General features: G+C 57.5%; 80 protein-coding genes and 5 pseudogenes (1 of these 85 running past the window's edge). 44 read left to right on the top strand and 41 right to left on the bottom strand.

What is annotated here, in order from left to right:
• Both AC07XF_RS00425 and AC07XF_RS00420 read right to left on the bottom strand, forming a co-directional pair.
• A protein-coding gene (locus AC07XF_RS00425) for a DUF1329 domain-containing protein (RefSeq protein WP_495024936.1) crosses the window boundary here: on the bottom strand, positions 1 to 500 show its start. The gene continues 874 nt to the left of window position 1, outside the view; only the first 500 of its 1374 coding nucleotides appear in the window; it begins with the start codon at positions 498 to 500; its stop codon lies beyond the left edge, outside the window.
• A 46-nt stretch (positions 501 to 546) separates the two neighbouring features.
• Positions 547 to 2142, bottom strand: a complete 1596-nt coding sequence (locus tag AC07XF_RS00420; protein WP_495024935.1) for a DUF1302 domain-containing protein — start codon at positions 2140 to 2142, stop codon at positions 547 to 549.
• A 326-nt stretch (positions 2143 to 2468) separates the two neighbouring features.
• On the opposite strand from AC07XF_RS00420, the gene AC07XF_RS00415 reads away from it, so the two are divergent.
• The 4 genes from AC07XF_RS00415 (at position 2469) to AC07XF_RS00400 (ending at position 6155) form a co-directional block, all read left to right on the top strand.
• Positions 2469 to 3854: an amidohydrolase family protein gene (locus AC07XF_RS00415; RefSeq protein ID WP_495024934.1), complete on the top strand. Its 1386-nt coding sequence runs from the start codon at positions 2469 to 2471 to the stop codon at positions 3852 to 3854.
• A gap of 268 nt (positions 3855 to 4122) precedes the next feature.
• Positions 4123 to 5313: a thiolase family protein gene (locus AC07XF_RS00410; protein WP_493172092.1), complete on the top strand. Its 1191-nt coding sequence runs from the start codon at positions 4123 to 4125 to the stop codon at positions 5311 to 5313.
• Positions 5310 to 5705 (top strand): Zn-ribbon domain-containing OB-fold protein, encoded by a 396-nt coding sequence (locus AC07XF_RS00405; RefSeq protein WP_495024933.1) that lies wholly within the window; start codon positions 5310 to 5312, stop codon positions 5703 to 5705. The genes AC07XF_RS00410 and AC07XF_RS00405 overlap by 4 nt, the downstream gene beginning before the upstream one ends.
• A gap of 33 nt (positions 5706 to 5738) precedes the next feature.
• Positions 5739 to 6155, top strand: a complete 417-nt coding sequence (locus tag AC07XF_RS00400) for a nuclear transport factor 2 family protein (RefSeq protein WP_495024932.1) — start codon at positions 5739 to 5741, stop codon at positions 6153 to 6155.
• 913 nt (positions 6156 to 7068) lie between these two features.
• Here AC07XF_RS00400 and AC07XF_RS00395 read toward each other — a convergent pair.
• Together AC07XF_RS00395 and AC07XF_RS00390 are read right to left on the bottom strand one after the other, a co-directional pair.
• Positions 7069 to 7302, bottom strand: a pseudogene (locus AC07XF_RS00395) (recombinase family protein); the annotation flags it as partial.
• 238 nt (positions 7303 to 7540) lie between these two features.
• Positions 7541 to 8236, bottom strand: a complete 696-nt coding sequence (locus AC07XF_RS00390) for a glutathione S-transferase family protein (RefSeq protein ID WP_495024931.1) — start codon at positions 8234 to 8236, stop codon at positions 7541 to 7543.
• A 388-nt stretch (positions 8237 to 8624) separates the two neighbouring features.
• On the opposite strand from AC07XF_RS00390, the gene AC07XF_RS00385 reads away from it, so the two are divergent.
• The 4 genes and pseudogenes from AC07XF_RS00385 to AC07XF_RS00370 all read left to right on the top strand — a co-directional run.
• A complete protein-coding gene (locus tag AC07XF_RS00385; RefSeq protein ID WP_495024930.1) occupies positions 8625 to 8846 on the top strand; it encodes a 4Fe-4S binding protein in 222 nt (73 codons plus the stop codon).
• Positions 8847 to 9194: 348 nt separating this feature from the next.
• On the top strand, positions 9195 to 10241 hold the full coding sequence (locus tag AC07XF_RS00380; protein WP_495024929.1) for a ferredoxin--NADP reductase domain-containing protein: 1047 nt from the start codon (positions 9195 to 9197) through the stop codon (positions 10239 to 10241).
• The gene (locus AC07XF_RS00375) at positions 10238 to 10540 is read left to right on the top strand and encodes a hypothetical protein (protein WP_495024928.1); all 303 of its coding nucleotides are present in this window, start codon (positions 10238 to 10240) and stop codon (positions 10538 to 10540) included. The genes AC07XF_RS00380 and AC07XF_RS00375 overlap by 4 nt, the downstream gene beginning before the upstream one ends.
• Before the next feature lie 42 nt (positions 10541 to 10582).
• Positions 10583 to 11095: pseudogene (locus AC07XF_RS00370) on the top strand (IS5 family transposase); the annotation flags it as partial.
• A 113-nt stretch (positions 11096 to 11208) separates the two neighbouring features.
• Here AC07XF_RS00370 and AC07XF_RS00365 read toward each other — a convergent pair.
• Positions 11209 to 12222 (bottom strand): zinc-dependent alcohol dehydrogenase family protein, encoded by a 1014-nt coding sequence (locus tag AC07XF_RS00365; protein WP_495024927.1) that lies wholly within the window; start codon positions 12220 to 12222, stop codon positions 11209 to 11211.
• Positions 12223 to 12320: 98 nt separating this feature from the next.
• On the opposite strand from AC07XF_RS00365, the gene AC07XF_RS00360 reads away from it, so the two are divergent.
• Complete coding sequence (locus AC07XF_RS00360; RefSeq protein ID WP_495025080.1) at positions 12321 to 12710, top strand: winged helix-turn-helix transcriptional regulator; 390 nt, start codon at positions 12321 to 12323, stop codon at positions 12708 to 12710.
• Between the two features lie 18 nt (positions 12711 to 12728).
• Here the strand turns inward: AC07XF_RS00360 and AC07XF_RS00355 are convergent, their stop codons facing one another.
• Together AC07XF_RS00355 and AC07XF_RS00350 are read right to left on the bottom strand one after the other, a co-directional pair.
• A complete protein-coding gene (locus AC07XF_RS00355; RefSeq protein WP_495024926.1) occupies positions 12729 to 12839 on the bottom strand; it encodes a hypothetical protein in 111 nt (36 codons plus the stop codon).
• A gap of 151 nt (positions 12840 to 12990) precedes the next feature.
• Positions 12991 to 13296 (bottom strand): annotated as a pseudogene (locus AC07XF_RS00350) (ATP-binding cassette domain-containing protein); the annotation flags it as partial.
• 606 nt (positions 13297 to 13902) lie between these two features.
• Between AC07XF_RS00350 and AC07XF_RS00345 the strand changes: the two are divergent.
• Positions 13903 to 14112, top strand: a complete 210-nt coding sequence (locus AC07XF_RS00345) for a hypothetical protein (protein WP_495024925.1) — start codon at positions 13903 to 13905, stop codon at positions 14110 to 14112.
• A gap of 244 nt (positions 14113 to 14356) precedes the next feature.
• Positions 14357 to 16402 (top strand): hypothetical protein, encoded by a 2046-nt coding sequence (locus AC07XF_RS00340; protein ID WP_495024924.1) that lies wholly within the window; start codon positions 14357 to 14359, stop codon positions 16400 to 16402.
• A 428-nt stretch (positions 16403 to 16830) separates the two neighbouring features.
• Here AC07XF_RS00340 and AC07XF_RS00335 read toward each other — a convergent pair whose 3' ends face one another.
• Both AC07XF_RS00335 and AC07XF_RS00330 read right to left on the bottom strand, forming a co-directional pair.
• Positions 16831 to 23394 (bottom strand): ATP-binding protein, encoded by a 6564-nt coding sequence (locus AC07XF_RS00335; RefSeq protein ID WP_495024923.1) that lies wholly within the window; start codon positions 23392 to 23394, stop codon positions 16831 to 16833.
• A 499-nt stretch (positions 23395 to 23893) separates the two neighbouring features.
• Positions 23894 to 24763, bottom strand: a complete 870-nt coding sequence (locus AC07XF_RS00330; RefSeq protein ID WP_495024922.1) for a DNA-binding protein — start codon at positions 24761 to 24763, stop codon at positions 23894 to 23896.
• Positions 24764 to 24841: 78 nt separating this feature from the next.
• Here AC07XF_RS00330 and AC07XF_RS00325 point away from each other — a divergent pair, with 78 nt between their 5' ends.
• The 4 genes from AC07XF_RS00325 to AC07XF_RS00310 all read left to right on the top strand — a co-directional run bounded on the left by AC07XF_RS00325 (position 24842) and on the right by AC07XF_RS00310 (position 30134).
• Positions 24842 to 26017 carry a tyrosine-type recombinase/integrase gene (locus AC07XF_RS00325; protein WP_495024921.1) on the top strand — a complete coding sequence of 392 codons (1176 nt, stop codon included), beginning with the start codon at positions 24842 to 24844 and terminating at the stop codon, positions 26015 to 26017.
• A gap of 885 nt (positions 26018 to 26902) precedes the next feature.
• Complete coding sequence (locus AC07XF_RS00320; RefSeq protein ID WP_495024920.1) at positions 26903 to 27469, top strand: KwaA family protein; 567 nt, start codon at positions 26903 to 26905, stop codon at positions 27467 to 27469.
• A 4-nt stretch (positions 27470 to 27473) separates the two neighbouring features.
• Positions 27474 to 28307, top strand: coding sequence for an ATP F0F1 synthase synthase (locus tag AC07XF_RS00315; protein WP_495024919.1), 834 nt, complete (start codon positions 27474 to 27476; stop codon positions 28305 to 28307).
• Between the two features lie 597 nt (positions 28308 to 28904).
• The gene (locus AC07XF_RS00310) at positions 28905 to 30134 is read left to right on the top strand and encodes a hypothetical protein (RefSeq protein ID WP_495024918.1); all 1230 of its coding nucleotides are present in this window, start codon (positions 28905 to 28907) and stop codon (positions 30132 to 30134) included.
• Between the two features lie 19 nt (positions 30135 to 30153).
• Here AC07XF_RS00310 and AC07XF_RS00305 read toward each other — a convergent pair whose 3' ends face one another.
• The 14 genes and pseudogenes from AC07XF_RS00305 to AC07XF_RS00240 form a co-directional block, all read right to left on the bottom strand.
• Positions 30154 to 31125, bottom strand: a complete 972-nt coding sequence (locus AC07XF_RS00305) for a hypothetical protein (protein WP_495025088.1) — start codon at positions 31123 to 31125, stop codon at positions 30154 to 30156.
• 42 nt (positions 31126 to 31167) lie between these two features.
• A pseudogene (locus tag AC07XF_RS00300) lies at positions 31168 to 31578 on the bottom strand (TniQ family protein); the annotation flags it as partial.
• Entirely contained in the window at positions 31578 to 32564 is a 987-nt protein-coding gene (locus tag AC07XF_RS00295) for an ATP-binding protein (RefSeq protein ID WP_322145164.1), read from the bottom strand. The pseudogene AC07XF_RS00300 and the gene AC07XF_RS00295, both read right to left, overlap by 1 nt.
• 14 nt (positions 32565 to 32578) lie before the next feature.
• Positions 32579 to 34453, bottom strand: a complete 1875-nt coding sequence (locus AC07XF_RS00290) for a TnsB C-terminal domain-containing protein (RefSeq protein WP_495024917.1) — start codon at positions 34451 to 34453, stop codon at positions 32579 to 32581.
• On the bottom strand, positions 34446 to 35069 hold the full coding sequence (locus tag AC07XF_RS00285; RefSeq protein ID WP_495024916.1) for a hypothetical protein: 624 nt from the start codon (positions 35067 to 35069) through the stop codon (positions 34446 to 34448). The genes AC07XF_RS00290 and AC07XF_RS00285 overlap by 8 nt, the downstream gene beginning before the upstream one ends.
• A gap of 287 nt (positions 35070 to 35356) precedes the next feature.
• Positions 35357 to 35584, bottom strand: a complete 228-nt coding sequence (locus AC07XF_RS00280) for a hypothetical protein (RefSeq protein WP_495024915.1) — start codon at positions 35582 to 35584, stop codon at positions 35357 to 35359.
• A gap of 105 nt (positions 35585 to 35689) precedes the next feature.
• On the bottom strand, positions 35690 to 36673 hold the full coding sequence (locus AC07XF_RS00275; protein WP_495024914.1) for a 5'-nucleotidase: 984 nt from the start codon (positions 36671 to 36673) through the stop codon (positions 35690 to 35692).
• Between the two features lie 118 nt (positions 36674 to 36791).
• Positions 36792 to 40679: a YobI family P-loop NTPase gene (locus AC07XF_RS00270; RefSeq protein ID WP_495024913.1), complete on the bottom strand. Its 3888-nt coding sequence runs from the start codon at positions 40677 to 40679 to the stop codon at positions 36792 to 36794.
• A 328-nt stretch (positions 40680 to 41007) separates the two neighbouring features.
• Positions 41008 to 41781, bottom strand: coding sequence for a hypothetical protein (locus AC07XF_RS00265; RefSeq protein WP_495024912.1), 774 nt, complete (start codon positions 41779 to 41781; stop codon positions 41008 to 41010).
• 16 nt (positions 41782 to 41797) lie between these two features.
• On the bottom strand, positions 41798 to 42616 hold the full coding sequence (locus AC07XF_RS00260; RefSeq protein ID WP_495024911.1) for a DUF2092 domain-containing protein: 819 nt from the start codon (positions 42614 to 42616) through the stop codon (positions 41798 to 41800).
• A 225-nt stretch (positions 42617 to 42841) separates the two neighbouring features.
• Positions 42842 to 43816 carry an acetyltransferase gene (locus AC07XF_RS00255; RefSeq protein ID WP_495024910.1) on the bottom strand — a complete coding sequence of 325 codons (975 nt, stop codon included), beginning with the start codon at positions 43814 to 43816 and terminating at the stop codon, positions 42842 to 42844.
• Positions 43817 to 43828: 12 nt separating this feature from the next.
• Complete coding sequence (locus AC07XF_RS00250) at positions 43829 to 44617, bottom strand: SDR family oxidoreductase (protein WP_495024909.1); 789 nt, start codon at positions 44615 to 44617, stop codon at positions 43829 to 43831.
• Between the two features lie 37 nt (positions 44618 to 44654).
• Positions 44655 to 45824, bottom strand: a complete 1170-nt coding sequence (locus AC07XF_RS00245; RefSeq protein WP_495024908.1) for a sulfotransferase family protein — start codon at positions 45822 to 45824, stop codon at positions 44655 to 44657.
• Complete coding sequence (locus tag AC07XF_RS00240) at positions 45821 to 46936, bottom strand: DUF1214 domain-containing protein (RefSeq protein ID WP_495024907.1); 1116 nt, start codon at positions 46934 to 46936, stop codon at positions 45821 to 45823. Before AC07XF_RS00240 ends, AC07XF_RS00245 begins: the two co-directional genes overlap by 4 nt.
• Positions 46937 to 47144: 208 nt before the next feature.
• Here AC07XF_RS00240 and AC07XF_RS00235 point away from each other — a divergent pair, with 208 nt between their 5' ends.
• The 4 genes and pseudogenes from AC07XF_RS00235 (at position 47145) to AC07XF_RS00220 (ending at position 51842) form a co-directional block, all read left to right on the top strand.
• A complete protein-coding gene (locus AC07XF_RS00235) occupies positions 47145 to 47615 on the top strand; it encodes an SRPBCC domain-containing protein (RefSeq protein WP_495024906.1) in 471 nt (156 codons plus the stop codon).
• A gap of 95 nt (positions 47616 to 47710) precedes the next feature.
• Positions 47711 to 48625: pseudogene (cysD, locus tag AC07XF_RS00230) on the top strand (sulfate adenylyltransferase subunit CysD); the annotation flags it as partial.
• Positions 48625 to 50517: a sulfate adenylyltransferase subunit CysN gene (gene cysN, locus AC07XF_RS00225; protein WP_495024905.1), complete on the top strand. Its 1893-nt coding sequence runs from the start codon at positions 48625 to 48627 to the stop codon at positions 50515 to 50517. The pseudogene cysD and the gene cysN, both read left to right, overlap by 1 nt.
• A gap of 152 nt (positions 50518 to 50669) precedes the next feature.
• Entirely contained in the window at positions 50670 to 51842 is a 1173-nt protein-coding gene (locus tag AC07XF_RS00220; protein ID WP_495024904.1) for a helix-turn-helix transcriptional regulator, read from the top strand.
• A gap of 199 nt (positions 51843 to 52041) precedes the next feature.
• Here AC07XF_RS00220 and AC07XF_RS00215 read toward each other — a convergent pair whose 3' ends face one another.
• The 7 genes from AC07XF_RS00215 to AC07XF_RS00185 all read right to left on the bottom strand — a co-directional run bounded on the left by AC07XF_RS00215 (position 52042) and on the right by AC07XF_RS00185 (position 59174).
• Positions 52042 to 53517 (bottom strand): amidohydrolase family protein, encoded by a 1476-nt coding sequence (locus AC07XF_RS00215; protein ID WP_495024903.1) that lies wholly within the window; start codon positions 53515 to 53517, stop codon positions 52042 to 52044.
• Positions 53514 to 54713 (bottom strand): amidohydrolase family protein, encoded by a 1200-nt coding sequence (locus tag AC07XF_RS00210; RefSeq protein ID WP_495024902.1) that lies wholly within the window; start codon positions 54711 to 54713, stop codon positions 53514 to 53516. Before AC07XF_RS00210 ends, AC07XF_RS00215 begins: the two co-directional genes overlap by 4 nt.
• A gap of 78 nt (positions 54714 to 54791) precedes the next feature.
• Positions 54792 to 55559: an ABC transporter ATP-binding protein gene (locus AC07XF_RS00205; RefSeq protein ID WP_495024901.1), complete on the bottom strand. Its 768-nt coding sequence runs from the start codon at positions 55557 to 55559 to the stop codon at positions 54792 to 54794.
• Positions 55560 to 55584: 25 nt separating this feature from the next.
• The gene (locus AC07XF_RS00200) at positions 55585 to 56298 is read right to left on the bottom strand and encodes an ABC transporter permease (RefSeq protein WP_495024900.1); all 714 of its coding nucleotides are present in this window, start codon (positions 56296 to 56298) and stop codon (positions 55585 to 55587) included.
• Positions 56295 to 56984, bottom strand: a complete 690-nt coding sequence (locus tag AC07XF_RS00195) for an ABC transporter permease (protein ID WP_495024899.1) — start codon at positions 56982 to 56984, stop codon at positions 56295 to 56297. The genes AC07XF_RS00200 and AC07XF_RS00195 overlap by 4 nt, the downstream gene beginning before the upstream one ends.
• 100 nt (positions 56985 to 57084) lie before the next feature.
• Positions 57085 to 57855: an ABC transporter substrate-binding protein gene (locus tag AC07XF_RS00190; protein WP_495024898.1), complete on the bottom strand. Its 771-nt coding sequence runs from the start codon at positions 57853 to 57855 to the stop codon at positions 57085 to 57087.
• Between the two features lie 95 nt (positions 57856 to 57950).
• Positions 57951 to 59174, bottom strand: coding sequence for a cyanate transporter (locus AC07XF_RS00185; protein ID WP_495024897.1), 1224 nt, complete (start codon positions 59172 to 59174; stop codon positions 57951 to 57953).
• A gap of 206 nt (positions 59175 to 59380) precedes the next feature.
• Between AC07XF_RS00185 and AC07XF_RS00180 the strand changes: the two genes are divergently transcribed.
• Positions 59381 to 60253 (top strand): LysR family transcriptional regulator, encoded by an 873-nt coding sequence (locus AC07XF_RS00180; protein ID WP_495024896.1) that lies wholly within the window; start codon positions 59381 to 59383, stop codon positions 60251 to 60253.
• 130 nt (positions 60254 to 60383) lie between these two features.
• On the opposite strand, the gene AC07XF_RS00175 is transcribed toward AC07XF_RS00180, so the two are convergent.
• Positions 60384 to 61169 (bottom strand): transporter, encoded by a 786-nt coding sequence (locus AC07XF_RS00175; RefSeq protein WP_495025079.1) that lies wholly within the window; start codon positions 61167 to 61169, stop codon positions 60384 to 60386.
• Positions 61170 to 61545: 376 nt separating this feature from the next.
• Between AC07XF_RS00175 and AC07XF_RS00170 the strand changes: the two genes are divergently transcribed.
• From AC07XF_RS00170 to AC07XF_RS00160, 3 genes are all read left to right on the top strand, one after another.
• Positions 61546 to 62223, top strand: coding sequence for a DUF3313 domain-containing protein (locus tag AC07XF_RS00170; protein ID WP_495024895.1), 678 nt, complete (start codon positions 61546 to 61548; stop codon positions 62221 to 62223).
• Positions 62224 to 62286: 63 nt separating this feature from the next.
• Positions 62287 to 62715: a hypothetical protein gene (locus AC07XF_RS00165; RefSeq protein ID WP_495024894.1), complete on the top strand. Its 429-nt coding sequence runs from the start codon at positions 62287 to 62289 to the stop codon at positions 62713 to 62715.
• Between the two features lie 14 nt (positions 62716 to 62729).
• Positions 62730 to 63188, top strand: a complete 459-nt coding sequence (locus AC07XF_RS00160) for a glycine zipper 2TM domain-containing protein (RefSeq protein ID WP_495024893.1) — start codon at positions 62730 to 62732, stop codon at positions 63186 to 63188.
• A 158-nt stretch (positions 63189 to 63346) separates the two neighbouring features.
• Here the strand turns inward: AC07XF_RS00160 and AC07XF_RS00155 are convergent, their stop codons facing one another.
• From AC07XF_RS00155 to AC07XF_RS00135, 5 genes are all read right to left on the bottom strand, one after another.
• A complete protein-coding gene (locus AC07XF_RS00155; RefSeq protein WP_495024892.1) occupies positions 63347 to 64114 on the bottom strand; it encodes an ABC transporter ATP-binding protein in 768 nt (255 codons plus the stop codon).
• A 19-nt stretch (positions 64115 to 64133) separates the two neighbouring features.
• Positions 64134 to 64847: an ABC transporter permease gene (locus tag AC07XF_RS00150; protein WP_495024891.1), complete on the bottom strand. Its 714-nt coding sequence runs from the start codon at positions 64845 to 64847 to the stop codon at positions 64134 to 64136.
• A complete protein-coding gene (locus AC07XF_RS00145; protein WP_495024890.1) occupies positions 64844 to 65533 on the bottom strand; it encodes an ABC transporter permease in 690 nt (229 codons plus the stop codon). The genes AC07XF_RS00150 and AC07XF_RS00145 overlap by 4 nt, the downstream gene beginning before the upstream one ends.
• 81 nt (positions 65534 to 65614) lie before the next feature.
• A complete protein-coding gene (locus tag AC07XF_RS00140) occupies positions 65615 to 66403 on the bottom strand; it encodes an ABC transporter substrate-binding protein (protein WP_495024889.1) in 789 nt (262 codons plus the stop codon).
• A 61-nt stretch (positions 66404 to 66464) separates the two neighbouring features.
• Positions 66465 to 67634 carry a M20 aminoacylase family protein gene (locus AC07XF_RS00135; RefSeq protein ID WP_495024888.1) on the bottom strand — a complete coding sequence of 390 codons (1170 nt, stop codon included), beginning with the start codon at positions 67632 to 67634 and terminating at the stop codon, positions 66465 to 66467.
• A 132-nt stretch (positions 67635 to 67766) separates the two neighbouring features.
• On the opposite strand from AC07XF_RS00135, the gene AC07XF_RS00130 reads away from it, so the two are divergent.
• The 8 genes from AC07XF_RS00130 (at position 67767) to AC07XF_RS00095 (ending at position 76363) form a co-directional block, all read left to right on the top strand.
• On the top strand, positions 67767 to 68720 hold the full coding sequence (locus tag AC07XF_RS00130; protein ID WP_495024887.1) for a LysR substrate-binding domain-containing protein: 954 nt from the start codon (positions 67767 to 67769) through the stop codon (positions 68718 to 68720).
• 381 nt (positions 68721 to 69101) lie between these two features.
• Positions 69102 to 69884 carry a transporter substrate-binding domain-containing protein gene (locus tag AC07XF_RS00125; protein WP_495024886.1) on the top strand — a complete coding sequence of 261 codons (783 nt, stop codon included), beginning with the start codon at positions 69102 to 69104 and terminating at the stop codon, positions 69882 to 69884.
• A 55-nt stretch (positions 69885 to 69939) separates the two neighbouring features.
• Positions 69940 to 70668, top strand: a complete 729-nt coding sequence (locus AC07XF_RS00120; RefSeq protein ID WP_495024885.1) for an ABC transporter permease — start codon at positions 69940 to 69942, stop codon at positions 70666 to 70668.
• Positions 70665 to 71375: an ABC transporter permease gene (locus tag AC07XF_RS00115; RefSeq protein ID WP_495024884.1), complete on the top strand. Its 711-nt coding sequence runs from the start codon at positions 70665 to 70667 to the stop codon at positions 71373 to 71375. The genes AC07XF_RS00120 and AC07XF_RS00115 overlap by 4 nt, the downstream gene beginning before the upstream one ends.
• A gap of 16 nt (positions 71376 to 71391) precedes the next feature.
• Entirely contained in the window at positions 71392 to 72156 is a 765-nt protein-coding gene (locus AC07XF_RS00110; protein ID WP_429486408.1) for an ABC transporter ATP-binding protein, read from the top strand.
• A 219-nt stretch (positions 72157 to 72375) separates the two neighbouring features.
• Complete coding sequence (pdxR, locus tag AC07XF_RS00105) at positions 72376 to 73881, top strand: MocR-like pyridoxine biosynthesis transcription factor PdxR (protein ID WP_495024883.1); 1506 nt, start codon at positions 72376 to 72378, stop codon at positions 73879 to 73881.
• A 112-nt stretch (positions 73882 to 73993) separates the two neighbouring features.
• The gene (locus AC07XF_RS00100; RefSeq protein ID WP_495024882.1) at positions 73994 to 75064 is read left to right on the top strand and encodes a sugar phosphate isomerase/epimerase family protein; all 1071 of its coding nucleotides are present in this window, start codon (positions 73994 to 73996) and stop codon (positions 75062 to 75064) included.
• 33 nt (positions 75065 to 75097) lie between these two features.
• Positions 75098 to 76363, top strand: a complete 1266-nt coding sequence (locus tag AC07XF_RS00095) for an MFS transporter (RefSeq protein WP_495024881.1) — start codon at positions 75098 to 75100, stop codon at positions 76361 to 76363.
• Positions 76364 to 76414: 51 nt separating this feature from the next.
• On the opposite strand, the gene AC07XF_RS00090 is transcribed toward AC07XF_RS00095, so the two are convergent.
• The 3 genes from AC07XF_RS00090 to AC07XF_RS00080 form a co-directional block, all read right to left on the bottom strand.
• A complete protein-coding gene (locus AC07XF_RS00090; protein WP_495024880.1) occupies positions 76415 to 76996 on the bottom strand; it encodes a hypothetical protein in 582 nt (193 codons plus the stop codon).
• A gap of 234 nt (positions 76997 to 77230) precedes the next feature.
• The gene (locus AC07XF_RS00085) at positions 77231 to 87874 is read right to left on the bottom strand and encodes a peroxidase family protein (protein ID WP_495024879.1); all 10644 of its coding nucleotides are present in this window, start codon (positions 87872 to 87874) and stop codon (positions 77231 to 77233) included.
• 991 nt (positions 87875 to 88865) lie between these two features.
• Entirely contained in the window at positions 88866 to 99344 is a 10479-nt protein-coding gene (locus tag AC07XF_RS00080) for a peroxidase family protein (RefSeq protein ID WP_495024878.1), read from the bottom strand.
• Positions 99345 to 100015: 671 nt separating this feature from the next.
• Between AC07XF_RS00080 and AC07XF_RS00075 the strand changes: the two genes are divergently transcribed.
• From AC07XF_RS00075 to AC07XF_RS00065, 3 genes are read left to right on the top strand one after another with little or no spacing between them, the layout of a single operon-like run.
• On the top strand, positions 100016 to 101752 hold the full coding sequence (locus tag AC07XF_RS00075; protein ID WP_495024877.1) for a type I secretion system permease/ATPase: 1737 nt from the start codon (positions 100016 to 100018) through the stop codon (positions 101750 to 101752).
• Between the two features lie 6 nt (positions 101753 to 101758).
• Entirely contained in the window at positions 101759 to 103099 is a 1341-nt protein-coding gene (locus tag AC07XF_RS00070) for an HlyD family type I secretion periplasmic adaptor subunit (RefSeq protein ID WP_495024876.1), read from the top strand.
• A 1-nt stretch (position 103100) separates the two neighbouring features.
• Positions 103101 to 104429: a TolC family outer membrane protein gene (locus AC07XF_RS00065; protein WP_495024875.1), complete on the top strand. Its 1329-nt coding sequence runs from the start codon at positions 103101 to 103103 to the stop codon at positions 104427 to 104429.
• 115 nt (positions 104430 to 104544) lie between these two features.
• Here AC07XF_RS00065 and AC07XF_RS00060 read toward each other — a convergent pair whose 3' ends face one another.
• Positions 104545 to 104937, bottom strand: a complete 393-nt coding sequence (locus AC07XF_RS00060; RefSeq protein ID WP_495024874.1) for a GFA family protein — start codon at positions 104935 to 104937, stop codon at positions 104545 to 104547.
• Positions 104938 to 105256: 319 nt separating this feature from the next.
• On the opposite strand from AC07XF_RS00060, the gene AC07XF_RS00055 reads away from it, so the two are divergent.
• From AC07XF_RS00055 to AC07XF_RS00010, 10 genes are all read left to right on the top strand, one after another.
• Entirely contained in the window at positions 105257 to 105937 is a 681-nt protein-coding gene (locus AC07XF_RS00055; RefSeq protein ID WP_495025078.1) for a DUF3313 domain-containing protein, read from the top strand.
• Between the two features lie 159 nt (positions 105938 to 106096).
• Positions 106097 to 106558 carry a hypothetical protein gene (locus AC07XF_RS00050; RefSeq protein WP_495025077.1) on the top strand — a complete coding sequence of 154 codons (462 nt, stop codon included), beginning with the start codon at positions 106097 to 106099 and terminating at the stop codon, positions 106556 to 106558.
• 103 nt (positions 106559 to 106661) lie between these two features.
• Positions 106662 to 107003 carry a hypothetical protein gene (locus tag AC07XF_RS00045; protein WP_495024873.1) on the top strand — a complete coding sequence of 114 codons (342 nt, stop codon included), beginning with the start codon at positions 106662 to 106664 and terminating at the stop codon, positions 107001 to 107003.
• A 678-nt stretch (positions 107004 to 107681) separates the two neighbouring features.
• A complete protein-coding gene (locus AC07XF_RS00040) occupies positions 107682 to 108503 on the top strand; it encodes a winged helix-turn-helix domain-containing protein (protein ID WP_495024872.1) in 822 nt (273 codons plus the stop codon).
• Positions 108500 to 108982 (top strand): hypothetical protein, encoded by a 483-nt coding sequence (locus AC07XF_RS00035; RefSeq protein WP_495024871.1) that lies wholly within the window; start codon positions 108500 to 108502, stop codon positions 108980 to 108982. Before AC07XF_RS00040 ends, AC07XF_RS00035 begins: the two co-directional genes overlap by 4 nt.
• A 193-nt stretch (positions 108983 to 109175) precedes the next feature.
• Positions 109176 to 109466 carry a hypothetical protein gene (locus AC07XF_RS00030; protein ID WP_495025076.1) on the top strand — a complete coding sequence of 97 codons (291 nt, stop codon included), beginning with the start codon at positions 109176 to 109178 and terminating at the stop codon, positions 109464 to 109466.
• 176 nt (positions 109467 to 109642) lie between these two features.
• Entirely contained in the window at positions 109643 to 109975 is a 333-nt protein-coding gene (locus AC07XF_RS00025) for a hypothetical protein (RefSeq protein WP_495024870.1), read from the top strand.
• 116 nt (positions 109976 to 110091) lie between these two features.
• Positions 110092 to 111075 carry an AraC family transcriptional regulator gene (locus AC07XF_RS00020; protein ID WP_495024869.1) on the top strand — a complete coding sequence of 328 codons (984 nt, stop codon included), beginning with the start codon at positions 110092 to 110094 and terminating at the stop codon, positions 111073 to 111075.
• Positions 111076 to 111310: 235 nt separating this feature from the next.
• A complete protein-coding gene (locus tag AC07XF_RS00015; protein WP_495024868.1) occupies positions 111311 to 112918 on the top strand; it encodes an EAL domain-containing protein in 1608 nt (535 codons plus the stop codon).
• 59 nt (positions 112919 to 112977) lie between these two features.
• On the top strand, positions 112978 to 113478 hold the full coding sequence (locus tag AC07XF_RS00010; protein WP_495024867.1) for an outer membrane beta-barrel protein: 501 nt from the start codon (positions 112978 to 112980) through the stop codon (positions 113476 to 113478).
• Positions 113479 to 113561: 83 nt separating this feature from the next.
• Here AC07XF_RS00010 and AC07XF_RS00005 read toward each other — a convergent pair whose 3' ends face one another.
• The gene (locus AC07XF_RS00005; protein WP_495024866.1) at positions 113562 to 115178 is read right to left on the bottom strand and encodes a mechanosensitive ion channel family protein; all 1617 of its coding nucleotides are present in this window, start codon (positions 115176 to 115178) and stop codon (positions 113562 to 113564) included.
• Positions 115179 to 115343 lie beyond the last annotated feature (165 nt).

Here is a 115343-nt window from a genome sequence, read left to right as displayed (position 1 = left end):
ATGATTTCTTCACCGCTTTTGGGAATCGGGAACGGTAGACCTGCCTTGCATTCGCCCACGAGGGTTTCATCAACCAACTGGCAGGACGTAGCATTGTGGAGCATATTGTTAATGCTATATTCGGGGTAAACCGCAGTGCGATGAGTGGGGTAAACATCGACTCGAAAGTCGGGGTATTTCTTCAGCAGTTCCTTGACGCCCTCGGTGAGCTTGTCTGCGTACTGCGTCATGTTGCCCGCATTAATGGTGAGCACAGGCTTTTCGGCAGCAAATGGATCCGGCAGATAGCCTGGGTTCTTCGGATCAAAAGTCGCGGGTGGCTTGAGTAGCTCACCGGTGTAAGCCGGAATAGTACCGCTCTCGTTACCCGCCTTGATGGCGCCGAAGGGTGTCAGTGTTTTTCCTAACTGAGCCGCTTCTTGTGCACTCACAGCGGCGTTGGCTGCATTGGCAACCAGCATGGACCAGGCCAAGGCGATAAAAGGCATGCTTTTTTTCATGATAGTTCCTTGAAAGGCGGTGACTGCTTATGGAAAAAGCTCACACTCAAAATGAGGTCTGCAAGGTAAGGGAAAGCCAGCCACGATCCCTGTAGAGCGCACCACCGGCGTTTTCGCTAGTGATCGTCTCCCCATTGTTGCTCATTTGGTTCATGTAGTCGGCATAGCGCAAAGTGGCGTAGTACTGGTTTTGCACCACAGCTGCCACACCGGCACTCCAGGAGCCATTGCCTTCTCGGGTGCCGCCAAGCGCCGGGGCATTACCGCTCAGGCCTATGCCATAAGTGAGTGGCATCTTGAGGTCGACGCCTGGCCAGACCTGATACCAAACTGGCTCAAACGCAAGATTGGTGCCCCAGGCATTCTTGGTCACACAGCCACTTGATACACCACCCGCACAACCCGCAGAATGGGTTTCAGCAAACTTGTCGGCGTTGCTGCGTACTTTTTCCAAGTGCGTATAAGTCAACTCCGCGGTCAGTGGTGCTGCGTCCCAAAGTGCATTCGTACCACCGTACCAAATCATGTTGACCAGACCGTGCCATGTGTCGCCACGAGCCCCTTGATCTGTGACATTGACGCTATTGAGTGCTGTGTTCTTGCGGTAGGAAACCTCACCGCCCACGCCGATGCCGTCAAAGTTCTTGGCAATACTCAGGCCATAGAGCTTGGTCTTTTCGGCATAGGCCAAGTGTGACGAGGAAAAGTCCGGAGCTATGGCTAGCCATGGCAGTTTTTCGGCGAATTCACGGTAGTACACACCCACCGTGCCGCTCAAGGCTTCGGGCGACCAACGCGCCATAACACCCCAATCTCCGCGATCCTCGGGACGGTCTTGAATGCCATTGAATGGCACTCCAGGAGCAAGGAATGTACCTCCCTCAATATTGAAGAAGTTTGCAGTCCCGAAATATGTTCCGCCCGGAGGTAGGCGCCATGGCTCCCATTCCAAGTAGTATTGGGCGCCCACCGAGAGTTCGTCCGCGACTTGCGCGACAGTGGAAATCTGGGTCAGCGGCAGAAACAACTCCTTCGCTTGGCTGCCCGGGTTAGCGGCTCCCTTTATCGCATCCAATGCCCCTTGCGAGTACGCGATGCTGTCAGACTGCGAGAACAGCGACTCGCCCCAATAAACATTGTGCCTGCCCGCTTTCACGGACACAGGCGTACTGCCCAGGTTGAAACTGGTAAATGCAAAAGCATCAAGAAATTCGCCAGAGGGGCCACGCATGTAACGTTTGACATAACCGGTGTAGCTATTATTAGGAGTAACGCCTTGAGTTCCCTTGATATCAGTATCTTTATAGGCGTCGTCATACCATCCAGCCGCACTGACGCGAATACCATGAACATCTTTATAGACTAAATCCAGCTCGGTCAACACATCAACTCGATTGGCAACCAGATCACCACGATCAAATTTTCGATCTGAAGTGTCGAACGGTGGAGTATTGATAATATGTTTGTCCTGCCCCTCGGTACGCACCCCTAGGTTGTACCGCAAGGTATTATCCCAGCGAACCTTGAAGTCAGGATTGTCTGTATCGATCTTGAAAGCGTAGGCACTGTCGATTATGGCAAACGAGAACCCAAACACCACAAAAGAACTTATGACACGATGACGCGAGTTGCACTTCTTCATTGCGTTGTCTCCGTGCTCTTATTTTAATGGAGTGACGCCTCAGCACCACTCAATTGGAGGCAGAAGGCGAACTAACCCCAGGGTTCTGAACTCACAGGTATCGGTGGCGCCGTCGATTTGAATCATATCGACCATCCCGACAACAGACTTATCTCTACCAGCAATGAAAACATGACCCAATGGCAACCCAGCCCCCGACGAACTCGCCTCGCAGCGGGAGCAACGATTGCTGATCGAGACAAATCGGCTTGCACCGGCAGGAACACGCCATCTTGAACACAGGGTTAGTATGGCCATAACCAAGCAGGACTCGTTGGTTAACATTCATGATGGATTCCAAAAAATTATTTGTTGGAATCCGAACTTATCAGCCGTTCATGCAAAGTCCGCCCACGCAGGGCCGGCAATCACATGAAACAGGAGACAAAATGTCAGCATCCACCGACAAGAACGCGTGGCGCCTAAAAGAGGAAAGCCCCCTCCCATGGAGCGATCGCCTCGTATCAGGCAACGCAGACAAATATTTCATTGTCAGCGCTGATAGCCACGCCAACGAACCTCTCGACTTTCTAACTTCTCGAGTGACTGACCCGCAGTACCAGGATCGCTTACCTCGAGTTCGGGTCGATGAAGAAGGCGTTCAGTGGCTTCATACTGATGGGTGGCCTCGACAACGTGTCAGCGTTCCATCAGACCGCCGAGACCTGTTGCCAGAAGCCGAAGCCTTCGAGAGCTTTGAAGTGCTCGCTCCCTACACTGATCGCATGGAAGATCAGGATGTACTGCGCGCAGCCTCCGGCCGCAGCGTTGAACAGCGCCTGGAACATGCACGGCAGGATGGCGTGGACGCGGAAATCGTGTTTCCGCAGAAAGGCATTCTGGCCTTCGCCACCCCAGATCCCGTGTTCTCCGGTGTCATGACCCGTGCATGGAACCGCTGGGCACACGAAACCTTCAAGGACGAATTCCATCGAATCATGCCGATGGCACTGATCGCTGCAGGCGACTTGGAAAATGCGATCAAGGAAGTTCAATGGGCGGCTGCAAATGGCTTTCACGGCATCATGATTTCCAATAGACCTAACTTCCACCGGCTCGACCAGCCGCGCAATCGACTGGAATACAACGACAAGAGCTTTGAACCACTGTGGGCGACCATTGAGGAAACCGGCCTGCCACTGGTGTTCCACGTCGGTAACGGAGAGGACCCCCGTGCCGTTGGTGGCAAAGGGGGGGCGATTATCAACTTTCATGCTGCCATGGGTTCGGGAATCGACCCGCTGGTGACCTTGATCGCGTCAGGCGTATTCGAACGCTTTCCTCGTCTTAAAGCCGGTGTAATAGAAGCCGGCACAGGTTGGATCCCATGGGTACTGAATTCAATGGACCATGCCTATCGTGCGCACCACATGTGGGTTCGACCCGTTATTCCGGAACTTCCAAGCACCTACTTCAAACGCAATTGCTTTGTCTCTACGCTTGAACACCCAGGGATGCTTGACCACTTGGTAAGCCTGGGTTTAGAAGACAACATTCTCTGGTCGAGTGACTACCCACATCATGAGGGTTCCTTCCCACATTCGAAGCTGAGTATAGAGCGCGAGATGAAAAATCTGAGCGAAGTCCAGCGAACGAAGATACTCGGTGAAAATGCGGTCCGTATTTTCAATATGGACAAATCAAAATTCAATACAACCAAGACAACTACATAAATCAACACGTTCTCTACCCGCAAGATCAGCCCTCCCTCTACAGCGGCGGGAGGGCCGAACCAATGCTCTTGATCACTGAGCGCATGAATTCAAAGCTCAGACAGGAAATACCAGCACCTTCGGCACAAACCGACTACATCGGGGCAGGCACATTCCGCCTATTCAACCTTCCCATGTTCCCGCCAAGAAAAATCTCGCCAAGGTCAATCAATAGCACTCGCTGCTATTCGCCAAACACCTAGAGGGCTGCAATCGCGGCGTAAAAACTATGCAGAGCAAACGCAACACACAACCTGATGTGGCCATCGCAGCGAGTTTTGAACTCAAGCCTGGTCGCTTCCCGGAAATCAGTCCCTACAATCTATACAGACATGTCGCTATCAATGCCCTGAAAGAGTGGGGCCTGCATCCCCGCGACATTAACGGCCTGCTCACCGCCCCCTCTGGCCAAGGTGTGGGGGCGATCGACATTTATACCCATGAGAAGCTGGGTGCCGATCTCGGATTGGTGCCCGGCTTCGCAGAGACCCTGAACGCTGGCGGAGCCAGCTTCGCTATTATGGTTGCGCGAGCCGCCTCAGCGATTCGCGACGGCCTAACCGATGCCGTACTGTGCATCGGTGCTGGCAAGTTCACCAAACCCTCGGCGGGCAGCGCGGAGGTGATGGCTCGAATGATCAGCGAGCCTGATTTCGAGATCGGCTACGGCCCATTTATCCCAGCACTTTATGCATTGATCGCCTCACGCTTCATGGCCGAACGCAACGCAACGCCTGCCGATCTGGCCCGAGTGGCAGTGTCTGCCCGACAATGGGCCTTGCTCAACCCGCGCGCGCTCATGAACCCCAAGGGCGCAATCACCGCCAACGACGTACTTGACTCCAGGATGATCGCCGACCCCTTCCATTTTCTCGATTGCTCGGTGCCTTGCGATGGCGGCGGTGCAGTGCTCGTCACTTCCGCTGACAAGGCCCGTGAACTCTCCTCCAGACCAGCCTACCTGCTGGGCTACGGCGAAGCGCACAGCCATGGCTCACTCAGCGCGGCCAACGGCCGCCTAGTCGACACGGTAGCGACCCGTACCAGTTCGGACGCCTTCCGCCGCGCTGACCTGCAACACAGCGACATAGACGTTGCCATGTTGTATGACGCGTTCTCGGTTACGCCGCTGATCTTGCTGGAAAACCTCGGCTTCTGCGCTCGGGGCCAAGCCGCGCGATTTGTCCAGAGCGGCGCCATCGACCCGGGTGGCAGCCTGCCGGTCAACACCAATGGTGGTCTGCTTTCCTTTGGTCATACCGGAGAAGCATCCGGTATGTCATTGATCGTCGAGGCTGCACGCCAGGTAATGGGTGAAGCAGGCAACAACCAGGTACCGAACGCGAACACTGCACTGGTTCATGTGTACGGAGGCATGATGTACGAACACGCGACCTTAATACTGGGAGCCTCACTATGAATGGCCCAGTACCCGAAGTGACACCGGTCAACCAGCAGTTCTGGAATGGCACCGCCATCGGAGAGTTGCGCCTGCAACTTTGCAAGACCTGCAATCATCGCTTCCGCTTCGTCACCCAATGGTGCCCGGCTTGTTGGTCCACCGACCTCGACTATTTCGTCGCCAGCGGCCTCGGCCGTATTACCGCACGCACTGTGATCCATACGCCGCCTTACGAGTCGATGGCAGAGCGGGTGCCCTATGTACTTGCGCTTATCGAATTGGAGGAAGGCCCAACCATGATGAGTAATATCGTCGATTGTGATCCGGAGTTCGCCCAAATCGGTGCTGCCGTGCAAGTGGCCTTCGAACCCCGAGGTGACTTGCAACTGCCACAGTTCAAGCTGGTCTGAGCGCGGTCTGCCATAGAAAAGGAGATAAAGATCATGACCACGCAGACAAGCAGTACTGTGAACACTGCGGTACTTGCCCTTCAATGCCTGGGAACCCGTGACTTCGATGGTCTGCGGGCGTTGCTGGCGCCCCAGGTTCAGCTCGACTGGCCCTACCATCACTCAGGGGCGCCGGTGCTGCTGCAGGGGGTAGATGCATTCATCGAAGCGATTAATACGCTCAAAGTATTCCATACATTCGAACTGAATCTGGTGGATGTCATCGAGCAGCCGGGAACCAGCCACACCATTATCGAAGCGCGCTCACTGGGTACCTATATTGGCGGCAAGCCGGACTATACTAACCACTATCTTTTCATCCTTGCGGTAGAAGCCGGCAAGGTCACGCATTGGCGAGAGTTCTATAACCCCCTTGCTGTTTTGAAGTTGCGAAACGCGCGCAATGATTGACTTCCTGACTCCTGGGGTCTTTTATGTAAAAAGCACATCACCAGGATGCAGACTTTTCAGATCCCCATCCGAGGCCTGGCCGGTTAGCAACGGAAGCTGTCCACGACGAAAACCAATGCCTTGAATCTACCCTCAACCACGGTTGAGGGCAGTAGTTGAAAACGCCCTCTGTATCAATCTTTGCGAGCCAACGCGTCATTAGTTGGAGTCCCTGCTGAAACACCGCTCAGCCTCTCTGGCTCCTACCAATCGCCAACCGCAGCCCTCTGCAGAGTAGCGAAATACGAAACTGTTCTCATATAGATAGTATTAGCGACAGCACGATACCGATTTGCTGGCGAAATCGAATTTGATTTCCAATATAGATAGATACTATGGAGTCTAAAATACTCAATCGCCGCAAGGGGAGGATGCAGTGGCTAGTGATTTTTTGGCTGTGTTTTAGGTGCTACAGATAACCGAGGTGATAGCCTCGACCATGGAGCTGCCCCCCCAAAAAAAATGCTAGTGACCGTCAAAGACTTTTACAGCCTTTCCTCCAAGGACAAGATTTATTACAGGAAGATTTAGCCAGAATCATGAAATAAGATGGAGCTGAGCAGGCATCAGAAGCAATTTCCGTAATATAAAAATTCCTGCTAGAGAAGGAGCCAAAACTCAAAAATTAGGACTTCTAAGAAGAGACATAGTGGCGAATCATCGCTAATATTCATGAGCAAGGGGTGCAATTCAGGCAGGGTCCACTCTATGAAAAACCCCACATTTCCCTAGACATGCTGAAGACCAAATTTCAAGTCCTCAAAAATTATTTACTGGGCAAAACCCAAATCAGGAGTTGGTATTACAAGCTGCAGAAATCCTAATCAATACAAAAGAAAAATATCCGACATAGTTACTGCGTCGAGCGCTTCGTTTAACAATTGGTGATAATTTTAAGGTCGCGGATTCTCAGTACTGTAGTGGTAGAACAACTCGCGTGCCGCGCAGTTGCCCTAATGCCCAAGCCGTCTTGCAGCAGTTCTTTGACCCGCTTGTGCAGATCCTCATCTATTGGGCGCACCTGATACTAGCCAGCAGCTTTGGCCGTCTCGATGCCTTGGGCCTGACGTTCGCGGCGCTGCTCGTAATCCTTGCGGGCAATGGCGGCGTAAGCGTCCGAGCTACACATACTTGCAACTCAAACCTTAAGGGGCGCAGGCGGCTTGGGCAGTTCATCAACGGCACCGATTGCGCTTGCCGATAGCAGTTTTCAGGAGGGAGCGCGGCCAATCTGCTGAACAAGCCCCCTGATTGTCTGGAAGTTCGCTCATAATTTCCTTTGTCGCGCCGCTGCCCCCCCAGACTCATCCCTTGGGGCGACATGCAGGATATCGGCCCGAAAAGTGCTACTGCCACATTTCGACGGTGTCCTCGAAGTCTCGCCAGCTCTTAGCATTCGGATCGCTGAATAACGTGCCGAGAGTCTCCTTGGTATCGCTTATCGCCTCTTGGAACGCGGGACGCGCCAACAACCGATCTATGTACGCTCGGATTTTTGGCCTGGTCTCGAACCATCCTGCCTGGTCGGCGAGATATATGGGGAAGCTGAGCATGAAGTCTGCGGCGGTAAGGTCGTCACCAACCACATAACCCGTATCCCGCAACGCCAGCTCCAACTGAAGCGAATATTTGATTGCCTGTCGTTTGCCTTCGATTCCAATACTGTCTATCGGATCACTGATGCAGGCCGGTTTCGGAACAGAATGGTCCCAGAAATAGCGCTGCTGGATTGCGAAATTGCCCTCGGACCAGAACATCCATTGATCAACGATGGCCTGTTCCTTGATGCTATTTGGCTGGAATCGGCCGTCCCCATATTTGCGCAGGACATAATTGATGATCGCGCCCGATTCAGTCAGGATCAGTTCGTCATCCTCGACCGTGGGGAATGTGCCGCCCGGATTAATCTTAAGGTAATCGGGATTTACCCGTTCCTCATTGTAAAAATTATACTTCTTCTCCTCATAGGGCAGACCCAGTTCGCAGAGCAGCCATTTGATGCGCATCGAACGACAAGTTTGGGAATGGTGAAGCAGGAACATATGATCTCTCCAATTATAGTCAACGAGTTGCCCAGCTGGGGGAAGTCACTGCATCTAATCAGGTTTGCCGCTCCTTGGCAATATCCAAATCGGAGTTGCCTCAATTGCTCACGCCTTCGACTTTCCGCACGCCCATGCCGGCAATTAAACCAGCTCCAGTAAATGTTCTGAGATTGCCATGGTATTTGTCTCGTGAGGAAGTATCGGGTCACATGACGAGATCGCATGCTGGTTTCAGGCATAACGTCCCAGCAACATTCAGGCGCCTGACACGCACTGATTTTTAATTTTTACGATGTATCGCTAGATGCCCAATCAATCTAATAAAAACCAGACTCTAACCTTTTGGCTTACGCAATCGCGGCGCCCTGCATAACAGACTACTCATGTGTGGAAACTTGTCCCGTCAATTGCATCAGCGCCCGGGCCGCACGCAAAGGAGTTCGACGGAGCAGAGCAAATGTATATCAATTCGGATGTCTGCGTGAATTGCGGTGCTTGTCGAGACGTTTGCCCTGTCTTGGCAATCTATGAAGCGGGTTATTTGCCGGAGAAATGGCAGCACTACGTTCAAATCAATAAGGAATTCTTTTCCACGCGGATCAGATGATCATGTCTCGACGTCTTCGAGTGCAGTGGTTGGCGCGGAGCCTGCCGGGCTTTATTCGATTGAACATTTGCTTGAAAGACCAGATGTCGAAGTGGAAATCGCCTTGTTCGAGCGATTGCCCACTCCCTGGGGATTGGCGCGGTCGGGAGTTGCTCCGGATCACCTCGAAAAGAAATGGGTGATTGATCGTCAGTTCTCCTTTTTCCTGAACAACCCACGGGTGCGATTTATCGGCAACCTGGAGATAGGAAAAGACATCTATCACCACGAACTGGCGCACTGGTATGACGCGGTTATTTACGCTGTGGGTGCAAACAGCGATACGCGCATGGGCATTGGGAGGAGTCGTTGGCCGGGTGCTGGGCGGCGCGAGAATTCGTCTCTTTCTATAACGGCCACCCAGACTTCAGCCATCTCGATTTCGACCTGTCCTGCGACAGGGCAGTCGTCGTCGGCAACGGTAATGTCGCACTTGACGTCGCTCAAATCCTGACGATGCCGGTGTCGGAGCTGGAGAAAACCAATATTGGTGATCATGCGATAGCAGCGTTACATCGCAGCCAAATTCAGGAAGTGGTCATTCTGGGGCGTCGAGGGAGCCTGCAAGGTTCCTGTAACAATCCTGAGCTGGAAGAACTGGAGCACCTGAGCGGTGTGGATGTCATTGTTCAGGGCGAGGAATTGCCTGGTGAGCGCGATGAATTTCTGATGGGGGCTGACTGGGAAACAGTACGCAAACTCAAGACTCTCAGGCGCTTGGTCCAACGAGAACCCAAGGCCGGTAACAAACGCATCGTGCTGCGCTTTCTGGCATCTCCTGTGTCGTTGTCGGGCAACGGTAAAGTCGAGCAATTGCGAGTCATGCGAAACCGTCTTGTGCTCGATGTGAGTGAAAATCAGAATGTACAACTGACTGATGAAGAGTCGATTTTGGATATTGGCCTCGTTTTGCGTGCTATCGGCTACCGTGGAACAGCATTTCCCGGTCTGCCTTTCGACGAGCGACGTGGTGTCATCAAAAATGCCAAAGGTCGGGTTACTGGTGACGAACATGCACTACCGGGAACCTATGTAACCGGACGGATCAAGCGCGGTTGCCGAGGAATTATCGGAAGCAATAAAAAATGTTCAGGCGAAACGGTCCGTTGTCTGTTTGAGGACATACTGGCCGATCGATTGCCTCCAGCCGACCTGGATAAAGACGGTGTAATGGCGATTATTCAAGATCGAAAACCCGATATCGTTTGGCGTGACGGCTGGTTTGCCATCATTCACCGGGAACTTGAAGCCGGGCGGTCCCAGGGACGGCCCCGGGTCAAGATCATCGAGAAGGACAAACTATTGAAGTGCGCTTCCGGGTTGCCGCTTGATTCAGAAGTGGGAGAGCAGGGATGAAAACAGCACATACATTCTGTCGTATATGCGAACCGAACTGCCCAGTATTGGCTGAACTCGATGACCAGAGCGAAGTGACCGCGCTCCATCCTGATATGGGGCATCCATACGGCGGGACTTCTTGTCATAAAGGATTGTCGTTTCTAGAGGTTCACAACGATCCGGATCGCGTAAATACGCCCCAAAAACGCTTGAATCCACGTACAGAACCGCGTGGCGATTTTGTCGAGATCGACTGGGACACCGTCCTCACCGAATTAGGTGAAAAGCTTAGGGAAACTCTGAAAAAGACTTACTGATTTGGCAAAATCTCCGGACACCAGTCGCCGAGCTTTTCGATGATGAAACAGATGACCCTCGCCGACGCCGAGTACGCCGGCAAGCGCAAACAGACCCGCAAGGAATTGTTTCTGATCGGGATGGATCAGGTGGTGCCCTGAAAGGGCTTGATCGCCCTGATCGAGCCGCATTATCCAACGGGTGAAGGCGGTCGTCCGGCCGATCCACTGATGGCGATGCTGCGCGTGCACCTGATGCAAAATTGGTTCGGCTACAGCGATCCCGCGATGGAGGAAGCATTGTATGAAACGACCATCCTGCATCAGTTTTCTGGTCTGAGTCTCGAGCGAATTCCGGACGAAACCACCATTCTGAATTTCCATCGCCTGCTGGAAAAACATGAGTTGGCCACTGGAATTCTCGGTGTGATCAATGGTTACCTGGGTGACCGTGGTTTGTCATTGCGTCAAGGCACCATCGTCGATGCCACACTGATTCAAGCGCCCAGTTCGACCAAGAAAGGCAACCAGTACTATTTCGGCGCCAAAGCCCACAACGGTACCGAAGGTTCGAGCATGCGGTAACTCATGCTCGAATCGCGAAAGCCCGAGGTTTTCGGTATCAGATCAGATTCACCGAGCCCAATGGACAACTGGTGAGCGTGGGCTTCGAGTGAGCAGAAGACAAGCTAGCTGGCGACCTCTATAACGATTTTGCCGACATGCTCTCCCGCTTTAATTCTCCTATAAGCGTCACGGTATTCAGCAAACGGGAATACCTTATCGATAACGGGCTCAATCTTATGCTGGGCCATTGCGGCCATCAAGGCATCGAAGTTCGCCCGCGGGCCAATGGAAGTGCCAGCAACTGAAAGCGTTCGGGAAAGTATATCAATCGGCGGAATCCCGCCGCCAAATCCGCTTGTGAAGCCAACCAACGTGACATCACCACCAATTCGAGTCGACGCTGCTGATTTGACGATAGTCTTTTCTCCGGCAATATCGATCACTTTATCGACCCCTTTTCCATCGGTGAGATCGAGGATTTTCTTTTCCCAATCAGGGTACGTACGGTAGTTAACAACCGCTTCGGCCCCCAAAGCCTTCAGTTTCTCAGCCTTCTCTTCAGATGAGGTAATAGCAAAGACACGTGCGCCATACATTCGCGCGACTTGAAGTGCAAACAATGCAACTCCACCAGTACCTTGGATAAGAACCGTCTGACCTGGCTGAAGAGGAGACGACAAACTGAGGCCTGTCCAAGCTGTAACAGCTGCGCATGGCAGTGACGCGGCCTGAATATAAGACATGTAGGACGGTAGATGAACAATTGCGTTTTCATGCAGCTGGATGTATTCGGCAAGCCATCCGTCAGTGGTCATACCCAGGCTGTCTGCTTGATATTCGGGTAACCACGAACCGCCGATCCATGCAGGATGACAAGCTGCCGTGACCCGGTCACCTGCCTTCGCTCGAGTAACAGCGCTCCCTACCGCGACCACCTCACCAGCGCCATCTGACAGAGGAACACCATTTTGTCGAGTTAGCCCGCCATATGCGCCGTCAAGGATGGCTTGATCTCGAAAATTCAGCGATGCGGCGTGTACACGGATCAGCACATCATGAGGGCCCGGAGTCGGTACCCCTTCCTCATGCATTTCCAGATCGGGCTTGGCCCCATTGGTCCATCTCACGACTTTCATAAGCAGTAGCCTCCGATAAAAGGTCCTGTCAAAGTATGATGAAGCTGATTATTAGACAAGAACCGACTATTTTGTTGGTAACCCACTCAGAGGTAAGTATGGCAACTCAGAGAGATTGGAAATGCGAAGATCCCAAGCAACAACTCGCCTGGGCAGCTGCGACAAGAGAAGCCCTGCAAGTTATTGAAGGAAAGTGGAAGATCGTCATCATCTGTCAACTTTTCGGAGCGAAAGGACCTCTGCGCTTTTCTGAGTTGGAACGACGAGTCGAAGGCGTCAATCAAAAGATGCTTATCCAGCAACTCAAGCAGCTAGAGAGGGATGGCATCGTCAGCCGCACGGTTTATCCACAAGTGCCGCCTAAGGTAGAATATGCACTTACCGAAATGGGTACTGGCTTGGCACCCTCGATGGCCGAACTTATAGATTGGGCTTTCAAACGCCGTGAGGCGCTCAGACAGCGCCCAGAATCTGCCGATCCACTATAGACAATAACCCACAGGGCTTCAGCGCCGTATTGAGCTGGTCTTTTTGACAACGCCCGCCGGGACCCAGGCACGCCAGTTTCGCGGGTCGATTTGCAGGATCTTGTCCATATGTCGCGAAAGATCGACCACAATTCCGTCGGTCAGTGACTGCCCGTTTGTGCCCGTCCCTCCTCCTTGCCGTGAGTTTTATCCGGCGATAGGCCGGTGCGGCCAGAAACCGCGCGACACAGGCCACATCGTCCTTATTCAATGGAAAACAACTTTTCGGCAGGCGTGCCAATTACTCGCCGAGGTAGGCTTTCTGCGCCTGTTCGTTGTGCAGCAACTCATCCGCTTGACCTTTGAGTGCAATGCGACCGCCATTGATCACATAAGCGCGCTGACAGGTCTGAAGCGCGAGCTTGGCATTCTGCTCCACCAGCAAAAGCGTGACACCTCCCCTCACAACTTCTCGAATGGTCTCGAATATTTTTTGCACGATGATCGGCGCGAGCCCCATGGAGGGTTCATCGAGCAGGAGCAACTTGGGTTTGCCCATCAGTGCACGGGAAATAGCCAGCATCTGCTGCTCACCACCGGACACACTACCGTCGCTAGTCAGTGCGTTAATCGTGAAAGCTTCGAAGTCATTCAAGCTGGCTCAGCCGGGCCCGACAGCCCGAAGCAGCGACTTTAAGAAAAATGCATCGGCACGCCACCTACTGCTGATCCGGCCTCCCTGCAAAGACGAGCTCATTGCACTGTCATAAATTGTCTCAGCTGAAGCCCGTCCCGTTCTTGAAATCGTCTCCTTTTGCCGGTACTTGTAGGACACCAAGCTCATGCAGGGAAAGCAACCATGCAAGCAAGATTCAGAGTGATTGAGACCACCACACTGGACGATGGTAGCAAGCGATACAGGGTCGTTGATCTTGTAGAGGGTGGCTCAGCTAGCAAGCATGGTGTCTTCAAGGTCAGGAGAGGGGCAGACGCTGTTTGCTCGACATTGAATGCTGAGCATCCGAGGCAGTTAGAAGTGCCTGCTGTTGCACCGAGTAGCACCTACTGAGCCGGTGCGGTATCTCACTCGCTACTATGCGGAGCTGCTTGAAGATCTGGTTTCAATAATGGAAGCGGTGACCTCAGACGCAAGGCAGCTTGAACGGGAATAGCACCCGCCTGCTACGCTGACCTCTTCCACGGAGGAATCACAATGTCGGACGCAGACCTGCTCCCTTCCCTACTGTTCAAAGTCAATCAAAACCAGCTTGCCCTCGAAGCCGCGATCATGGAGCTGACACTGTGGGTCGAGCAGCGCGGATCAGCGGAGGTTGCCGGCAACATTCGTGGGGCTTTGGACATAGTCAGCAAGAACGAAGAGTTCATCAATATGACGCTTGCGGTGCTGATGACGCCGGATTGACTCGTTTGCGCCGAATGACAGATTTCGTTCACCCACTACGCAAATGCCTGATCGTCTGTGCGCTTTATTAGCTCATGGCCGGTCTTCACCAGCAAGCCAATGAGTGGCATCCTTCCAAGCGCCGATGGTGACCAGTTCCTCCAGCGTTTGGAGCAATATTTTTTCCCAACTCAATGCGAGGCGGCTGCTTCGCCTATCTTTGAGTGTCGTCAGGGTGACAGTCGATCGGATCCCTGGTCGTTCAATGGCATGTCCAACCAACGTAGCCAAGTACGAGGAGCACACGCATACAGGCGATTGGTGGCAAGCCGAGAACAGTTTACTTGCCTATGCTGAACAAGGAGCAAAGGAAGCTTGGCCTCTCGACGCGCTGATGCGAACAGGGCTACATCACGATGTTCAGGATGGCCTTCAACAGCTCTCTCGGTCCGGAACACCGTACGCCACTGACCTTCTGCGCATACTGAGTGACCACGCTGGGACGGTGACGGGAGTCATTCGCCGGGAGGAGCACGCCAGTACCGGCCGCGATGACAGCCCCTATGCCGGCGACGTCACCGCTTTTGAGCCGGAGCAGTTGGATGCCCTGCTGGCGAGCCTATCGCAGCATTACGACGAGCGTTCGGAGCTTCTTCGCGCCTGGTACCGGCATTGGGAATATCAGGGGCATGGTCGGCGGCTGCTGGCCGTGCTTGAGGAGCCGTTATTATCGGGAAGCGGTGGGCGACGGGACCTTCATATGCTGCTTGACCTCGCGTTTCAGACTCGACGTAAGCTGAGTGGTTTACGGGCAGCCTGGAAATACTTGGTTCAAGGGCAAATTGTGAGCGGCGCATGGTTTGGCTTTATGGAAAAGCCTGAGATCACACGTCATAGGCTGGACTTAGTCGCGAAGCATTACCCGATGCGTTGCGATGAGTTTGCTATCGAATCAACCTACTGCCTGTTCTCTGAGCCCGTCCCGGCTCGCATCGCGCCGAAGGATGTCATGGTGTACTTTCTTGCGCGACAAGACCGGACCGAGGAGGCGGTGCAATTTGCCGAAGTCATGGTGAATTGCATCCTGGAGGATACACGAACCCTTCCGTTGAGTACTCCTCGGTGGGCTGCAGAGCTTCTTGCTCCCACCGTGAGCGACTGTAAAAGCGATGATCTTCGTATCCTCATTGCGCGCCTGGGTTGGCCATCCACCTCCACGCGTTGGTGGGCTATGCAGGAGCTCGCGGTACGCTTGGCAGAACCCACGAATAAAGCAGCGACGGAAAGAGCGTTGCTCCAGCGCTTACGTGAGTGCCAGCTCGAAGCGGAAATCGTAGAGCTGTTATGCATCTTCTGGATGGCCGCGCAAGGGTACGGCTATGCACCCGCTCTAGAATTGGCTAGCGCCTTTCCCAAGCCTTCCTGGCTAGCCTCTCAACTCATGGCAGAGATGCGTTTCGCAGTTGGAGACAAGGCGGAGGATTTAGTCCAGCTACCAACGGAGTTCGAGCTCCCGCAAGATTTCGAGGGTGTGCAGGGCGTCGATTTACCCCGTATGTTTCGGACCCGCATGCAGAAGTTGGAGCGCCAGCTGAGGTTGCCTTTTGTGAGACAAATGGCCTTCGAGTGGTCGTTGACTCAGGCGACTGATTCGGACGGCCCTTACCAAGGTGATGACGGGTACTTCACCCGGCCGATGGGGGGAGGATTTGTCGGACAGCTGTCGTCACGAACCGCCCTTCGGGCAATATCGGCCTACCTGCGTACTCTTGATGTTGGAAAATGTATCTGGAAGATGCCGGCACCACTGATGGCAGAGGCCGCGCTCTTGGCATTGCCGGTGCATCCAACCCTGGCATTCCTCCGTCCACGCCGACCCGAGTGGTACCCGACCTCAGGGTTTGACTTCGCCGGTGATGCAAATGCGACGGAGACTGCGTTACGAACCTTGCTCGCGAGTGTTGAGCAAGCGCAGCCAAGCGATGAACTCATAGCATTTAGCTCACCAGTTTTCATGTCGCCGGAACTTTGCTTCGAGGTCTCCATGGTGCGCTGGCTGCAGGCCGACTGCGGCAACGTCACCGATGCAAACCTGGCGACTCACCATGATAGCTTTTGGGACAGCGAGCAGGAGTTATCTTCATCGACCATAGGCCCATTGAGCACCACAACTTCCGTTCGGGGGTCCCTCTCGATGAACTGCGTGATGAAGACAGTGCAAGTTGGCCACTCGCCGGGTTTCTCGACTTTGACCGGATTGGCTATCTCCAGCACGACCTTTACCCATCACGTCTCTTCGTGCCGACCGTAAGCGGAACAGCATCGGTCGACATAGCCCCTTCAGGTGGCCAGCTGGAGGCAAAACGAAACAACAACACCCTTGCAGAACTTGTCTATTGGAATGCTGGTTGGGGCCCGACACGTCCCTATCAACTCCGCGGCAACTGTGGTACTGCGCTCATCTCTCGCGGAACGGCGTACCGCGAGGTCCCAAGTGGTTCCGTCCAGCCAACGCGCAGCTTTTATCTTTGGCGCGTTCGCACACTAAAGCGAGACAGCAGCTATGGTCCGTTCGACGAAGAGCTGACATCAGGGGCACTGTTCGTTTAGGCGAATTGTCAGCCGGACCATTCCTCAAGGGACAGCTACCGCAGTCTCTGACTGCGGTAGCGCTCACACAATTGCAGACTCGCTCCACCGAAGGTGAAACAGTCTGCATGGTATTGAAAGTTGGCGCCGTTATTTGCGCACACCCCGCGAACCTGGACGGGCTTTCAACGCCGCGCGAATGGCCTCGAAGCGGTGGCGAAAATCGTGTCTGTATTTTTTATCCAGCCCTGCCGTCACTTCCCGCGCAAATTTGTTAGCACGTTTGAACAGCTCGACCCGGCCATTGGAATCAACGGTGAATACCTGTAAGCGGTGGGAGAAGTTGCCAGTGCCTCCTGCACGTCCCGCAAGGTAACGCTGCATTTTGAGTACCCCGATCAATTTCACCTCCTCGGATTTGAGCAGGCTCAGCAGGCATGACCGATCCACGTTGATGCGATGGCCACCGACTTCCCAGCGGTGTTCCCCTCGCCCTCCAGTCGCGCCCCAAGCTTCGGTCCTGAAGCAAACCCCAGTACTGTTCGACCAACAGCGCCCTCCTACATCGTCAGCCACCAACGCCAATTGGTCACGCACCCAGGCACTGGGTGCCGGACGACGCTGCGCGCTGATAAACGCGTAGGGGTCATGCTGATCAAGGTTCGAGTCGGTACGTGCCACGCCATCTATCCAGGTACGAATCCCATGACCGCTCCGCCCGAAATGACTTTCGACGGACTCCGGATCTTCAGGTAGAGAGCAGAAAAACCTGCCCTCGGTCAGTAGCGTCATCACCACCGCAGAAAGGTCGTCGACCGTAACAAGCACGCTAGAAAGCGAAACCGTGCAATCCGTGGAAATTGACCAACGCCCACTGACCGGTAACGATTCGCTTGTTAATTGGGCTTCAGAAATGCCCAGCATCGGCTGCAGTAGCGCATGATCGTCGCGTTCGCTGGCGGTATTATCCGTCTCCGGCATCGGTATGGCATCGCTGTCGGGAAGATCGACGGGGAACAGATCAGTGAGCTCAGCCAGCCACTGACCGTTTGCGCACGATAGACGATAGTGCTCAAGAAAATCGGCCCAGGCATCATCGCTCCATTCATCTCTGGTTACCTCGCGCGTCTGCAAGAACTCGCCCGCGCACAACATGAGTGCATGCCACCCCAGGTAACCGCCATAACGATCGACTTCCGGCATCGAGCCGGACGACCAATCATTCTCGTAGGAACGCCGCGCTCGGGGATCGTCATACATGGAGTGGGCGTTGGCATCCCAACCGTGCACCCAATGCGTCATGCGGCTTTCAGTTTCCCATTCTGCGCAGCTGAATACGCGACACAGTCGCTCGACATGGTACTTGGTGAAGTCGTAGTCGAGGTGGAAAGCCTCCGGGCCTGGTTGCGCCGTGTCCGGCTTAGGCAGATAGCGACGTTTCTGGAATTCGCGCGCCATGACCTGAGGGAAAGGCGATCGGTTCGTGTTGTCCAGACGCAGCAGCAGCTTGTCTCGTTCAGACGGATCCAGTACGGCGGCCAAGACGCGCAATGTATCAATGGCAAAGGCACGCATGACGACATGGGGAAAGTTGTCGGCAAAGGCCACCTGTTCGAAAAACTGAAGGTGCACGACGAGTTGTTGTGGATGATCCAGGGCAATCCGTGCCAAGGCAATCAACAGCCATAGTTGGGCATGCATTGGGTAGGCCGGCAGCTTGGCATCACCAAAAGGGCCGATGCCAGAATCGGTGAAGCGCTGAATTAAATGGGCGATGACATCAAATCGCTTAACCGCCGCCAAGCGCGATACTGCGTGCACTGCACGCCAGCGCATGGGCGCATGCGAGTGCCCCAAACGAGCCCAAATCAATCCAGCCGTGACCCCTTCTGGGTTCAATACCAACGCCAGCTCAGGGGTCCACGGGCCATCACCGATCTCCCCTGGCAGAGTGACTGCAGCCAGCTTCAGCAAACGTGTGAGTCCTTCTGCCAGAGCAGCATCCCGAACACCAGGGGCCAATTTTGCCGCCAATCCCAGCCAGGCATCTCCCGACACTTCAGCGACGGACGACCCCAGTCCCTCCAGCACGGCATCGACAAGCCCTGCGCGATCACTGTGGAAATATTTCAATAACCCGTCCCAGCCTGCTGAACGCCGGCTCTCCGATTGCAGCAGATCCTCAGCGTGCTGACGCGCCAACCTCAGTCCGAGTTCTGGCAAGGCCAGATCCATGGCCGGCGAACGGGCGCCCCAGATGGGTAAAAATTTGTCTAAAGCCCAGATCTTGTCGCTCAGACTGGCGACACCGCTGGTCACCACGGCCTGTACGAAGGCCAAGCGCCGGGCCGGGGGTTCCTGGCCTGCCAGATGCGCAAGGTCGCGTAACGTCCCCAACGGCCAGCGATGACCGTTGACAGGTTCCTGCTCGAGTATCATGCGATCGATAGCAACTGGGTCGGCCAGATCGATCGCCACGTTCGCCGACGGGTTTGGCCGTGGCTCACTTGGTGAGGTCGTGGGCTCCAAGCGCAAGCGCTTTAGGAGTGCCGCAAGACGCATACGAGAGGGCGAGGTGTTGGGCAAATATTCGGCGGCCAGCCGATTCCATGCCTCGAGGTGAGATCGCGGTGGCGACAATTGGTCATTGCGATCGAGTTCAATCAACAATTGTTCAAAGAACCATTCGTGGTGCTGAGCGGGCAACGAAGCCAGTGCAAGCTCAGCAAACTGCCCAAGAGACCAAGTCCAACTTTCTATCGGCGCCGCCAGACCAATCAGGCTCGTCGCGATGTCGCCACTGACTTTGCCGTGGCGCAGTAGCTGGGTCAGACTCGGGCCCAGCGACAGACCCAGCGCAGCGTTGTCCCGGTCATCGAGTCGGGCGATCACCGCCAGCGTGCTCAGGCCAGCGATGGGCACCATGGCTTTGGCGTATTCGGACCAAGGGAACTTGGCATCATCGTTCTGATTGAGCTCAAAGATGCGTGCAAGCGTATGCCCCGCCTCTGCTGTTAACTCTTGCCCTTGGTAATGCCCGGTGAGCTCCAGCAGGAAATTGGTGCGATCAAAATCTTCTGAGCCAACGGCTTCGGCCAAGTCAAGGGGACGTCGGAAGTACACGGCCGCCTCTTCCGGTGCAATGCGCCAGACCGCTCGGGCTAACTCACCATAAGCACTAATCCGCGCACCTATCTCTGTCTCCAGTAGAATTCGGCGTTCCACCTCTTTTGCCAAGTCGAGCGCAGAGTCATGACAGGTCGCCTCGCGCGAGAAGCGCTCGATGACCCCCGTCAGTTGCGGTATGTAGAAGCCCGGCGCATCAGTGAGCCAGGTGACCATGAGTGAGGCCACCTCAGCGTCGATCACCCCAAGGGCGTCGGCCACCTGAAACAGCGCCTTAAAGCCGACTCTGGCGCGATAGGCCTTACCATCAGTGAAGGGATACTCCGAGGACTTTTCAACGTCTTGCGCCAATTGCGCCAGAGCCTGACAGAGTAACCGCCGCGCGGACGGTGCATCGGCAGCCCGCACCAAGTCAGCAATCACCTGGGCATAGGGCAATAACGGTTCAACTCGATGTTGCAGCGTGTTGCGATATTCTGTGCGGCGCCGATAGTCGAGCTTGTTTTTGCGTCGACGTTTGCCGTCGTTGGTTGCTTCCTCCAGACGTTGGCGCAGCGCTCGCTCGAAGGTGGCCGCTCCCCGTGTATGCAGACTGCGGGGTACCAGGAGCAACAGCTCATTCGGGACGAGTTGCATCAGTGTGACTGGCTTTGCGTGCACGGCGGCTGTCAACCCGGCCTGGACAACTAACAACTCAGGCTGTTCATCACCGCCCCATCGACCGAAACTATATAAATGAGGGCGTGCCGACTTCGTGCTGGCCAGAATTGCTTTCGCCTCCCCGGGACACGCCAACGCAATCGCCTGAGCGGCGCCGGGCAAACAGAGTGCGAGCGGGACTGACGGTTGCTGCTCACAGGCAGCCGCAAGGCGTCGAATGAATTGGCGGTCTTGCGCCGAGTCGCGCTGAGAGTACTGCAAAGCGGCAGCCCACAGACCAGGCGACGCCAGTCGGCAGCGTTGCAGGCGCCGCCGAAGGCGCTCACTGGGTGGATTATTAGTGTGCAGATGACGTTCGAACAGGTCGAATAAAGTACAAAATGCACCGAACGCGGTCTCGGGCTTTTGCCGAGCAAAGAAATTAGCCACGCGAACATCATTGCCCGCCAGTGCTTCGACATAGGCAAAACCGATTTCGTCCAAGCGGGTCGAAGCCTTACCCGGCTCAAACACTTCATTTTCACCCCCATCCCGGGCTAGATCGTGCCATTCGATTGCACGGCGCGCATGACGACGTGCCTCATTAAAATCGCCACCAAACGCATAGGCCAGGGCTATAGCCGCATGCCGTCCGCCCGGCCAACCGACTTGAGTCGAGAACAATCGACGTAGCGCCTCGGCATCATCGGCGATGGCAGTGAGGTCGGGATATTCATAAAGGAACCGGTCGGCTCGCTCGTGGCCTGCAGCGACAACCGACGCTTCGAGCAACAGTTTGATCAGGTCTTCACGGCGCTTCTGCACCACACATAGCGCGATGGCGGCGCTGATCCGCGCCAGGCGAATGTCGCGGATGCTGACTTGAGTGGCCGCCAAGGGCACGCGCTCATCAAAGGCCAGCGCGATCAACGAGTCCGCCTCACCCAAGTTGGTGAGCAAGGCAGGTAGTGCGCGCGCCGCATAGTTCGAGGCAACCTGCCTGGCGAAGAGTGCCGTGACAATTGTGGTACGGGCAGTCATGTCGACGGAGTGGGTGCGACGAATCACATCCTCGGTGGGCTCATCGCGGAACATCAAACCGTGGCGGGTGCGCTCAAGCAGTGGGGCCAAATCGGCCGCAAAGCTTTCCGCCTGCGCCGAAGGCATGCCGCAGGCACAAGCCAACTCCTCGATGGGCACCGGCGGTGGCAGTAATGCCAGACCGGACAAAAGCAAGTTGATCTCATTGTCCAGTGCGCCCTTGGAACGCGCCTGTGCCCGGGCGGCCTCAATTCGCTGACGCAACATCTGATCGAGACGCTCGCCAGGTGTAGCGGTTCGCTCCTCCAGACTGACAGGCAGGTCGAACGGGCGCCCTCCGCTTAGAAGTGTGTCCAAGCACCTCGCATTACCACCGGAGCGTCCTACTAGTGCCACAATTTCTACCGCGGAGGCACCCGGCACACGGGCCAAGATCAATCGCCGAGACTCGTCAGTGGAAAGAGCGGGAACCGCCAACGTGCGATGTTCAGTCGCCCCCACAGCAATCTCGAGGCGCTCACTGCGACAGGAGGAGACTATGTTCACTCCCGCAATAGGTTCGACCGCCAGGCTACGCAGTAAGGCATGTGCAAACGAGTGGGAATGGGTCTCCTTGGCAGCCATCGCGGAGTGATCGATAGCATCAAGCAAAATCACCACGTTGGCATCGTGCGAGACCTGACGCAGTGTCGTGACCGCTTGTATCAAGCGCTGTCGAAAGGCGCGCAGCAGGCTTACGGGTTCGACTGTGGGTAAAAGGATGTCGCACAGGCCGTGACCGGCCAACAAGTTGGCTAAGTGAACCAGCGTTTTCTCCGATCGATGCCGACCATCCGCAGGGTCTCGCCAGCGACCGGCACCAAAACCGTCGAACACCACCACATGGTCGCGCTCACCCAAGGCGTCGGCGAGGCTTTGCATGAGCACAGTTTTGCCCATGCCACCGGAGCCGTGGATCACCAGAGGCAGACCAGGTTCTCGGATCAGGGTCAAGGCGTCCTGGAGAATGGGGCGCGCGATAACCGTGACCACCGGCGGAAAAGCGTCCTCTGTCGGGTAGAGCTGTTCTTCGTGGGCGATACCGAGTTCTGCCAGTACGGCGACGCGATTAATCCGTTTGTCGCCGTCCAAGTCCGATGCCTTGCTGCGTACAAGACTGCGCAGTTTGAGCAAGCGGGTTTCGGCTTGTGGATCACTGGTCGCACTCCACGATGCCAAGATTTGGCCAGCAGCACGCTCAGCCTCACGCAAAGAGCCACGAGCACCCGACAGCGAGAGGCGTTTGAGCAGGCATCGGTGGTCGTGCGGGTAGTCGTGAAGTGCATCGGCCAATTGCGTTTGTTGCCGACCAACGTCACCGGTTCTTTTCTCACCTATGATCGTCGCGCGCAGTGCTTCGATCAGGAGGGGATGAATCGGTCGGTTAGTCACAAAATCGTAATGAACGACCTGCTCGACATGCGCCTGGCCATGGCGTGTTTGTAATTCAACATCGGTCTGTGCAAATTTCGTGAGTGTCTTTGCTAGCACTGCTGCGCGAACAGCAACCTCGGCACTGGCAATTGAATATTTGAATTGGATGATGTCCACACGAGAGGCATGCGCCACCTCCGCATGGCCGTAATAGCGGACCAGATCGGCAATTTCGACGGCGCCACTATCCAGGCCGGCTTCATCGACCTCCTCAAAGCCTTCTAAGGTAATTGACGCTAGGTCGGTTCGGGGCAACAGTAACTCTAATGCCATACGTGCCGCCCAGGCCTCATGGAAGGCATGCCCTGCTTTCGAGGCGCGCACCTTATCTATGCCTTTACCCGCCCCGAAAGCGCCACCCTTTTCCTCGCCGGTCATTTCCTTAGAACTCATTCCTTCGCCCATTTTGATGAACAGTGCCGAACAGGCGACCATGCGTGAAGTTAACACCGGCTGTCAGCCGAGCGGCTGGATTTTGCCGATTATCGGCCGCTAGAGCGATCGACTAAGCCCCTTGTTGCCTGTTTCATCGCGCGCCAGTCTGGCCGCTTTTGATTTTGCACAATCACCGCATCTGGAAACGGTCAGATACTGCGCCCATTGTCCCCATGGATGTGATTATTATCGGGAGGCGCTCACCAAAAGTTGAAGCTAGTCCTTCGGGAACAAATATTGCCCCGTTAAAGCGTTGGCTTTGACTTGCTTTTGGTCGCTACCGATGGTACTCACGGCATTAACCGTACAATCGCTCAACCAACGACCGTCGCTTCAAGACGAGGCCCAAAAGCGTTTTTACACACTCTGTATCGAAAGCGGCCTTACGCCAAAAGGGATCAGAATGCCTGCACCGACGAACACTCTGTAGCCTTTATCGGGAGGTGTGTACCTGACTTTGCTCTTGGCACCGCATCGGCCATGGATTCCTCCATCACATTTAAGGAGTCTTCAACGCTGCAGATTTTTGGGGCCGTGGCTTACGCTTGGTTGCGGGAGCCTGACGTCCCTGCGTTAGTTGCTGCTCCAGCGTGTCAGCACGGGCCTGCTGCACTGCGGCACGTTGCTGGGTTTGGCTGAGCTCGTTTTGAATCGACTCCAACCGCCGTTGCAACTGATCGACGTGCCGCCCGACCTCTTTGAACTGGGTCGACATCGCCTTGCCCTCCTCTCGGGCGCGGTCGACCTCTCGGTGCGCACGATCCTCGACTCCGCGTACGTAGACTTCCTGCGCGACGCGTTCCTGCTCGGCCTTGAGCCGCAGCGCCTGCAGCTCCTGCTGTAACGTCAGGTTGTGCTGCTGGGCTTCACGGCGCTCGTGCAGCAAACCTTCACGCTGCTGCTGCAGATCCTCGATCTGCGTCTGACGCTGGGACAGCAACAATTCCAAATCAGCCAGGCGCGACTCGACCGCCTGCCGCCCGGCCACCGCCTCCGCTGCCTGCTGGCGAAATTGCGCCGCATCCTGACGCGCCAGGCCCTCGACCGCCGCCACTCGTTCGCGCTCGGCAGCCAGTACCTGACGCTGCTCAGCCAAGGCCTGCTCGGCCACGCCTTGGGCCAGGTGAATCGCCTGCTGCCACGCCGCGACAAAGGCTTGCGAAACCTCCCCCGGGAGTGCCGGCAGGCGGGTCTCGCCGCTCAGGCGCTCGGCCAGGCGCGCCCACCATTGATCGAGCAGGCCGCCAACCCGCGCCGGGCTACCGCGACCCAATTCCAGGCGCACGCGCTCGACGGTCGGCCGTTCGCCGCGGGCCAATACCGTATCCGCAGCGGCAAACACCTCGTGTTCCGGTACCCCTACTGCCATGGCTCATCTCCGGCTATATTAGGTCTGATAATGAAAGATTATCCGACGTTATTTGCTGATTAATGGAATTATCATACGTTGAATGTAATAGATCTTACAGATCAGTTGGCCTTGGTCGAAGACACCCCGTTGGACCTGCATGTCCTGGCCGTAAACGCCCAGGACGCCGCGGCGGCCTTTATCGCCGCCGGTACGGCAGCCAACACCGTGCGCAGCTACCGTAGTGCCCTCGCCTACTGGTCGGCCTGGCTGCAGCTGCGTTACGGCCAGGCACTGGGCGATGCGCCCCTGCCGACCACGGTGGCCGTGCAGTTCGTGCTGGATCACCTGGCGCGGCCGCTGGCCGACGGCGGCTGGGTCCATCTATTGCCGCCCGGCATCGACGCGGCACTGGTCAGCGCCGGGATCAAGAGCAAGCCGGGGCCGCTGGCGTTCAACACGGTCAGTCACCGCCTTTCGGTACTCGGTAAATGGCACCGGCTCAACGAGTGGGACAGTCCGACCGAGGCACCGGCGCTGAAGACCCTGTTACGCGAGGCGCGCAAAGCCCAGTCGCGCCAGGGCGTGAACGTGCGCAAGAAAACCGCGATCGTGCTCGAGCCATTGCAAGCGCTGCTCGCCACCTGCACCGACGGTCTGCGCGGCGTGCGGGATCGCGCCCTGTTGCTGTTGGCCTGGAGCGGTGGCGGTCGCCGGCGTTCGGAAGTGGTCGGCCTGCAAGTCGGTGATGTGCGCCAACTGGATGCCGACACTTGGCTGTATGCCTTGGGCACGACCAAAACCGACACTGGCGGCGTGCGTCGCGAGAAGCCGCTGCGCGGCCCGGCCGCAGCCGCGCTGGCCGCCTGGCTGGCGGCAGCACCGGCCGAATCCGGCCCGCTGTTTCGTCGCCTATATAAAGGCAACACCGTGGGTCGCGCGGGACTGTCGGCGGACCAGGTGGCGCGTATCGTTCAGCGTCGTGCCAAGCTCGCGGGGCTAGACGGGGACTGGGCGGCACACAGCTTGCGTTCGGGTTTCGTCACCGAAGCAGGCCGCCAGGGCGTGCCGTTGGGCGAAGTGATGGCCATGACCGAACACCGCAGCGTGACCACGGTGATGGGCTACTTTCAGGCAGGCGGCCTGCTCGACAGTCGAGCCAGTCAACTCCTCGGACCGACACCGGTCGCGAGCGAATCTGCGTCAGAACCAGCAGCCGGGTCAAAGGGGACGAACGCCTTCTGCGCATCAACCATGACGAACGCTGGAGACTGAGGTGGTTGCGGCGCTGATCGATAGGTCTGTTGGAGAGATAAAGCCACGTAGGCAAGTGCTGCGTATACCTGCAGTTACATAGGGAGCAAGTCAATTGCGAAATGTTCCTGCTGGGAGTGCTGCGGTGGGAGGCCGCTCGCGGCACCAACTAATTCGCCGGCAGAGCCACGGCTCAGGTAGCGTTCGACGCAGGCAAACACTGAGAGGAAGAATCGCTTCAGCGCATTGATCGCGGTACCCTCGTGATCCTCGTAGAAATACTAGAGATAGCCCATGGCATCGCGGTCGTGAATAACCATGTCTTTTTTTGCAAATGGTAGGAATGGTCCAGACCGGTGATTTCGTCTGGGAGGAACTGGAAAATAGAATGTAGCATTTCGCTGAACTGGCTGTTTGGAGCGATAGGAGCGAGGCTGTACTGGTTGCAGGCTTCACGGTGGAGCAGGAAGCTCTGTAGCGGAAGATTCTCGAGTAACGTCGGCACTAGGATGATCGGGGGCAGTGCCTTGGCGATTTACTATCTGATGCTGACGTTCCTGCTAGGTTTTAGAGCGCCGACTATCTCGGCCATATGGCGCATTAGTCTCCGTCTGGTAAAGACCAACCCTGGGACACCAATTTACAGCGCACCATCCAATGCTTAGCGCGTTCCGTAGGTGGCACCCCCTGCACGACTGGGGTAGTCCCGCCAACGCCCCAGTGCCAGAATGAGCTCTGTTCGCCAGAAACCGTATTGCCTCTCGCTGGACCGGCGCATTTATGAGGCGCCCTGTCGCACTCGGTGACGTATTCGTTGTGGACGTGGGGCATGGCTATTTGATACCGTCCAAAATCCTATCTCGCAACTGTCGACATCCACAGTCGGCGTCACGCACCGGAGATGCCATGGAATGGCCGAAATTCGACCTCAACGTTCCTTTCCGGTTGTTGTTGACCTTCAATGCGACGTCTCTCCTGGTGATCGTATTTTTAGTTCAGAAGGGTTACGTGCTGGGGTATTTTTTTCCTGAGCATGCCCTTGTTGTTGCGCTTCCCAATTTCGTGTCGTACGCCCTCTATTTCTGCGCCCCCGTATTGCTCACCGGCTTGAGCTTGGTGCTCAGCTCTTCGCTGGGCAAGGATGAGTTCAAACCAGGCCAAGTTGACTCGATTGATCATGCCAACAACAGTTTTTTGCCGAGTTACCTAGGTTATTTCTTCGTGGCGCTCAGCGTTCCGAATTGGGAAACCCTGCTTTTTGTATACGGCGTCCTGTTTGTTTTTACCTACCGGTCACAAGCGCTGTATTTTAACCCGCTATTTTTATTATACGGCTATGAGTTCTACAACATCACCACCACGGCGCGCGCGTCAATTTTCCTGATTTCACGAACTAGGTATAAGTTGCCGGCTGACGTGGTGATCGAAAAGGCTTATCGAATCAATGACTATACGTTCATAGAAAAAGGCTGAGCATATGGATTATGTACTGGTGAAGGTGAAAAAACTCAGAAGAAAACCATTCTTCAAGTTGATTTCTGATTACACGCTTTTCAACGACCTGGGTATCGATCCCGCCGCTTGTGTGGACTACAACCCTGATCACAATCTGGACGAGGATTCCTGGTTCAAAGTTGAGGAGTTCTCCGCCCAAGCGTTTTGTGTCGAGATGGTGAAAGGCGACTTTGATGCCAAAGAATATGACGACTTGGCCAAACGGCTGTTCAATGACATCTCCTACATAGTGGCGAGTCAAGGGGAAGACTTCTACTTTCAGAAAGTCACGCCTTCACTTTTTCTCAAACGGAAGACCGTGGTCTTCGGCGAGGTTGCGGAGATTGAGGAATCCCAGAGTCGCTTAGTGATTAATGCCCAGCCGGATGCAGTCTACCTCAGAGCTTCTGACACTCTCATCTTCAGAAATTTGGCCACCATTTCCAGCATTTTTCCAGGGATCGATGAACTGTACAAAGAGGCAACGCAAGAAGAAGTTGAGCAGTTTCTTGAAAAGCCTTTCATTACCCTGTCCAACGATTTTGCAGCGGAAAAGGTTTCCAAACCGAATCGCAAGCGCATTGCCTTGGCGATGGCAACGTTAGAAGCGTTACCCGAACAAGACAAAGCGGGAATGCTGACCTACATTGATGGCTACTGCGGTCAGCAACTTGTCTTTGATGTCAACAGTGGCCAGTTCAAAATCTCGACGGACAACGAACTGAAGTTGCTGATTTATGGCATTGAACAACGGTTTTATACCACCCAATTCGGTCAAGAGAAGCGACTGGCCAACTCAGTTCAGGCCCTTGGCTGATGGGGCCGAGACGATGCATGCATCTGATCAGGCGATACTGAAGACCACCGTTTTCCCCCACACCTTCGCCTACGGGACAGTGGACGCTCCAAGGAGAAGAGCGAAACGGATTCTCAGTCTTACGGCAACTGCCCGTGAAAGCGTATTAAGAACGAACAGGCATAGCCGACGAATGTACCGATGCACCGCTGCTCATCGCTTGGAGATGATGTGATAAGCGGGCCACTTGCACGTTGCGCGACCTATTCAGTCAATGGTCGCCACTGTGTTTGCTAAGCTGGAAGTTGAGCTCCGTCAGGTGCAGCGAAGATGGGCCTACTATGAGCATCAGCGTACTCAATAACCAGGGCCGTTGCTAGATGCCACCCCTGAGTAGTGTGCAGGTACAGCAGATCCTGGGATGCTATTCCAAGCCGTGGATGCAAAGGGGGTTACTCCTGGACCGCGACAACAGGCCAGTGGACATGACCGATTATCAGCGCCCTGCTCCAGGAGCCCCTGCATCAAGACGCTTCGCTTGATCAGCGAGGCGCGAATCTGCGCAACTTAAAGCCCACTACACGATCCGTTGTTGATGATTGCTAGCTGGAGCAGCCCATGACACCACTGCAAACACTCTACTTCATTCCCAGTCTGGGTCAGGAAATCTCCGATTTTCTGCTGCACACCGTACCACTGCGCAGACAGCGTAAGGTGGCGCGCTATCTTCAGCATTTCGACTTATGGTTGCGCCACACTCGGTACAAATCGCTCAGTAGTAACCTGCTGCCGTTAGAGGCATATGTTTATTTTTATCTTTCGCATATCAGTTTGTACCCAGGACCGGCAGAGCCGACAGAACCCAGGAATTACTACCTGCCAGTATACCTCGATGATTTGCTCATCAATCGTGAACTGAAGGGCTTGGGTCGACTGAGCAATCGCCAGGCCGCTTCTAGAATCGCCGCCGCTATGAACTGGCAGGAACATCGCTTCGGCAAAAATCTGGACCCCCTGCGTTGCCAGATGAAAAAGCTCTACCGTCAAGCCAAGAGCTTTGTCCATACCACAGAGCTCACGGCGCACTCAAAACTGCACTCACGCGAATGTCTGGAACTGGTAAGTGACACATGCCGGGGCTTGGACCACTGGGTGAGAGATCTAGCGATGATTCGCTTGATGAACGAAACGGGATGTACCACCTATGACCTCGCGAGAACACAATGTGCTGATCTGATTTGCGAAAGCGTCGATGACTGGCACTTCCAATTCGACAACAATAAAAAGGCCCGCCTGACTGAGGATACTGCAATGCTCCTGCAGGTGTTGCTCGGTCGGCATCATCACCTGTTAGAGTATAACGGTATGCATCCGCACCTGTTCAGCATGGGGGATGCTCAGGTCGAGTTCGCGATGGACGCTCATGAGATAGACGTCGTATTGGAGCGCCGCTACCGCTTTGCGCTGATGGTGAGAAGCGTGAACTGCGCTCCGGCTATCGACCTTTACTGTCAAGGCGCAGATCCCTTTCCGGAAGATTTTGTCAGTGAACTCACGGTAGTAAGAACACTCCATGAAAAACGTAAAAAGGTAGTCAATCTCCAGTTTTCGCTTGATGTTGAGACTGGGCTGAAGCAAGCAGCGTCAACAGAGTTGGAGGACCATTATTTTTACGTAGATTGGGACGACGCGATCCGTAACGCCAGAATGGCTTTGGCCGCAACGGAAAGTTCGGGCGCCTCCTGCATATCCAATGCGATGGACAATTCCAACCTGCGCAACGGTCGGGTGTTCATTACCGAAGAAGAAAATGACAACATACGCGGGGTTGGTTGGCGTGAGCGCTAATCACCTTAAGCAGCGTTGGCTAATGTGACAGCGACGCAACCGTCTCTCTCCGCTCTGCGGCACTCATACTCGACCGACCCAGTTCAGTTGATGTGGAACGAGCAGAAAAATTAAATGTGCACGTTACCTCATTAGCCAGCACAACCACAGCCCATGCAGCAGGGCCGATTGTGCGGTGATAGGTTACCTGGCTTGATTGGGTCGCGCAGTCACTGGGCGCAACGGCGGATAATGTTTGCAGTTGCCTGACCATAAAGTAGATGACTTCATGGGCCAGAATTTTCAATATCAGCCATTGCTTTTCGTGCCTTCCTTTTAATAGCGTAAACACCTCGTGAACCCGCTTGGAGTCAAGCCATGCTCTGAGTTTCCTGATAACGCATGGCCTCGCTTTCGAGCACAAGTCCGCTGGCGCCTGCACTCCATACCAAAAGCATAGCCAGTCAAGATAGCCTACCAAGAGATACCCTGGTCGAGGGATTTCACTCCCCTCAATGCTCCTCCACATTCCAGCCAACAGTTGGTGGCTCAACCTGATGCCAGGCAGAAAGCGTTTTCTCATCTGTCGAAAGATACATTTCAACGTTGAAACAAGCGCGGCGACAGCCTCGTCGTTCAGCGCCTCCTCAATCGGTACGCGACGGCCGATGTTGGTTATCTTGTAAAAGCAGGCCTCAGGCCTGCCCTGCCATGCTGTAACCCTGCTTTGAACTTCTATGAACAGCGCACGTTGATGTACTGCGAAATCCTGGGTGGCAGAGGAAAATTGCACAGCATTATCGAAATAGACATTGGTCGGCTGACTGATATCAAAATAGATCTGCCGGTCCCTGCCACGTTCAAAGATTCGATGCGCCAAAGTCAAACGATCGAGCCCAGATCTATTCAGGTACGACCTTCCACTGCTGCTCCCTTTGCGCCGCAGGAGTCGACCGCAATGATGGCAACCGTATGGCATATGGAACAACCTACTGTTCAGTGAATAATCCATGTCCCCACCACAGGTCCGACAGGCCTGGGTCAACTCCACTTGATGGATCGGACACTGCTGGATGAGCAGGTACTGGAAGATGGAATAGTGCACACCACGCGCTAGGCATACCTGGCACACTCTTAACGTGGTCGCGACGTGATCACTGAATGGTAGTGCCGACGGGACTAAAAAAAGAGAATCTCGCTGAGCACCATTCAGGGTAAAGCACTCTTGAAGCGCCGCCGGATTAACGGAAGCGCTATGAGCAAGGTTTAGCCATCGGCTACGCTTACTGCCCGCCGGATTCTTTGGTGGGGCGAAGATCCTAACTAGAGCATCGCCTTGGATGACGTTGTAGAGCGAAAACCGACTGAGAATAGAATAGGCAGATTCGTAAGCCATGTACTGAGGAGCTACCGGGCAGTACTGAGGAGCAACGCTCAGCGTCTTCGTGTCAGGGACAATTATCATTAGGCGTTCTGGTCAGCAGCTTTAGTATTGAGCGTTGCGGCTAAAAACCATGACTCACGGATAGACCGCAAGCTGAACTCCTTGGTGATGGTATACCCCGGCTGATCCAGATCCACACTGTCGCGCAAGATAATCTCTATGGTCTTGCTGAAATACTGCATAGGAATCTCCATCTTGCTTTTCAGCTTCAACTCCTGATAGGCATCACAAAAGGCATCCCACAAGATGTCCTTGACATGCGCTAGTCGAAACCCGTTGGCATAGGCTTGCGGCACAAAGAATTTGGTGAACGTCCAGGAGGAGTTGGCCGGATAGGGGGTGCTGTCAAAAAAACCAAGGCAGGTCGCAAAATCTTCTTTCTCGCGGATGCCGCGGAACGGATGCTCGTATAGCATGAATCGATTGACGATTGCTTCACCTTCCACACCGGCCCTGAGGAATGCTTTTTTCTGATCCAGCAACTGCTGTTGCCCGACCAGGATTGGCAGCAGGATCACGCCTTTCAACCTTAGATCATTGTAGATGTCTTTGATCCAGTCAAAGTGTTGCTGCTGGAGTCGTTGAGCCTCATCCATAAAGAGAATAAAGACTTGCCGTGAATCCTTAAGCGCGGCTTGTTCCATAAAATTCACGAGCCGATGGTGTTTGTTTGAAATGCTAACGTTGTCATTCCATTGCTTGTGTCCGACCACTTCCAGCAGTGAATTGTAAAAATTACCTTTTGTGGCCGACACCTCACGCTTTGCATTGTAAATAACCACCGGAAAATCTGGAAAGTCCTGTACCAGGCATTGCTGACAATAAAGCATCGCCCAAGTCTTACCGTAACGAGTATGCCCCCAGATAACTAAACCTGAGTCTCTTCGCCGGATAGCCTTCAGCACCAATGCGTAGGTCTCACCGATTGAAAAAGTCGGTATTAAGTAGCGCTGATTACAAACGGGGTGGAGCTCAACCTCGATAGGCCGGGTATCCTGGATGTCCATTTGCAGCCTCGTTGTTAAAAAGTGAACACTTTAAAGAGCTTTACTCGATCGTGTTGCGGTTCAGGCTCCACTGGCAGCGCAACTTGGTCGGAAGGTGGAACCGGGGAGACCGACCCCGTATTTTTGTAGAGATTCGTAGCGCTCTCTCGGGTTATTTTGTTGCCTTTCAACTGGAACCTTCGGACTGCTTCGATGAATGATTCATTATCCGAAAAGCGAAACTGCCGATCCTTTACGGCCTTTGAGATCTCCGTTTGCAATTTGTAACTGTGCGCCGTTGTGGAGTAAGGTGGTGGCGGTGTAAGCACACCGATGAACTCCCCGAACTCATCTAGCAAGTTGATCGAAGACACGTCTCTGCGCGAATACTCAATGATCATTCTCTGCCCCGCTGAATTACTGCGCAGAACGTCCGGATTTCGATACTTTTGGTAGGCAAAATTGATGAAGGCGCCCCCATATCTTGCGTTAGTCTTCACCGTCTTGACCTCACGAACTTTCGTAAAGGCCGCTTCATGCTGAAAGCGGATAGGAAGCGTGTTCGGTGGCAGTGCTCTGTCGCCCAAACGGAGCAGGTAAAGATCCAGGGGCGTGTGGCCCTGAATTGCCACATGTGATCGGCCGTTATAATCAGAGATCACCATATCTAGTGCGCTCTCCAACTCATCGAGAGACAGTAACAACTTCAGCGGCTTTTTTGACTTTGGCGATAAACGCGCCTTTATCTCATCTTTGGATTCGCTGCCCGTGGTGCCGATTACTCTATGAGAAAAATTTTGTACCAAGTAGAGAAAAAAACGCTCTACGATGGGACGGTCATTTGGGGTGTGCGGCCTGCCAAACTCAACCACGCAACCCAACCTGTCCGTTAAGACCTCAATCACATGCCTCGCCTTATGGGCCCATGCATTGTCCAGTTTCAAAGTGGACCAAGTTTGCCAAGCCCCGGCAGTTTCTGAGGGAAACCCTCCTTCATCGCGATAACAGGTATTGGGTATACACATTCGTGGGCGCGTGTGGGGACTCAGTGCGCGGTAGATTGCCGTAAGCAGATCCACTTGGTCATAGTTGTGCCCTAAAGCCAGTGAATAGCCCAGCACACACCGTGAAAATTTCTCGATCAGGCAAATAAACCAGACCCTGAGAATTTCATATTCTACCGGTTCCCCGTAAGCGTCCGTCTCCCGAATGACCAGTCGAATGTCCAGCTTATGGCCGTCAGCCTCCACCTGTTCTAAAATATCACAGGGGTCGATATCTCTGGCGCCCTCATTGGCTTCAAACGAAGTTAACTCCCGTTCCGCCCGCAATTCCCGATGTTTATCGTGCAACCATTTTCTGAGGCCACTAATACCTTTGGTTTTTTCATTCAGTGGATATTCATGTTCGGCTACTCCACACTCAATGCACTTTCTCACGAATGTTTTATGAATCGCTATGAAATAGTCGCCGCCCGATTTTCTGTTTTTATAATTAACTGCTTGCGCTCTCAACCAATCCGCCAGGTCTTGGTTTTTTTCAACGAATTGAGTAAAGACCCCGGAATATCCTTGCCGAGATGATGCGTCAGGTTGGGCTGTCCGATTATATTTTTTTTCACCACTGCGCTTATAGGGAATTGCGGCTGCCCAGCCAACTGGACTTCCGTATTTGTCAAGCGCTTCGCATTTCTCTATCGCTCGATAGAGTGTCGAACGGGGTATACCGTATTTTTCTTGAACTTCTTCAAGCGAGGCACCTTCCTTTAAGAAGGCACGGATTGCGTTGATACGATTCTCTGTTGCACCGCGAATGCTGTCCGGCAAAGTCGTTGAGTCGATTGAAGGCCACCGGTCACAATCATGACCTTCGCGTACGCGCTCTGACCTGGAAAAACGTTGTTCAGTCATGCGCAGCGTCTCCAAAGCTCAACTGGGAGGCACCACTTAATTTTGTCGAACTCAAATCCTTGACGATCAAATATCCCCGTCTGATGAGTTCAAATACCAGCGCTGCGCCTTTCTCAGAAAACTCCTGCTCAGCCGCATGCATGGCTGTATTCAGCGATAAGTCCTGGCGTGGGATACACTTCTTAATTCCCCGCAAATTTCGCTCCGTAAGAGACTCCCTGTGCTTGTTGATGTAGGAAAGCATCATCAGATAATTTTCGTATCGTGCGTGATCAGATTTCAAATAATGGGAATCTAGAACTTCGCAGAGGAAGCCGTTGTCATCGGCATACTTTTGAACCTGAGCCGGCGTGCAAGTCCCTAGATATAACTTGGAGAGTATAATGACTGAAGCGTGCCTGTTTTCGAAAGCCAGCGCCACTGGAACCCTTCCTCCGTCGAGTTCTATGAAGCGTTGGTTGACACTCACCTCTTTCACCCAGGGGTCAAACTCTACCTCGGCAAAGCGCCACAGCGTAGGACGGCAGAACAAACTGACTTTTGCGTTTTGCTTATGGCTGAATACGACAAACTCTGGAGCACCTGCCGGTCTTGAAGGGTAAGAAAGTGGGTCCATGCTCTAGCTCTCAGCTTTTGCTTGGTAAATCATGCATTTACAAAGTTTCAAATTTATACTAGCACTACGGAGTTTCAATATTGCAGTGGAATTATGGTAGAGAGATAATTCATCGTTATATCTTTTTGAAATAAAGATATCAAAAATTATTGCGCCACGAGACATCTGGCACGAAAATAGCCATCAAAGGCGTGGCCTTTATTGTTATTTTCCCTCAAAATAAATATAACTTGAAGTTATCAGGAAGTGAAAATCCTTAAATAGGAAGTTTCAAATTTTGAAAGTTTCTATTTTGCACTTTCGCAAGGCTCCCAAGGTATTTCTCTCGATCCTGAAGTGGTCAATCCCGACAACAATTTTTCTGCTCGCTTCGGGATGCATGCTATTAGCAGGTGCAATTTTTTGACTGCGAGCTTGTTGGTGATCACGCCTACTGGTGCGTTTTGCAGATAATCTTTGAGCTGATCCAGCAGCTCTTTTTTTGATTTGTACTCAAATGGCCCCAACCAGAACATTCAGAAGTCTCCCTTCCTCATCTGTAATCCGAGTCGCAATCACAAGACGCTGGGTGTCTGTCCTCTCAGAAGACTTTCGTCAACAAGTGAACTTCAAGTAAGCGTCTAAACCACCGCATCAACCTGACCAACCTCAGGCGCAAGCTCAACATCCGTTGCCACGTTGTTGGTGATGCCGAAAGGAATGTGCACTGACGGAGCTACCGCGCTGGTCGATTTGAGATGCCCGGATTGGTCATCGAAAAATATATGCGGCTTCAGTACGCCCAAAATTTTGCCTTTCTCGATGCCACCCAGGAAGAAAGCGTCATTGGCCATGACACCCCAACTCTTGAGCGTATTCATAGCACGCTCATGAGACGGAGCATTGCGGGCCGTGACGATAGAGACGCGAATGCGGTTTTCGTATTCAGGATTGAGCTTCTTGTACTTCTCCTCGACCGTTTGGATCTTGGATATCCGCACCATGAATTCCTTCAGCGGCCCCGGGTTATGGGGCTGCATGACGTTCTTCACTTCATGGGCATGAAACTCTGTCAGCCCCGAGGACTGCATGATCGTTTCAGATTCATCGCCGGCGAGCACGCCGTCAAAGTCGAATGCAATACGCAGCGTTTTGTCTGCATCGTCATCTTCGAATTTTGAGTCGAGCACCTGGCCGGCTGGATACCCTGCTTTTATCGCACCCTCCACGTCTTTTTTTTCACCAGACAAAAACAGCGCGATGTTTAGTGCAGGGATGTACTCATACGGGGATTTTCCCTGCATGAAAATCGCTCTTGTCATCCCAAGTCCGTAGTGCTCGATGGTCTTCAGTACGCGCAGCCCAGTATCGGGATCATTTCGCGAGAGGAGAATCACCTCTACAAGTGGATCCGTAGGATCGACGCTGAGGTCATTCACTGACAACAGACGCTTAATGAAGGGAAACGCTATTCCTTTAGGGAGCGGGACATGAAGGTTTTCTTGCTGGAATTTGCGGTACTCCTCCTCTCCTTGGCTCTGAAACACCGCGTCCGAAGCCACCAGATCAAACACGGCACTGGACGCCACGCCGATCACTAAACGGTTTTCTAACTCGTAGGGCATTGGAACCTCTCTCGATGCCTTTGAACGCAAAGTTTGATGGGCACAGAAGCTACCGATCGACTTTTGGGCGCTGCGCGATGTACAAACTACACGCGCCATTTCTATTCGTGTTGCTGGATCACACCATTCCTTTCGGCTTGGCGGTGGCGCTAATGAGATCTCCCTTCTGCGTCACGGTCTGCACGAAACCTCTCGTTTGAAGAGCATTGACCAGCCTCATGTTGAGATCGGTGTATGGCACCTCAATTTTTTTGACGTTTGGTGATAGCTTTGTGAAGCCGTCATTGCTCAGCAAGCCAAGTAGGGAGGCAGTGTCTTCCCAGCTACTCAACGGCAGGCATTGGATCAGTACTTCAGAACGCTGAGCAGAGGTCAGCCCCTCCCCACCTGCGAACCTCTTGAGTGCGGGGATAAACGCCGCCGGAAAGCTTGTCGAGTGTCGATTAGCGAGGCGACAGGTTTCAGCGACCTCTTTGATGGCCTCGTTATTGGTATCGAAGGCTTCAATCGGTAACGCTGCCCACATTTGGATTTTTTCATTCAGCTCAAGCGCACCGCTTTTACTGAGGCCCAACGCCATGTCGATCGACAGTTGGGATAGATCAATTTGGTCGCGTGCTTGTACCCAATGCGCCGCGAGATATGGAGCTTCCAGATCTACACTGAACGTCCTGATACACTCGCGGATCTCAGCGCTGTACGCCAGAAACGGCGCACTCGCGAGCATCTCCCAGCGCTCCCTGGAATGCAGTCCCTTAAGAATCGGGGGATCGCTCAAGACTATATCCGCGAAGAGCACTTCAAGCGCTTCATTCGATAACCCTGTTGGGCCGAGTAGATACTTCTGTAGCTCCGGATGCATGGAGGTATTGACGTCCCAAAGATCGCTTCGTAGCTCTTTTACATGGCGCTGGATAAAGCTTGCGAAGGCCTCCATATCCAAGGTTTCGCAACCTTTATGCTCCAAAGCAGGTACGAGTATGTCATTGAAGAAAGTCCACACCGAAACGGCCTTCAATTTGACCCGATCAGATAGCAGCATTTTCGCCCACAGCGTTGGGGTTGTGTCTTCAAGTCGGTCAAAGGTGCATGTCGTACGATCAAACAGTTGAACCACGGCATCTGAATCATCCGTCTCTTGCAAGATGGCCCGTAGCAGTTCGTTAAAGGAGGCCGCAGACTCATCGAGCGTTCCGACTTGGGTTAAAAGCGTGTTTGTAAATTCCTCCGCAGACTCAAGCAGGAGGTCATCCAACCCCTCAATCTTCAACGCCTGCAGCCGACGATAGGAAATGATGCTTACACTGTGATCAGCTTTGCTTGTATGAATGGATTCGGCTTTTTGGCAAATCAGCGTGAGCATGTTCAGGTTTACCTCAACGCAACGCCACTTGATTAGCTTCTTGAGGTCGTCCAGAACGATGCCGTCATTTAACGTTGAGAAGCGCATCGGTAGTTCTTTCAGCCAAGGCCAGCCTTTACCTCCCGCTTCGAGTCCTGGCATTAAGCGCGAGACGTCTTCGAGACTCGCAATGGCATCATAGATCTCCTTGCCCGGCATAGAGTCAATCTGTCTGAGCTGGGCAACTTCCAATCCATCCATGACTGCAGTGATCAGTGCTTGCCTCAATACCGTTGATTCAAATCGCTGAGCGTTCAATAGCGCGCGGAACAACCCAGGCTCCAGAACATAAACAGCTTGAATGAACTTCTGCGATGTCGCATTTGAGACCAAAATTTCGGTTGCTTGCGCCATTCTGTCTAGATGTCCATCAAGCCCACTCCTAAGAATAGTCGCGAGCTTACTGCGATCATGACTCATACCAGGGTCGTTGTATGGACAGCCAGAAAGGTGCTCGATCAGCGCGACAATAATGCCCCTGCCATCGCTCAGATCATCCGTATCCAGCTTTTCCACGGCCTTTTTCGGGGCACTGATCACAGTCGCGACGTCCACGGAGACACCACGTCTCAGCTCCAGGATCAGGTTTTTGTCCTCGGATGTGAGGGATCCTTCGTAGAAGTAGCCGAAGTAGTCAGTGTAATCGGTATCGAAGTATCCGTGGCGCATCAGGTAAATGACGACGTCCAAGCCGTTCAGCTTTTGAGTGATGACATCTCCGTAGTTTTTTTTGGCAGCGGCCCTGAAGGTTTGGTGAGTAATTCCGCCTGCCTCGGTTCGTTGTTCGGCCATTTCATCATCAATATCAACTAGCGTTCGCTGGAGCAGATCATTCCTTTTTTGGTACGACGTCGACGCCAGTAGCTCCTTTGAACCTATAGGCGTTGGCGACTGTTGAGTATTTCCGTACCTATCGTTGATGACCATTGTTAAATGAGTATTTTGAGAAAATATCGACACAAAAACATCATCGTTAACGAAGTCGTTCAACGTAAATTGACCGACATTTGGTACGCGGAGATGAGTTGCACCGGCGATACCAGATTTTTTCACAAGCTCAAGCCAAACGTACGCTCGCAGCTCTGCCACACTCTCAGCGATTTCTTGTACCCGCTTTTCCCGTACCACACGCAACGCCTGGTAAGCATCTTCAGCGCTCCTGGATTGCTGGAATCGCCACTCACTGAAACCTTGGATGGTCTCGTAAATGGTTCCGCGTCGTTTTACCAGGTCAGCGTATTCGGCAGGATGCAGATTGCGAATTGCGATGATAGAAAACAGCTTGTTCGGATCAAGCTTAAGGCCGGAGCCACCGCCGAGAATGCTGGAAAACATGTCGAATTCGTTGACGATATTTTTGATCAACCTCATGTCATCGATGAGGTAACAAACGGTTTCGACCAACGAGTCATCAAGCCCAACGTCCAGCGCTACCCCATTGAACTGTCGCTTACGAAGCATCTTGAACATTTGCTCGCGAGAGTTTTCGGAGTTGACCACGGGGATTATCGGAATGATCAGGTCGAAAAATTTCGTTTTCTCACCGACGGCGAACAGCTCATCCCGAAGCGCATAGATGAAGTAAACCGGTCGTTTGATTTGCGGGGACTGCTTGATGATGAAATTGATTTCCCGCAGCCGTGTGAAGACGTCATGAATACCAAATCTGTCGAGATCCTCGATCACCACGATGTCGATTTTGCTGCGTTCAAAGCAGTAGACGATTTCATCAACATTTTTGTGCAACACGGAGCCGTGGTGAGTCGTTTCCAGTTTTCCGCCCTTGATCGTGAAGCCGTCAATGCTGAACAGGGAAAGCAGCTTCAACGCCGAGAACAGCATGTAGATGCCACCAACTCCCAGCACCAGAACAGCTGACCACCCCGGGATCCATAGAAGCCATTCGACCAACCAAGCCGGGTCGATTTTCGGTAGCTTCTCGACTGTTGGAACGTAAAGTCTCAGTACGCTTACGATCATCAGAACGTAGAAAATTGTACGCACCCAGATGCTGGACGAAGACGCCTGGATGATTCGCTTCAATCGGCTTTTCGGTAGTTCATCTGACGGCACCGCGTACAGCAGTTGCTGAACGATGGTTTCCTCGATACGCGTCAAAATATCCAAATCGGTTTTTTTCTCTGCACCTTTTGAATCTGGGGTGTTTGAACTGGAGTCAGGGGGAGTGACTGGAGCATCAGACGAAGTCACCTTCCCTGTCCCGCCCTTGTTCAGATCTTTGCCGAAGGCGGCCAGCGATACAAATGCATAGGTGAGTTCAGGGTGACGATCGACAAAAGTACGGATAACGCTGCTCTTGCCGGCGCCATACTCCCCAGTAATCGCGATATTGCGAATCTGGTCGTTACTCAGTGCGCTCAGCAGCTCACTCTCGTAACGCTGTGACCGATCCACCTCCAAAAGTACAGGCGTGAGCGGCTCGAAGACATTTTTACCGCTGGGCACCGCCAAGTATTCACGTGCGGCGGCCACGGCTTTGTCGGCAGCTTTTCTGTAGCGCTTGAACTGTCCCATCGCATGATTCACGAGCGAGCTGACGTACTCGCACTTCGAAGAAAACACCTGAGCTAAACGACGGAACATCCCTGTCTCCCATGCCGCTGATAGGCTGTCCGGGGGAACCGCCCAAAATAGTCATTACTTAAAATCTACAGTCAACGCGATACGTATTTATACAAGTATTGCGGATGATAGCGCACCGCCATCCCGGAATGCGACGAACGCTCTATAGCTTCCTTAAAGCGCTTTTTCTTGAGGGCATACTTACCTCCTCGCTGGATGTGTTCTCACGAGGCAGGAGGCTGTTGGAAACCTGAACTTTCAGAGCACCACCGAAGTTCATCTGCTTGGGTGAAGGGTGGAATGCTTCGGGGGCGCAGCGTTCGATCTTTTGGCTGCTTCAGCCAAGGGATCAAGGCATCGGCACAACGGTGTAAAAAACCCCGTTGGCGCCATAGGACGGTCGCAACCAGGAATTGCCGCACTGGTAATACGTGGTATTGGAGAAGCTTATCAAGCCACAGCCCGGAGGCAGTGAGGCGTACGTCGCCCCCATGGGCATGGAAGGTGGTGCGGAAGCCACCATGCCGGCGTTATAACTGGCGTTCCCGTCGACGACCGTCGCTGCAGCTTCACCGACGACCACGCCCGCCGCAGCGGCAGCTGCCGGATTGACTCCCTCGTTAAAGCCACAGTTGTAGCAGCCACTGCTGGCAATCACAGCGGTTGGCGGATGGTAGTAAGCGGTCCCGTATGGCACGGTATGGTAAGCGGTTGCGCCATAAACGGGTGGTCGGTAAGCCGTCGTGCCATAGCCATCCGCGTGATAGCCAGCGGCGGTAGCGCCATTTTCACCTTGCGCATGCCAGGCACCTTCGCCACCCGAAGCCGTTCCACCTTCCGCGCCAGTGCCGTGCCAGGAGCCCTCGCCACCGGACGCGGAGCCGCCGCGATAGCCTGAGCCGCTCCAGCTCCCCTCTCCTCCGGAAGCCGAACCGCCGCGATTACTTTCGCCACTCCAGCTGCCGCCACCGCCCGAGGCCGAGCCGTATTCACCCGAATGACTCCATGAGCCCCCTCCTCCGGAAGCGCGCCCGAAGCCGGAAGCGTGGGACCAGGCCGCTGCTTCGTTGCAGGTGAGCACCGCGACAAACAGGCCTGCGAGTTTCAAGGTAGATCTGTTCATGGGTCAGTCTCCTTGTTCAGGGTTTCGCCACGGGCTCTTTTACCCCCTGCGGGGCACGAAGATCGGGCGGTGGGGCAAATTGAATGTGGTGCGCCGTTTCGATGTGGTCAGGCTTGAAAAAATCCGCAGACATCGCCGACCCGAGCTTCCAGTCACTGAAATCGACTTGATGCCGGGATCGTGTCGGATCATCGAGAAACACGGCGCGCAATCGGCGTGGCAGCTTGTCCTGCACGCCGATCCACGCCTGGACGAACACGCTGTCGCTGGTGTAGGCGATCACATCGGTGGTGGTATCACCGACGACCGTACTTTGGCCAATGTAAAACGCCACACGCATATCCCGGGACAAATCCTTGTAGGGATCGGCGACGATCACGTCGGTAAACGGAAAATAGATGGCGGCACGCCGGTACGCGGCCTCCAGGGTCGCATCAATGGTAGGAGGCGCGTCCGCCTGGGCCAGCAAGTTGTCTTTACGTTCGAAGGCATAGGCTTTTTTGCCGTCGTAGTAAAACTCGGTTGCCGGACCGTCGCCGGAAGTCAACACACGAAGGCGATCCGGTCGTTGCACGTTGACCAGGGCCACCGTGCCATAGGCCAAGGGAGGCCCTAGCCGGCTGGGCTTTTCGTAGGTCGTGACGGCTTTGAAACTCATGCCCTGAGTGCCCGCGAGCCTGGCACTCATTCCTTTTAGAACATCCAGCGCCCTGGATTCCAGTTGCACCGCAGGCGGATTGGGAGAAGGAGCTTGTGCGGCGTGCAGCGGGATGGCGAATACGCCTATGGCTAAACCGAGAGAGAACAACCGGACACGCTTTTGGAAGGTTGGCATCGATTGCTCTCCACGGAAACCTGCTGGTCGATCACGCGTCGTCAGAGTCATTAGAAAAGCTCAGTTACAGGGTGATTGCCATGCCTTCCGGAAAATAGATTGACCAAATCCAGTCAGAAACCCGCGCAAAGGCTACAGCGTGTCAACCTGCAGGTGAAATCCGGCATCCATGCCGCATTCTGCTCTTCGGCAGCGCTCACTTCCCCTGCACCGTGAGTGATGTTCTCAGCAACTTCTGGACGAATATCCTGCAAGCAAGCGCTCTGCAAACGCGGGCAGATCCGACTCGGTCAAACGGTTGATGCCAGCTGCACGCTTGCGTCCACCCCCCGTCGGGAACTGACGGCAGAACGCATCCGCTGTCTGTTCGCTGCCGTCAGGTACACGAAGGCTGAACGCCCATTCACCATTGGCCTTGGCACTGAGCAGACCGATGGCCAGGTGCGGCGCCTGTGCGGCCAATTGGTTGGCCAGCACACCGCTGACCCGTCGCGCCCATGGCTGCGGTGGCAAGCGATAGAGCCGCGCGCCGGTGCCCTCACGCCACGGCTCCAGGTCGGCGGCAGCAGCCATGTCTGCGGCATGCCCCTCTCTCAGGGTAGTGAAAGTCGTGCTTTCGCGAATGAAGTCCATTGGATTGCGGTACGGCAACAGTTCGCCAGCCAGTGCCAACGGATCGAAATGCAGGTCGTCCAGACTGTCGCCGTAGGCGTTGTAGTTCAGCAACTGACCCAGTTCTTCCAGCGCCACCCGCTCATCCGTATTCAACCCATGTCGTTCGGCCAGCGCACGCGCCGGTCCGGCCAGGCCATCACCAAATGCGGCGACCACCGCCCAGCGGTGCTCTCGTCCCGAAAGGTAGTTGTCCACCAGGATGCTGGTACACACGTGGGCCGCCGTATCGATAAATGACTCGAATGCCGGGTGTCGAGGCAGGTCACCCGCATAGTGGTGGTCGAAATAGCGCACCCGGGCACCGGCGTCGAGTAATCGCTGTGTATCCTCACGATTTTGCTCGTGAGCCACGTCCAGCACAGTGACTCGCTCTCCATGAACGGCCGTGACCCGGCGCAGCAGTTCGATATCGCGCTTGATCCCGCTGACCAAGCGCACCTCGCGGTCCAGTTCCCCGGCCAGACGCAATTGCTGCAGCGCACAGAGGCCATCCGCATCGCCATTAAAGGCGCAGTGTTCAATCATCTGTCATGTTCCTCAGCACATCATTTCGCCGCCGTTGGCATCCAGTTGCGCACCATTGATTGCACTGGCGTAGTCCGACGCAAGGAACAGCGCGGCTCGTGCGCACTCTTCATCCGTGCACATGCGCCCCCCCGGGATCCCGGCACTGAATTCGGCACGTACCTGTTCTTCACTGACGCCCCGGGCGGCGGCGGTCTGGCGTACCAGGGCCTGAACCGGCTCGCCCCACATCCAGCCGCATGCCAGGCCGTTGACCCGCAGGCCATGCACCGCCTGCTCGGTCGCCAGGTAGCGCACTGTCGCGGCCAATGCGCTTTTTGATGCGGCATAGGCGGCACCTCCCTGATAAGGCTTGCGTACCCCCAGGGTATTGATCATGACAATGGCGCCGGCGCCCTGAGTGCGCATTGGCGCCAGCACTGCGCGGCTCATGTTCAACGAGCCCAGCAGATTGACTTCCAGGGCCTCGCGCAATGGGGCGTTGTCGCCCTCCTCCACGGACTGGAAGCCACCATGGGAGAAGGCGCTGTTGATCAGCGCATCGATACGCCCGAATTGTTCCAGCGTGTTTGCGGCGAAGCGCTGACAGGCTTCGACATCGGTAATGTCCGTGGGTACACACAACACCTCGCAGGTGTGGGTGAGCGCCAGGATACGTTGTTGCGCCTCGAGTAGCCGCGCCTTGTCCCGCGCCCCTATGGCAACGGCGCGCGCACCTTCGCGTGCGGCCTCCATTGCCAACTTGATACCCAGCCCGGGGCCGACACCCGAGACCATCACGACCTTGTCTTTCAACAGCATGGGGAGATTCCTCTTGTTGTTATGAGCTGCACGGGTTTCAGGCTTGAATATGCCGGGTTCGATACTCGGCATAGTCTCGTTGCAAAATCTCTTCGCTGAGGCCGAACTGACTGGGGCTGTAGTGATGAACCGCACGTTTTTCACGCCCGTTTGCCTGCAGCCATTGCCCCATGGCGGACCGGGTCTGCGGCGTCAATTGAAGGCCGGCAAACTGATAGATCCTTTCGACTACTGCCTGCGGCTCGGCCACGGTGTCTTCGAAATGCACATCAAGGAAACGCTCCGGGGGCATACGCTCGCGGACGGCCATCGCATGGCGCAACGCACGTGCCATACGGTGGTTCCACTGCTCTCCTACGGCCTCGGCATCGGCCTTGTCGCTGTAGAGCAACCAGAGGGTATGGATAAAGCTGGCCAGCGAAGGGATGGTCCTGGCCGGTTCGCGATGGGTGAGGACGACCTGCGCTTTTGGAAAAACCTCGAACAGCAGCTCCAGGGTATGCAGGTGCTGCGGACTTTTGAGCAACCAGCGACGGCCCGGCTCGATGCCGCGATGTGCTTGCTGCCATTGCAGGAACTGCAGGGTTCGCTTGAGGTACCGATAGACCTGCGTCTGGTCCTGACCGTCAAGCCAGGCGGTATAGCTCGGCACATTGACGTAGGAATCCATGGCGCACAGGAACGAGTGTTCCATCAGCATGAACTCTTCATCGGGTTGCTCGGCGTCCAGCGGGTGGATGGCCAGCAACTGCGGGAGGAACGCGATCATTCCCGCTACTTCGTCGCGTGCCCGGGTGATGCGCTTGAGTGGCTGCTCCAGTGTTTCACCGGGCAAGGGTGCGGGGTAACGGGTTTCCCACCACTGCGCCTTGCTGAACTGCGGGTCCACCGCCAGTGTGCGCTGCAGCAGTGTAGTGCCGGTGCGTGGCAGGCCGACGATCACCAACGGGTCATCGATGGGTTGCTCAAGGATGTCCGGGTAACGCCGCAAGTGATCCTCCATGACCAGGCGGTTGACCAGTTGCCCCAGCAGTTTTTCGCGCAACAGGCCTCGCCCGGCGGACGACAGGCACGCTTCATTCTTCAGGGCGTCAGCCAATACCAGCAGACCCTGGCGAAAATCGCCGGGACCAAAGTCGTCGAGTCCCCCGGCACGGGTGCTGGCTTCGGCCAGCAAAGCATCCAGGGCGAAATCATCGGCGCTCATCGCACAATCTCCTTCAATGCATCGAGCTTGACCACGCGAGTGGTCGGGTGCACCGGATGCTGCGCCCCCACCCAGCGCAAGCAGAGGGTGCCGTGGGGATGGCTGGCGGTTTCCAGCCAATTTTCAAGGCCCGGATCAACGCCGCAGAGCACCATACGCAAGCGACCATCGACGTCCAGGCGCGCTGAGTGCTTGTTCAGGCAGATGCGGTGGTAGCGGTAGTCCAGCGATTCCATCCAGTAGTTGTTGATCTGCACATTCCAGAAGTCGCAGTCAGGCACCTGATCGACCTCGATCAGCAAGGCCTCGTCCTCGGCCAAGGCCCAGTAGGAGTGGTAATAGAAAATGTTCGGATCACCGCCCACTGACTGGCACAGCGCCTGGTCGGCGGCTGGCAGTTGATTAGGATGGGCCTGGTAACCCTGAGCCCAATCGGCAAACAATCGGGCGGTGTTCTCGACGAAACTGCCCACCCGCTGCAGGCTTTGCTGCAAGCGTGGCGCAGTCAGCGGCTCGGGTGTCTGCCCGGCATTCAGGCGTTCAATTCGCAGTTGTGCCGGTTGCTCACTGCTACGGTCAAGAAACGTCTGGCGCACGATCAGGGCATTACTCTGCGGTTCCAGCCGCAGCCAGTTGCCTTCAGCCGGCGGGCGCTGGCTGAGGATGATTTCGAAGTTGCCCTCGGCATCCAGCACCAGTGACCCGGCATCGAGGAAACCAGTCTGAATCATCTTGCCATCTGTCTCATAACCCCCTTTCTGGGAGCCAAAGCTGAGGTAGGCAACGCTGCCACGGTGACCGCTGACCCGGTACTCATGCTCGCCGTTCAGGCGCGCATAGCTGTACAGGTTATCCGGGTTATCGGCGCCGATTTTCGCGGTTTCATGGGACGGGGTGATGAAGCCTGGAAAGTCCGGATCAGCGAACTCCAGGTGCATTTCCAGGGCAATGCGCAGTAACCGGGTGAGATAGCGAAAGCCTTCGGCGCGGGTCTGCACATCGGCCGGCGCTTCGCAGCGCAGTATCTGCTCGCCGCTGCGGCGCAATTGCTCGCAAAAGAGGTTCCAGCTCTCACCGCTGAGAACCTCCTGATCGATCCTGTCTGTAACCATGTCGCTCTCCTCTGCCGGCGGACATCCCGCCTCTGCCAGTGACCTTAGGGAGTACCCGCTTGCCGATTCTTCGTCCGAGCGGACTAAGCGCCCGCCTAGTCCGCATGGACGAGGAGCGGCGCATCCCGAGCGGGGAGGATCGCGCCTGAGCCCATGGCTTACTCCCGTCGCGATGCGTGGCGCGGAGTCACTCTCAGAGGAGTCACCCATGACCGCAGAGAAAAATCTGGTTCGTTCAGTCATCGTGGACATCGCCGCGCCAGCCGAACTGGTCTGGTCGGTACTGATCGACCTGGTGCGTTATCCGCAGTGGAACCCCTATACCGTCAAGGTCGAGTCGAGCCTGCAACTTGGGGAGCCGGTGAACCTGTTCCTGCCCCATCCAGGGCAACCGGGTGAGCTGTTGCACGTGATCGAATACCTGGCGGACTTCGAGCCCTACCGATTACTCGCCTGGGAGATGTATGCCAGTGCCGACAATCCGGACGCTGCTCGCCGCGAACAGCACATCGAGCGCACCGGTCCGGCCAGCTGCCGCTACCACACCACTGACCAGTTCCTCGGCGCGACCGCCGACCAGGTCATGGTCAATCATGGTCCCTGGGTGCAACAGGGCTTCGATGCCGTAGCCCGCGCCCTCAAGGTGCGTACCGAGACGTTGTACGCGTCCGTCGCGTGACCTTCAGCCGCTGTCCCGTTCTTCGTCCGAGCAGACGAAGAAGCGCCAGCGGCGCTTTACCTACCGTGTAGGTCCGCCGGAGCCAAACCCGGCAGAACTCGAGGAGGTATCCGATGTTGACTCATCTGCAATGGCTGGAAGCGGAAAGCATCCAGATCATCCGCGAAGTGGTCGCCGAGTGTGAAAACCCGGTGATGCTCTACTCCATCGGCAAGGACAGCGCTGTGATGCTGCACCTGGCGATGAAGGCGTTTGCCCCGGGTAAACCGCCTTTCCCTTTGCTGCACGTGGACACCACGTGGAAGTTCCGCGAAATGATCACGTTCCGCGACCAGACTGCATCGCGCCTGGGGCTGGAACTGCTGGTGCACGTCAATCCCGAGGGCGTGGAAAAGGCCATCGATCCTTTTACCCACGGCTCGGCCCTGCATACCGACGTGTGGAAGACCCAAGGACTGAAGCAGGCCCTGGACCACTATGGTTTCGACGCCGCTTTTGGCGGTGCCCGTCGTGATGAAGAGAAGTCGCGGGCCAAGGAACGGGTGTTCTCGCTGCGCTCCGAGCAGCATCGCTGGGACCCGAAACAGCAGCGCCCCGAGCTCTGGCGCTTGTACAACACACGCAAACGCAAGGGCGAAAGCCTGCGGGTCTTCCCGTTGTCGAACTGGACCGAGCTGGATATCTGGCAATACATCTACCTCGAACAGATCCCCATCGTGCCGCTGTATTTCGCCAAAGAGCGCCCGGTGGTTCAGCGTGACGGCACGCTGATCATGGTCGACGACGAGCGCCTGCCGCTGCGACCGGGAGAAACCCCGCAAATGCGCAAGGTGCGTTTCCGCACGCTTGGCTGTTACCCGCTGACCGGCGCCATCGACAGCGATGCCGACAACCTGCCGGCGATTATCAGTGAAATGCTGGTAAGCCGTACTTCGGAACGTCAGGGTCGACTGATCGACAGCGATTCGGCCGGTTCCATGGAGAAAAAGAAGCAAGAGGGGTATTTCTGATGAGCGCGCTGAACGACACCTTCAATGGCGACCTGACGCCTTATCTGGAACAGCAACAGAACAAGCAACTGCTGCGTTTCATCACCTGTGGCAGCGTCGACGATGGCAAAAGCACCCTGATCGGCCGCCTGCTTTATGAGTCCAAGGTACTGTTCGAGGACCAGCTTGGCCAACTCGAAGCCGACTCGAAAAAACTCGGCACCCAGGGTGACGAACTGGACTTCGCCCTGTTGGTCGACGGTTTGAGCGCCGAGCGTGAGCAAGGCATCACCATCGATGTCGCCTATCGGTTCTTCGCCACCGACAAGCGCAAATTCATCGTCGCCGACACCCCCGGCCACGAGCAATACACCCGCAACATGGTCACTGGCGCCTCGACCGCCGACCTCGCAGTGATCCTCATTGATGCCCGCCAGGGTATCCTCACCCAAACCCGTCGGCACAGTTACCTGGTGTCCCTGCTGGGCATCCGCAAGGTCGTGGTAGCCATCAACAAACTGGATCTGGTGGACTATTCCCAAGCGGTGTTCGAACGCATCGAAACCGATTATCGTGCGTTCGCCACGCAGATTGGCTTACACGACATCCAGTGCATCCCGCTCTCTGCGCTACGCGGCGACAACATGCTGGAAGCCAGCCCGAACACACCTTGGTACCAGGGGCCGACCCTGCTCCAGCATCTGGAAAATGTCCCCCTTGAGCAGGCTCGGCAAGTCGAGGCTGCGTTCCGCCTGCCCGTGCAATGGGTGAACCGGCCGAACCTCGACTTTCGTGGCTACTGCGGCAACGTCGCCGCGGGCAGCGTCAGCGTGGGGGACCGTATCCGGGTGCTTCCGTCAGGTCATCAGAGCGAGATCGCCGGAATCTTCGGTAGCGCCGGGGAACAGCAGCAGGCCCTGTGCGGCCAGGCTGTCACGCTGACACTCAAGGACGAAATCGATATCAGCCGCGGCGACTTGATTGTCCTGGCCGATGCACCGGCGGCCGTTGCCGACCAGTTCGAGGCGACGCTGGTGTGGATGGACGAAGAGCCGATGTTGCCCGGGCGTCCTTACCTGATGAAGATCGGCTGCCGGACCGTCAGCATGAGCTGCGCCAATCTCAAGCACCGGGTCGATGTGAACAGCCTGGAACACCTGGCGGCCAAAACCCTGGAGCTGAACGGTATCGGTGTGTGCAACTTGCACCTGGACCGGCCGATTGCCTTCGATGCTTATGCCGATAACCGCCATACGGGTGGATTCATCATTATCGACCGTCTGAGCAACCGGACGGTCGGCGCTGGCATGCTGCACTTCGCCTTGCGCCGCGCACAGAACGTGCACTGGCAGGCCGTCGACGTGAACCGCGAGGCACATGCGACGCTCAAGGGGCAGTCTCCGCGAATCCTGTGGTTCACCGGGTTGTCCGGCGCGGGCAAGTCGACCATCGCCAACCTGGTAGAGCGCAAGCTGCATACCCTCGGCCGCCACACTTACCTGCTCGATGGCGACAATGTCCGCCATGGCCTCAATCGCGACCTGGGCTTCACCGAAGCCGACCGGGTGGAGAATATCCGCCGGGTCTCGGAAGTAGCGAAGCTGATGCTCGATGCCGGTCTGATCACCCTGGTGTCGTTCATCTCGCCGTTCCGTGCCGAGCGCGAGATGGCACGCCGCCTGGCAGGAGACGGTAATTTCCTGGAAATTTTCGTCGATGCGCCACTGGCCCTGGCCGAACAGCGCGACCCCAAGGGCCTGTACCAGAAAGCCCGGCGCGGCGAGTTGAAAAACTTCACCGGGATCGACTCGCCTTATGAGCCGCCGGTAGCGCCGGACATCCATATCGATACCCGCTACGAGTCGGCCGAAACGGCCGCCGAACGTATCGTCGAGGCACTGCTGGCACTGTAAAAGCCAATGAACGCAGTGCTATGCCGGCATGAACCGGTGTAGCGCTGCCTACCACATGGCCCGACAACCTGCCTAAGCCAAACGGACGATTTTCCCGCCATGGGCGCGATCAATACTCGAACGACAACAACAAGCAGTAGCGAGGCGCATCCATGACCCTCTCTCTTCCGGTCTGCAAGGACCTGCAGCCCGATACCGAAATCCCGTCTGCAGAGCTCAGCCGCTTGCTTGCGCTGGTCTATCAAGGCCCCCTTGAGTCCACACCCTGGTCCGGCCTGCTGGAAACTTTGCGTCAGCGTTTCGAAGCCAGCTTCTTCACCCTGGTGCTGCGCAACCCCGACCATGAACGGCCGGGGCTGATCGTCAATGCATCGATTCATGGTCCCCTGCTGCCAGGCGAGCCGTTCTACAGCGAACAGTACTACGCAATCTGCCCCTTCATCGACTGGCCTGTCGAGCAGGTGGTCAGTGCCGATCAGGTACTGGGCGCCGATGCCTGGCTGGCGCACGACTTCTACCGCAACTATCTGCAACCCCTGGATCTGCGCCACGTCCTGGTCGCCAACATGCGCACGCCCACGGGTATGCACTGTGCCTTGTTCGCCTGCCGCAACCACGCCAGCCACGACTTCGATACCGCGGAGATTGCCCTGATTCGCCTGCTCCTGCCCCACCTGCAACAAGCGGTGGACCTGCATTCAGCGGTAGAGCAACTGGACTCCGAACGCCAACTCTATGCCGCGACCATTGACCGGCTGATGGTGGGCACGGCGATCCTCGACGAAGACGGCAGAATGATGCGTTGCAACCGCGCCGCCCAGCGACTGTTCGACAGCCGTGACGGCCTGGAATGCCGACACGACAAGCTCTGTGCCTTCACCAGCCAGCAGAACCGCAATGTCCAGCAAGCCATCCAGGCCGTATTGAAACAACGCCAGCGTGGTCTCGATGACATCGAAGTGTTGACCCTGACCAGACCAAGCGGCGAGATGCCACTCAATTTACTGCTGCGCCCCATCCCCGTGAGCTATCAATCGCGCAATGGCGCACGCCGGCCCGCCGTAGCGGTGTTCATCCGCGACCCGGCGGACTCACCGCAGGCATCGCGCAACCTGTTGCGCAGCCTGTTCCAGCTGACGCCGACCGAAACCGAAGTGGCCATGCTCGTCATGGATGGGCAAACCCTCGATGAAACTGCCCTGGCACTTGGGGTTTCGCGCAACACGGTGCGTGCCCATTTGCGCGGAGTGTTCGCCAAGACCGGCGCCACCCGCCAGGCTCAACTGGTCAAGACACTGCTCAACAGTGTGGCGTCGCTTGGCTAGTTCAAAGACTGTAGAAACGTATTTACTTTCCCAACGCGAGCGAGCCCGTTCCCACTGGGTTTACACAATCCAATGTGGGAGCGGGCTTGCTCGCGAAGAAGCCGGCACATTCAACATATTTATTGACTGGCCCGCCGCATTCGCGAGCAAGCCCGCTCCCACAGGTAAAGCAATGCCACGGAGGTAATAATTGTCAGCGTCAGCCCTTGCCTGCCGCGCGATACCGTGCCGCCCGCCAGAGGTTTTTCGATTCTTCTGTCAGATGGCGCAAGCCGCTACGGTCCAGCATGCGTTCCGACTCCTCTTGCACCGCGGCCAGCACAGCAGCCTCGTCGACGGCGCGCACGACGTAGTCTTCCATCAGGATCCGGCCATCGACGATGGTGGTACACACGTCCGCGCCGTTGGCGAAACAGGTGACACGGTGGACCGGCATGTTCATCGGCATCAGGTGCGGTTTGAACAGGTCGATCAGAATGATGTCGGCTTTCTTGCCGACTTCCAGCGAGCCGATCTCATGCTCCATTGACAGTGCCTTGGCGGCGTCGATAGTGACCATTTCCAGCACTTTGCCCTGGGGCAGGATGTCCGGGTCGCGGAAATGCCGACGGTGGTAATGCATGCACTGGAACATGTGGCGGAACATGTCGTAACCACGGTCCGGGGCGGCGCCGTCGGAGCCGAGGGCGACGGTGACATTGGCCTCGATCAGTTCCGGTACCGGGCAGCGCCCCAGGATCGACATGATCGCGCTCGGGTTGTGCACGATCTTGGTCTGTGTCTCGCGGCACAGGGCGATGTCCTCCGAGGTTAAGTCAATGCAGTGCGACATGAAGGATGTCGGGCCGAGCAGGCCCAATTCGCGGTGGGCCAGCGCCAGCGTACCGGCGCGGTGGCCATCCTGGGTGAACGTCAGGCCATAGCGCTGGGCCAGAGCCAGATATTCCTGTGCTTGCTGGCGGAACAGCGGTGCCAGCTGCCGATGGCCGGGCTCGTATTGTGGTGCATACACCGGCAACGTAATGGCAATGCGCACCCGGCCGTCACCCATACCGTCGCAGCTCCTGGCGATTTCTTCGCAGTTCTCGAACATCGTCTCGAAACTGACGTCGCGCCGAGTGGGCGGTTCGGTCGACCAGTCCAGGTAGGTGCGCGGCGCCGGCGGCCGTGACGGCCCGACGGCCACCACCGAGCGGGTACCGATTTCGGCGATAGCTTGGGCGTGGCGTTGCGCGTAAACCGGGTCGTCGACCCGCATGATCGAATCGCCTCCACCCAATAGCGACACGCCAGTGGTGGTGCCGCATTTGAGCCGCTCCAGCGCCGACAACCGGGCATCGGCCTCCCAGAACCCGATGCCGGAGGCCGAGGTGTAGATGGTCTGGCAAGCGTCCATCCAGGCATCGCCCTCCCCGCCGCCGATGGTTTTCAGCATGGCGTGGCCGGCATGGGCGTGGCTGTCGATCAAGCCGGGGAGTACCGCCTTGTTGCGTGCATCGATGACTTTTTCGGCAGTGAATCGAGCCCGCAGTTCATCCGTGCGCCCCACCGCGACGATGCGGTTGCCGAGCACGGCCACGGCGCCGTCGTTGATGACGCGCCGTTGCTCGTCCACGGTGATGACCACGCCGTGCTCGATCAGCAGGTCTACTTTGTCGAGATTATTTTGAGTCACAAGCGGCTCCGCAGCAGACTGCCATTTTGCGCCACGACGATGCCGCGGCTGATCACCGTCCGCGCCAGCGGACGCGCCACGACGGCTTCACTCAGAGTCTGCGCAGGCAGCAACAACAAGTTGGCGGTTTGCCCCGTCGCCAATCCGTAATCACTTCGCCCAAGCGCCCGGGCGCCATTGCCGGCAGCGGCTTCGAATGCCGTGCAGATTTCAGGGTCGGTTCTCATGCCACAGCGCAAGGCGAGCAGCATCGCGCGTTCAAGCATGTCGCCATTGCCCATCGGGGTCCATGCGTCCCGAATGCCATCCGAACCCAGGCAGACGTTCACCCCCGCAGAGAGCAGTTCAGTAAAGGGTGGTATGGCGATGTCGGAGGGCGCCGTGGTCATGAGAGAAATCCGGTTGGCCGCCAGGCGTTCAGCCAACGGCAGCACCTGGGCCCAGTTTTTCATGCCCAGGCAAAAGGCATGGCTGATCATGACTCGCCCCTGACGCTGATAGCGCTCGGTGAAATCAATAATCCGGGCAATCTGCCAGAGCCCCAACTCACCACCGTCATGCAGGTGGATATCGATACCGCGATCAAACCTGTCCGCGAGTTCGAACAGGATCGTGAGGTGCGCGATGGGATCGTTGTCTATGCCGCAGGGGTCCAACCCCCCTACCACCTCGACTCCCAGCTCCAGGGCTTCGCGCATCAAGGCCTCGACCCCGGGGCGGTTAACCAGGCCAACCTGAGGGAAGGTGACGAACTCGATATCAACCAGGTCGGCGTAGCGCTCGCGCAGCTCCAGCATGGCTTGCACATGCTCGATGCCCAGTTCGGGATCGGCGTCTACATGACAGCGCAACAACAGCGAGCCGCGAGCGATGCATTGCTCCAGCAGGGCACCCGCCCGCTCTGCAATGGGTGATTTGAGCTCGCGCAGGATCTGCCGCTCATTGGCGATGCGCGCTTTAAGCGTCGGGCCTGCACTGTGCGGTCGCCAGGGTTGACCCCACAGGGTCTTGTCCAGATGGATGTGGCTTTCCACCAGCGACGGAACGAGTAACTGACCTTGCCCGTCAAGGTCAGGTTCAGCGACTGGATTGCCACTGGCTGGCTGACGGTCGCCGATACGACCCTCAACAATCTGTATGTCTTCAATTTCGCCGCCATAGGGGCGGACATTACGCAACCAGAACGATTGGATCATTGGAACCTCATCACTTTCGAACAAGCCCCTGTCGCCGGATAGCCAACAGGGGCACTGTTTACTGAGTCACCAGAAGAGCTACTTCAAGTTGCCGGCAAGGAACTGCTTGAGGCGCTCACTTTTGGTGTGCTTGAACAGTTGCTCCGGGTTGCCTTCTTCCTCGATTTTGCCCTGGTGCAGGAAGATCACGTGGTTGGACACCTCGCGGGCAAAGGCCATTTCATGCGTCACCACCACCATGGTCCGGCCCTCTTCGGCCAGGGCCTGCATCACCTTCAGCACCTCGCCGACCAGCTCGGGGTCGAGCGCCGAGGTCGGCTCGTCGAACAGCATCACTTCCGGCTCCATCGCCAGGGCACGGGCGATCGCCACGCGCTGCTGCTGGCCGCCGGACAGGTGCGACGGGTACTTTGCCTCCATGCTGGCCGGCAGGCCGACTTTGGCCAGGTACTTGCGTGCGCGGGCCACCGCCTCATCGCGGCTGAGGCCAAGCGCATGCATCGGCGCCTCGATAACGTTTTCCAGCACTGACATGTGCGCCCACAGGTTGAAGTGCTGAAACACCATGGACAATTTGGTGCGCATGCTTTGCAGCTGCTTCTGGTTGGCCACGCGCAGCCCACCGTGCTTGTCCTTCTCGGTGCGGATTTCCTCGGCGTTCACCGTAATTCGCCCGGCGCACGGTTGCTCGAGGAAGTTGATGCAACGCAAGAAGGTACTCTTGCCGGAACCCGAAGAGCCGATGATGCTGATCACATCGCCGGCCTTGGCCTTGATCGACACGCCCTTGAGCACTTCGTGGTTGCCATAGTTCTTGTACAGATCGTCTACGGTCAGTTTGTACATGTTTTTGACCCTGCGTATGCGGCCTTCAGGCGGCCTGGGGTTTCAGGAAGGCCAGCCAGCGGGTTTCACCGCGACGAAATAGCCAGACAAGCGACAGCGCAATCACCGCGTACAACAGCGCAGCGATGAAGAAAGCCTCGAACGACGCATAGGTCGCAGAGTTGACGTCGCGGGCGACCTTCAGCAGGTCGGGCACCGTGGCGGTAAACGCCACCGAGGTCGAATGCAGCATCATGATCACCTCGTTGCTGTAGTACGGCAGTGCGCGACGCAGCGCCGAGGGCAGGATGATGCGGCGGTACAGGGTGAACTTCGACATGCCGAAGGCGCGGGCCGCCTCTACCTCGCCGTAGGGCACCGACTTGATCGCGCCAGCGAAGACTTCCGTGGTGTAGGCGCAGGTATTGAGCGCGAACGCCAGCACCGTGCAGTTGAAGCCCTCGCGAAAGAACATGTCGAGGAACTCGTGCTCGCGTACCACGCTCAGGCTGTAAACACCGGTGTAGATGATCAACAGTTGTATATAGAGCGGCGTGCCACGAAACACATAGGTGTAAAACCAGACTGGAAGCCGCACGAACCGGTTTCTTGACACCCGGGCCACGGCCAGCGGCACCGACAGCACGAATCCGATCGCGATCGACAGCACCAGTAGCCACAAGGTGATTGCCAGGCCGGAAAAGTTGGCGCCGTCCGACCACAAATACGCTTGCCAGTATTCCTGGATGATATCGATCACAGTTGAGCCTCCCGAACGCCGACCGAGTAATGATGCTTAAGCCACATCAAGACACCGTTCGAGACCGTGGTAATGACCAGATAAATCAGTGCGCCGATCACGGTGAAATAAAACAGCTGCATGGAACTCTTCCCGGCATCCTGGGTGGCCCTGACGATATCGGACAGACCGATGATGGACACCAGCGCGGTCGCCTTGATCATGACCTGCCAGTTATTGGCAATTCCAGGCAAGGCAAAACGCATCATTTGCGGGAACAGAATCCGATGGAACGCCTGCCATGGGCTCAGGCCATAGGCCATGGCTGCCTCAGTCTGGCCGCGGGGGACCGCCTGGAAAGCACCTCGGAAGGTTTCGGTGAAATAAGCGCCGTAGATAAACCCGAGCGTCGCTACACCGGCGAGGAACGGGTCGATATCAACTTGATCCATCCCAAGACCTTCGGTGACCTGATTGAGGACTATCTGAATGCTGTAGAAGAGCAACAGCATGGTCACCAGATCAGGAACACTGCGTATCAGCGTGGTATAGAGGGTGGCGATGTGGCGCAGCCATCGATTGCCTGACAACTTGGAACTGGCACCTGCCAAACCAATCAGTACTGAGGCCAGCAGCGATAGTATGGCCAGCTTTAATGTCATCCAGGTGCCACTCGCAATCAGCGGCCCATAGTCTGCCAAGGACATTGCATTCTCCTTGAGTTCGATAGTCCAGCCGATGCTGCCTATCTTGTTCAGTAGTGTTGTTCTTGTTTTTGAATGCTGACTGCCTGCAACTTGAAATCAATCAGTTGTACACATCAAAGGAGAAGTATTTATTAGAGATCGTCTGGTAAGTTCCGTCCTTGATGATCTCGGCCAGCGCCCCATTGATCTGTTCGCGAAGTTCATTGTCTTCCTTGCGCAAACCAATTCCCGCACCCACGCCGAGGGTTTTCGGATCGCGCAACTCCGGGCCGGCAAAAGCAAAATCACGTCCGTTCGCGGTTTTCAGAAAACCCAGGTCGGCCTGGACTGAAGACTGCAGCGCGGCATCCAGGCGGCCGGCCATCAAGTCCTGGTAAACCATGTCCTGGTTCTGGTAGGTCATGACAGTGACGCCCTTGGGCGCCCAATAAGCCCGGGCATAGGTTTCCGACGTCGAGCCCTGCTCGATCCCTACCCGCTTGCCTTGAAGGGATTCGGGCGTTGGCAGGAGATCCGAGCCTTTTTTCGCAAGGAGACGCGGCAGGACATTACTGATCTTGTCGGAGAAGGCGATTTGCGCCTGGCGTTTCTCAGTCACGCTCATGGAGGAAAGAATGCCGTCGAACTTCTTGGCTTTCAGCGCCGGGATGATGCCGTCGAAGGAGTTCTCGACCCATACACATTTGACCTTGAGCTTTTCGCAGATCGCATTGCCAAGATCGATATCGAAACCTACAAGCGAGCCATCGGGCGCCTTCGACTCGAACGGGGCGTAAGTGGGATCAACGCCGAAGCGAATGACTTGCAAGTCTTTCGCATAGACGCCGCTGGCGGCCAAGGCGAGAACCACTGAAACTGCTAACTTCTTCATATCAATCTCCGTAGGAACACTGGTGCTGGGGTTTCAAAAATCGTCTTCTATTCAATGCCCTCGAAAACCGGACATGTCGTACTGTCTGACCGGGTTCACACCTTCCGCATGCTGTGTCGGTAACTCGCCGGGGAGAACTTGAATGTCAGTACCGCCATCGCTGCGAGCACCCCGATGTGCAGCCACCAGCCGCTGGTAAAGCTGCCGCCGGAGTCGCGCAGCCAGCCGATCAGCCAGGGAGCACTCGAGGCGAGCACAAAACCGATACCCTGAACGAAGGCCGCCAAGGTGCCGGCCGCTTGCGCACCGGGCAAATGGTCGAGGCTGACAATCAGGCTGAGCGAGAAGAACCCGCCGAGACCGAAACCGGCCAGTGCGACCCACAACCACGGCGCTGCGTTGGGGACCAGCGCGAAGCCGGCGAAGCCCGCGGCCTGCAGCGCTATCGTCAGCCACAAGGCACCACGCCGGTCAGCGCTGCGGCGGGCAAGCATCGGCATCGCGAACGCCGCCGTCGCCTGGAACATCGCCAACCACGCAAGCAAGTTGCCTGAGGCCTGCAGGCTCATGTTCTGCTGCTGGTAGAAGGACGGCAGCCAGGCCACCAGACTTGAGTAACCGCTGTTGGTGAGTCCAAAGTAGGCAGCCAACTGCCACGCACGGTGATTCCTGAAGAAGCTGCCGGTTTTGACCGGTGCAGGTCCGCCAGCGGCTATCGGCGCAGTGCGTGGTGCACACACCAGCCAAAGCAAGAACACGGCAAGCGCTGGCAACGCCCAAATGGAAAGCCCTAACCTCCAGCCGCCATACGGATTCAGCCATGTGCTTGCCAGCGAGCCAAGCGCCCCGCCGCCGACCAATGCCGCCGAGTAGAGCCCCATCACCATCGCTATTCGCTCAGGAAACCAGCGTTTGGCGACACCCGGTATCAAGGCCTGGATCACCGCCACACCGGTGCCGGCGATTCCGGCGCCAAGGATCAACTGCACTCCGTCCTTGACCAGGGCGCGTGACGCGCAGCCGATCATCAAGAGCAACAATGCGCCGGCCAGCGCCCTCCTTTCGCCGAAACGACGTGCGACACCGATGCCAATGAAGGCAATCAGGCCCATCAGCACAAAGGGCAAGGTGGTCAGCATCGCGGCGGCGCGAAAGTCGAGGCCGATGTCGGCGCGCACCAGGTCGAGCACCGGCCCTACCGAAGTCAGGAATGGACGCAAATTGAGGCCCAGTAGCACCAAAAGCACCAGCGCGACCAGTGACACCTCACTCGCGCGCGACACACCCGTAACGATGCAAGCCGATCCGCGGTCAGTCATGGCGCACACTTCTTTCCCACCGCTCCCACCTTTCCCGCCGGTGCGGGTGCAGACTCGGCTCCTGCATTAGCGTCACGTCACTGGTCATCACATTTACCTAGGGGGATTCTGGTCAACAGGCCACATCAGCGGCTGTTCTTAAAGATTAAGAGCAGGTGCTATTATTCGGAAATGAAATGTTCGAATGACAATTAGTGGGAAATCAAATGACTTCAACACTGATCGATCCGGTGCTGCTCAAGAGTTTCGTCGCCGTGGTAGAGAGCGGCAGCTTCACCCGTGCCGGTGAGCGCGTGCACCTGAGCCAGTCGACCATCAGCCAACAGTTGAAGCGGCTCGAGGAGCAACTCGGCTGCGAGCTGCTCAACCGCAACGGGCGCTACGTCGGCACCACCGAGGACGGCGAACGCCTGCTCGGCTATGCGCGCCGGCTCCTGGGGCTGATGGAAGAGGTCGTGGAAGAGTTTCGCAAAGGCCACGCACAGGGCGAGTTGCACATCGGCGTGCCAGAAGACTTCGCCTCAGACCTGCTGACCCCGACACTGGGCGCCTTCGCACGCGCGCACCCGTCGATAAGGCTTGAGATCAGCAGTGGGCTGAGCAACACGCTATGGCAACAGTTTTGTGCAGGCGACTACGACCTGGTGCTGGTCAAACAGCGCCCGGGACAGGTTGTGGGACACGCCGCCTGGCCCGAACCGCTCGCCTGGTTCGACAGCCTCAGCGAGCCAACATACGAGCGCGACCCGCTGCCACTGGTGGTGTTTCCGGTCGGCGGCTTGTATCGCGATGAAATGATCCACGCGCTCGAGAGCGCCGGCCGACGCTGGAGCATCGGCTACAGCAGCGCGAGCCTCGCGAGCGTCCGCTCGGCAGTTGCCGATGGTCTTGGCGTCAGTGTGCTCCCTGCGCGACTTGCACTGCCCGGCCATCGACGGTTGGGCGTGGCCGAGTCCTTTCCCGAACTGGCGCCACTGGAAATCGCGCTGCACCTGCGCCCCGACGCACCACGCCGCGTGATCGATCTGGCCGAACAGCTGAAAAGGCTATGCGCCCAAGTGACCGGCCACGTCGGCTGACGAGCCCAATCCTGCTTTCCGGCAAAGACTCCTTGTCGTACTCACCTCGCCCGATGAAAGAGTCGCGGTTGCAGCAGGCCACCGGGCCTTTCAGGGCTGGATAAGCAAGGCTGGATAAGCAAGGCTGGAATTACTTGGGAAACAACAGCGTAAACGCCACCCGAAATCCCCAGCCCTCAGCGCCGTCTTTCGGGCTGTCCGCCCAGTAGCGCGGTCCCGCTTGCAGGCTCATGGGTTGATGACCCACTTTGAACAACTGGGTGACGAACAGGTTAATCGGCACTGACCATTCGCGGGTTTGCCAGTCGTAGGTGGATTCGGTGTTGATGCCGTAGGTGGTATAGGTATGGGTGGTGTAGCTGAAGAAAGGTTGCAGAAAGGTTTGGTTAATTTTGTCCTTGTCATCGGGCGGGCTGTTGTCCAGCGACCAGATGTGATTGGCCAGAATGCCGCGAGTCCAGCCATTACTTTGTTTGAGGGCAACCACGGTGGGACCCGCCCCCCATTGTTCACTGCTCAATAGCTCATCGCTGCCGGTGGGTATCAGGAATACCGGCCCGGCCCCCCAAATCCAGCCGCTCTCGGTCGGGTGTTTGGGTGAAAAAAACAAGCTCTGGGTCACGTCACCGATACCGGACTTGTCCGCCTCTCCACCCGGTACCAGGCCATGCTGATCAATGACCGGCAGGATGGTTCGGGAAATAAGATTCCACTCGTCGTTGAGGCTGAATGGCAGAACTGGCTGGATATTCGTGACGCTTTGGTAGCCTTCGCCACTGGGGCCAAGTTTTTGGTTCCAGTTGTACTGAATGGGCACGCTGTAGAGCGCGGCAACCGGATTTAGTGATTGTTTGGCCAGTTCGGCCTGACTATCGGCTGGCATTCCGATTTCGGGCCAAATGATTGCCAAAACCATAACCGGCGTGAGGTGAATGCTGTTTTTCATCAGTAGCTCCTTCTCGATACTGAGAATATGGACTACCACTTATGTTGGACCGTCGGCGCACGAACCGTGCCCGCTCAGCTTAGTTCAGGTTTTCTCGATAATTGCCATTTCGACTTGAGAGGGTGCGTGGGGCATCTATTGATGAACCCATGGACAGGTGGCCACCAGCTACCCCGCGGGCATGAGCTACCTGCCCGGCACACAAATCACCGGTGCAATCCTGGCGCATTGCGACAGGAGCCACCTATGCTCTGAGATGTCAACGTCAGTTGGGCCATGGTCTGGCCCGGCAACAAGCTGGCCTGCCACACAAAAAAACGACTTCATCCCAGGAGCACCCAGCACCATGAACTTGCCCCGAAACTTGCTCGTCGGCGCCACGCTGGCCGGTCTGTTGCTCAGTGGTTGTACCTCGAAAGTCACCGAGCGGGAGCAGTACTCCGGCTACCTGCCCAACTACAACAACCTGCAAGAAGTCCAGACGCCTAGCGGCGGAACCGCGATGCGCTGGGTGAGCCCATCGTGGAACGCGAATGCGTACGACACGGTGGTGTTCAATCGACTGGAACTCTATCCGGCGCCCAAGCCCAATGAACGGGTCAACCAGCAGACGCTGGATGAGCTGCAGAACTACATGACCAGCAAGGCCAAGGGCGTGCTGGGCCAAAAATACCGGGTGGTGTCGAGCGAGAGCGCGGCGCCAAGGGGTTCGAAAACCTTGATCATGCGCGCAGCCATCACCGGGGTGAGCGCCTCCAACGAAGGCATGAAATGGTATGAAGTGGTGCCGATCGCAGCCGTGGTCGGGGCCACACAGGCAGCCACCGGTCACCGGGATCAGGACACTAACCTGTTCATCGAAGCCGAAGTCATCGACGCAAAGAGCAGTCAGACCATGGTCAAAGTCGTACGCAAGGTATTTGGCAGCCAGCTTTCGAACGAGAGCGAGAAAATCACCACGAAGGATTTCAAAGCGGCGATCGACAAATTGAATGCTGATCTCTGGGCGTTCATCCGCAGTTGATCCCTGTTTCAACCACCAACAAATGTTGGCCGTTAAATAAACCTCAAGCCGAGGGTAGCTGACATGTCGACGCCTTTATCGCTTCGATTCTCAACATTGCACAGACCGTTACTCATCGCCGCCCTCGTCACCAGTGTGCTTGGGCTGAGCGCTTGCGCATCGGTGGATGCGCAGACGACCGCTTACGTCGGGGTCGAGCATCCCGCGCCGACCCTGCCCAGCGAAGTCCAGGTACTACGCGCAGAACCGACGCGCCCCAATGTGCGGCTGGGTGAAATCCTGATCGACGCCACGGTCGACCCGGCACCCCCCATCACCGAAGTCGAACAAAAACTGCGTGAAGAAGGCGCCAAACTGGGCGCAGACGCGGTGGTTGTCGTCTACGACCATATTCAGCCCGTCGCCGCTTACGTGACAGGCCCACTGTGGAACCGTGACATAGAAACGATCCAGGGGCGCAAGCTCAAAGGCATTGCCATCAAATACCAATGACGAGGTGCACAACAATGAAAGCTATCCTGTCCTGGCTGACGGTCGCGTTGGTGACTGTGCTGATCAGTGCCTGTTCCGCCGTGGGATCATCCCAAGGCGGTGCCGGTGAAATGGAGATTCGCTCAGGCAAGATCGAGCAGATATCGTTGACGCAGATGCAGACCAATCACGATAGCGGCGTCGGCGCCGTACTCGGCGGCCTTGGTGGCCTCGGTATCGGCAGCCTGGTCGGCAGCGGCACCGGGCGTGATGTCGCCATGGTTGCCGGCGCGCTCGCCGGTGCTGTTGGCGGCAATTACGCAGAGAAGAAAAAGTATGACCAGCCGGTAGCGGCGCAGCAGGTCATCGTGCGGGTAAAAAGCGGCGTGCTGGTGTCGGTTACCCAGCCGATCAATCCATCCCTGGGTAAAGGTATGAAAGTTTATATCGAAGGCACGGGGAATGACGCACGAGTGGTGCCGCAAGGCGGTTAAGGCCGGGGCATGGGGCGGGGTTCATTCGAGCAACTGACGGCACCTGGCACCTGGCACCTGGCGGCATTGGCATGTGCCTTTGCGCCAGGCAGGCGGCGTTAAACCGAAAAAATGAACCCCAAAAAGAACCCTGGGCAAACTGGAAACTGCACGCGTGGTTATTTCAGACTCCCAGCCAGAAACTGCTTTAAACGCTCGCTGCGCGGATGCTCCAGCACATCGCCGGGCGCGCCCTGCTCCTCCACCCTGCCCTGATGCAAAAACATAATGTGGCTGGATACTTGCCGGGCGAACGCCATTTCATGGGTGACCACCACCATGGTTCGGCCTTCCTCGGCAAGCTGCTGCATGACTTTGAGCACCTCGCCCACCAGTTCGGGGTCGAGTGCCGATGTCGGTTCATCGAACAGCATCACCTCTGGCTCCATCGCCAGCGCCCGGGCAATGGCGACCCGCTGTTGCTGGCCTCCGGACAAATGAACCGGATATTGATCCTCGACCTTTTGCGGCAGACCTACCTTGGCGAGGTACCGGCGTGCGCGCTCCAGTGCCTCTGCTCGACCGATACCCAGCACGCTCATCGGGCACTCGATGATGTTTTCCAGCACCGTCATGTGGCTCCACAGATTGAAGTGCTGGAACACCATCGACAGCTTGCTGCGCATGAGCCGCAATTGCCCGGGATCGGCCACGCACAGTTCGCCCCTTGAATTCTTACGGGTCAGCAGTTCTTCGGCATTGACGACAATGCGTCCGGCCGATGGTTGTTCCAGGTGGTTGATGCAGCGCAGGAAGGTACTTTTCCCGGACCCCGAGGAGCCGATAATGCTGATCACGTCGCCAGCCCGGGCCTTGAGCGAGACGCCTTTCAAGACTTCATGGCTGCCGTAGTTCTTGTGCACATCTTCAACGATCAATTTATACATTCGAGCAAGTCCGATGGGGTCAATGCGTGCGGGGTTTGAGATAGGCCAGCCAATGCAGTTCGCCACGGCGGAACAGCCAGATCAGGAAAAAAGCGCTGCCGGCATACAGCACCCCGGCAATGCCGAATGCGGTGAATGAGGCATAGGTCGCCGAATTGACGTCCCGGGCAATCTTCAGCAAATCGGGGACCGTGGCGGTAAAGGCCACCGAAGTGGAATGCAACATCAGAATCACTTCATTACTGAAAAACGGCAGCGCCCGACGCAATGCCGATGGCAAGACGATTCGGCGATAGAGGGTGAAGCGGCCCATTCCGTAAGCCCTGGCGGCCTCGATTTCACCATGGGGCGTCGCCCGGATGGCGCCGGCAAAAATCTCGGTCATGTATGCGCAGGTATTGAGCCCGAACGCCAGCACCGTGCAGTTGAAGCCGTCACGGAAAAACGCGTTGAGAAAATCCTGAGACCGCACCACATGCAGGCTGTAGACGCCGGTGTAGAAGAACAGCAACTGGATGTACAACGGCGTGCCGCGAAACACGTAGGTGTAGCACCACACCGGCAGGCGGATCAGCGGATTGCGGCTGACGCGGGCAATCGACAGCGGCACCGCGAGCAGGAATCCGATCACTACCGACAGAATGAGCAGCCACAAGGTCACTGCCAAACCGGAAAAGTGTGGCCCGTCAGTCCACAGGTACGCCTGCCAATACTCTTCGAGAATGCCGGTCATAGCGCTGCCTTCCTGACACCGACCGAGCAGCGGTGCTCCAGCCACAGCAATACAACGTTGGACACGGTGGTGATCGCCAGGTAGATCAGACCGCCGACCAGCGTGAAGTAAAAGAACTGCATCGAGCCCTTGCCCGCATCCTGCGTGGCCTTGACCACATCGGTCAGGCCGATGATCGACACCAGCGCCGTGGACTTGATCAACACCTGCCAGTTGTTGCCGATCCCCGGCAGCGCGTGACGCAGCATTTGCGGAAACAGGACCTTGCGAAAGGTTTGTCCCCGCGTCATGCCGTAGGCCCGCGCCGCTTCGATCTGACCTGCCGGGACAGCCTGAAAGGCACCACGGAAGGTCTCGGTGAAATAGGCCCCGTAAATGAATGCCAGGGTCACGACACCGGCCAGGAACGGGTCGATATCGATTTGCCCGGTACCCAGCCAATCGGTCATGCGGTTGAGCAGCATCTGCAGACTGAAGAACAACAGCAACATGATCACCAGGTCCGGCATGCTGCGGATCACCGTCGTGTAACCCGTGGCCAGCGCCCGCAATACGCGGTTTGAAGACAGCTTGGAACTGGCACCGAGCAGTCCTGCCAGGACAGCGATCAGTAATGACCATAACGCCAGTTTGATTGTGGCCAGGGTGCCCAGCAGAATCTGCGGGCCAAAGCCTTCCAGAAGCATTTCACTCTCCTTGTTTTTATTGGGTGAGGTGAAGGCGATAGAGCGCCCGGACGAGCGCCCCGTTGCAAATACAGTCAGAAGTTATTTCGCGCCGTAGACGTCGAAATCGAAGTACTTTTTGTTGATCCGCTCGTAGGTGCCATTGGCGAGAATGGTCGCCAGGGCCTTGTTCAAGTCCTCGCGCAACTCCACATCGTTTTTGCGCAAACCGATCCCGTCACCCACGCCGAAAAACTTCGGGTCATCCAGGGTCGCACCCGAGAACTCGTAATCCTTGCCGGCGTCGGTGTTCAGAAATCCGTAGCTGGCCTGGATGGACCCCTGCAGCGAAGCATCGAGCCGCCCCACGACCAGATCGGCATACACCTGATCCTGATTCTGATAAGACAGAACCTCCACGCCCTTCGAACCCCACACCGCTTTGGCGAAGGCTTCCTGAGTCGAGCCCTGCTCCACACCGATGCGTTTACCCTTGAGCGATTCAAGGGTCGGCTGCAATCCCGACCCACGCCTGACCACCAGGCGCGCCGGCGCGTTGGACACCTTGTCAGTGAACGCAATCTGCTCCAGGCGCTTTGGCGTGACGGTCATCGACGACGCCACGGCGTCGAATTTACGCGCCAACAGTGCCGGAATCACCCCGTCCCAGCTGCTTTCAACCCAAACGCAACGGGCGTGTATTTCGGCACAGAGCGCCTCGGCGATATCGACCCCGAAGCCGGTCAGCGTGCCGTCCTGGTTCTTGTACTCCAGCGGTGGATAGGTGGGGTCCACCCCCAGTCTCAGGACTTTGCCGGACCAGTCGGCCGCACCCGCGAGGCTAGATGCCGTCAGGAATGCCAGTGAAACCGCTGCAATGATCTTGTTCATTATTTTCCTCTCCAGGTCGCAGACGATGTTTGTACCGATTGACGCTCGCCATCGCGGCGTCTCAACGCAGAAAACTTTCCACCAACTTGACCCAGTAACTCGCCCCGATCGGCAGGCAGGCATCATTGAAGTCATAGCCGGGGTTGTGCAGCAGGCAACCGCTGTCACCCTCACCGTTGCCGATCACCAGATAGCTGCCGGGGCATTGCTCGAGGATGAAGGCAAAGTCTTCACTGGCGGTGAAGGGGCGCAGGTCGTTGATCAACCGCTCGTCTCCCAGCCAATCCCGTGCGATTTCCCGGGCAATTGCGGTTGATTCCGGATCGTTGATCAACACCGGATGACAATGCTGATAATCGATCTGTGCCTGGGCGCCAAAACTGGCGGCCTGGGCGTTGACCAATTCGTTGATCCTGACTTCGAGCAAACGGCGAACCTCGGGCGTCAGGGCGCGCACGCTCAGGCTCATGTCGGCGCTGGACGGGATGACATTCGAAGCGCTACCGGCGTGAATCGACCCCACGGTAATGATCGCCATGTCCTGCGGGCTGACATTGCGCGAGACGATGCTTTGCAGGGCGATCACGATCGAAGCGCAGACCACCACCGGGTCGACAGCCTTTTGCGGCACCGCGCCGTGCCCGCCCTTGCCAATGATCCTGATGTTCACTGTGTCGGCAGAGGCCATGAACGGCCCGCTATAGAAACCCAGATGCCCGACGGGATACCCGGGTACGTTATGCATCGCGAAAATCGCATCACAGGGAAAGCGTTCGAGCAGCCCCTCCTCCAGCATTTTCCGGGCACCACCCAAGCCTTCTTCCGCCGGTTGGAAAATCAGCTGAAGCGTACCGTTGAAGGCCCGGGTTTGCGCCAGATACCGGGCGGCTGTCAGCAGGATGGCCGTGTGACCGTCGTGGCCGCAGGCGTGCATGACGCCATCAATTTGGCTGGCATAGGGCAACCCGGTGGCTTCCTGAATCGGCAACGCATCCATATCGGCACGCAGTCCGATGGACCGACCCTCACCATTTTTCAGGGTAGCGACCACCCCGGTCTTGCCCACGCCGGTGCTGACCTCATAACCCCAGCGCACCAGGCACTCGGCGACTTGCCGGCTGGTGGCGTACTCTTCAAAGCCCAGCTCGGGGTGCGCGTGAATACGGTGACGTAACGCGATCATTTCATCTTGTATCGCTGCAATACCTGGCAGCACGTGGCCGGCATCCATTGTTGTTCTCCTTCGATTGGGACGCGACGCCTGTGAAAGCGCTGTCGGGATCGATCTTAGGGACGGAACCATGGGCTGGGGAGCCCCAGTTTGGTTATGATGACAACCATTGGTTGTCTGAAGGGTAAGCAGATGAAACTGCATCAATTACAAGCACTGATTGCCAGCGCCGAAACAGGCAGTATCCGCGCCGCCGCGCGTTCGCTGGAGATTTCCCAGGCGGCCGTGACCAAGGCGCTACGGGAGCTGGAAACTGCTCAGCAATTACCGCTGTTTACCCGTACCCCCACCGGCCTGAATTTCACTGAATATGGAAAAGTTCTGCTGACCCATGCGCGACTGGTGATCAAGCAGCTTGAACACGCGCAGACCGAACTCGATCACATGCGTGGCAAGGCTCAGGGCAGACTGTGCGTCGGCATCACGCCGTGGATCGCCCTGACATTTCTGCCCGAAGTGATCTTGGTCTTTCGCGAGCGAATGCCACAAATACGATTGGAATTGTATGAAAGCCTGATGGCCGTGGCCCAACCACTGCTGCGTGATGGCAGCATGGATTTTGCGATTGGACAGTTTCACCCAGCGCAATCCACCCAGGAATTTGCTTGCGAAACCCTATTGGAATACCAGGCATCAGTACTGGTTCGTGAAGGACACCCACGACAAAACGCGCGTTCGATCCATGAACTGCTGGAGCAGAACTGGACCTTGAACTACGCACCGGATGGGCACGATGGATTGATGCAAGAGCTATTTTGGAAACATGGCGCGCACATCGACGAGAACCGAATTGTGCGGGCTCATTCATTGGCTATTTTGCAGATGATGGTCGAACGGGCCGACATGTGCACCTGGGGACCATCCATCGTAAGTATCGCCCCGCCTTTTCTTGGCCGCCTGGTTTCCCTGAATCTGAACGAGCAGTTCGAACCTCGGCAGTTGAGCATCGTGACACGTCGCAATGTTGCACTGAGCAACGCGGCGCTTTGCTTCACCGACTGCCTGTTGCAAGTCATTCGACGCCACGCTCGATCAGCGAAAAAAGAAGACCGCGCACTGTTTGAAACCTTGAGGCTATTGCGATGAGAAAACGCAACAGAGGCCAGTCAGATGCTCGGCAGGCTGGCCACTCAAGGCCTGCGCGGACATTCCGCCAATATCATCGCCAAGGATTTAGCCAGCAAAGTCGGCGCCCTTGATCTCACACTTTGTTACCGCATGCCCCAGCCGGGTGTAAAAACCTGCTTCGGTAACAGCCTCACAGCCTGCCCCCCTCTGCTCTCACCGGCCTGCCAAGCCCATCGCAGAGCGCTCTACGCGCTTTCTCAATCGCCCGATCCGCGAATTGGCCGGGTGATTGCATATGCTTGTCTGTACAAGTATCTGCGTGTGCATAAGACACTTCACGTTCAGTACACGCGCTCTTGCGGCACAAGCGCTTTCGATGGTCCTTAGGAATAAAAAATAATGAAAAAAGCATTTCTCACCATTTCTGCATTGGCTTTGTGTGTGGCTGCCGGTTCTGCGCTGGCCAAGGAGTACAAGGAGTTGCGTTTTGGCGTCGACCCCTCTTATGCGCCGTTCGAATCCAAGGCCGCCGATGGCAGTCTGGTGGGCTTCGACATCGATCTGGGCAACGCGATCTGCGCTGAACTGAAGGTCAAGTGCAAGTGGGTCGAAAGCGACTTCGACGGCATGATCCCAGGCCTCAAGGCCAACAAGTTCGACGGCGTGATCTCTTCCATGACCGTCACGCCAGCGCGTGAGAAAGCCATCGACTTCTCGAGCGAACTGTTCTCTGGCCCGACCGCGCTGGTATTCAAGAAAGGTGCGGCCATCGGCAGCGATCCGGCCTCCCTCATGGGCAAGAAAGTCGGGTACGAGCAAGGCACCATCCAGGAAGCCTACGCCAAGGCCGTACTGGACAAGGCCGGGGTAGAAACCCAGGCCTACGCCAACCAGGACCAAGTGTACGCTGACCTGATCTCCGGACGTCTTGATGCCTCGATCCAGGACATGCTGCAAGCCGAACTGGGTTTCCTGAAGTCGCCACAAGGCGTCGACTTCCAAGTCAGCGCGCCGGTCGAAAACCCGCTGCTGCCGGCCAAAACCGCCGTGGGTCTGACCAAAGGCAACGCCGAACTCCAGGCCTTGCTGAACAAAGGTATCAAGGCGCTGCACGACAATGGCACCTATGCGGCCGTCCAACAGAAGCACTTTGGCGATCTGAATCTGTACAGCGGCAAGTAATGACCCTGCGCCCATCTCCGGATGGGCACTTTTTTGATTGATGTAGGGCTGCACAATGCTAGAAAACCTATTGCAGATTCTCGGGTTGTCGGGCTTCAGTCTCAAGGGCTTCGGCCCGCTGTTGCTGCAAGGCTCCTGGATGACTGTCAAATTATCCTTTCTGTGCTTGCTGGTGAGCGTTGGCCTGGGCCTGATCGGCGCCAGCGCCAAGCTGTCGAAATCGGCGCTGCTGCGCGTCCCTGCGCAGGCCTACACCACGCTGATCCGCGGGGTGCCGGACCTGGTGCTGATGCTGTTGATTTTCTACAGCCTGCAAACCTGGCTGACCTCGTTGACCGATTTCATGGAATGGGAATACATCGAGATCAACCCGTTCAGCGCCGGGGTCATTACCCTGGGCTTCATCTACGGGGCGTATTTCACCGAAACTTTCCGCGGCGCCATCCTCGCCGTACCGCGAGGGCAGATGGAAGCGGCTACCGCCTACGGCCTGACCCGTGCTCAGCGCTTTCGCTTCGTGGTGTTCCCGCAAATGATGCGCTTTGCCCTGCCGGGCATCGGAAATAACTGGATGGTGATCCTCAAGGCCACCGCGCTGGTGTCGATCATTGGCCTGGCCGACCTGGTCAAGGTGGCTCAGGACGCGGGCAAGAGTTCCTATCAGTTGTTCTTCTTCCTGATGCTGGCTGCCTTGATCTATCTGGTGATAACCACCGTTTCGAACTACGTCTTGCGCCGGATGGAAATCTTCTACGCCGCAGGCTCCCGGGAGGCTGTGCGATGATCGAACTTCTACAGGAATACTGGAGACCTTTCCTGTTCCAGGACGGCAATCACATCACCGGGCTGGCCATGACCCTGTGGCTGCTCAGCGCCTCGATCCTCGTCGGTTTCGTGATGTCGGTCCCGCTGTCGATTGCCCGGGTCTCGACCAATGTCTGGGTGCGCTGGCCGGTGCAGTTCTACACCTATCTGTTTCGGGGTACGCCACTCTATATTCAGCTGCTGATTTGTTACACCGGCATCTACAGCCTCGCCGCAGTCCGCGCCCAGCCAGTGCTGGATGCGTTCTTTCGTGATGCGATGAACTGCACCATCCTCGCCTTTGCCCTGAACACCTGCGCCTACACCACGGAGATCTTCGCCGGGGCCATTCGCAGCATGAACCACGGCGAAGTCGAGGCCGCCAAGGCTTACGGCCTGACCGGCTGGAAGCTGTACGCCTACGTGATCATGCCGTCGGCCCTGCGTCGTTCGCTGCCTTACTACAGCAACGAAGTGATTCTGATGTTGCACTCGACCACCGTGGCCTTCACCGCGACCATCCCGGACATCCTGAAAGTCGCGCGGGACGCCAACTCGGCGACATTCCTGACTTTCCAGTCGTTCGGCATTGCCGCGCTGATCTACCTGGCCGTCACTTTTTCGCTGGTCGGCCTGTTCCGCCTGGCAGAGCGCCGTTGGTTGTCTTTCCTCGGCCCGGCTCACTAATTCAGGATGCTTGCACATGTACAAACTGACCGTTGAAAACCTGCACAAAAGCTACGGCAACCACGAAGTCCTCAAGGGCGTTTCGCTCAAGGCCAAGACTGGCGATGTCATCAGCCTGATCGGTGCCAGTGGCTCGGGCAAGAGCACCTTTCTGCGCTGCATCAACTTCCTGGAGACACCCAACGACGGCGCCATGAGCCTGGACAACCAGCCGATTCAGATGGTCCATGACCGCCACGGCATGCGCGTGGCCGACGCCAATGAACTGCAACGCATCCGTACTCGCCTGGCGATGGTGTTCCAGCACTTCAACCTGTGGAGCCACATGACCGTGCTCGACAACATCACCATGGCCCCGCGCCGGGTGCTGGGCGTCAGCAAGAAAGATGCAGAGGAACGCGCCCGCCGTTATCTGGACAAGGTGGGTCTGCCGTCGCGGGTGGCTGATCAATATCCGGCATTCCTCTCGGGTGGCCAGCAACAGCGGGTCGCCATTGCCCGTGCCCTGACCATGGAACCGGAGATCATGCTGTTCGACGAGCCGACTTCGGCCCTGGACCCGGAACTGGTGGGCGAAGTGCTCAAGGTGATCCAGGGCCTGGCCGAAGAAGGCCGCACCATGATCATGGTGACCCACGAAATGAGCTTCGCGCGCAAAGTGTCGAACCAGGTGCTGTTCCTGCACCAAGGGCGGGTCGAAGAGCAAGGGGCGCCCGAGGACGTATTGGGCAACCCCAAAAGCGAGCGCCTGCAGCAGTTCCTCAGCGGCAACCTGAAGTAACCAAGTGTCTTCGAGCGACCACACGGTCGCTCGAAGACGCTGACTCACCCGGAGATCGCCCACACTCCACCCCTTCAGGATCAAACCCGGTCAAGCCGGCTTACCTGGGCGACAGCCCGAGGCCAGGCAGATGACTTATCGGGTATCGCTCGATACCCTTACCTCCCCGTCGCCTGACGGTTTCCAGGTCAAATCCCAATTCACCCAGACGAGCATGTCATGAAATCCCCCGCAGGTTTGCTGCTGTCGGCTATCGAGCTGGACCGTGCCAGTGCCATCCCCCTGTACCGCCAACTGTATCTGCAGATTCGCAAACAGATACTCAATGGCAGAATCCAGGGGGGCGTGCGCCTGCCGTCGACCCGGACCTTGAGCAACGAGTTGGGGTTATCGCGAATCACCATTCTCAATGCTTTCGATCAGCTGATTGCCGAAGGCTTCCTGGCTTCGCGCACTGGCGCTGGTACCTATGTCGGCACTGAGTGGGAAAGCCGGGGTATCGAGGACGGGCAACAGCGCCAGCCACCGCGCCTGTCCGATCTGAGCCAGTCGATGCTGTCGCTGCGCAGCGATCATTTTCGCGGGGTGTCCTATGCCGACTGGGACCCCGCGACCCCGACCTCCTTCCTGCCCAGCCACAGCACCTATGACGCATTCCCGCAGGCAATCTGGCGACGCCTGATGAACCGTCATCTGCTCCAGCCGACCAAGGCCATTCTGGGGTATGGCGAGTTGCAAGGCTTGCAGGCGCTTCGCACAGCGATTGCCGAATACGTCTTCGATGCTCGTGGCATCGACTGCAGTGCCGGGCAAGTGGTGATCGTTTCCGGCGCGCAGCAAGCGTTCAACCTGTTGGGCATGCTGCTGCTCAATCCGCAGGACAGCGTCTGGATGGAGGATCCGGGGCACATCGCCGCGCGCATTGCGTTGCAGGCCCAGGGGGCTCAGGTGGTTCCGTTGCGTATCGATGAACAGGGGATCGATGTCCAGCAAGGCCTGACCGAGTGCCCCGATGCCCGCCTGGTGTTTTGCACGCCTTCGCGCCAGCATCCTTTGGGCGTCACCCTGAGTTATGCGCGGCGCCAGGCACTCATCGACTGGGCGGCGCAGCATCAGAGCTGGATCATCGAGGACGATTGCGACAGTGAGTTTCGCTACAGTGGCCGCCTCCTCCCGGCGTTGTATGCCATGGACCAGATGGCCCGGGTGATCTACGTCGGCACGTTCAGCAAAGTGCTCTTTCCGTCACTGCGACTGGGTTACGTGATTCTGCCGCAAGCCCTGGTCGAACCCTTCTGCACCCTGCGCGCGGTCATGGATCGCAGTCCGCCCACACTGCTGCAGGCGACCACGGCGGACTTCATGGGCGAAGGCCACTTCCTGGGGCACATCCGCCGCATGCGGGCGCTGTACAAGACGCGTCAGCAGGCATTGATCGAACAGCTGGAAAAGCAGATTGGCAGCTTCTTCACGATCACCCCGACAGATGCTGGCATGCACCTGATCGCCTGGCTGCCCCCCGAACTCAGTGACACTGACATCGCCCGGCAACTGGCCCAGCACAACATCCACACCTATGCCCTGAGCGACTACCGCATCAAGCATGCCCTGCCGCCGGCCCTGTTGATCGGCTTTGCCGGCACGCCTGAAAACCAGGCCCTGGAGCGTGTCGAGGCGCTGGCGCGGGCCTTGCGCACATTGGGTTATCTGCCGCCGACCACTTGATGCGAGGCAAGTGGTCTTATCAATTAACTGATAATGGATCTATCGAGAGTTCCTGACTGGCGCGATAAAGGCTGCACCGGCAGACCCGGTGTCTGAACCAGGAACGACTCTGATGAACAATAAGATCCAGGAACGATTCAACGCCTTGCTGAGCCATAAGGTGGTCGAACACGGGGACGTTCCCGTGTTGACGGACGCATTGGCCCAGCGGTTGCTTGAGCGCCTCGGGCAATTGCGCCTGTTTGCCCACGCCTACCCGCTACTGACCAACCTCACCCATGGTCGTGTCACCCCTGCCGACCTGCTGGACTTCGCTTACCGGCATGAGCTGCAAGGCCTGAGCCTGCACTTGCTCGACGGCGAGGAGAACAGCCTGAGCCAAATGTCACCCGCGCAACTGCAGGCCTTTGCCGCCAAGGCCAAAGCGCTGGGGCTGGATGTGCACCTGGAAATCAGCAGCACGCTGAAAAAGGATGTCGATCAGGTAATCGCCATCGCCAGGGTACTGGGGGTGCGCAATATCCGTGTTTACTCACGCTATGAGGGCAGCCTGTCGCGGGTCATGGACATTATCGAAACCGACCTGCACTACCTCGCGCAACAGGCCGACGAGCACGATCTGTACTTTGACTTCGAACAGCATGAAGAACTCAAGAGCGGCGAGATCGCGCAACTGCTCAACCGCCTCAACCACCCTCGCCTGCATGCCCTGTTCGACTTCGGCAACATGATCAATGCCTGCGAAAAGCCCCTGCAAGCCCTGCGCAACCTGGCGCCGCACATTCGCCAGACTCACCTCAAGGGTGTGCGCATCGTCCCCGAGCAAAACGGCTTCGGTCATTACGGCGTTTTGCAAGGCAGCGACGAGGACGATCTGCCCAGCGCGCGCATGCTGTTCGAGCTGTTGATGCTCGGCGAAGCAACCCCACAGGTGATCGCGTTCATTCTCGAGCAGGAAAACCACTACGTGGCCCCGGCCTTCCGCCAGAGTCTCGAGGCGGCCGATCCCTTCATTGCCTACCGGGAGATGAGCGAAACGCCGCTTCCGAACGGCTACTCGCTTGAGCGAATGCTGGCCGATGAACACCGTTGGGCGAACAACCAGGTGGCCTATGTCCGTAGCCTGCTGGCCGAATTGCGCACGCTGGCCGAACTGACCCTGGCCACCCCTTCCAACGCCTGAAACTGACGACCCGATTACGCCCGGAGAACAACAATGACAATTCAAAACAAGGCCAAATGGCTCAGATTCCTGATCCTCATCCTCGGTGGTGGCACCATCTACAAGCTGGCGAACCTCAAGGACGCCTTCTATGTACCCATGCAGGAATTCATGGGCTTGAGCCACACTGAAATCGGCATGCTGCTGAGTGCCAACGCGATTATCGCCACCGCACTGTTTGTGCTTGGCGGCCTGCTCGCCGACCGCTACGACACGCGCAAGCTGATCCCCCTCGGCCTGATCGGGACCGGTGGCCTGGGTTTGTACCTGGCGACCTTTCCGCCCTTCAGCAATCTGCTGATCGTGTTCAGTCTGTTGGCGGTCTGTGCCGACTGCCTGTTCTGGCCATCGCTGCTCAAAGCCATCCGTAATCTGGGTGACGATCAGGAGCAAGGCCGGTTGTTCGGCCTGCTCGAAGGCGGGCGTGGCGTGGTTGATACCCTGGTGGCCTTTTCCGCCCTCGGCGTGTTCGTCGCCATGGGTTCGGGCGAAGCCGGGCTGAAGTCGGCGATCCTGTTTTACTCGGTCATCGACATTCTGGCCGGCACCCTGACCTGGTTCCTGCTCAAGGGTGGTAGCGCACAGTCGGTGGCCAAGCCGAAAAATGGTCTGGCGAACCTGATGGAGGCGATCAAGGTACCGGGAATCTGGCTGGTCAGTCTCAACGTGTTCATGGTCTACATCGTCTACTGCGGCCTGACCTATTTCATTCCCTACCTCAAGGAAATGTACGGGTTGCCCGTGGCTTTGGTGGGTGCCTACGGCATCATCAACCAATATTTTCTGAAGATCCTCGGCGGGCCTGCCGGTGGTTTCATCGCCGACAAGCAATTCAAGAGCACCAGCCGTTACCTGAAGTGGGCATTCCTCGCACTGTTGCCGCTGATGGGCGTGATCATGCTGATTCCGAAAAGCCCGGGCTTCATCTATGCGGGCATGGCCGCCACCCTGTCCTTTGCCCTGATCGTGTTCTCCATGCGCGGTGTGTTCTGGGCGCCCATGGGTGAAGTCGGCATTCCCCAGCACATCACCGGCTCGGCCTTCGGCATCGGTTGCCTGATCGGCTACGCACCCGGCATGTTTGCCTACGTCATCTATGGCGCGATCCTCGACCATTTCCCCGGTCAACAGGGTTACAACTATGTCTTCACCCTGATGAGTGTGCTGGCCATTGCGGGTTTCATGGTGTCCAGCCTGCTCTATCAAGCAGTGCGCAAAAAATCCACCGCCACTGGCGGGATGAGCGCGGCGCAAGCCTGATCATCGCCATGGACTCCAGGAGGAGCGATCGTCTATCACGCCGATCCCTCCTCATGCCCAAAACCCGAAGTAAACGAATGCCATGCCAACAGCCATACCCCACGCGGTCAACGCCATTGCCATTGAATTGTGCGAAGGCCGTGATTCGCTCGGTCGCTGCGGGCCCGACTTCGAAAACGCTGCGTGGTCATAACGGCAATACACGATTGCCCGGTAGGTGTGTTGGAGGCCGAGCACCAGAAACAGTGTGATCAGGCCAAGGACAAGTCTATGAATAGCAGCCGGTGTAACCAATGATGCAAGGTGATCCTGATCGCAGGCAGCGCTGTCGACTTGCACAACGGTAATTCGATGATCATTCGTCGAAGACCGCTGTTGGCCAGTTTGGATTGCTGCCTGTTGTTCCAGATCCAACACCTGATATTTCCAGAGCGTTGACGATCCTTTTCGGCAGAAGGTAAACGCAACAGGACTTGAGACGGCGATAATACAAGCGTCGTTGATGTCCAGTTTTTTCAGCGTTTCTGTGGCTGATCTGGTGAAGTCCAGGTCGAAGACCGGTGCAACCCCGGTAGCAAAAGTCGCGAGCGAAACCAATAGGCTGCTCAAGACGTAGATGGCTGGAATTTTCAAGGCCGGGTTTCCTTTTTCTATCGTTTCTTTCTTCGGAGCTCGGATGTGCCCCCTGCTCCGGCTACTACCACCATGATGACCATGGCTATCGCTGCAACAACCTGGGCGACTCAGCCCTCCCTGAATTCCCACACGAACGCATTTACGAGGCGAATGAGTAGAGGGAGAAAGGGAGGGCATCCATTGCCCTCCCTTCCGCTTTCCACGCTCCCTGCGACAGTACTGACCAGGACCTCAAGTGGCCAGAATGAAGTCCGTCTGATCAACAGTCGCACTGCTGACACCCACAAGGCGGATGGAGTCCGCTCCGATCCCGATCACCGTGTCCGCCCCGTCTGCCGTTATGGTCAGGCTGGGAGCGAACGTGGCGCTGGTGATCCCCAGCCCCGTGAGATTGAGCAAGTCCTGCTCTGCGGCCAAATTGGCTCCGAAGTTCAAGATCGTGTCGTTGCCGAAACCCGCGGCAGCAAACACGAACGTATCGTTGCCGGCGACGCCGCCACTCATCACGTCGTTACCGCCACCGCCGGTGAGAACGTCGTTACCCGCACCACCCACGATATTATTGCCGAGTGCGTTGCCGGTGCCCGCGAAGTTGCCACTGCCGCCGAAAAACAGATTTTCGACGTTGGCACCCAGGGTGTAGCTTGCGAGCGAGGTCCAGACCGTGTCGTTGCCGGCACCGGCGTTTTCGCCTACCACGTCCCCAAGGTCGGTGACTTCGTAGATATCGTTGCCAGCACCGCCGGCCATCGTGTCGGCACCCGCGCCACCGATGAGGACGTCGTTACCCGCACCGCCCACGAGCGTGTTGGCCAGCTCGTTGCCGGAGCCGACAAAGTTGCCGCTGCCGCCGAAAAACATATTCTCGACGTTGGCACCCAGGCTGTAGCTCGCGAGCGAGGTCCAGACCGTGTCGCTGCCGGCACCGGCGAGCTCGATCACCACGTCCCCAAGGTCGGTGGCTTCGTAGATATCGCTGCCGTCACCGCCGGCCATCGTGTCGGCACCTCCACCGCCGATGATGACGTCGTTACCCGCACCGCCCGCGATATTATTGCCGAGCACGTTACCGGTGCCCGCGAAGTTGCCGCTGCCGCCGAAAAACAGATTCTCGACGTTGGCACCCAGGGTGTAGCTTGCGAGTGAGGTCCAGACCGTGTCGTTGCCGGCACCGGCGAGCTCGATCACCACGTCCCCAGCGTCGGTGACTTCGTAGATATCGCTGCCGCCGCCGCCGGCCATCGCGTCGGCACCTCCGGCACCGATGAGGACGTCATTACCCGCACCGCCCACGATATTATTGCCGAGCACGTTACCGGTGCCCGCGAAGTTGCCGCTGCCGCCGAAATACAGGTTCTCGACGTTGGCACTCAGGGTGTAGCTCGCGAGCGAGGTCCAGACCTCGTCGCTGCCGGCACCGGCGAGCTCGGTCACCACGTCCCCAACGTCGGTGACTTCGTAGATGTCGTTGCCGGCACCGCCGGCCATCGTGTCGGCACCGCTGCCGCCGATGAGAACGTCATTGCCTGCGTCACCATTGAGGAGGTCGTTGCCGCCCAAGCCGTTCAGGATGTCGTTGCCAGCACCTCCGCTGGCAATGTCGTCGCCTGCCGTGCCGGTCCAAATGTCGACGCCGGCAGTACCGACAAACACATCACCGGCGGCCACCGGGGCCGTAGCGTCGGACGCAATGCTTTCGGCCGCACCGAAGTCATCCACGTAACTGACCACCACGCGCACCTGATCGCCGACCTGAGCCAGGCCAAGCGTGAACGTGCTGGCGGTGGCTCCGACGATGTCGACGAAGGTAACCCCGTTGGTTTCCTGCCACTGGAAGGTGAACTGCGGATTGCTGAGGCCATCGACGTCGATGATGGTCGACGTGTCGGCGGTCAACACCTGGTCCGGAAACGCAACCCCGAGGATGGTCGGCCCTGCAGTCGGGGCGTTGTTCCCCGACGAGTCGACGATCTCCAGCGTACCCTTGGCATCCTGATACACCGCCCGAACGCGGAGGTTCAGACCGGCGACATCGTCCGCTACCAGATAGGTGGCGCCGGTCGCCCGCGACACCTCGCCAGCGGCGAAAAAGGTGATGTCTTCAAAGACACCCGAGCCCGCAACGTTTTCGACCTGCCAGTAGTAAGCCACGGGACCGGTAACCGCGCCGGTCGGATTGGCCGCACTCACGTTGTCCACGTCGCGGACCGACTGGTCGCTGACGCGCAGCAGTTGGCCGGCGACAGATGCATCGGTACGTGCACCGGTGGCAGCATCGAGGATTGCCAGACGCCCCACAGGACCGCTGTTCAAGGCGGTGCCAACCCCGGACGCCTGCGCCTGGTCTGCGAACTGCAGACGCTCGATGCCCGTCAGGCGATCGACGCCATCACGGCCCGCCACCAGATCGGTCACGATGACGGCGTTGCCATCGACAGCGACGCTGTACTCCGACGCATTACCGGAGAACACCGCGGTGTCGAAGCTGTCAGTACCGGTCAGAATCTCCCGCACGATGACCAGCTGACCCGGATTGTAAGTACCGTTGAGCATCGCCTGAACCATCGGCGCCATGCTGTCGAACGTGGCGATTTCCGCGCCAGTGCCATCAGCGTTCGCCCGTACGCTGATGCGTACGTTCAGCCACTTGTCACCGTCGATAATGTCGTCACCACCGCGGCCTTCGATGAGGTCGCTGCCGCTGCCACCAAGGATGATGTTGCCACCGTCGAAGAACGTCGCTCCGACAGGCAGCAGACCCGCCAGGCCATCGATCAGGCTGATGTTGGTCAGCACACTGCCGGTTGCACCCGCGGTGGGTAGCGATGTCGCATCTTCGTTATCACCGCGCAGGAAGTCACCGTGGGACGAACCCGACAGACCTTCCATGATGTCGAAACGCACCAGCGCCGAAGCCCCCGAACCCGGCTGCACTGGCACATCGAAGAAGCGGTCGCTGTAATCGACGGTCACACCCTGGGCGAGATCCTTGAAGGTCGCCCAGTCATAGCCCGAGCCGCCGATATAGCGGTCACCCATGCCGAGACTGCCGACCATGATGTCGTCGCCGCCTTCAGCGTTGAACTTATCGTTCTCGTTGCCGCCGATGAATACATCGTTGCCGATTACCGGGTCGTTGCCGAGCGGGTCGAAGTTGTCGCCAGGCGCACCGTCCGAGGTGCCCTTTTCGATCCAGTCGTCGCCTTCGTTACCCATGTCCTGTTCGTTGGCTTTGCTGCCCAGGATGAAGTCATTACCCTGGCCACCAATGGCCTCGGAGGCGTCCTCACCGGTCACGATGAAGTCGTTGCCGAACCCGCCAATGATCAGGTTGATGCCGTTGCCTCCGTGCAGCACGTCGTTGCCGTCGCCACCCTGGATGTTATCGTCGCCGCCGGTGTCGGTGATGATGTCGTCGCCGGCACCACCACGCAGCTGGTCGTTGCCGTTACCGCCGTCAATGCGATCGTTGCCGCCATCACCCCAGACCGTGTCATCGCCATCGCCCGAGAGGAGGATGTCTGCGTTGTCGGTGCCACCCAGTACGATGTGCTCTTCACCTGTGTACTTGATGTAGTTGGTATCCAGCCCCACGGTCAGCGGGTTGTCGCGGAATACCACCTGCTCGCCAGTCGGGCCAAGCGGATCGGCCGCGAGCAGGCCCTCGTTGAATTGCTTGCCCGGGTCCACTTCCAGATAGAACGCCATGTCCGAGAACACCAGGCCCGGCAAGTGCGTGGCCGAGGTGTTGGCCATGATCAGCTTGGCGAACGAGTTGCTTTCAAGTTCGGCATTCATCGACAGGCCAGAGGTACGCTCCAGGTAGTAGAAGCGGTCGCCGTCCTGCAGTTTTTCCAGCTGGTTCTCGAACACGAAGTTGAAGGTCGAGCCGAGCATGCCGCCGAACGGGGTTTTCGCTTCGGCCAGGCCACCAATCCAGAGGTCGATGGCATCGACGCCAGTGACAGTTACACCCTTCAGGTCGTCGGCAGTGCCCAGCACACCATCCTTGCCGGCCAGCGTTACGTTGGCATAGGCACCGGTGCTGTTGAGGAAGTCCAGGCGGTCAGCCGGCGCACCCGCACCACCTAAGACCAGCGCCAGTGCTGCAGCGCGTTTGTCTACCAGTGTGGTCGCCGCGGTGATCGTGTCATGCGTGCCATAGGCCGCGATGAAGTTGATCAACGACTCCGGATGTTTGAGGTACTGCACCAGATCGACCCAACTGGTGTACGGCTTGAGTTGGGTATCACCGGTTTGGCTGTAGATGTCGCGGCGAATCGCGTTGAGTGAGGGAATCCCCACGTCGCGGCCACGGGCGATGTTGAGCGCCGGCAGGTCGAGCGGCAAGCCGAGCAGGTTACTGCGCAGCGCATCGGTGACGAACTCGTCGATTTCGTTACCGGCTTGCCGGGTCACCCCACGTATGATCGCACTGGTCGCATCCTCTGGCGACACGCCACTGGCGGCGTACGCCAACGGGTTGAGGAATGCCGCGATCAGGCCGGTCTGTTGATTGCCCAGGGCATTCGGATTGCCGTCGCCTACCACGTTGAAATCAATATCGAAGCGATCGACGGTCTCGGTCAGCATCGAGTGGCCAAACCGGTACACGGTATGGGCGAACTCGGCGACGATCGATGCATCAAGGTCGACGTCGTAGACCTGGGTCGGAGCGAAGAACAGGTCGACTCTAGGCTGGATGGTCCGCGCAAACTCCTCGAACACCAGGTGCTGATACTGCATTTCGGTGCCGAACTTGGCGGCCTGGAACAAGCGCTCGCCATTCCACAGCAGCGCATCGAACTCGGCCTGAGTGGTTGGCAATGCGGCCACCGGATTGAGCAGCCACTCGTTGAGGAAGGCCACGTCACCCGAATCGAGCACGGTGTCCTTGGTCTGCTGGACCAGGCGGTTGTGCTCGGAGTGGAAGATCGCATGCACCGCGGTCAGGCCGATGTTCTCGTTGACCCGGCCGTCGCCGGCGATGTAGTGAGCGTCGAGCAGTTCGTTGTCATAGGTCAGGTTGTTGCCGGCCCCGTCAACAGGCTGCGCATTGCCAACAGCGGTGTCGGCGTCCGCCTGCAGAACCCCGCCGACGATTACCGGCGTTGCATTGTGGGCGATGTCGACGAGGAACTGGTGACCGGTGCGCACAGCATTGGTCAGGTCAACGGGAGCAAGCGGATTGCCTTCGACAAGAACGTCATCAGCCGTGCCACCAAGACCGTCTACCCCCTTCATCACCACCATTGGGAAGCCGTTCGGCCCCTTGATGAAATTGCCATAGGCGTCAGTCGCCAATAGCGGGGCATTATCGACATCGGCATCGGTAAGGTTGATACCCAGAATGTCGCGGGCCTGTGCCTTGACCACTTTCCAGGTCGCCATGCCACCGATTTCGACGTCGTCCGCGGTACCAAACTGGCCATCCACACCCAGATCACGGTTGGTGATCAGCCTGCCGGTCGCTACGGGGCCGCTGTCGGTCATCTGATACCCGCGCAGGAACACCTGGTGCGACGGGTGCGAGCTGTAGGTCTGGTTCTGGTCCACGAACGGCGTGGTGGTGTTGGTTTGCTCATGGATATCGTCGGCCGTACCGAGAACGCCATCCGGCCCTGGCAGGTTGGTCGCGCGGGTCAGCACCATGAAGTTCGTCGGGCTACCCGGTACGAACAACGGATCATCCGGTTGTAACGGGATGAATACGGTGCCCGAACCACCTTTGGTGACCAGGTCCAGGCCATGATCGAAGAACTGCCCGAAGAAGGTCATCCAGGCGTTGAACGGCGCAGACAACCCCGCGTCCGCCGTGGTGTTCTCGAAAAAGTACACATCGTGATCATCGGCAGTACCGAACTGACCATCCAGGCCGGGGCTGGCGACTATCTGTACGCCATCCTTGAGTACGTCGTCATTACCCACCGCGCCGAAGTCGAGCACACCGTTCAAGCCCGGGTCGAAAGCCGTGGCATAGGCCGCCGGGTTGTTCGCCGTCTGATCGACGATCAGGTTACTGATGGTGCGTGGCTGCGAGTCAATCACAAGGCCGCTGGTCTGCGTATACGACGTTCCCCCTTCCGCCGGATTGAAGACCGGATCGGTCAAGCGCGGGAAGACGTTATCGGCAGCACCAAACTCGGTGTGGTTGTTGCCATTGAGGTTCATCAGGTTGTTGTTTGACCCATCGACCGCACGCAGGCCCAACGGCGCGCGGATATTCGGGATCAGCGAGAGGATGTCCTGACCGGCCGCATCAGCCTCGGCAATCTTGATCTGATCAAGAATGAAGTTGAGGTCGGAGCGGACCATGTGAAGACCCGCGCCACCCGCGGTGGCATCGACCACAGGTACCAGCGGCGTTGGCGTGACCGGTGCACCGGCGACTACGGTAGCCGTCGGCGTGGAGAACAGGATCTCCGTGGTGCCGTGACCGTCCTGATAGATCGCCTTGACCCGCAACGACAACCCGGCGAGGTCAGGTGAGACCTTGAACGCGGTGCCATCGGCGCTTTGGAACGCCAGGTCGCCAGCCGGCAACAGGATAATGTCTTCGAATACGCCAGTGCCTGGATTAGCCTCGAACTGCCAGACATAGGACACCGAGGAGTTGGTGATGAACCCTTGCGGATTACCCGGTGCGACGTTGTTGCCATCACGCACCCCGGCCACGCTGACCGTCAGCGTGTCGCCCACCGTTATCGCCCCGCCGTTTCCATCAGAAACGGTAGGTCTGCCAACCGGTTGTGCATTCTGCCCTGGCACCAGCACTTGCTGGCCATCCGCGAACTGCAGGCGTTCGATATGCAGCAGCGTATCGGTGCCATCGCGACCCGCTACGCTATCGGCCACTGTCCACACATCGTCCGCCACACTGGCCGTGCCGCGGTTGTCAACGGTAACCGTATATTCGGACTCAATGCCGGAGAAAATGGCGGTGTCGAAGGCCGCCCCGCCAGTCGAGGTGCCGGGCATGATTTCCCGCACGGCCTTGAGCTGACCAGGGTTATAGGTGCGGTCCAGCATGAACGGAATCATATCGACCATGCTGTCGAAGCTGGCGATCTCGGGACCGGTGTGGTTGACGTCGCCGGGGGCATAAACGGCAATCCTGACGTTGATCCATTTGTCGCCATCGATCAGATCATCGCCACCACGGCCCTCGATCAGGTCGCTGCCATTGCCGCCGAGGATGATGTTGCCCGTGGCAAAGCCGGTGGTCGGCAATCCGGCATCGGCCAGGAACTGGTCCAGGCCGCGGATCAACGCCACATTGGTCAGCGCACTGCCCGTGGTACCGCCGTGGTTGATGATAGTGACAGCATCAACATCGTCGCCTTTGAGCACATCGCCGAAACTCGAGCCGGACAAGCCTTCGACCTCGGCAAAACGGTCAAGAATCGAGGCGGGCGAGGCGCCAACCGGATTGAACACGCCGGCATTCTGGTTTGGTGCATTGCCGTGCGGCTGCGCCAGTGCGGCCAGGCTCAGGTCAACGGTCACGCCAACCTTGTCATTCTTGTAGGTGATCCAGTCGAAGCCGGACATGCCGTCCATCTTGTCCTGGGCATCGCTGCCGACGAAGATGTCGTCGCCACCCTCGCCGATCATTTCGTCGAAACCGCCACCACCGACAAAGATGTCGTTGCCGATCACATCGTCATTGAGCAACGGCGAGAAGTTATCGCCTGGCGCACCGTCCTGGGTGCCCTTCTCGATCCAGTCATCGCCTTCGTTGCCGGTAGGTGGCAGGTTGGTCTTGGCACCGAGGATGAAGTCGTCACCCTGGCCGCCAAAGGTGGTGCTGATGTCTTCGGTGGTGATGATGAAGTCCTGGCCGTCGCCACCCAGGATCAGGTTGCCAGCAGCAAGCATGCTGCCAACCACGATCACATCGTTACCGGCATTACCTTCCAGACGGTTGTCACCGAACGAGTCGGAGATGATGTCATCACCCGCGCCGCCCAGTACCGCATCGTTCCCTGCACCGCCTTCGAGGCGGTCGTTGCCGGCGTCGCCGTAAAGGGTGTCATCGCCGTCACCGGAGATGATGATGTCATTGCCGGCGGTGCCGCCCATGACGATATGGTCTTCACCGGTGTACTGCAGATAATTGGTGTCCGGCCCCACGGTGTCGGGATTGTCGCGAATCACCAGCGGCACGACTTCCACGCCGTTGATCATGATGCCGCCCGTCGGATCGGCGCGGCTATCCACGCCAAGTCCCGTGAACTGATTGGCCTGATTCACCTCGAGGGTGAATGTCGGCGTCAGGAACACCGTGTTCGCCAGGTGGGTGACATCGGTGTTGAGCATGATCAGCTTGGCAAAGGAGTTGTTCTCCAACTCGGTGCCGAAGTTCAGGCCCGCGGTACGCGACAGGTAGTAGAAGCGGTCGCCGTTCTGCAACGCCTCCATCTGGGTTTCAAACACAAAGTTGAAGGTCGAGCCGAGCATGCCGCCGAACGGCATCTTCTGTTCGGCGAGGCCACCGACCCAGAAGTCGATGTCGTCGACGCCCGTGACCGTCACACCTGTCAAGTCATCTGCAGTACCCAGTACCCCATCTTTACCGGCCGTCGTTACGTTGGCATAGGCACCGGTGCTGTTGAGGAAGTCCAGGCGGTCAGCTGGCGAACCCGCACCACCTAATACCAGCGCCAGGGCTGCAGCACGCTTGTCTGCCAGTGTGGTCGCCGACGTGATCGAGCTATGCGTGCCAAAGGCCGCGATGAAGTTGACCAGCGACTCGGGGTGCTTGAGGCTGTCCGCCAGGTCAGCCCAGCTGATGTACGGCTTGAGTTGGCTGTCGCCGGTCGATGCGTAGAACTCACGGCGCGCCTCATTCAAGGTGGGGATGCCGGTGTCGCGACCACGCGCCAGGTTCAGGGCCGGCAAATCGAGCGGCAGACCGAGCAGATTATTGCGCAACGCTTCGGTGACGAACTCATCGATCTCGTTGCCGACCTGGCGGGTAACACCGCGAACGATTGCCCCTGCCGCTTGGTCCGCCGTCACCCCGCTGCCGGCAAACGCCAGCGGATTGAGGAAGGCCGCGATCAGCCCCAGTTGCGAGTCCGGGTTGGCCGGGTTAGTGAGGAGCGGATTGAACGCGGGATCGAAGCGATCGACGGTCTCGGTCAACATCGAGTGACCGAAGCGGTACACCACGTGGGCGAACTCGGCGAGGATTGCCGGGTTGATCGAGGTGTCATACCCATTAGGCGCAAGGAATTCGTCGACCTGCGGCTGAATGGTCCGCGCGAACTCTTCGAACACCAGATGTTGGTACTGCATTTCGGTGCCGAACTTGGCAGCCTGGAACAGGCGTTCGCCGTCCCACACCAACGCCGCGATCCCGGCGGGGGTAGTCGGTATAGCGGCCACGTCGTCAACCAGCCACTCATTGAGGAAGACCAGGTCGCCGGAGGCCAGGATGGTGTCCTTGGACTGTTGAACCAGGCGGTTGTGCTCGGAATGGAACACATGGTGCACGGTGGTCAGGCCGATGTTCTCGTTGACCCGGCCGTCGCCGGCAATGTAGTGGGCGTCGAGCAGTTCGTTGTCATAGGTCAGGTTGTTGCCGCCTGGGCCAACAGGCTGCGCATTGCCAACAGCGATGTCGGCATCCGCCTGCAGAACCCCACCGACGATGACCGGTGCGGCATTGTGAGCGATGTCGTCGAGGAAGCCATGCCCGGTACTCACGGCGTTGGTCAGGCTGATCGGAGCAGCCCGGTTACCTTCGACCAGTTGAGTGACGTCATCAGCCGTCCCGGCAATGCCGTCAGCTCCGTTACTGATACGAATCACCACCTGCGGCATGCCGTTCGGCCCGCGGATGAAGTTGCCGTACGCATCGGTTGCCAGCAACGGCACGTTGTGTACATCGGCGTCAGTCAGGTCGATGCCGAGAATGTCACGGGCCTGGGCCTTGACCACTTTCCAGGTCGCCATGCCGCCATTTTCGCCGTTGCCATCATCGGCAGTGCCAAACCGGCCATCGGCGCCGAGATCGCGGTTGGTAATCAAGCGTCCCGTTGCAACAGGATCGCCTGCCGCGTTGAGGACGTACTCGCGCAGGAATACCTGATGCGAAGGGTGCGAGCTGTAGGTCTGACTCTGGTCGACGAACGGCGAGGTGGTGTTGGGCTGGCCATCATCGGCAGTACCAATTACTCCGTCCGCGCCGGCGGTACGCACCGCACGTGACAGCACCATGAAGTTGGTCGGGCTGCCCGGTACGAACAACGGATCGTCCGGCTGCAGTGGAATAAACACGACGTCGGTAGCGCTCTTGGTGACCAGGTCGAGACCGTGGTCGAAGAACTGGCCGAAGAAGGTCATCCACGAGTTGAAACTGGCGGTCAGGCCGACATCCGGCGACACGTTGGGCATGAAGAACACGTCCTTGTCATCGGCCGTGCCGAACACGCCATCCAGCCCGGGGCTGGTGACAATCTGTACGCCATCCTTGAGTACGTCGTCATTACCCGCACCGACTACGCCGAAGTTGAGCACACCGTCCAGGCCCGGATTGAAAGCTGCGGCATAGGCCGCCGGATTGTTGGCGGTCTGGTCGACGATCAGGTTACTGATAATCCGTGGTTGCGGGTCGACCACCGTCCCTGTCCCGGCGTATGCCGGCGATAGAAAGGAAGGATCAAGCAGGCGCGGGAAGGCATTGTCCGCAGCGCCAAACTCGCTCTGGCCGGTGACCAGGTTGTTGAAGCTGCCATCGACGGTACGCAGGCCGAACGGCACCTGAGCGTTGGGAAGCAAATCAATGAGGCTGCTGCCGTTGGCATTCGCTTCTGCAATAAAGATTTGCTTCAGGATGAACTCCAGGTCCGACTTGTTGAAATTGGCCATTTTGGATTGCCCTCGATCTATTTGGGTAAAGGCACGGGACGAGAAAATCCTCCCGCGCCAAGTCAAGTGCTGGCTTGCGCAGTTTGTTGGTTATGTTTTTTAGCGAGAGCTCTGGCGTTACCCGGGACCCGGGATGCGCGCCTGGAATTCGTGAAATGAATTACTCGCCGGGCGCTCGGGCAGAGCGAATCCGAGCCCTGGGCGGGTCATGGAATCTGGAAGTGAAGGCGAACGTCCTGGTCAGCCCCTTCCCTCTGTAAAAGCACGAAATGGTCGACATAACTCTGCTCCTCTCAGGAGATTCACCGGGCCTTGCGTTGCCAAAACGATGGCAGGCATCAGACGGTAGGCCCCCCCGATAACTAAGACTAAAGTTCCATAGCAAAGCTTTGTCAATTTTACGTCATTAAAACTGACGACCGGTGTTAGGTCGCACAACTAGCTGTTTTTAAACGACATATAGAAAGTTGAGTGCGGGTATAGAGCGAAATGTTATGTCTAACTGCCGGAGTGCAATTAACAAAGGAATAACGTCGCCGCGCGTAACTACCTAAGTACCTTTCATGTCCTTCATCCAGAAGAAGGTTGTGTCCTTCCAGCCTTGGGTGGAGAGATTGCGCGCGCCGAACCGGAGGTACAGGTGGCCGTCGAAAAAGGCCTGAAGCAAATACAGAAAGCCTGGGCCGATCGTCTCGGTAGCCCTGATGCGGCATGGGCCGTCATCGCTCAATGTGTGGGAGCGCCAGTCCTGTCCCGAGCAGTCGAGAAAGAACGAACTCGCAAGGAAATCGTTGCCTCGACCCGCAAAGCGCGAGAGCAGTTCGCAACGCCATGATCATCGCTATCGCTGCAAAACCCAGGTCGATTCAGCCCCCCCTGAATTCCCACACCGAATGCATTCATGAGGCAATTGAGTGGAAGGAGAATGGGAGGGCATCCACTGCCCTCCCCTCCGCTGTCCACGCTCCCTGCGACAGTACTGACCAGTACCTCAAGTGGCCAGAATGAAGTCCGTCTGATCAACGGTCGCGCTGCTGACACCCACAAGGCGGATGGAGTCCGCTCCGATCCCGACCACCGTGTCCGCCCCGCTAGCCGTTATGGTCAGGCTGGGAGCGAACGTCGCGCTGGTGATCCCCATCGGCCTGAGATCGAGCAAGTCCTGTCCTGCGGCCGGATTGGCTGAGAAGTTCAGGATCGTGTCGTTGCCGAAACCCGCGGCACCAAACACGAACGTATCGTTACCGGCCACGCCACCACTCATCACGTCGTTCCCCCCAGCGCCGACGATGAAGTCATTACCTGCACCCCCCACGATCGTGTTGGCCAGCCCGTTGCCAGTGCCCACAAAGTTGCCGTTGCCGCCGAAAAACAGGTTCTCGACGTTGGCATCCAGTGTGTAGCTCGCGAGCGAGGTCCAGATCGTGTCGCTGCCGGCACCGGCGTTCTCGCCTACCACGTCCCCGAGGTCGGTGACTTCGTAGATATCGCTGCCGGCACCGCCGACCATCGTGTCAGCACCGCCGTTGCCGATGAGGATGTCGTTACCCGCACCGCTCACGAGCATGTTGGCCAGCTCGTTGCCGCTGCCCGCGAAGTTGCCGCTGCCGCCGAAAAACAGATTCTCGACGTTGGCACTCAGGGTGTAGCTCGCGAGCGAGGTCCAGACCGTGTCGCTACCGGCACCGGCGAGTTCGACCGCCTGATCCCCAAGGTCGGTGACTTCATAGATATCGCTGCCGCCACCGCCGGCCATCGTATCGGCACCTGCGCCACCGATGAGGACGTCGTTACCCGCACCGCCCGCCATCGAGTTGGCCAGCGCGTTGCCGTTGCCCGCAAAGTTGCCGCTGCCGCCGAAAAACAGATTCTCGACGTCGGCACCCAGGGAGTAGCTCGCGAGCGAGGTCCAGACCGTGTCGCCACCACCACCGGCGAACTCGATCACCTGGTCCCCAAGGTCGGTGACTTCGTAGATATCGTTGCCACCACCGCCGACCATCGTGTCGGCACCTCCGGCACCGCTGATTATGTCGTTACCCGCACCGCCCACGATCGTGTTGTCGAGCACGTTACCGCTGCCCGCGAAGTTGCCGCTGCCGCCGAAAAACAGGTTCTCGACGTCGGCACTCAGGGTGTAGCTCGCAAGCGAGGTCCAGACCTCGTCGCTGCCGGCACCGGCGAGCTCGGTCACCACGTCCCCAGCGTCGGTGACTTCGTAGATATCGTTGCCAATACCGCCGGCCATCGTGTCAGCACCAAGACCGCCGATGAGAACGTCATTGCCCGCGTCACCATTGAGGATGTCGTTGCCGCCCAAGCCGTTCAGGATGTCGTTGCCATCACCTCCGCTGGCCACGTCGTCACCTGCCGTGCCGGTCCATATGTCGACACCGGCGGTACCGACAAACACTTCGCCGACCACAGTCGTTGGCGCTGAGAAGACCTGCTCCAGCGTGCCGAGGCCATCGGTGAAACTCGCGACAACGCGAAGGCTCAATCCGACCTGCGCCTGGGTCGGCGTGAAGGTCAAGCCCGTCGCACCGGCAATGTCCGTGAAGGACACGCCGATACCCCCTACTTGCCACTGGTGCGTGACCACCCCAATTCCGTTGGCGTCGGTGAACGCATCCGTGGCGGTCAAGGCCGAGCCTTCCGTCGGGCTCGTATCGCTGATCAGCACCGTGCCAACCGGCAAGAGGTTGACGGGGCTGCCGCCGAGCGGCGCAGTTGGCGCGGTCGGCGCCGAGAATATGCTTTCCAGCACGCCGTGGCCGTCCTGATAGATGGCCCTGACGCGCAGCGCCAGTCCCAACTCAGCCGCAGTCACCGTGAAGGTCGAGCCGGTTGCGGTTCCTAGTCCACCTCCGAGCGCAATACCAATGTCGTCGAAGATACCGGTGCCCGGGTTCGTTTCGACCTGCCATACGAAGGCGATGGGACCGGTGATCGCACCGCCTGCAGTGACATTGTCCGCATCGCTGACGGTGTCGGCCAACACCGTCAACACCTGGCCAACGGCCGGCGTGCCATCGCTGACTCTCAGCAAGCCCACCGGCTCGGCGTTCAAGCCATTGACGAGAACCCGCGACTGATCGGCGAACTGCAGCCGCTCGATACTGCTGAGCCTGTCAGTACCGTCCCGACCGACGACGCTGTCGGCCACGGTGATCGTGCCGTCGACGTTAGCGGTGACGGTGTAGTCGGCCAGAAGGCCGGTGTACAGGGCCGTGTCGAAGGAATGGCCAGGGTTAAGGGGGTCAGGCGCATCCATCAGGATCTCACGGACGGCGACGAGTTGACCGGGGTTGTAAGTGCCGTTGAGCATGAGCGGCACCAACGGGACCATGCTGTCGAACGTTGCGATCTCCGGACCTGTGCCATCGATGTTCTGCCGCACGCTGATACGTACGTTGAGCCACTTGTCACCGTCGACCAGGTCATCGCCACCACCACCTTCGATGATGTCGCCGCCGCCGCCGCCGAGGACGATGTTGCCGGCACCGAACTGATCGTCTGCCGTGCCCACAATGCCGTCCGGGCCGGCAGCTGCGGTGCCGACGAACGAGCGCAGGCCGTTGACCAGGTCGAAGTTGGTGAGCACGCTGCCCTGAGCACCGGCAGCCGCGATCACGGTGGCATCGGCATCATCGCCACGCAGGATGTCGCTGAAGTGCGACCCCGCCAGACCTTCCACCAGTTGGAACCGAGCCACGGTTGCGGCCAACTCCGGCAGTGGCGGCGCGAGAGCGATCTCGGCGAGGCCCAGGTCGACGGACACGCCGAACGGGTCGTCCTTGAAACCGGCCCAGTCGTAACCGGAGCCACCCAGGTAGCGGTCCCCCGCGCCGCCGTTGCCGAACATGATGTCGTCGCCACCTTCGGCCATGAATCTGTCGGGCCCGCCCGTGCCGGTGAAGATGTCGTTACCGCGTATCAGGTCGAGCCCGTTCGGGTCGAAATTGTCACCGGGAGCACCATCGGCGGTTCCCTTCTCGATCCAGTCGTCACCTTCGTTACCCATCAGCTGTTCATCGGCCATGCTGCCCATGATGAAGTCGTCGCCTGCGCCACCGAAGACCTCCGAGGAGTCCTCACCGGTGACGACGAAGTCCTTGCCGAAGCCGCCGAGGTTCAGATTCACGCCGTTGCCACTGTGGATGACGTCGTTGCCGTCGCCGCCATGAATGGTGTCGTCGCCGCCCATGTCGGTGATGATGTCGTCGCCGTCGCCCCCGACGATGAAGTCGTTGCCGTAGCCACCTTCGAGGCGGTCATTGCTACCGTCGCCATAGAGCGTGTCGTCGCCGTCGCCAGAAACGAGAATGTCATTGACGGCCGAGCCACCGAGCACCACATGGTCTTCGCCGGTGTACTGCAGGTAGTTGGTATCGGGACCGACCGTGTTGGGGTTGTCCCGAATGACCAGCGGCGTGAGGAGGATGCCGCCGACAGGATCGGTATTACCGGGCAGGTCGTCGACGGTGCCCACGATGCCATCCGGCCCGGCAATCACGCTCTCGTTGAACTGCCTGGTCGGGTCGACCTCCAGGGTAAAGGCCGGAGTCAAGAACATGACGGCTGGCAGGTGGGTCGCATCGGTATTGGCCATCACCAGTCTCGCGAACGAGTTGTTCTCCAACTCGGTGACGAAGTTAAGCCCCGCGTTGCGTTCCAGGTAGTAGAAACGGTCGGCGTTCTGCAGCTTCTCCATCTGGTTCTCGAACACGAAGTTGAAGGTCGAGCCGAGCATGCCGCCAAACGGCATTTTTTCCTCGGCGAGGCCGCCGATCCAGAGGTCGATGTTGTCCAGACCGGTAATGGTGACGCCGGTCGGGCCACTCGCCCAGGCGCCGGTGCTATTGAGGAAGTCCAGCCGGTCCGCCGGCTCGCCGGCACCGCCCAACACCAGGAGCGAGGCCGCGGCGCGCTTCCCGTCGAGCGTGGTGGCACTGGTAATGGAGGCGTGCGTGCCATAGGCGGCGATGAAGTTGATCAGCGATTCCGGGTGCTTCAGGTGTTGCACCAAATCGGCCCAGCTGAGGTAGGGCTTCAGGTTGCTGTCGCCGGACGCGGTGTAGAACTCACGACGCGCCTCGTTCAGGGTCGGAAGCCCGGTATCACGGCCGCGCGCGATGTTGATGGCGGGCAGGTCGAGCGGCAGGCCCAGCAAGTTGTTGCGCACCGCTTCGGTGACGAACTCATCGATCTCGTTGCCGACCTGGCGCGTCAAGCCACGGACGATGGCACCGGCCGCCTGCTCCGGTGTCGGGCCGCTGGCCGCAAACGCCAGCGGATTGAGGAAGGCCTGAATCAGGCCGATCTCGCTGGAGGCGAAGTTGGGGTCCAGCCGGTCGATGGTCTCGGTCAGCATCGAGTGGCCGAGGCGGTAGACCGCGTGCGCGAACTCGGCGACGATCGCCGGGTCGATCTCGGTTTGATAATTCTGGTGTTCGCCAAGGAACGGATCGATGTTCGGCTGAATGGTACGCGCGAACTCTTCGAACACCAGGTGCTGGTACTGCATCTCGGTACCGAATCTCGCCGCCTGGAACAGGCGCTCTCCGTTCCAGTGCAGGGCAGCGATCTCAGCCGCGGTTGTTGGCAACACCAACAATTGGGCATCAGGCATCAGCCACTGGTTCAGGAAGTTGACATCGTTGGAGGCGATGGCCACATCCTTGGTGTGCTGGACCAGACGGTTGTGCTCCGAGTGGAAAATCGCGTGGACGGTGGTCAGGCCGATGTTCTCGTTGACCCGGCCGTCGCCGGCGATGTAGTGCGCGTCAAGCAGTTCGTTGTCGTAGAAGCCTGCGGCCACCGGGCCGCCGGCAACGAGGTCGGCATCGGCCGTCAGTGGCGCACCGGTCTGGCTGTCCACGGGAACGGCGTTGTGGGCGATATCGATGAGGAACTGGTGGCCGGTGCGCACGGCATTGACCAGGCTGATTGGCGCAGCAGGATTACCCTCGACGAGAACATCATCGGCGGTATCAGCAATACCATCCGCACCCCTCATCATGACCATCGGGAAGCCGTTCGGACCCTTGATGAAATTGCCGTAGGCGTCGGTAGCAAGCAGCGGCACGTTGTCGAAGTCGGCATCGGTAAGATTAATGCCAAGCAGATCGCGCGCCTGCGCCTTCACCACTTTCCAGGTGGCCATCCCACCGATTTCGACGTCGTCCGCAGTGCCGAACAGGCCATCGGCGCCCAGGTCACGGTTGGTGATCAGCTTGCCGGTCGCCACCGGGTCGCCGGCGGCATTGAACTCGTAGGCGCGCAGGAACACCTGGTGCGAAGGGTGCGAGGTATAGGTCTGGTTCTGGTCAACGAATGGCGTAGTGGTGTTTGAAGCCTCGTGGATGTCGTCGGCGGTGCCCAGGATGCCATCAGGCCCGGGCAGGTTGGTGGCCCGCGTCATCACCATGAAGTTGGTCGGGCTGCCCGGAACGAACAGCGGGTCGTCCGGCTGCAGCGGGATGAACACCGTGCCGCTGCCGCCCTTGGTCACCAGGTCGAGGCCGTGGTCGAAGAACTGACCGAAGAAGGTCATCCAGGGATTGAACGGTGCGGACAGACCCACGTCCGGCGACTGGTTAGGCATGAAAAAGGTCTGGAAAGTCGTGCCGTCGGTACGGGTTCCAGTAATGACCTGCGCACCGTCCTTCAAGACATCGTCAACCGTGCCGAGGATGCCATCCGGACCGGGATCGAACGTGGCCGCGACCGCTGCCGGGTTGTTGGCGGTGTTGTCGGCGATCAGATTGCTGATGGTCCGTGGCTGCGAGTCGATCACCAGGCCGCTGGTCTGGGCGTAAGAGGTGCCCGCCTCCGCCGTATCGAACTGCGCCGGAACCAGCCGCGGGAAGACCGTGTCGGCTGCACCGAACTCGTTCTGACCCGCCACCAGGTTGTTGAACGACCCGTCGACCGTGCGCAGGCCCAAAGGCAACCGTGCATTCGGCAGCATGCTGAGGAGATCCTCACCGGCTGCATTCCTTTCCGAGATCAGAATCTGGTCGAGAATGAACTGCAGATCGGCCCGGATATAGTGCACACCGGTGCTGGCGACCGGAGTCTCGACCGGCAACGGGGCTGCCGGTGGCGGAGCAACGCCGGCTACGACCGCTGCGGTTGGAGCAGAGAACGCAGTCTCAAGCACACCATTTTGATCCTTGTAGACGGCCCTGACGCGCAATTCCAGCCCGGCGAGATCCGGGGTCACCCTGAAGGTCGGCCCGGTTATATGCGCCAATGCTGCGCCTCCGTCCGCAATACGGGTGATGTCCTGAAAGACGCCCGTACCCGGGACTGCTTCGAACTGCCAGTAGAAGGCGATCGGTCCGGTGATGGCACCGCCGGCGTTGTCGGCATCGGTCACGTCGGCAGCCGATACCCTCAGCAACTGACCCGTGGTCGGCGTAGCGTCCGGGGTGTTGCTGGCAGCATCGAGTATGGTCAGCAAGCCCAGCGGGTCGTTGTTGAGCCCGACCCCGCCTGGCAGGGTGAGCGACTGATCGTTGAACTGCAGCCGCTCGATATTGGTCAGGCGATCGGTGCCGTCGCGCCCGACGACGCTGTCGGCCACGGTGGTCACGCCGCCCACAGTGGTGACTGTATAGTCGAGCCGGTTGCCAGTGAACAACGCCGTGTCAAAGGCGGGGGCATCCGTCAGGACCTCGCGGACGATGACCAACTGACCGGGGTTGAAGGTGCCATCGAGCATGAACGGGATCATGGGTTCCATGCTGTCGAAGGTGGCAATCTCCGGCCCGGTTCCGTCAAGGTTCTGGCGCACGCTGATGCGCACATTCAGCCACATGTCACCGTCGATCAGGTCGTCACCGCCGCGGCCTTCGATGATGTCGCTGCCACCACCGCCGAGGAGGATGTTGCCCGCGCCGAACTGATCGTCTGCCGTGCCCAGGATACCGTCCGGGCCGGCTGCAGCCGCGCCAAGAAACGCCCGCAGACCGTTGATGAGGTCAATATTGGTGAGCACGCTGCCTGGGACACCGGCAGTGGCGATCGCGACCGCGTCGGCATCATCGCCGGTCAGCATGTCGCTGAACGCCGACCCCGACAGACCTTCCACCTGGGCGAACTTGGCTTGCACGCCTGCAACTGAAGGCGACAGGGCCGATTGTTCGAAGGTGATGCGGCTCATGTCCACAGTCACGCCGTAATGATCATCCTTGTAGGTGGCCCAGTCGAAACCGGACATGCCCAACATCTTGTCCTTGGACTCACTGCCGATGAAGATGTCATCGCCGCCTTCACCGATCATTTCATCGAAGCCGCCGTCACCGCTGAAGACGTCGTTGCCGCCGGTCAACTCTGCCAGCAAAGCCAGTGGCAGGTTACCGGCGAAATTGTCGCCGGGGGCGCCGTCCTGGGTCCCGACCTCGATCCAGTCATCGCCATCGCCGCCCATCATTTGTCCGTTCAGCCGGCTGCCGAGCATGAAGTCATTGCCGGCGCCGCCGAAGACCTCCGAAAAGTCCTCGCCGGTGACGATGAATTCGTTGCCGTCACCGCCGAGGATGATATTGATGCCGTTGCCGCCGTGGATGACGTCGTTGCCGGCCCCGCCGTGGATGACGTCGTCGCCGCCCATGTCGGTGATGATGTCGTCGCCATCTCCCCCCTCGATCTCGTCATTGCCGTAGCCGCCTTCGAGGCGATCATTACCGGCGTCGCCCCAAAGCGTGTCGTCGCCGTCGCCAGAGACGAGAATGTCATTGCCGGCGGTGCCGCCGAGCACGACATGGTCTTCGCCGGTGTACTGCAGGTAGTTGGTATCGGGACCGACCGTGTTGGGGTTGTCGCGGATGACCAGCGGCGTGATCACGACGCCGTTGATGATGATGCCGCCAGTGGGATCGGCATTGCCGGGCAGGTCGTCGGCGGTGCCCAGTATGCCGTCCGGACCGGCAATCACGCTCCGGTTGAACTGCCTGGTGGGGTCGACCTCGAGAGTAAAGGTCGGGGTCGAGAAGATCTGGCCCGGGAGATGGGTCGCGTCGGTGTTGAGCATCACCATCTTGGCGAACGAGTTGTTCTCGAGCTCGCTCAGGAAGTTGAGTCCCTGGGTGCGGTGCAGGTAGTAGAGCCGGTCGCCGTTTTGCAGCTTCTCGAGCTGATCCTCGAAGACGAAGTTGAAGGTCGAGCCGAGCATGCCGCCGAACGGCATTTTTTCCTCGGCCAGGCCGCCGATCCAGAAGTCGATGTCATCAACGCCGGAGATAGTAAAGTCGTCTGCGGTGTTCGGAATACCGTCCGCCCCGGCGTTGTTCGCCCAGACACCGGTGCTGTGGAGGAAGTCCAAGCGATCCACCGGCTCACCGACGCCGCCCAACACCAGGAGCGTGGCCGCTGCGCGTTTCGCGTCGAGCGTGGTGGCACTGGTAATGGAGGCGTGCGTGCCGTAGGCGGCGATGAAGTTGATCAGCGATTCCGGGTGCTTCAGGTGTTGCACCAAATCGGCCCAGCTGGTGTAGGGCTTCAGCTGGCTGTCGCCGGTGCCGGCATAGAATTCACGGCGCGCCGCGTTCAAGGACGGGATGCCGGTATCGCGGCCGCGCGCGATGTTGAGGGCGGGCAGGTCGAGCGGTAGGCCCAGCAAGTTGTTGCGCACCGCTTCGGTGACGAACTCATCGATCTCGTTGCCGACCTGGCGCGTCAAGCCGCGGACGATGGCGCCGGCCGCCTGCTCCGGGGTCGGGCCGCTGGTCGCAAACGCCAGCGGGTTGAGGAAGGCCTGAATCAGGCCGATCTCGCTCGAGGCGAAGTTGGGGTCCAGCCGGTCAATGGTCTCGGTCAGCATCGAGTGGCCGAAGCGAAAGACCGTGTGCGCGAACTCGGCGACGATCGACGGATTGATTGTGTCATCGAAGTCAAGGAAGGCATCGACCTGCGGTTGAATGGTACGCGCGAACTCTTCGAACACCAGGTGCTGATACTGCATCTCGGTGCCGAATTTCGCCGCCTGGAACAGGCGCTCACCGTTCCAGTTCAAGGTCGACAGATCAGCAGGAACAGCCGTGACGGGCGTCAGCAGCCACTGGTTCAGGAACGTCAGGTCGCCGGCGGCCGTTGAGGCGAGGACCGTGTCTTTGGTCTGCTGGACCAGCCGGTTGTGCTCCGAGTGGAAGATGGAGTGGACGGTGGTCAGGCCGATGTTCTCGTTGACCCGGCCGTCGCCGGCGATGTAGTGCGCGTCGAGCAGCTCGTTGTCGTAGGAGCCTGCGGCCACCGGGCCGCCGGCAACGAGGTCGGCATCGGCTGTCAGTGGCGCACCGGTCTGGCTGTCCACCGGGCTGGCATTGTGCGCGATGTCGATGAGGAACTGGTGACCGGTGCGGATCGCCAGCGATGCGTCGATCGGCGCCAGCGGATTACCCTCGACCAAGCCGGTCGTGGTCACGATCTGCGCAAAGCCGTTCGCCCCCCGAATGAAGTTGCCGTACGCGTCGGTCGCCAACAGCGGCAGGTCGAGGACGTCGAGATCGTCGAGATCAATGCCAAGAATGTCGCGCGCCTGCGCCTTCACCACTTTCCAGGTGGCCATCCCGCCGATTTCGACGTCGTCCGCAGTGCCGAACACGCCATCGGCGCCCAGGTCACGGTTGGTAATCAGCTTGCCGGTCGCCACCGGCTTGCCGGCGGCATCGAGTTCATAGGCGCGCAGGAACACCTGGTGCGAGGGATGCGAGCTGTAGGTCTGGTTCTGATCGACGAATGGCGTGGTGGTGTTTGAAGCCTCGTGGATGTCGTCGGCGGTGCCGAGGATGCCATCGGCCCCGGGCAGATTGGTGGCCCGCGTCAACACCATGAAGTTGGTCGGGCTGCCCGGGACGAACAGCGGATCGTCCGGCTGCAGCGGGATGAACACCGTGCCGCTGCCGCCCTTGGTCACCAGATCGAGGCCATGGTCGAAGAATTGACCGAAGAAGGTCATCCACGAGTTGAACGGCGCGGACAGTCCCACGTCCGGCGACTGGTTAGGCATGAAAAAGGTCTGGAAAGTCGTGCCGTCGGTACGGGTTCCAGTAACGACCTGTGCACCGTCCTTCAAGACATCGTCAACCGTGCCGAGGATGCCATCCAGACCGGGATCGAACGCGGCCGCGACCGCCGCCGGGTTATTGGCGGTATTGTCGACGATCAGGTTGCTGATGGTGCGTGGCTGCGAGTCGATCACCAGGCCGCTGGTCTGGGTGTAAGAGGTGCCCGCCTCAGCCGGGCGGAAGACTGGAATGGTCAAGCGCGGGAAAATGTTGTCGGCTGCGCCGAACTCGCTCTGACCCAGTCTCAGGTTGTTAAACGTCCCGTCGACCGTGCGCAGACCGAAAGCAAATTCCGGGTTCGGTATCAGGCTGGCGAGCGACTGGCCGGCAGTATCCGCTTCCGCGATGAAAATCTGCTGGAGAATGAACTCCAGGTCCGACTTGTTGAAATTGGCCATTTTGGAATGCCCTCGATCTATTTGGGTAAAGGCACGGGACGAGAAAACCCTCCCGCGCCAAGTCAAGTGCTGGCTTGCGCAGTTTGTTGGTTAGTTTTTTTTGCGAGAGCGGGCGTTACCCGGGACCCGGGATGCGCGCCTGGAATTCGCGAAATGGATTGCTCGCCGGGCGATCAGGCAGAGCGGATTCGAGCCCTGGGAGGGCCATGGAATCTGGAAGTGAAGGCGAACGTCCTTGACAACCCCTTCCCTCTAAAAAAGAACGAAATGATCGACATGATTCGCTTCCTCTCAGGAGATTCACCGCGCCTTGCGTTGCCAAAGCGATGGCAAGCTTCAGACGTGTGGGCCCCCCGATAACTAAGACTAAAGTCCGATAACAAAACTTTGTCAATTTAACGTCGTTAAAACAGACGACCGGTTTTTGTCTGTTCAACTAGCTGTTTTTGAAAGACATATAGAAAGTTGAGTGCAGGTATAGAGCAAAATGTTATTTCGAACTGTTTCACCGCCACCTACGCTGCTGCATAAGGGAGCAACGCAGCGATTTCGGAAGACTCGCCATCCATAGAGCGACCAGCCTGCGTGTCCATAAGCTGTTTAAGGAACTACATTTATCGTTAGCTGTTGCGCCACAAGGGCAACCGGCTTTTCGAAGTGGGAGGACCAAAATGCCCAAGCAGTCGAGCATCCGTTCCGAACTGGCCGACGCGCTCTTTCGTATGCGCCGCAGTTTTTATTCACTGGCAGGGTTCAGCGGCGTCATAAACGTCATGATGTTGACGCCAGCCGTTTATATGTTGCAGGTCTACGATCGGGCCCTGGTCAGTCGCAACGTCACGACGCTGGCGATGTTGACGGTCCTGGTGGTAGGACTGTTCTTGCTGATGTCCACGCTGGAAATGGTCCGCACCCGCGTGCTGATCCGGGTCGGCAACTGCCTCGACATGGAACTCAACCGACGCATTTTCACCGCTGCTTTCGAGCGCAACCTGAGCCGCGCCGGAGGTAATCCGGCCCAGGCCCTGCAAGATCTCGCTCAGGTTCGCCAGTTCGTCACCGGCAATTCCCTGTTCGCTTTCTTCGATGCACCGTGGACGCCGATCTACTTGCTGGTCGCCTATCTGATCCACCCACTGCTCGGACTGCTCACGCTGATCGGCTCGCTGATTCTGATGGGCCTGGCTTACCTCACTGAAAAGGCGACGCAGAAACCGCTGGCCGACGCCAATCAGGCCGCCCTCTCCTCCGCCCTATACGCCAACAACAACCTGCGCAATGCCGAGGTCATCGAGGCCATGGGCATGCTGCCGTCGATCAGCAAGCGCTGGTTCCAAAGCCATTTGCGCATTCTGGAAATGCAAACCCTGGCCTCCGACCGCGCCGCCTTGATCAGCAGCACCGGGCGCTTCGTGCGTATCACTTTGCAGTCGCTGATCCTCGGCGCCGGCGCGCTGCTGGCGATCGAAGGCAAGATCACCCCGGGGATGATGATTGCCTGCTCGATCCTCACCGGTCGCGCACTGGGCCCGGTGGAACAAGTCATCGCGTCGTGGAAGCAACTGCTCGGCTGCCGTTCGGCCTGGGGCCGGCTCAATGAGATGCTGCACGACTATCCGCGCCGGCCACCGAGCATGTCGCTGCAGCGGCCGTTGGGCATGCTGGCGGTGGAGAATGTGTATGCCGGCGCCCCCGGCACCAACAACACGATTCTGCGCGGGGTGAGCTTCAGCCTTGTCCCCGGCGAAAGCCTTGGCATTATCGGTCCGTCCGCCTCGGGCAAATCCACCCTCGCCCGCCTGCTGGTTGGCGTCTGGCCGGCGCAGGCCGGCAAGGTGCGCCTGGACGGCGCGGACATATTCACCTGGAACAAGGGCGAACTTGGCCCTTGGCTTGGCTACCTGCCACAGGACGTGGAGCTGTTCGAGGGCAACATCGCCGACAACATTGCGCGCTTTGGCGAAGTGGACAGCGAAGCGGTGATCCGCGCCGCCAAGATCACTGGCGTGCACGAGATGATCCTGCGATTCCCGCAGGGTTATGACACCCGTCTGGGCACCGATGGCAGCCCGCTGTCCGGTGGTCAGAAGCAACGCATCGCCTTGGCCCGCGCGTTGTATGGCGAACCCAACCTGATCGTGCTCGATGAGCCGAACGCCAACCTCGATGACGTAGGCGAAAAGGCCTTGGTCGATGCGCTGGCCGAACTCAAGGGCCGAGGCGCCACCGTGATTCTGATTTCCCACCGCCCCAACGTACTCTGCGCCGTCGATCAGGTGCTGATGATGCGCGACGGCGGCGTGCAGATGCTTGGGACGCGCGATGAAGTATTCGCAGCGCTGCGCAAGGCCAGTGTAATGCCTGCAGGCGCGTCGACTCCGCTGGCCTCCGTCAAAGCACGGGAGTGACCGATCATGCAAATGAGCCAAACCACCGAAATGATTCAAGCCGATTCCAGGAGCGTGGTAGATCTGGACGTCGGCAAACCCGCCCGATGGGGCGTGTGGCTGGTACTCGCCGGGTTCGGCGGCTTCCTCCTGTGGTCCTGGCTGGCGCCGCTGGATGCCGGCGTGGTCGCCACAGGCACGGTCAAAGTCACCAACAATCGCAAAGCCGTGCAGCATCTGAGCGGCGGTACCGTGGAAGCCATTCTCGTCCGCGAAGGCGATCTAGTGACAAAAGGTCAGGAGGTGGTCCGCCTCGATTCGTTGCGGGCCGTTTCCGAACAGGGTGCGGTCAGCGCCCAGTACATCGTCAGCAAAACCGTGGAAAACCGCCTGGAAGCGGAACGTGACGACCGCGATGTGGTGAACTTCGACCCCGAGTTGCTCAAGCGCTTCAAGGATGACCACCGCCTGGAAGCCGCCATGGACCTGCAACAGCGCCTGCTGGACACCCGGCGTGCCGGTCTCGCTGGCGAAATCAGCATCCTGCAGGAAAACCTGGCGGCATCGGCGGTGCAGCTCAAGGGACTGCAGCAGGTTTACACCGCCCGCGCCTCGCAGATCAGCTTCCTCAACCAGGAACTGCAAGGCACCCGCGTGCTGACGGCTGAAGGCTATGTGCCGCGCAATCGCCTGCTTGAGCTGGAACGCAGCAATGCCGACCTCTCCGCCGGCCAGGCCGAGAACCTCAACAACATCGCCCGCGTGCGTAGCCAGACCACCGAAATCAAGCTGCGCATCCTGCAGCGCCAGCACGACTACCTGAAGGAAGTCGAATCACAGCTGACTGAAACCGCCAAGGAAAACACCACACTGGCCGACCGCTTGCGCGGGCTGGACTATGAAGTGACCCACACGGTGATTCGGTCGCCGATCGATGGCATGGTCCAGGGCCTGAGCATTGCCACCGTCGGAGGTGTCATTCAACCCGGCTTCAAGATCATGGAAATCGTGCCGGTCAACGAACCGTTGCAGGTCGACGCGATGATTCCCGTGCAGGCCATCGACAAGATGGTCCCCGGCCTGCCCGTGGACATTTCCTTCCCGGCCTTCAACCATGCCAAGACGCCAAACATCCCCGGCCGCGTGAAGACCATCTCCGCCGACCGCCTGATGGACGAGGAAAGCAAGCAACCGTTCTATCTGGCTCAGGTGGAAGTCACGCCCGATGGCATGAGCCTGCTTGGCAGCAACCACATTCGCCCCGGCATGCCTGCCAGCGTCACCATAAAGACCGGCGAACGCAACATGATCAGCTATCTTCTTAAACCAATGCTTGATCGTGTGGACAGCTCATTCAAGGAACAATGAGATGGAACGTCGTTGCCTGTTCTTCTGCCTGCTGGGGTTGGCCATGCCGGCCGGTGCCATGGACCTCAAACAAGCCTGGGATCTATTGCAATTCCAGGGCCCTATTTACCAGGCCTCCGTGCATGAAAAACAGGCTGGCGAGGAAAACCGCGCCATCGGCAAGGCCGGCCTGCTACCGCAGATCAATGCCTCGGGCTACCACAACAAGGTCAATGGCTCCCAAAGCCAAAGCGGCATCGACAGAGATCTCCATTACGACTCCAAGGGCGCCAACGTGCGCCTGCGCCAACCGCTGTTCAACAAACAGAAAATGGCCGAATACCGCCAGGGTCAACAGCGTGCCGACTACAGCGTCGCGGTATTCGATGCCAAGACCCAGGACGCCGCGGTGCGCTTGTCCGAAAGCTATTTCGATGTACTCCTGGCCAGCGAAACCATCGTCCTGGCCAAGTCCAAGCTGACCGCCTTCGAAGAGCAACTCGCTTCGGCGAAGCGGCGCATGGAGCTGGGGGCCGGCACCGTCACCGACATCGACGAGTCGGCCGCCCGCCGCGACCTCGCCGAAGCCGAGCTGATCGAAGCGCAAGACAATATGGTCAACGCGCGCGCCAAGCTTGAGGAATATATCGGTGAAACTCCCGAATCGATGACCACCTTGCGTCCGAGCTTCGATACACCACCGCTGCTACCGAGCAACCTGCAGGACTGGTTGGTCAAAGCCCAGGCCGATAGCCCGCTGATCCATGCGCGCCGTTATAGCAGCGACCTTGCCGCAGAAGAAGTGAAGCGTGCCAGGGCTGGCCACTGGCCAACACTGGATTTCATTGCCGGCTACACCGCGGGTGAGAGCCAGTCACTCTCCGAGTTGAATCAACGCAACCACTACGGCTCGATCGGGCTGGAAGTCAATATCCCGCTGTACAGCGGTGGCGGCGTCAGCGCGTTGACACGCCAGGCCAGTGCCAATAGCGATAAGGCCATGGACGAACTCGACGCCGCACGACAGGAAGTCATCACCGAAACCACCCGTGAGTATCAAGGCATACTGAGCGGCGCCAAACGCATTCGCGCGCTGGAGAAGGCCGTAGTGTCCAACGAACGCTCACTGGCATCGGCTCGCAAGGGCTTCAAAGAGGGCGGCACCAGCACCAACTCGGACGTCCTCAATGCCGAAGAGCTGCTCTTCGTTGCGCGCCACGATCTGTTCGAGGCCAAGATACGCTATTTGATGTCGCGCCTGCGCCTGGCCTCTTCAGTGGGCAGCCTGGGCGACGACGATATCAACCAGATCAACGACTACCTCGGCCCGGAACTGCTGGTCACCAACTGATTCCCAACTGCCCGCCGGTCCGGCCAAACGATGGCTGACCGGCGTTCCACCCCATCGAGAAACAGTCAAATTTCCGTCGAACAGAGCGAGCCATTCAATATCGCTCATGCCCCCCCTACACTTCAAAACGTCCCGTGGAGTCTCGATCACGCTCGTATCGTCGTGAGAGTGGAAACGCCGGCAACCAGGATTCGCGACGCACGATCCAGCTTTCGTAAGTGGGCACCAGTTGATCAGGGGCATCCAGGGATCCGAGGTTTACTTCGATCTCGTCTGCGGTGCGCGCAAACACGGACGAGCCACAGACCGGACAGAAATATCGCCCGGCGTAGTCACGTGTTTCGCCGTCGATCGTCACTGCATCCTGAGGGAATATCGCAGAGGCGTGAAACAGCGCCCCATGATGTTTGCGGCAGTCGAGACAGTGGCAAACGCCAACCCGGTATGGGTGCCCCGACGCAACAATGCGCACGTTGCCGCACAGGCAACCGCCGGTGAATCGCTCCATGCTGCGTCTCCTCTCATGTCAAACCTATTGATCGGTATCAACCGCTCGCGCAATTACCCATTGTAGGTCGATTCAGTGTTCACCCCGCAGGTCGCCGGCCAGATCGGGCTGGCCGTAGCGTTTAATAGTTTTTGAGAGTTATTGATTCGGATTATCCAGCGGCTACGGGCAACATTCGGCCCGCATTGACCGGCGTGCAAGCACCTGCTGTGCGTGACCGAATGGCGAATACCAGGGCCTGAATGCAATGCACTCAGGTCAATACCTGGCGCCAGACCGGAACCCGAATGACAACTTTCATCACTTGAGAACCAAACACATGGGCATGTCGAATAAATGGATTGTGGGTATTGCTTTGAGCTGTGTATTTCAGGTCGGCTGCGTCTCGAAAGTAGCGCAGCAAGAGCAATACTCGGGCTTCCTGGGCAATTACCAGGGCCTGGAGGAGCAAACCACGCCGAGTGAGCAGAAAGTATTGCGCTGGGTATCGCCGGGGTTCGATCCTCGCGCGTACTCCACTGTCGTGTTCCGGCAGATGGAACTGTATCCAGCGCCGAAGCCGACCGCTCGCGTCAGCCTGAAAACGCTGCAAGACCTGCAATTGATGACCAGCAACAGCGTCAAGAACGCCTTTGCCCGTCGCTACACGATCGTCCCTTATGCGCAGCTGGCGCCGACCGATTCGCGGTCGCTGATCCTGCAAGCAGCAATCACTCACGTCAGCGCCAACAACGAAGGCATGCACTGGTATGAGGCCGTTCCGATCGCGGCGATAGTTGGGGCAACACAAGCAGCCACCGGGCATCGCGACCAGACTGCCGAGATGTACATCGAAGCCGATCTTATCGACGCCAAAACCGGTCTGCCGGTCGCGAAGATGGTTCGCAAGGTGTTCGGCGGGACACTCAAAAATGCCGAACAGCCGGTTGTCGCCAATGACTTCAAGGTTGCACTCAAAGGCATGGAAGACGACATGCAGGCCCTCCTCCTCAAGCGTTGATGTTCAAGTAAACCCCATCGCACACGTGAAAGCGCCTGCCATCCACCGGCATTGCCGGGCATGGCAAGCAGACCGGCATGGGGTTTCAACGTGGCGTCACGCCACGTTTTCCCTCTGACAAACCGTCAGCCGTGTCGACGCCTGACGTGAGACCCGATGATGAAAATACTGGCCCATACCTTAACGGTCATTACGATGTTGCTGAGCACCAGTGCTCTGGCGGTGACGGTGGTCCCCCTCAAAGGCCAGACTTCCCAAACCATCCAGCAGGACGCCAGCGCCTGCCAGTCCCAGGCCAACGCCCAACAGCCGATACCAGACACCGTGCCATCCGGTGGACGGGCAAAAGGCGCTGCCACGGCCGCGGTTGCCGGGGCGACTGCGGCAGAGGTTCGGGGCCGCCAACATGAAAATGTCTACGACCAGATTGACGATGACACCAAGCAAGACTATCGCCAGAACCATGCACGCAGCGCCGCAGCCGCCGGCGCCGTGGTAGGCGGGGCCAGGCAACGTCAGGCGCGCAGGCAGAACCTGGCCGCGAGCGAACAAAGCAGCATTGCCAACAACTCCATCTACAGCAGTTGCCTGCAACAACGTGGTTACGATGTCTTGCCTTGATCTGCGACGACGATGACCTGAAACATTTGCCGACCTTCCTGACCATGACACAACGAATCAAACCCTATCGATCCAAACCCTATCGAACCCGAGGGCTCTACCGATGCGCCTTGAACTTGCTCCTGTCGTAATGTTTGCCTCCTTGTTGATGGCCGGCTGCTCCTCCTCCCCGAACAACCCGAGTTCGACGTTGCAAACGGAAAAATCGCCCGAACAGTATGTCGACTGCCTCGTACCCAAGTTAAAAGACATCGAGTTGAGCCCGATCGTGTCAGGGAGCGAACGCAGCTATCGGGTTGTCGTTTCGAGCAAAATAGCAGTAGACACTGTGCTGGAAACCCATAAGGCACAGGATGGCGGCAAGGTGTACTTATACGAGCGCCAGTTGCTGGCCTCGACCTTCAAGCCATCGAGTTTCGAGCGTGCCGCACAGGAATGCCTGTAGCGCCAGACAGCCTCTTGCATGCCCTTCTCTTCTCCCCTTGCGACTCCCCTCCAAATGCACCCGTATCGAGCGGGTTGCCCGGCGTACGTTTGACCCGATCAGCCTGGTTACGCGACTGACTTCAATACACCGTAAACGCGTGTCAGAGCATGGGTGACGCTGTCCAGCCCCCCGTTGAAGTCACTCAATGCGTACACGAAAAAAAGCCCCGCGTCCGCCATGAAAGGACGCGGGGCAAAGGCCGTTGAACGAGAGGTGAGGATCGTTTAAGCCACGACAAACAAACCATGAACGTGATTTGTGTCAACGCTCCTCGAGATCCATTTAAAGCGGTAACGAGCCTGGTTCAAAGCTAATTAGAATCAAAAATAATCTTCAATGAACCAGGCGCACAAAAAAACAATTATTGATTTGTATCGTGATAATTCAGCTAGCAATTGAGCCTGTTCGGGACGGTGAAGTTAGTTCACTCCGGCGTGGCTGCGCGCAAATCCACCTGCCCGAGCTTGCAGTTTTCGGATAGCGCAGAAAATCCGTTCCAAGCATTATTCATGGTGTCCAAACCAACAATCAGACCCTCCGCTTGGCCCTCATCTTCGTTCACCTCACAGACCAGAATGTACCGGGCCAAATCCGGCCCCTATACTCAGGCCAGTACCGCCTGAACGGAATATTTCTATGAGCTACACCTTCAAATTGAAAAATGGCGCTGTGGCAGTATTCGACCCAGACAACGCCATTCTGTCCATTACAACACCCCATGGAGATGTACAAAACTCCACGCTAGGTAGAGCAGAGTCGCGTCTGTTGGACCTGCTGCTTAAGGAGCCAGGCATCACTAAAAGCCGCGACGAAATCATCGACTACACCTGGAATGATCGTGTCGTTGCCTCCGGCAGTTTGAATCAAACCGTTTTCTCGCTACGAAATATTCTTAACGACAGTCGAGATCACGAGATCTTGATGACCGTTCCTCGACGAGGATACTGCTTCAACCGGCACTGCGTTATCGACGAAATGACAGCTGTATCAGCCCCCTCAGAGGAAACTGCACAGCCAGCCGCTTCGCCCGATAGCCAACTACCGCCAACTGGCAGTGATGACCTGGTAGCGCCTTCAGGTAAAACCCAAAAAACCTCCAGCCTTACCAAGGCCCAACTGATCGCTTATATCGTTACGTTGGCAGTCGGCGCTTTTACTATTTTTCAAATCGACTTCGACACGCCAAAAATTGAAGTTTCCAGTGTCGAAAAAAATGGACTAGTCATCCACGCCGTAGGCAGTGATCTTGCCGAGGCGCAAGCACTGATGGAGTTGTCAGCCAGACAAACCGAGCAATTGCCAACAGGTTTGAAGGGCCAAGTCTGGATAAACCTGTATAAAGCCAACTATTCCGTTTCGTGCATTCGCCCGGATCTAAGCACTGCAAATTTACAATTAAATAGCAGCGAAAGAGACCTCGCCTTGATGATTCGTCAATGTTTGGAAGTTACCTTATGAAGTTTGAAATTCCGCAAGTTGTTCACTGGCCGATTATAGCCTTGATCAATGCACTCTGCATTTTCTCCTTTGTTTATTCTCCTTCGCACTACATGGAAAACACCAGTTATCAAACAAAAACCCGGCAATCGCTGGAAGATCTTAATCAACTCAACACCGAAGAGTATCTCACCATCGGGCATGGCCGACTCACTGGAACCACGCTGGAAAGCCTGAATGGAAAAATCCGCAATGCGACTATCGCGGCGAATATAATCGGAGAAAGCAGTACACACGTCCAGATCAAAGTTACTAACGTCAAGCTCAGTCAGGACAACGAACTTTTTGCCATTGAAAAGACCCCTGAACTGTTCTTCAGACGTCAATACGTCTTGCAAGAAGGTGCCATCTTAAACTACGAATTGATTCCGACGCAGGATAAAAACGCCGTGTGTTTTTACGTACATGAACTTGGCCGCTTGCGCTGCATGAACCGTTAATTGATCTCCCTCACTGACGCAACACCCTTCGGGTATAGGCGCGCTGCAAAAAACACTCAAACAAAAATAACAATTATTGATTTGAATCAGATGCACCCCCTGCTAAAAATCCCTCACCGATAATCTTTGGAATCGAGCCTGCTTGATTCTCGTCCGGGACAATGCCCAACACAGGGGGAATCAAGTGAAAGCCATGTATTTCCTGCGAACCAGTAAATCGATGAACCTCAGGATCCTGATCGTTTCATTCTTGTCTGCCATACCGTTTTACTCGTCAGCACACGATGAGCACGCGGTCGAAAACACGACAATTGAATATTATGAAATTGAATTAAGCCAAGATGACCGGCAGAAACTATCGCATCTGACAATTCATACTGAGAATGAGTATCATACGGACGAGCAGGAAAGTGATTTTCCTCTCCCGGCCCAACCACAAGGCGATACTGGTACGAGTTACGCCAACTCTCGCATATTATTTTGAGGCGTGTGGCGTTCACCAGGACAGGCGTTCACCAGACCATCCTGACGACCTCCGAAATATGAATTATTGACTTTGGCAGGCGCAATCGGGGTGAGAGGATTTGCAGGCCAAATCGTGGCAGAGATGCAGCTGACACTATGTTCTGGCGAATAAACTGTTCATAAGGAATCGCCTCGATGCTACTGAAAAACTTCGTCACCGTAACGTTTGGCTTATTGCTTTCTCTCAAGGCCATGGCCGACGACAAGGGCATCTACAGTGCCAAATTGACGAGTGTCGAAACCAACAAGAAGGCTCTGAACACTGTGAAAACCGGCTACCAGGTAACGACGGGGTATCGTATCAATGACTGTCATTCCTTTACAGCTGCAGCCATTGACCCGATGAAACCCCAGTCGAAAATCTTCAGTTCGAAGGTTGACCCGCGCAACGTTCAACACATGGACGACTCGCCGCTGGACACCAAGTACGCTTTTTCGGCGGAGCTGGAAATCATCCGGGGGCTCTGACGCCCACTCATCACGCTTCCCGGCACGGGTATATCTTCATCTGGCATGTGACCGCCATTGCTGCACGGACAGTCATTGCTTGACCCTAACCATTCAACAGGTGAGCCTTCAATCTCATGAGTATTGCACCGCCCGATGAAATCTTTCATTTGTCTTCTGCCTTGCCGAGCCAACTGAATAGAACAATAGGCAAATGGGAAATGTGCCTTATCCCTTCAGAGCAGGAGGCGAGCATTCGGCAATATAAGCTCTTTCACAGTCATGAACTCCAGTGCAGTCGACTTGAGTTCGACTCATCCGTCACCCTGGTGAGCTCTGTGCCTGCCGGGTTCATAACATTCGCCATCTCGCAGGCCCCGATTGGTCGCCCCGTCGTCAATAATCACAAGCTACAGCCTAACGAAATCATCGTACTGCACAGCCATGAATCGGTGCATTACACTTGCGAACCGAATGAAACACTTTTCACCCTAACCACAACACTGGAGCATTATGAGCGGTGCCGTCAACATCACTCAGCCATGGATATACTTGCCAACAGAACACAACACAGCTTCCAGGCTGAAAACTTCCAGTTCATACGATCTGCCATTCATGCCATCAGTGCTGTCAGTGCCATCAACACGCCCTGTGTCGACATCGATGACTCTCTTTCATCAGCGCGCAGCGAATCAGAAAGTTCAGCGATTGAAAGTGCGCTACTTGCGTCGCTATTACACGCATTGACACCCGCTGGCGGCTTCAGTCGCAAAGTCCCGACCAGAAGAAAGGTGGCGATGGAAGCCATAGAGTACATTCATGAAAATACAAAAAAAACGCTCACTATCAAATCACTCGTAAAGCAACTTCAAACCACAACACGCACCCTGCACTTTGGCTTCATTGAAACGTTCGGAGTTTCGCCAATCGCCTATATCAGAAACTTGAGGCTCGCAAGTGCCCGTCGCGACCTGATCAATAAAACGTGGCCCACCGTGACAGAAACTGCAATGTTCTGGAATTTTCACCATCTAGGCCGGTTTTCCAAGGCGTACCAGAATGCTTATGGGGAGTCACCGTCAGAAACAGCCCGGCGTAACTCAGCCAAACCCAGAAAATGATGATTAATGATTTCCCTTGATTAAACCGAGTCGCCAACAATTGCTTGTTTGCCGACTCAAGGGAATAAACATGCATTATCGAATCAACACACTGCCACTCAAGCAGAAAATACTTCTGTGCATTACCGCCTATGCAAGCGGCATCTTATTGGCCTGGGTAATTGACTGGTACTGAAGACGTTTAATTCGCGACTACAAAGTGCACAGTAGAAAATGATACCTCGGGGATTTATCGATGGTTGCCGCATATAGAGCGTTACTTGGAAGGCACGCAGTCACTGTGTGCGCGATTGCTGCAGCGGGTTGGGCGGCATGGTTTTGTGCTGGAGGACTTGCCGAGCATTTCATTGCCCGGAAGTTAAATAACATTTATATCGATCTGCGTGCTGCTCAAGCCGAGCCCAATGCGCAGATCGACAAAGTACTGAACACCCTTGGCCATCTTGATCTTTCCGGCCAGGAATGCTCCGACAAGCAATACGCACAAATATCGGAACTGGTTAAAAACTTACGATTTGTTGATCAAGCGGCAGTCCAGTTGCCAAATGGCAAGATCTGTTCATCCTACGGACAAGAACTCACGTCGATACTGGCGGGCGATGAGAAGAGAAAGTTCTCGATTGGAGAGCGAACCTATTGGCTCGGCTCTGGCCAGGTGGCCTCTGCGGACACCGACTTTATCATTGTCTCGGAGCAGTCAGTCTACGTCTGGGCAAACAAGAAAATTCTTCTCGACAATTTAAAACTTCCCGCTGACGTACAACTGGACCTCATCGGTCCCGGCGGCGCCGTGCCCATTGCCTCTACGGGTCCTCAGCCCCTGAAGATGCAGAAGCCGTTCCATCTTGAAGAACTTGTCACCTCGGCAGACAAAGCCCTCATTGCCTTTCCAGGCAGCCGAAATGAACTGATTTCAGTCATCTCTCTGCCGTTGAGCTATCTGCCAGCACTCAGATACAAATTGTTCATTGCTCTTGCTGTCGTGTTCGAACTCCTGCTCTGCCTCTCCTGGCTCACCCGACAACATTACACCTCTACCGCTGTACGGCTGCGCAATGCCATAAAAGCCAACAAGCTGGGTGTTCACTACCAGCCTATCGTCAATTTGACGACAGGCTACTTGGTGGGCGCCGAATCGCTTTCTCACTGGACCTCCAACGGAATCAACGTTCCGGCGGATGTCTTCATCCCGGCTGCAGAGAAGTCCGACTTGATCCGCGAACTTACGCGTTCGGTCATACGACAAGTGGTGGAGGATTACAGCACTTACCTTTGGGCATGCAAGGACTTCTACGTCACGGTCAATCTTTCCGCTCGGGATATTCAGGATCAAACCTTTCCAGATTTTGTGAGCAGCCTGCTGGCAACTTATGACATGCCTGCGTCCGCCATGATCTTTGAAATAACCGAAAGAACCTTGCTCGACTACGAGCCTGCGGCCATGCAATTGCGAAAGCTTCGAGCCTGCGGACATCGTATTGCCGTGGACGACTTTGGCATCGGCTATTCCAGCCTCTCCCTCCTGGACTCCGTGCCGTTCGATATTTTGAAAATAGATCGCTCATTCCTCGAAGACGACAAGATCGCTGCCAAGGATGCCCTGTGGCGACACATTGCCAATATTGCCAAGACTCTAAGACTCAAGGTCGTGGCCGAGGGCGTCGCGTCTCAGCAGCAACTGCCCCATCTGATTTCAGAGGGGGTTCTATTGGCACAAGGCTGGTTGTTCTCAAAAGCGCTAACCGCTGAGGCTTTGGCAAGACGCTATTTTGAATGCCCGGTAAAAATCAGGTCTTTCGACGAAAAGCGGGCCTCAAAAATATCAATCAATGACTTCTATTAACCCTCCAGGCCACTCAAATTCCCGGCGAACCCTAAACCTGTACAAGGACTCCACTACACATGCTACTTCGAAACCTTGGCTTCGCTTCACTGCTATCGTTGCTGTCTTTTCAGGCGCTCGCTGATGACAAAGGTTTGTATCTTGGAGCTGGCGTTAGCAACATCCAGACCGACGATTCCCATCTTGACGATGAGGACTCCAGCTACAAGGTTTACGCGGGGTATCGCGTCAATAGCTACCTGGCCTTCGAGGGCGCCTATGTCGATCTCGGTCAATTCAAGGACAAGAATCTCGATTTCGAAGGCAAATCGGCTCAGGCTGCCGCCCATGTCGGCTTTCCGTTGGGCGATCGGTTGCGGGTATTCGGCAGTGTCGGTGCTCACGCCTGGGACGCCGACGGCAATGCCACCGACGATGATACCGGGGTTGATCTGACCTACGGTGTCGGCCTGGAGGTCGATGTCTTTCGCAACATCGGCCTGCGCGCTGAATACGAAGTTCTGGAGGTCGGAGAGCTCAATCTGAATCAGACAACGGCATCTGCCTACGTTCTTTGGTAACACCGCTACAATTGAGCGGCCTCCCCCGGTCGCTCATCGCACTCGCCGCAACGCTCGTCCTCGCCCTGCCAGCCTCCCTGCCATTACTTCAACGGTTCCCTGGATTCCTGTGCGGGGGCCGGGTACCACTTGTCCCTGGGCACCCATTTCTCCTGTTGCGGATCGCCCAGGTAGTGCGGCGACATGATCTGCACGCCGTACTCGTTGAACACATCCTGGATGTTGGCGTGCAGCATGCTCAGCAGCACGGCGCGCGGCCGAGGCTGACTGGGAATGGCCTGGGCCACCAGTCGATATTCCGGGTAGAAGTCCGACAATGCCGTCTGGAACACCTGGGCTGGCGGTACTTCGAGAACCCCCGGCGTGCGTTTTGCGGCCTCCAGCAACATCGCCTCCACCTGCCGCCACGGCGTGTCGTAGCCGATGGTCACGACTGTGTCGACCACGTAGCCGGGGCCTTGTACCACCCGCGAGTAGTTCTTGGTGACCGTGCCGGTGATCATCGAGTTGGGCAGGGTCAGCACTTCGCCCAGGCCGGTACGAATGCTCGTGGTGAACATGCCCAGTTCAGTCACTGTGCCTTCGTAGTCGCCAATGCGCACAAATTCGCCGGGGCGCAGAGTCCGGGTGTAGGTCAGGATCAATCCCGCCGCTGCCTGGCCCACCACGCTGGTGGCGCCAAGGGAAATCATCAGACCGATCAATACTGACAAGCCTTTGAATGCATCGGTACCGGCACCCGGCAGGTACGGATAGGCCATGGCCAGGGCAAACAGCCAGATCGCCAGCGAAGTCAGGCGCTGAGTCGGCTTCAGGGTTTCGTGGTTCAGCCAGTTAAAGGTGCCGGGCGCGGCCAAGCGCCGCAATATCCGGCGAGAGAACGCTGTCGCGCCTCGCGCAATGAAAAAGATCGCCAGCGCCACGCCGAGCCCGGGGATGGCCCCGAGAATCCCTTGCAGCAAATAACCGGCGACTTCCAGCAGATAGTTGTTAAGGCTTTCACCCCAAGGCCGGGTATAGGGAAAACGCGACAGGACAAACCCCAGCCACTCGTAAGTGAGCAGCAACACGATGACCCAGCGCAGCAATGCCAGCACGCGGCTGACCAAAGGATAGAGGAAGTTGGCGTCGATCAGCGGAACCCGCCCGACCTTCAGGGCCTGGGTGTGCCGATGCATCAGTTCGGGCAGTTTCTTCAGCACTTTGCGCCGCAGAAACGACATGCCGAACAGCAGTGCGATGTACACGCCGGTGGCGATCAACGCGGCGACTACGGAGCGCAGGATCAATTGCAGGCTACGGGCTTCCCGGGTTTCGGCCACCACCTGACGCAGTTTTGCAGCCGCGGCCTCGGCGGCCATCTGCACCGAATCGTATTCGGTCTCGTCGAGGTCCTTGGCCGAAACGATAAAGGCGCGCCGGCTACCCAGCAGCACCATGTAGCTTTGCATGATCGGGTCGAGGGTGACATTGAGGTCGTCCGCATCATCCAGCGCCTCACCGATCACCACTTTCGCCCGTTTGACCCGCGAGGCCGGGGCTTCACCGAGGAGGGTCGCGCGGAACACCATGATGCTGCGGTTGGCCACTTTCAATTCAACGGGAGCATCAACCGCTTTCGGTACATCCTCGGCCCACAGTTGCAACGACCAAAACATCCCGAAAACAGTAAACATTACAGCGAGCAGCCTGCTCCGCATGTGTCGGATCCTTACTTCACAATATTCAGATCGAGGGTACGTACCGCAGCGTAGTTCACCGATGAACGGTTGTCAGATTGTAGGAGCGAGCTTGCTCGCGATAAACCGGAGAGCACCGCGGAGCACCTGCCAACCAGCGTTATCGTTGACGACCATCGCGAGCGA

This window comes from Pseudomonas sp. GW821-FHT01C01, from assembly GCF_059422645.1.
This window is presented reverse-complemented; position numbering and strand designations above follow the sequence as displayed.

Bases quoted from the DNA above. Each gene is read 5' to 3' on its own strand.
- AC07XF_RS00420 (WP_495024935.1), bottom strand. From the start codon at position 2,142: ATGAAGAAGTGCAACTCGCGTCATCGTGTCATAAGTTCTTTTGTGGTG.
- AC07XF_RS00415 (WP_495024934.1), top strand. From the start codon at position 2,469: ATGATGGATTCCAAAAAATTATTTGTTGGAATCCGAACTTATCAGCCG.
- AC07XF_RS00410 (WP_493172092.1), top strand. From the start codon at position 4,123: ATGCAGAGCAAACGCAACACACAACCTGATGTGGCCATCGCAGCGAGT.
- AC07XF_RS00405 (WP_495024933.1), top strand. From the start codon at position 5,310: ATGAATGGCCCAGTACCCGAAGTGACACCGGTCAACCAGCAGTTCTGG.
- AC07XF_RS00400 (WP_495024932.1), top strand. From the start codon at position 5,739: ATGACCACGCAGACAAGCAGTACTGTGAACACTGCGGTACTTGCCCTT.
- AC07XF_RS00390 (WP_495024931.1), bottom strand. From the start codon at position 8,236: ATGTTCCTGCTTCACCATTCCCAAACTTGTCGTTCGATGCGCATCAAA.
- AC07XF_RS00375 (WP_495024928.1), top strand. From the start codon at position 10,238: ATGAAAACAGCACATACATTCTGTCGTATATGCGAACCGAACTGCCCA.
- AC07XF_RS00365 (WP_495024927.1), bottom strand. From the start codon at position 12,222: ATGAAAGTCGTGAGATGGACCAATGGGGCCAAGCCCGATCTGGAAATG.
- AC07XF_RS00360 (WP_495025080.1), top strand. From the start codon at position 12,321: ATGGCAACTCAGAGAGATTGGAAATGCGAAGATCCCAAGCAACAACTC.
- AC07XF_RS00345 (WP_495024925.1), top strand. From the start codon at position 13,903: ATGTCGGACGCAGACCTGCTCCCTTCCCTACTGTTCAAAGTCAATCAA.
- AC07XF_RS00340 (WP_495024924.1), top strand. From the start codon at position 14,357: ATGGCATGTCCAACCAACGTAGCCAAGTACGAGGAGCACACGCATACA.
- AC07XF_RS00335 (WP_495024923.1), bottom strand. From the start codon at position 23,394: ATGGTCGCCTGTTCGGCACTGTTCATCAAAATGGGCGAAGGAATGAGT.
- AC07XF_RS00330 (WP_495024922.1), bottom strand. From the start codon at position 24,763: ATGGCAGTAGGGGTACCGGAACACGAGGTGTTTGCCGCTGCGGATACG.
- AC07XF_RS00320 (WP_495024920.1), top strand. From the start codon at position 26,903: ATGGAATGGCCGAAATTCGACCTCAACGTTCCTTTCCGGTTGTTGTTG.
- AC07XF_RS00315 (WP_495024919.1), top strand. From the start codon at position 27,474: ATGGATTATGTACTGGTGAAGGTGAAAAAACTCAGAAGAAAACCATTC.
- AC07XF_RS00310 (WP_495024918.1), top strand. From the start codon at position 28,905: ATGACACCACTGCAAACACTCTACTTCATTCCCAGTCTGGGTCAGGAA.
- AC07XF_RS00305 (WP_495025088.1), bottom strand. From the start codon at position 31,125: ATGGATTATTCACTGAACAGTAGGTTGTTCCATATGCCATACGGTTGC.
- AC07XF_RS00295 (WP_322145164.1), bottom strand. From the start codon at position 32,564: ATGGACATCCAGGATACCCGGCCTATCGAGGTTGAGCTCCACCCCGTT.
- AC07XF_RS00290 (WP_495024917.1), bottom strand. From the start codon at position 34,453: ATGACTGAACAACGTTTTTCCAGGTCAGAGCGCGTACGCGAAGGTCAT.
- AC07XF_RS00285 (WP_495024916.1), bottom strand. From the start codon at position 35,069: ATGGACCCACTTTCTTACCCTTCAAGACCGGCAGGTGCTCCAGAGTTT.
- AC07XF_RS00280 (WP_495024915.1), bottom strand. From the start codon at position 35,584: ATGTTCTGGTTGGGGCCATTTGAGTACAAATCAAAAAAAGAGCTGCTG.
- AC07XF_RS00275 (WP_495024914.1), bottom strand. From the start codon at position 36,673: ATGCCCTACGAGTTAGAAAACCGTTTAGTGATCGGCGTGGCGTCCAGT.
- AC07XF_RS00270 (WP_495024913.1), bottom strand. From the start codon at position 40,679: ATGTTCCGTCGTTTAGCTCAGGTGTTTTCTTCGAAGTGCGAGTACGTC.
- AC07XF_RS00265 (WP_495024912.1), bottom strand. From the start codon at position 41,781: ATGAACAGATCTACCTTGAAACTCGCAGGCCTGTTTGTCGCGGTGCTC.
- AC07XF_RS00260 (WP_495024911.1), bottom strand. From the start codon at position 42,616: ATGCCAACCTTCCAAAAGCGTGTCCGGTTGTTCTCTCTCGGTTTAGCC.
- AC07XF_RS00255 (WP_495024910.1), bottom strand. From the start codon at position 43,816: ATGATTGAACACTGCGCCTTTAATGGCGATGCGGATGGCCTCTGTGCG.
- AC07XF_RS00250 (WP_495024909.1), bottom strand. From the start codon at position 44,617: ATGCTGTTGAAAGACAAGGTCGTGATGGTCTCGGGTGTCGGCCCCGGG.
- AC07XF_RS00245 (WP_495024908.1), bottom strand. From the start codon at position 45,824: ATGAGCGCCGATGATTTCGCCCTGGATGCTTTGCTGGCCGAAGCCAGC.
- AC07XF_RS00240 (WP_495024907.1), bottom strand. From the start codon at position 46,936: ATGGTTACAGACAGGATCGATCAGGAGGTTCTCAGCGGTGAGAGCTGG.
- AC07XF_RS00235 (WP_495024906.1), top strand. From the start codon at position 47,145: ATGACCGCAGAGAAAAATCTGGTTCGTTCAGTCATCGTGGACATCGCC.
- cysN (WP_495024905.1), top strand. From the start codon at position 48,625: ATGAGCGCGCTGAACGACACCTTCAATGGCGACCTGACGCCTTATCTG.
- AC07XF_RS00220 (WP_495024904.1), top strand. From the start codon at position 50,670: ATGACCCTCTCTCTTCCGGTCTGCAAGGACCTGCAGCCCGATACCGAA.
- AC07XF_RS00210 (WP_495024902.1), bottom strand. From the start codon at position 54,713: ATGATCCAATCGTTCTGGTTGCGTAATGTCCGCCCCTATGGCGGCGAA.
- AC07XF_RS00205 (WP_495024901.1), bottom strand. From the start codon at position 55,559: ATGTACAAACTGACCGTAGACGATCTGTACAAGAACTATGGCAACCAC.
- AC07XF_RS00195 (WP_495024899.1), bottom strand. From the start codon at position 56,984: ATGTCCTTGGCAGACTATGGGCCGCTGATTGCGAGTGGCACCTGGATG.
- AC07XF_RS00190 (WP_495024898.1), bottom strand. From the start codon at position 57,855: ATGAAGAAGTTAGCAGTTTCAGTGGTTCTCGCCTTGGCCGCCAGCGGC.
- AC07XF_RS00185 (WP_495024897.1), bottom strand. From the start codon at position 59,174: ATGACTGACCGCGGATCGGCTTGCATCGTTACGGGTGTGTCGCGCGCG.
- AC07XF_RS00180 (WP_495024896.1), top strand. From the start codon at position 59,381: ATGACTTCAACACTGATCGATCCGGTGCTGCTCAAGAGTTTCGTCGCC.
- AC07XF_RS00175 (WP_495025079.1), bottom strand. From the start codon at position 61,169: ATGGTTTTGGCAATCATTTGGCCCGAAATCGGAATGCCAGCCGATAGT.
- AC07XF_RS00170 (WP_495024895.1), top strand. From the start codon at position 61,546: ATGAACTTGCCCCGAAACTTGCTCGTCGGCGCCACGCTGGCCGGTCTG.
- AC07XF_RS00165 (WP_495024894.1), top strand. From the start codon at position 62,287: ATGTCGACGCCTTTATCGCTTCGATTCTCAACATTGCACAGACCGTTA.
- AC07XF_RS00160 (WP_495024893.1), top strand. From the start codon at position 62,730: ATGAAAGCTATCCTGTCCTGGCTGACGGTCGCGTTGGTGACTGTGCTG.
- AC07XF_RS00155 (WP_495024892.1), bottom strand. From the start codon at position 64,114: ATGTATAAATTGATCGTTGAAGATGTGCACAAGAACTACGGCAGCCAT.
- AC07XF_RS00150 (WP_495024891.1), bottom strand. From the start codon at position 64,847: ATGACCGGCATTCTCGAAGAGTATTGGCAGGCGTACCTGTGGACTGAC.
- AC07XF_RS00145 (WP_495024890.1), bottom strand. From the start codon at position 65,533: ATGCTTCTGGAAGGCTTTGGCCCGCAGATTCTGCTGGGCACCCTGGCC.
- AC07XF_RS00140 (WP_495024889.1), bottom strand. From the start codon at position 66,403: ATGAACAAGATCATTGCAGCGGTTTCACTGGCATTCCTGACGGCATCT.
- AC07XF_RS00135 (WP_495024888.1), bottom strand. From the start codon at position 67,634: ATGGATGCCGGCCACGTGCTGCCAGGTATTGCAGCGATACAAGATGAA.
- AC07XF_RS00130 (WP_495024887.1), top strand. From the start codon at position 67,767: ATGAAACTGCATCAATTACAAGCACTGATTGCCAGCGCCGAAACAGGC.
- AC07XF_RS00125 (WP_495024886.1), top strand. From the start codon at position 69,102: ATGAAAAAAGCATTTCTCACCATTTCTGCATTGGCTTTGTGTGTGGCT.
- AC07XF_RS00120 (WP_495024885.1), top strand. From the start codon at position 69,940: ATGCTAGAAAACCTATTGCAGATTCTCGGGTTGTCGGGCTTCAGTCTC.
- AC07XF_RS00115 (WP_495024884.1), top strand. From the start codon at position 70,665: ATGATCGAACTTCTACAGGAATACTGGAGACCTTTCCTGTTCCAGGAC.
- AC07XF_RS00110 (WP_429486408.1), top strand. From the start codon at position 71,392: ATGTACAAACTGACCGTTGAAAACCTGCACAAAAGCTACGGCAACCAC.
- pdxR (WP_495024883.1), top strand. From the start codon at position 72,376: ATGAAATCCCCCGCAGGTTTGCTGCTGTCGGCTATCGAGCTGGACCGT.
- AC07XF_RS00100 (WP_495024882.1), top strand. From the start codon at position 73,994: ATGAACAATAAGATCCAGGAACGATTCAACGCCTTGCTGAGCCATAAG.
- AC07XF_RS00095 (WP_495024881.1), top strand. From the start codon at position 75,098: ATGACAATTCAAAACAAGGCCAAATGGCTCAGATTCCTGATCCTCATC.
- AC07XF_RS00085 (WP_495024879.1), bottom strand. From the start codon at position 87,874: ATGGCCAATTTCAACAAGTCGGACCTGGAGTTCATCCTGAAGCAAATC.
- AC07XF_RS00080 (WP_495024878.1), bottom strand. From the start codon at position 99,344: ATGGCCAATTTCAACAAGTCGGACCTGGAGTTCATTCTCCAGCAGATT.
- AC07XF_RS00075 (WP_495024877.1), top strand. From the start codon at position 100,016: ATGCCCAAGCAGTCGAGCATCCGTTCCGAACTGGCCGACGCGCTCTTT.
- AC07XF_RS00070 (WP_495024876.1), top strand. From the start codon at position 101,759: ATGCAAATGAGCCAAACCACCGAAATGATTCAAGCCGATTCCAGGAGC.
- AC07XF_RS00065 (WP_495024875.1), top strand. From the start codon at position 103,101: ATGGAACGTCGTTGCCTGTTCTTCTGCCTGCTGGGGTTGGCCATGCCG.
- AC07XF_RS00060 (WP_495024874.1), bottom strand. From the start codon at position 104,937: ATGGAGCGATTCACCGGCGGTTGCCTGTGCGGCAACGTGCGCATTGTT.
- AC07XF_RS00055 (WP_495025078.1), top strand. From the start codon at position 105,257: ATGGGCATGTCGAATAAATGGATTGTGGGTATTGCTTTGAGCTGTGTA.
- AC07XF_RS00050 (WP_495025077.1), top strand. From the start codon at position 106,097: ATGAAAATACTGGCCCATACCTTAACGGTCATTACGATGTTGCTGAGC.
- AC07XF_RS00045 (WP_495024873.1), top strand. From the start codon at position 106,662: ATGCGCCTTGAACTTGCTCCTGTCGTAATGTTTGCCTCCTTGTTGATG.
- AC07XF_RS00040 (WP_495024872.1), top strand. From the start codon at position 107,682: ATGAGCTACACCTTCAAATTGAAAAATGGCGCTGTGGCAGTATTCGAC.
- AC07XF_RS00035 (WP_495024871.1), top strand. From the start codon at position 108,500: ATGAAGTTTGAAATTCCGCAAGTTGTTCACTGGCCGATTATAGCCTTG.
- AC07XF_RS00030 (WP_495025076.1), top strand. From the start codon at position 109,176: ATGTATTTCCTGCGAACCAGTAAATCGATGAACCTCAGGATCCTGATC.
- AC07XF_RS00025 (WP_495024870.1), top strand. From the start codon at position 109,643: ATGCTACTGAAAAACTTCGTCACCGTAACGTTTGGCTTATTGCTTTCT.
- AC07XF_RS00020 (WP_495024869.1), top strand. From the start codon at position 110,092: ATGAGTATTGCACCGCCCGATGAAATCTTTCATTTGTCTTCTGCCTTG.
- AC07XF_RS00015 (WP_495024868.1), top strand. From the start codon at position 111,311: ATGGTTGCCGCATATAGAGCGTTACTTGGAAGGCACGCAGTCACTGTG.
- AC07XF_RS00010 (WP_495024867.1), top strand. From the start codon at position 112,978: ATGCTACTTCGAAACCTTGGCTTCGCTTCACTGCTATCGTTGCTGTCT.
- AC07XF_RS00005 (WP_495024866.1), bottom strand. From the start codon at position 115,178: ATGCGGAGCAGGCTGCTCGCTGTAATGTTTACTGTTTTCGGGATGTTT.